Origin of the sequence: Bacillus sp. JUb11 (assembly GCF_024807925.1) — a bacterium.
Lineage (GTDB): Bacteria > Bacillota > Bacilli > Bacillales > Bacillaceae > Bacillus > Bacillus altitudinis.
The window spans coordinates 56,184-171,526 of the sequence record NZ_JANUEZ010000006.1 but is presented as its reverse complement, the minus strand read 5'-3'; the positions used below and the strand labels follow the sequence as shown (position 1 = coordinate 171,526).

The following is a 115,343-nucleotide window of genomic DNA, read 5'->3' as shown; positions in this document are numbered from 1 at the left end:
GGAACATGAACCAGAAATTGATCAACGAATCCATTTGTTTTTACTTCCAAAAGATTATGTCAGATATCGATTAACCGGCGCTATTCATATGGACTATTCTGATGCGGCTGGTACGTTACTGTTGGATATTGGAGAACAAACATGGAGTGAGGAGATTTGTCAAACCTTTGATATTCCGATTCGTATTTGCCCGCCGCTCGTTTCATCGGAGGAGAAGATTGGAACAATTTTGCCGCAGATCGCAAAGGAAACCGGGATGACAGAAGAGGCGAAGGTTTTTGCGGGTGGAGCGGATAATGCTTGCGGTGCCATTGGTGCCGGCATTTTATCATCAGGTCACACACTATGCAGCATTGGCACATCAGGTGTCATTCTTTCCTATGAAGAAAATCATAACAGAGAGCTGAATGGAAACTTGCATTTATTCCATCATGCAAAAAAAGCAGCTTTTTATACAATGGGAGTCACTTTATCAGCAGGTTATAGCCTCGATTGGATTAAATCTTTACTTGCTCCAAATGATTCGTTTAAAGCCCTTTTAGCCGGAGCAAAGGATATAGCGCCTGGCGCAAATGGATTGCTATTTACGCCATATTTAGTTGGGGAAAGAACGCCTCATGCAGATTCAGTCATTCGTGGAAGCTTCATTGGATTAGACAGCCGGCATGAAAAAGCGCATATGGTTAGAGCTGTGCTCGAAGGAATCACTTTTTCATTAAATGAATCGATCGCTTTATTCAGGCAGGCCGGAAAAAGAATCGATGCTATTGTGTCCATTGGTGGAGGTGCGAGAAGTCATACATGGCTTCAAATGCAGGCAGACATTTTTCAAGCTAAGGTGATTCAGCTTGAAAATGAGCAAGGGCCTGCGTTAGGTGCAGCGATGCTTGCAGCAGTTGGATGCGGCTGGTACCAGTCACTTGAGGCGTGCGCGGATCAGTTTATCCATCAAGCAGCCGTATTTACACCAAATCAACAGCATGTCGATGTATATGATCATCTCTTTCGTTTGTATCAAAGCATTTATACAAACACAAGAGACATTCATGCGGGTCTAGCACAGTATCGATAATCTAGTAGTGAGTAGGGGCATGAAAGGAGGTGATGAATTCGTTTCATCTTAGAGATGACAGAATCAAAAGGATGAAAAAGGAGAGGAATTGAAGATGAATTTGAGAAAATTAAGACTGTTGTTTGTGATGTGTATTGGACTGACGCTTATACTGACGGCTGTACCAGCCCATGCGAGAACCATTACGAATAATGAAATGGGTAACCATAGCGGGTACGATTATGAATTATGGAAGGATTATGGAAACACCTCGATGACACTCAATAACGGCGGGGCATTTAGTGCAGGCTGGAACAATATCGGAAATGCTTTATTTCGAAAAGGAAAAAAGTTTGATTCCACTAGAACTCACCATCAACTTGGCAACATCTCCATCAATTACAACGCAAGCTTTAACCCAGTCGGGAATTCCTATTTATGTGTCTATGGCTGGACACAATCTCCATTAGCAGAGTACTACATTGTTGATTCATGGGGCACATATCGTCCAACAGGCACACATAAAGGAACATTTTATGCAGACGGGGGCACATATGACATTTATGAAACAACCCGTGTCAATCAGCCTTCCATTATCGGGATCGCAACCTTCAAGCAATATTGGAGTGTACGTCAAACGAAACGTACAAGCGGAACGGTCTCCGTCAGTGCGCATTTTAAAAAATGGGAAAGCTTAGGGATGCCAATGGGGAAAATGTATGAAACGGCATTTACTGTAGAAGGCTACCAAAGCAGCGGAAGTGCAAATGTGATGACCAATCAGCTGTTTATTGGCAACTAAAAAAGTCAAAGAAAAGAGCCGGGAGCAAAACGCCTGGCTCTTTCTATCATAATTTTTCAACTTCGACTCTGCCGGAAAAGAACGTCGCACCACCGCCCATATCTGCCAAACGATCAGGTGTGAGGCCATTCACCAAATGTTTTTTGCCTTTTTGGTCTGCCCATAATCCCTGGCTGACAACAACGCCAGATAGCACATTTTGTCCGACTGACACGATGAGCTCGCATTCTCCTCGATCATTCAGCACACGAACCATGTCCCCATCTTCAATCTGTCTTTCTTTTGCATCTTGTTCATTCATATGAAGCTTCGGAAATTTCTCAAGCTTTTGATGCTTCTCATGAAGAGAGAAGGTGGAATTAAGAAAATTATGGTTTGGTCCCGGTATAAACGTTAGTGGATAATCACTTTCCTTGAATAAAGGTACATAGGTTGGGAGGGCTGGATATCCATCTTTTTTCATTTGTTCAGAGTAAAGCTCAATTTTCCCGCTTGGGGTAGGGAGCTTTAAATCTTCAAAAGGCCCTCGTTTTGCTTTGATCCACTTTTTCTCTTTTAACGCTTGATATGAAATGTTTTCATAGTGCGGATTTTCAGGATGATGAAGAGCTTGTTCCATTAGTTCCGCATCTGTGTCTTTAAAGGCTTCATCTTCAAAGCCCATCGCATGAGCCAAAAGACGAAACACTTCTGTGTTTGATTTGCTTTCTCCATAACGTTCTATAACAGGTTCTTGAATTTGAATGTAATGATGCCAGTAAGAAGTATAAAAATCCTCGTTTTCAAAGGCAGAGGTCGCTGGCAGAACAATATCCGCATATGTGGCTGTCTCTGTCATGAACAAGTCATGGACAACCGTAAATAAGTCTTCCCGCATTAAACCGTCTCTTACTTTATTTGCTTCAGGTGTCACAACAGCCGGGTTGCAAGAGTAGACAAAAAGAGAATCAATAGAAGGTTCTGCGTTCGTTAGCACGCTGCCCAGCTGATTCATATTAAATGTTCTAGGTTCGCGTTCCTTTAATAATTCCGGCCGCTGAAGAGCGATTTCATTATAACTAAGAAAAGAAGAGTTCGATTTCATCGCACCGCCGCCTTTGTGCAGCCATTGACCGGTGAGGGCAGGGAGGCAGGAGATGGTTCGAATACTCATACCGCCATTATCGTGATGCTGTAGCCCATTGCCAATACGAATGAGAGACGGCGATGTCTCTGCGTACATTCTCGCAAGTGTGATGATGTCTTCTTTTGGGACACCCGTGATCTGTTCAACCGTTTCTGGATCGTACTGCTTCACATGCTCGCGAAGTTCATTGTGACCGACCGTGTAAGTCTCTAAAAATGACGCATCTGTGAGGTCTTCTTTAAAAAGGATATGCATGATCCCAAGAGCTAGCGCACTGTCAGTGCCGGGGCGAAGCGGAATGAACCAATCTGCCATCCGGCCCGTTTGGTTTTTGTGCACATCAATGACGACAATTTTAGCCCCTTGCTTTCGAGCTTTTTGTGCCAACGTGATTTGATGCATATTGGTTGAAACCGCATTGATGCCCCAAAAGATAAATAGTTTCGTATGAATGGTCTCTTCTGGGTCTGTCCCGATGCTTGCGCCCATTGTATATTTATAGCCAGTTGTTCCGGCTGACTGACAAATGGTTCGGTCTAGCTGACTTGAGCCAAGTCGATAGAAAAAGCGGCGGTCCATTCCTTCTGCATTGAGATTCCCCATATTCCCATAGAAGCTGTAAGGCAAAATGCTTTCTGGTCCTTTTTCTTCGATCAGCTTTGTCCATTTTTGACGAATGGTTTCAATCGCCTCTTCCCACGTAATTGGAGCAAACTGCCGGTCACCTTTTTGACCTACACGTTTTAATGGTGTTGTCAGACGTTTTTCATCATATAAACGAGCTGTGACATTCCGCACTTTATTGCAAATGTTTCCTTGAGTGACTGGATGATCTGGATCTCCTTGCACTTTAACGATCTTTCCGTTCTCTTTATGTATTAAAAGACCGCACTGATCAGGGCAATCTAACGAACAAACTGATTTGAATATTCCGTCTTTCATTGTTGTGTAATCGGTCATACGTTTAGCTTCCTTTCCGAATTCCGTGATCACTGTACATATGGATTTTATTTTAGCATGTTCAGACGAGGAAGGTAAGGATAAGCATATGAAAAAAAGCCCCTAATGAAAGGGGCTTTTAAAAACGGGTGACCTGCACAGGGAATTCTTTGACCCCAAACACAAACGTGCTTTGAATCGGTTTCAGCTGATCTGCCGCACAGGTGATTTCTCGAAACGTACGGAGTAAAATCTCAAGTGCTAGATGAGCCTCAAGCCGGGCGAGAGGGGCACCAAGACAAAAATGGATGCCGAAGCCAAAGCTCAAATGCGGATTTGATTTTCTGTCAAGACGAAACGTATCTGGATCGTCAAACTTCCGTTCATCACGATTCGCAGATGCCACCCAGCTGATGAGATAGTCTCCTTTTTCAATGTGAGAACCGGCAATCTGAACATCCTCTGCTGCAACTCGCCCAATCGCTTGAACAGGCGGATAATAGCGTAGCGTTTCTTCTGTCAATTGAGGAATGAGAGACAGGTCTTGCCGCACTGATTCGGCGATATGCGGCTGCTCTGTTAAAAGTCGTACGGCATTTGTGATTAAATTCGTTGTTGTTTCATTACCAGCAACGAGTAAGAGTATACAAAAGCCAAGCAGTTCATTTTCTGATAAACGCTCACCGTCAATTTCCGCTTGGATGAGAAGGGAGATTAAATCATCGGCTGGCATTTCTTTTCGTTTTTGGATCAAATGAGCAAAGTACTCTGACAGCTCTTTTTCTGCTTGTTTTTGCATGTCGACAACGGCTTGAACAGCTTCTTTTGAATCATCTTTGGCTCCTGCAACTAGAGCATCTGAATGTTTTTTGATCAGCTCTCTGTCTTTCACTTCTGCACCGAGAAGCTCGGCGATGATCATGACAGGTAGGGGAGCGGCCAGATCTTGCACAATATCGAAGGTCCGTTGATCCTTTACTTGATGTAATAGATCATGGGTCAAGTCTTTGATCTTTTCTTCTATTTGTTTGATCGCTTTTGGCGTGAAGGCTTTATTGACGAGTGCTCTCATTTTGGTATGTTTTGGAGGGTCCATTGTTAAAATACTCGTTTTAGATGTACTTCTTCCTCGCTGTGATGAAAACACTTTTGGCTGCTTCAGAACGGACTGAATATCAGCATATCGAAAGAGATCCCAGCACTTTCTCGTTTCGTCGTATCGAATATCACCCTGCGATCTTAATTCATTGTAGATAGGGAATGGGAAAAGAAGGTCATCTGTAGATCGGATTTCTTTCATTGGGATGACATTGACGTAATTTTCTTTTACTTTCATTATGAACGCTCCTTTTTCTCTTGATTCCCTTTCACGGTATCACCACGAAAAACGCATTTCAACGGACATGTTTTCTAAAATATGTCAATAGTCTAATCGAAAGATTCAAACACATTCTTCCTATAGGAAAATAGAAAGTCATCAAAATGATAGCGCTTTCTAAAAACTAGAATTGAAGTCACCGAAACCAAAAATAAAATGGTGAATTCAGTCGAACGAAAGGGTACTATGATTCAAATCTGTATAGTTCTTTTGATCTAAATTGATGATTTTAAAAAACACGGCTAACATACATACCGCAAGCTGTTCAGCGTGTATTCGGGACTTTTGAAAAGCGCTGGCTCTTTCTTGACACGATTTCTCATCATGTTACGATAACTAACGTGCGAAAAACACGAACAAAAAGCGAACAAGGGAGAGGATCAATATCATTGATCAAAAGAAAGTTGCTTTCATTGGAGCAGGTTCTATGGCGGAAGGAATGATTGCAGGTATTGTGCGATCAGGTCAGATGCCGCTCAGCCAAATTTACGCAACAAACAAGCAAAATAAGCAGCGATTAAACGAACTAACGAAACGCTACGGAATCCAAACAGCCACAATGGATTCATTTCCTTTTGAAGAAATGGATATGTTGATCCTGGCAATGAAGCCAAAGGACGCTGAAACAGCACTTGAATCATTAAAACCTCATATTCAGAAAGATCAGCTCATCCTGTCTGTACTTGCAGGTGTGAAATCATCGTATATTGAAGACATGCTGCATGAAGGGCAGCCTGTTATGCGAGTAATGCCAAATACGTCAAGTACAATTGGGGCGTCGGCGACCGCTTTATCTGCTGGACGTTATGTGAAAAATGAACATGTAAGCATGAGTCGGGCTCTTTTATCTGAAATGGGAGAAGTGTATACCATTCAGGAAGAGCAAATGGATATTTTCACAGGAATTGCCGGAAGTGGTCCAGCTTATTTTTATTTCTTAATGGAAAGAATTGAAGAGGCTGGAGAAGAAGCTGGCTTATCAAAAGAAATGTCCCGTCAAATCGGTACACAGACACTTCTCGGTGCAGCGAAGATGCTGCAAGAAACAGCTGAAAATCCTTCTGTCCTCAGAGAAAAAATTACGTCACCTAATGGAACAACTGCTGCAGGACTAGATGCATTAGATGATTTTGGCGGAGGAGAAGCCATCAAACAGGCTGTCAAACATGCTACCAATCGATCAAAAGAAATAAGTGAACAGCAAAAACAAAAAGTAACGATATAAATAGAGCCTCAATACAGGAGTGATAAGGTGTACGCAGATAAAGAGAGAAAACGAATTGTTGTGAAAATCGGAAGCAGCTCTCTTACTAGCTTTCAAGGTGAGATTAGTTTAAAAAAACTAGAAAACCTCGTCAATCAAATTGTAAAACTCAAAGATGAAGGACACGAAGTCATTTTGGTCTCATCTGGTGCGGTTGCAGCTGGTTACCGAAAATTAGGGTTTATTGATAGACCGAAAACACTGCCAGAAAAACAGGCGTCTGCCTCAATAGGGCAAGGGCTTTTAATGGAGTCATATTCTACTTTATTTTTATCGCACGGTTATATTGCTTCACAGCTATTAATTACAAGAAGCGATTTTTCAGATGAAACGCGCTATCAAAATGTGCGAAATACAATGAATGTGTTATTAGATCGAGGGATCATCCCGATTATTAATGAAAATGATACAGTGACGATCAATCGGTTGAAATTTGGAGACAATGATACATTGTCTGCAAAAGTAGCTGGACTGATTGATGCGGATTTCCTCGCTATTTTATCTGATATTGACGGCTTGTATGAAGATAATCCTCATACAAATCCGAATGCGAAGAGAATTCTAGAAGTCACAGAAATCACAGAAGACATCGAAGCAGCCGCTGGAGATGCGGGAAGTAGCGTTGGCACAGGCGGAATGAAATCAAAACTCGACGCCTTTAAAATTTCAATGGCCTCAGGCATCAATGGCTTTTTGGGAAAAGCCGATACGCCTCACATTTTAGACAAAGCCATTAATGGGACAGAGGACGGCACTTATTTTACAGCTGACGAAAATTTAGCGCCGCTGAATTATAAAAAACAGTGGATTGCTTTTCATTCTGGCCCAAAAGGCGAAATCGTTGTTCAAGAGAAAACACAGGAGCTTCTCATGCATCGTGAGAAAAGTCTGGATTCTGACGGCATAGTCAATGTAAAGGGTTCGTTTAAAAAAGGCGATGTTGTCCGTATTTTAGATCAAGATGAAAGAGAAATAGGGCTTGGCATTGTCAATTATGCGTCCGACGAACTCGCACTGAACGGTGACTTGCTACAGGATGAAGTGGTGCATGTCGTAGATCTTGAAGCGTTTGTTTGTCATTTAGATTTATCAATACCAGTTTGCTAATCATAAGGGAGGAATTTCATGACACTGACAGCTGAAGTTGTCACATCGGTCAAAGAAAAAGCGAAAAAAGCAAAGCACGTATCAAAAAAACTAGGTTTACTTCAAACAGAGGAAAAAAATGAGGCGCTGCTGAAAATAGCAGAAACACTCGAACAGCAAAGTGATTTTATTTTACAGGAAAATCAAAAGGATTTAGAGGCAGGAAAAGAAAAGGGCTTCTCTGAAGCATTAATGGATCGATTAATGTTAAATGAAGAGAGAATTCATGAGTTTGCGGAAAGTTTGCGGCTTGTGACGAGATTAACAGATCCTGTTGGAGAAATATTGGATGAATGGACTCTTGAAAACGGCTTACATGTGAAAAGTCGAAGAGTACCGCTCGGCGTGATCGGGATGATCTATGAAGCGAGACCGAATGTCACTGTCGATGCAGCAGGGCTTGCCCTCAAGGCAGGCAACTCAGTGATTTTAAAAGGCGGTTCCTCCGCTATTTCTTCCAACAAAGCCATCGTCCGCGTCATTCATGAGGCATTGGATCAAACAAAGATCCCTCGTGATGCGGTACAGTTTATTGAACAAACAGACCGTTCATCGGTTCAAGCGATGTTTCATCTAAAAGAGTGGATTGATGTTTTAATTCCGAGAGGCGGGGCTTCTTTAATCAAAACAGTTGTAGAAGAATCGACCATTCCCGTTCTTGAAACAGGGACAGGGAACTGCCATATCTTTATTGATCAAACAGCGAATGTAGAAAAAGCCATTCAGATTGTCATCAATGCGAAAACAAATCGTCCGGCCGTTTGTAATGCGCTTGAGACTCTGATCGTTCATCGCGATTGGCTGAAAGAAAATGGTGCAGCATTGAATGAAGCACTCCTTCAGCACCATGTCACTGTGCATGGAGATCAAGACGCTCAATCTTTCTTTTCCGAAGCGGTTCCTGCGGAGGAAGTGGATTGGACAGATGAGTATTTAAGTCTTGATCTTGCGGTGAAAGTCGTTGACTCAATTGAGGACGCCATTCACCACATTGATCAGTACGGAACGAAACATTCAGAAGCCATCGTAACAGAGGATGAAAAAAACGCACAAATCTTTCTAAACGAAGTCGATGCGGCCGCTGTTTATCATAACGCATCTACACGTTTTACAGATGGCGGTGCACTAGGATATGGCGCTGAAATTGGCATTTCTACTCAAAAGCTGCACGCAAGAGGGCCAATGGGACTTCCTGCACTGACAACGACAAAGCTGCTTCTATCTGGTGATGGTCAGATTAGAAGCTAGAATGAATGTAAAGAACACTACCTTTCTAACTTGAGGTAGTGTTTTTTAGTGACTGATGAAAGAAGAGAGAAAAAAGGGAACGACATGGAAACGATGCTGAAGCACTGACAACTCTTGAAAAAGAAGACAAAGGGCTAAAATAAAGTCCATTTTAGCCCTTTGTCAACAATCTGAAACTCCCCATAAGAGGGAGTTTTTTTATGAACTTGAACGGTCTTTTTTCATGACTTTCTCAAATTTGAAAAATTCAAATGTCTCAGGCGCTAAAGGGTCATTTTCTTGATCGTTCTCATGAGGCAAGCTCGGATCTGGATGGTGCAAGTGATAAAACTCAACAATCTGAAACCCGCATTTGTTCACATAAAAATGAATGTTGCGCTTTTCAAAATAAGGAGTGACAACTTCCCACACCTTCGTTTCTGGATATTGCGCCTCAATGGCTTTCCATGCTGCCTGACCAATGCCTCGGCTGTGAGATGATGAAGAAATGTATAATAGGTCCACCGAATTGCGGTGTGTGAGAGGGTTGATTTTTAAAACAACCCCTCCTGCCTTTTGACCGTTTAGTAAAATATGATAGACAAGGTTCTCAGTCGAATAAAAAGATTCATCAATCGACTCATCAGGAGGAATTGGTCCACCTTCTGCATCGCCAAATGCATCAATGATGCCAGCTGTAAAAGCATCTTGCAGTTCCTTTTTCATCAAAGGGAAGTCTTCTTGATTTGCAAGTGATAATGTGACTTGATCTTGTGTGATTTTGTTCATGTGTAAATCCTTCCTCCACATATGTGGTGTTTCTGCATGTTATCATAAAGGATGGAGTAACTCCATAGTCAAGAAAGGAGCCCTAAAAATGATGAGCGATGTTCAAAAAACATTTTTAACTGGAGAATTTGCGGCATTATTTGAAGTGAAAAAAGATACACTGCTCTATTATGATAAGATCGATTTGTTTAAGCCGGCAGGTGTTCAGGAAAATGGGTACCGTTATTATACATTTGAACAGTTTGATCATTTCATGGCCATTCAATCTCTTCGCGCTGTTCAATTTCCGATCAAGCAATTAAAACAATACTTTACTGAGCCTTCTCAGGATAAATTGCAAAGCCTGGCGGTTGAGCAAGCAGAAAAGGTCGGGGAGGAGATCCAAAAACTACAGGATATTCAATCTTTTCTTTTTCGTGTGATCGAGACAACGAATGAATTATCATCAGTGAAAACAGGGGAGGTCTTGTTTCAAGAACTGCCAGAAGAACCGATCGTCCTCAGTACATCAAACCCGATTGATTCAAACACACCTGTAGAAGAAATTTCTCGAATTGTAGGAGAATTTCTGAAAGGGATTGGTATTAAAGGTGCCGCGGCAAATGGTTCTGTTTTAAACAAGGAGCAGTTTTTGCAGCGTCATTATCATCAATCTGATAGGCTGTTTTGCCGAATGGAAGGGCCGGATGCAGTCAAAAAGCCAGCGGGTCTATATGCAGTCATGTATCAACAAGGAACATATGAAGAGATGGAGACTGCCTATTCACGTTTATTAGATCGTATCGAAGCAGAGGATATGATACTGGATGGAGATGTCTTTGAGGAGTATTTACTTCATTCTCTGATGTCTAAAAATGAAGCGGATTACATGACGAAACTTAGTGTGAAAGTCAGAAAACGGGAAGCTTAAGGCGTAACAAAAAGGATAGACAGGCATTTTTACATGCTGTCTATCCTTTTTGGTGTTGTTTAACCGACTTGGTTTTCGGCAAATTGACTCATATAGAGGTCGGCATAAAAGCCTTTTTCTTTCAAAAGCTCACGATGAGTTCCTTTTTCAATGATCGTGCCATCTTTCATGACTAAAATGAGATCGGCATCTTTAATCGTTGAAAGTCGATGTGCAATGACGAAGCTTGTTCTGCCGTTCATTAATTCATTCATCGCTTTTTGAATATGCATCTCTGTCCGTGTATCGACACTGCTTGTTGCTTCATCTAAGATTAATATCTTCGGATCAGATAAGATGGCACGGGCGATGGTTAACAGTTGACGCTGACCTTGTGAGAGGTTGCCGGCATCTTCTGTTAAGAGTGTGTCATATCCATCTGGAAGGGTGCGGATGAAATCGTCTGCATAGGCATGTTTAGCGGCCTTCAACACATCCTCTTTTGAAACATTTGGTCTGCCATATGCGATGTTGTCATAAATTGTGCCTTCAAAGAGCCATGTATCCTGAAGAACCATCGCAAATAAGTCACGCACTTGCTCTCGGCTGAGGTCGGTTGTTTTTACGCCGCCAATGCGAATGGAGCCTTGATCTAGCTCGTAAAAGCGCATTAACAGATTAATAATCGTTGTTTTTCCAGCGCCTGTTGGCCCAACAATGGCCACCGTTTGTCCTTCTCGGACTTGTAAATTCAAATCTTTAATAATGGGTTGATCTTTCTCATAACCGAAGTGAACGTGCTCAAAGGCCACATCTCCGGAAAGGGATTTAAGATCAATCGCTGCATCTTCTTGCGCATGTTCTTCTTCTTCATCCAGAATTTCAAACACCCGTTCAGCAGAAGCGATAGCAGATTGAACTAAGTTTGCAACACTGGATGCTTGCACAAGCGGCTGCGACATTTGTTGTGTGTATTGGATAAATGCTTGCACATCCCCAACACGAATATTCCCATTAATGACAAGAATTCCGCCAGCAACACTTACCGCCACATAGCCAAGATTCCCAATAAAGGTCATCATCGGCATCATTAAGCCGGAGATAAATTGTGCTTTTCTTGAAGATTCATATAGTTGTTCGTTTAATTGATCAAATGTATCAATGGCTTTCTTTTCATAGCCATACGCACGAACCGTCTGATGTCCTGTGAACATTTCATTAATATGTCCATTGATCATCCCTAGTTCTTTTTGCTGTGCTTTAAAATGCTTTTGCGAAAATGATGTAATGCCTCGAATCGCAAACAAACTAAGAGGCAGCGTCAAACAAACAAGCAGCGTCAGTAGCGGACTGATGAAAAGCATCATGACGACAATTCCAATGACTGTAATAACAGATGTGATCACTTGCGTGAGTGCCTGCTGTAAAGAAGTATTAATATTATCAATGTCGTTCATCACCCGGCTCAGCGTGTCTCCGTGTGTTGTTTTATCAAAATAACGAAGGGGGAGACGTGTGAGCTTGTCATTTGCTTCTTGCCTTAATTCAGCAATGGTCTGCTGCGAGACACCCGCCATTACATATTGCTGCACGAATGAGAAAAGAGATGCTACGACATATAATAGAACAAGCAGCAATAAAATGCGTGAAATGACATCGAATTGAACGCCAGTTCCTTGTGTAAAACTTTCAAATAGGGAAGAGGTGGCATCCCCAAGTAATTTTGGACTGACGACATTAAAAACGGTTGAACCGATCGCTGCAATCAGGACAATGATCAGCTGAAATTTTCTCGGTTTTAAATAGCCCGTTAAACGAAGAAGTGTTTTTTTAAATTCCTTCGGTTTTTGTACTGGGCCCCTTGGGTGACCGCCTTTATGTCCCATTCCAGAAGACATTTTTTTACTCATCCTTGCTCCACCTCCTGACCTTCCTGTGATGCGACTATCTCTTGATAGACAAGGTTATCTTTCAGTAACTGTTCATGTGTACCGATACCTGCTATTTTTCCATCATCTAACACAATGATTTTATCGCTATGCTTCACTGTGCTGATTCTTTGGGCCACAATAATCAAAGCAGCATGCTCTTTTTCAGCTTCTAGCGCTGACCGAAGTTTTGCATCCGTTTTGTAATCAAGGGCAGAGAAGCTATCGTCAAACAGGTAGAATGCGGGTTTTCTTACGAGTGCTCTTGCGATCGAAAGACGTTGTTTTTGACCGCCAGAGAGATTCGAACCCCCTTGGTCTATCTCTGCGTGAATTCCGCCATCTTTTTGCAAAACAAATTCTTCGGCCTGTGCTGTCCGCAGTGCCTGCCAAATCTCGTCATCTGTAGCATCTCGTTTGCCAAAGCGCACATTATCAGCAATGGTTCCGCTAAATAAAATGGCTTTTTGAGAAACATAACCCATCTGACTTCTCAGTTTCTCTTGAGGCAATTCTCTAATATCGACACCATCTAATGTAATTTTTCCTTCTGTTGCCTCGTAAAAACGTGTCATCAGCTGAAGAAGTGTCGTTTTCCCGGAACCTGTACTGCCGATGATCGCCGTCGTTTCACCCTTTTTGGCTTCAAACGTCATGTCTTGAACGGCTGGTTTTTCAGCATTTGAATAATAAAATGACACATTCTCAAAGCGAATGGACTGGGCTGGCTGATCAAGTTTAGTGACAGCTTCTTTTTTGTCTTTAATTTTTGGTTCTAGATTTAACACTTCATTCATCCGTTTAGCTGATGCCTGAGCTCTAGGCACCATAATAAAACTCATAGACAGCATAATGAGTGCCATTAAAATCATCATCGCATATTGAATGAAGGCGATCAGATTCCCGACTTCCATCTGTCCGGCATCAATCCGATTAGCGCCAATCCAGACAATGCCGATATTCGTGAAGTTCATGATAATGAGCATAAAAGGGAACAAGTACGCCATTAATCGATTGACTTTAAGGCCAGTATCCTTATACGATGTATTGGCTTCTTGAAAACGTTCTTTTTCGTCATCTACTCGGTTAAACGCTCGAATGACCCGAATGCCTGAAAGCGACTCTCTCATAATCAAGTTCAGCCGGTCCGTTTTTTTCTGAAGCTGGCCAAAGAGGGGGATTGCTTTTCTTGACACCAAATAAATGAACCCGCCAAGAAGGGGAAGAGCTGCTAAAAAGATGAGAGATAACACAGCATCTCTAGATACAGCCAAAATAATTCCACCAACGAGCATAAGAGGCGCCCGTGTCATCATTTGTAAGATCATGATCGTGACATCTTGAACTTGTTTCACATCATTTGTGGATCTTGTAATAAAGGAAGATGTCCCGATTTTTTGAAATTCTTCTAATGAGAATTGTTCGACATGCACAAACAGCTGTCTTCTCATATCACGCCCGAAGCCTAGAGCTGTCTTAGATGACAAGTAGGACTTCCAAATCGTGAGCAAGATGGCAAGTAAAGAACAAGCCACCATCCAGCCCCCAACCTTCCATATATAAGCGACATCTCCTTGGACGATCCCGACATCAACGATATCTGCCGTAAGCGTCGGTAAATACAGCTGGAGCATACTGCTTAAAAAGGTGAGAATCACAATGGACACAACGGATAGCCGATAGGGCTTTAAAAACGATAAAATTGATTTCATACGATTACCTTTCTTCCATATAGTCTGTTGTTCTGTAACTCATCATATACAAAGAGGGATTATTTCTACAAATGAAATGTCTTGTTTTAATGAATTATTTATATTGTTCAATTTTTGAAAAGAAGTCCTTTACAAACATATAAAAATCATGGGCAGAAGGAGACATCTCTCTTGATTTAGACGCAATAATTCCGACCGTTCTTCTCACTTGAGGGAAATCAATGGGAATTTTCACTGTAAATCGCGGTGTTGTTTCATAAAAAGCACTTTCGGGTAATAAAGTAACGCCCATACCCGCTGACACAAGACCTTTAATGGCATCCAAATCTTCTCCTTCAGATGAGATAGTAGGCTCATAGCCAGCCTGCTTACAGGCATCAACCGCAATTTGTCTCAGCACATACCCTTCAGGAAATAAAACGAAATGGTCTTTTCTCAAATCACTTAAATGAATACTTCTTTGCCCGCTAAAGGGGTGACTAATAGGTAAAAGGGCATAAATGCTTTCGGAAAACAAGATATTTCCTTCTATTTGAGGATCGTTTGTCGGGACGGGTCCTAAAAAGGCAAGATCAATGTCTCGATTTTTGACAGCTTCAATCAGAAACTTATAGGAACCTTGCCGGAGTAAAAAGTCGACCTCTGGATATTCCAGCTTAAATGCGGAAATGACAGAAGGGAGCACTTGGCTTGCTAGACTTGTAGGAAATCCAATGTTCACTGTCCCTTTGTGGGGGTCTAAGTATTCATCAATTTGTTCTTTGGCGTAATCTATCGCTTTTAGGGCGGTTCTGACATGGTCCAAAAATTGTCTGCCGATTTTCGTTAATTTGATATTTCGTCCTTCTCGTTCGAATAAAGCCACTCCAAGTTCTTCTTCTAAATTGGCAATCTGCCGGCTGATGGCAGATTGGGCAACGTGTAAGTTTTCAGCCGCTTCTGACACGTGTTCACGGTCAGCAACTTCTACAAAATAACGTAATTGACGAAGCTCCATTTTTGCACTTCACACCCATCTATCTCAAAAAGAGATTGTTTTGATCTAAATTATATATTGTTTATATTAATTTGAAAACTTAAAATAAGTTACAGAGTTTGTGAGATTTTATTACTGTGAAAAAACGGATCTTTTAAACGGGGGAGAGAAACGATGACTTATAATCAACTACCACAACCACAAGGTCTCTACCGTCCTGAATTTGAACATGATGCATGTGGAATCGGACTGTACGCCCATTTAAAAGGGGAGGCGACACATAGCATCGTCAAAAAGGGATTGCAAATGCTGTGCCAGCTTGATCACCGCGGCGGGCAAGGCAGTGATCCGTATACAGGTGATGGTGCCGGATTAATGGTACAACTACCAGACGCTTTTTTTAGAAAGAACTGTCAAGACTTTGCACTTCCTGAAAAGGGCCGTTACGGGGTAGGAATGGTGTTCTTTTCAAAAGATGATGATGCCAAAACGCGTCAAGCGATCGAACAAAAGATCAACGGCTTCATTAAACAAGAAGGGCAAACATTAATTGGCTGGAGAACGGTCCCTGTTGATGCTGGGAAAATTGGAACGGTTGCAGCGAAGAGCTGTCCGGTTGTCCGGCAAGTGTTCATCGGAGCAAACGACAACGTAACAGACCGTTTGTCATTTGAACGAAAATTATACGTCATCCGCAAGCAGGCTGAAAACTGGGGAACAGCAGAAGAAAAACAATTTTACTTTGTCAGTCTGTCTAGTCAAACCATTGTATATAAGGGGCTTTTAACATCAGATCAAGTTGATGCTTTTTATCTTGATCTACAGGATGAAACATTTGTTTCTGCATTTTCACTCGTTCATTCAAGATTTAGTACAAATACATTCCCGACATGGGAACGAGCGCATCCAAACCGTTACTTAATTCATAACGGAGAAATCAACACATTAAGAGGAAACATCAATTGGATGAGAGCAAGAGAACAACAATTTGTGTCTGAAGCCTTCGGAGAAGATCTAGACAAGATTTTGCCAGTGCTGAATGCAGACGGAAGTGATTCATCCATTTTAGACAATGCCTTTGAATTTTTCGTGCTTGCAGGGCGTACTCCTGCTCATACAGCGATGATGCTGATTCCTGAGCCGTGGACGGAGAATACGCACATGTCTAAAGAGAAACGGGCATTTTATGAATATCATAGTTCGTTAATGGAGCCGTGGGATGGCCCGACAGCGATTTCGTTTACGGATGGTAAACAAATCGGCGCCATCTTAGATCGGAACGGATTAAGACCTGCGAGATACTACGTAACAAATGACGATCATATCATTTTCTCATCTGAGGTCGGCGTCATCGACACAAATGAAGAAGATGTGAAGTATAAAGACCGTCTTGAACCAGGTAAAATGCTGTTAATCGATTTAGAAGAAGGACGCATTATTTCTGATGAAGAAGTGAAATCTTCGATTGCGAATGAACTTCCTTATCAAAAATGGCTCGATGAAGAAATGGTTCACGTCAATCGCTCTGAAGAAAATTCAGAAAATTCTAGTATAATGAGTGATTTGTTAACACGTCAGCGTGCTTTCCATTATACGTACGAAGACATTCAAAAATATTTAATTCCTTTACTAGAAGAAGGCAAGGACCCAATCGGCTCAATGGGAAGTGATACACCGCTTGCTGTGTTATCAGATCGTGCGCAGTCGCTGTTTTCTTATTTTAAACAGCTGTTTGCTCAAGTCACGAACCCGCCAATTGATGCCATTCGTGAGCAGCTCGTTACATCGACCATGACTTGGTTAGGTGCTGAGGGAGATATTTTACATCCAAATGAATATTCATGCCGAAGAATTAAACTTTATACACCTGTTTTAACAAGCGGGCAGTTCAACGGCTTGAAAACGATTGTTCATAACGCCTTTAAAAGCAAAACGATTCATACACTTTTCACTGATGACCTAAAACGTGGTCTTGATGCGATGTTTGAAGAGGCAGAAAAAGCCATTCGTGAAGGGGTATCTTTACTAATTCTTTCCGATCGTGACATGACGGAAGAAAAAGTGCCGATTCCACCACTTCTTGCATTGAGTGCACTTCATCAGCATCTTGTGCGTCAAGGCTTACGAACAAAGGTGAGCTTAATCGTCGAATCTGGAGAAGTAAGAGAGGTTCATCATTTTGCGGCACTGATTGGCTACGGTGCAGATGCGATCCATCCGTACCTCGTTTACGAAACATACAAACAGCTTATTGCTGAAGAAGCGATTGCGATTAGCTTTGATGAAGCTGTCACAAAGTTTGGGAAAAGTGTGACTGAGGGCGTAGTTAAAGTAATGTCTAAAGTGGGAATTTCCACTGTCCAAAGCTATCGAGGCGCACAAATTTTTGAAGCAGTCGGCATTAGTGAAGATGTCATCCAGGCGTATTTCACAGGAACAGCTTCTCAGCTAGGCGGTATTGATCTTGACACCATTGCAAGTGAAGCAAAGCTTCGTCATGAGGCTGGGTATCAGGCATCAACTGATCAAACGCTAGAATCAGGCAGTGAGTTCCAGTGGAGAAAAAATGGAGAGCATCATGCCTTTAACCCAAAAACCATTCATACCCTTCAGTGGGCATGCCGCAACGAAGATTATGATCTATTTAAGCAATATACGAAGGCGGCGGATGAAGAACGAATTGGTTTCCTTAGAAATCTATTTGCTTTTCGTTCAAAACAAAAGCCAGTTCGTCTAGAAGAAGTTGAATCTGCTGAATCCATTGTACGCCGCTTTAAGACAGGTGCGATGTCATTTGGTTCACTAAGTAAAGAAGCGCATGAAGCACTAGCGATTGCGATGAACCGAATTGGCGGCAAAAGCAACAGCGGAGAAGGCGGGGAAGACCCTGCACGCTTCACAGTAGATGAGCACGGGGATGATCGCAGAAGTGCGATTAAACAGATTGCTTCTGGCCGCTTTGGCGTGAAAAGTCATTATTTAGTCAATGCAGATGAACTGCAAATTAAAATGGCGCAAGGTGCAAAGCCGGGAGAAGGCGGACAGCTGCCAGGAAATAAAGTATATCCTTGGGTCGCAGACGTACGTGGTTCTACGCCAGGTGTTGGCCTAATCTCACCACCGCCTCACCATGATATTTATTCAATCGAGGATTTGGCTCAATTGATCCATGATTTGAAAAACGCAAACCGTGACGCACGCATCAGTGTCAAGCTAGTTTCTAAAGCTGGCGTTGGTACGATTGCAGCAGGTGTCGCAAAAGGGACAGCGGATGTCATCGTAATTAGTGGATATGATGGCGGTACTGGAGCTTCTCCGAAAACAAGTATTAAACATACAGGACTTCCTTGGGAGCTTGGATTGGCAGAAGCGCATCAAACCCTTGTCTTAAACGGCCTTCGAGAGCGAGTCGTTCTTGAGACGGATGGCAAATTAATGACAGGACGCGACGTTGTCATGGCTGCGATTTTAGGAGCAGAAGAATACGGCTTTGCGACAGCTCCACTTGTCGTATTAGGATGCGTCATGATGAGAGCATGTCATTTAGATACTTGTCCAGTCGGTGTCGCTACTCAAAACCCGGAACTTCGCAAAAAATTCATGGGTGACCCTGATCACATTGTCAATTTCATGATGTTTATTGCAGAGGAAGTAAGAGAAATTTTAGCTGAACTTGGCTTTACATCAATGGATGAATTGATTGGGCGTACGGATGTTTTATCAGTAAGTGAAAGAGCAAAAGCACACTGGAAAGCAGGACAGCTGAACCTTGAAACCCTGCTATATCAGCCAGAGGGAGCACGCACATTCAGAACGCCGCAAAATCATAAAATTGATGAATCACTGGATATGAATGAGATTCTCCCTTATGTACAGGAAGCGCTCGATCATCAAACACCAGTTGATCTGTCACTAAACATTCGCAACATTCACCGTGTAGCTGGAACGATTACGGGCAGTGAAGTGTCTAAGCGCTACGGAGAAGAAGGTCTGCCAGAGGATACGATCACACTTCGGTTCACTGGTTCAGCTGGACAAAGCTTCGGCGCATTTGTTCCAAAGGGGATGTCTTTATATTTAACAGGTGACTCAAATGACTATATCGGCAAAGGACTCTCTGGAGGCAAAATTGCTGTCAAAACATCTGATCACTTTGTACAAAATGGACATGAGAACGTGATTGTCGGTAACGTTGCATTTTACGGCGCGACAAGCGGAAAAGCGTATATTAACGGTCGTGCAGGTGAACGATTTGCTGTTCGTAATTCAGGTGTCAATGTGGTCGTTGAAGGAATCGGTGATCACGGCTGTGAATACATGACTGGCGGACGTGTTGTCATTTTAGGTGACGTTGGGAAGAACTTTGGCGCAGGGATGTCTGGCGGTATCGCTTACGTGCATACATCCGATGCAAAACAGTTCAAAAGAATGTGTAACATGGAAATGATCATGTTTGAAAAACTCACAGATCACGAAGAAGAACAAGAAGTGAAGCAAATGATTCAGGAACACCTTGATTATACAAACAGCTCAAAAGCAGCAGCGCTTCTAGAGAATTGGGCACAAGAAAAGAATCATTTCATTAAGATCATTCCAAGAAATTATAAAATGATGCTTCAAAGCATTGAGGAACAAAAACAAGCAGGCCTCAGCCACGAGGAAGCTGTTATGTTCGCATTTGAAGCAAACACAAAACCGAAAAATAAAGAAACGGCAAACGGGCAAAAAGCAGCCGTCGCTCATTAAGAAAGGGGAGAGGACAATGGGCAAAGCAACAGGTTTTATGGATTATAAAAGAGAAAAGCCAAATGAACGTGACCCTCTCACTCGTCAAAATGACTGGAAAGAATATTCAGCTCCTTATACAGATGAGGTATTGAAACAGCAGGGTGCTAGATGTATGGATTGCGGAACACCGTTTTGTCAAATTGGAATGGAGATCAGGGGCGGCGTTTCTGGCTGCCCGATCTACAATTTAATTCCAGAATGGAATGACCTTGTCTACCGGGGCAGATGGAAAGAAGCGCTTGAAAGACTACAAAAAACGAACAATTTCCCTGAATTTACTGGAAGAGTATGTCCAGCACCTTGTGAAGGCTCATGTACCGTCGCGATCAATGATCCAGCAGTATCGATTAAAAATATCGAACGGACGATCATTGATAAAGGTTTTGAAAATGGCTGGATTACACCAAGAATTCCTTCAAGTCGTACAGGGAAAAAGGTTGCTATTGTCGGATCAGGACCAGCAGGACTGGCAAGTGCAGACCAACTAAACCAGGCAGGACACGCTGTAACCGTGTTTGAACGATCTGATCGTCTAGGCGGACTGCTCACTTATGGTATTCCGAATATGAAGCTCGACAAAGAAGTCGTTGAGCGCAGAGTTAAACTACTAAGACAAGAAGGCATTGACTTTGTGACCAATACAGAAATTGGTGTGGATATCACGGCTGATGAACTGAAAGAGCAATTTGATGCGGTCATCCTTTGTACAGGTGCACAAAAGCAGCGTGACCTGTTAATTGAAGGCAGGGAAGCAAAAGGGATTCACCTGGCAATGGATTATTTAACACTCGCAACAAAAAGTATGCTTGATTCAGGATTCAAAGATAAAAACTTTATTGACGCAAAAGGGAAAGACGTCATTGTGATTGGCGGAGGAGATACAGGCGCTGACTGCGTCGCAACTGCACTTCGCCAAAAAGCAAAAAGTGTTGTTCAATTCGGAAAGCATCCAAAGCTTCCAGATACACGTGTAGGGGATAACATGTGGCCAGAACAGCCTTATGTCTTCTCTCTAGATTATGCTTACGAAGAAGCACAAGCAAAATTTGGAGAAGACCCGCGCCAATATTCGATTCAAACCACAAAGATTGTGGCTGATAAAAATGGGAAGTTAAAAGAGCTTCATACCATTCAAATGGAAAAGGTGAAAAACGAGCAAGGGAAGTTTGAATTTCATGAGATTCCAGGAACAGAGAAGGTATGGCCAGCTCAGCTAGTCTTTATTGCGATTGGTTTTGAGGGAACTGAACAGCCACTAGTGAAACACTTTGGCGTGGACAGCAAAAACAATCGGATTGACGCAAAATATGGGGAATATACAACGAATGTAGAAGGCGTATTTGCAGCGGGAGATGCAAGACGCGGTCAAAGCTTGATTGTCTGGGCGATTAACGAAGGCAGACAAGTGGCACATGAGGTAGACCGTTATTTAATGGGGAGTTCGGTTCTGCCAAAATAGGTCAAACAAAGGGTGTTTACCATATATAGAGAAAAGCCATGACCAAAGAGTGGTCATGGCTTTTTATGATTCAGACATGGTTGGCTGGATAATGACTTTTTTACGTTTGAACTGGGATACAACCAAACAGAGGAAGACAGCAAGAACAAAAAGAGAAATGGTCAAAAAACCAAACGTATAGGAGCCCGTCATTTCTTTTAAACTGCCAAGAACGTTTGGTAAAAAGAATCCCCCAATGCCTCCTGCAGCCCCTACAATTCCAGTCACAATCCCAATTTCCTTATGAAACACTTGCGGGACAAGCTGGAAAACAGCTCCATTTCCCATACCGAGACACATCATTCCGACAAATAAAAGCGCAATGACCACTGGTAAAGCAGGTAGACTACTCACTGCCCCTAAACAGATACCAATCAAAGCAAATAAACCGAGCAGTACTTTCATCCCGCCAATTTTATCGGCGATCAAACCGCCAACTGGCCGAAAGAAGCTGCCTGCCGCCACACAAAGCGTCACAAAATCACCGGCATGAATTTTTGAAATCGCATATTGGTCCACAAAGAAAATACTCAAGAAACTTGAAAGGCCGACAAAACCACCGAATGTAATCGCATAAAGCAGGCAGAAAAACCACGTTGTTTTCACTTGAAAGACTGAAAAATAGGACCGAAGCGGCTGAGGGGCGGGCTGGTTTGGTGCATCTTTTGCTGTGAAAATAAAAAACAAAAAGACGAAACTTAAAGGAATAAGAGCGAGCCCCATCACTGTATGCCAGCCATACATCTCCGCAAGCCTTGGTCCAAAGAGTGTCGAGATCAGTGTTCCGCTGTTTCCGGCGCCGGCAATTCCCATCGCTATCCCTTGTAAATGAGGAGGATACCAGCGGCTTGCCATCGGTAAAGCGACCGCAAAACTCGCACCTGCAACCCCTAATAAAATCCCGATCAGTACTAGCTCTGAAAGGGTTGTACCACCGAAAAACCCCCATATGAGCGGAATGGTGGTCAAAATCATGCCCATCATCGCTGTTTTTTTAGGTCCCATTCGGTCTGTTAATAGGCCTAGCACAATTCGAAAAAAAGATCCCGATAAAATCGGAATGGCTACAATCATGCCTTTTTCTATTGTCGATAAGGCAAAATCTTGTGCAATAAAAGCACCGAGTGCCCCCAGTAAAACCCAAATCATGAAACTCACGTCAAAATATAAAAATGAACCAAACAATGTCTTAGGATGACCACTAGAAGTCAATTCTGAGAGTTTCACAAAACCCCTCCTTTATTTTGAATTTTCTGACTTAAAGATAGCGAGTTGATAGAAGGAATGGAAGTATTGTGTTAGAAAAAATGACATGGATAAACACTTTTTTACAAATGTGTGCCATAATCTAGGCAAACATTGCTTTGGCGCAAAAAGCTAGAAAGGTTGATCTCACATGGCAAAACGTAAACTCTTGTTTATCGGAAATGGCATGGCGAGTATGAAATGTATCGAACATATCGTAAAGAAACAGCCAGAACGCTATTCCATCACAATCATTGGAAAAGAGAAGCACCCAGCTTACAATCGAATAAAACTTTCATCGGTTTTACAAAAAAGTGAATCATTGTCTCAGATTGAACTAAAGCCAAAAGAATGGTACACCAAACATGACATCACCATCCAAACAGGCGAAGCAGTTGTCCACATCGATACAAAGCGTCAATTGCTCATGACAGAAGCACGCCGGAATATCCCGTATGACAAACTGGTTATCGCCACAGGCTCATCGCCTCATTTTCTGCCTATACAAGGCGTATCCAAAAAAGGGGTCTATGCTTTTCGTACGATTGACGATTATGAGGCCATTTACGCTGATTCTTTACGCTATGAGCGTGCAGCAGTCATTGGAGGTGGTGTACTTGGTGTGGAAGTGGCCGCTGGTTTACAGATCGCTGGACTGAAGACAACCTTGATTCATCACACGGATTGGCTTATGCAACGCCAATTAGATGAAACAGCTGCAGGGCTTTTGTCTCAACAATTAAGTCGCAAGGGGATTCAGGTAAAAACAAATGCTCATACGATTGCATGTTTAGGAAACGAGAGAGTAGAAGGCGTTCTGTTAAAAAGTGGAGACATCGTGGATGCTGATCTCGTGGTTTTCACAACAGGGGTCCGTCCGAATATAGAGCTTGCAAAACAGCACGGCATTCATACAAGAAAAGCCATTGTTGTAAATGATGTCATGCAGACAAACGTTGAGAATATTTATGCTATTGGAGAATGTGCAGAGCATAAGGGGATGGTGCACGGTCTTGTGCAGCCTATTTATGAACAAGCAAACGTGCTTGCGAATCATTTATTAGATGAACTGGTCACGAATTTACCTCCTGCCATTTATTCAACAAAATTGAAAGCAAATGACATATCTATTTATTCTGCTGGCAGTATTGTAAACCGATCCCCCTCCGCTTCAGTGGTGACTTACTTAGATGAAGAACAAGAAGTATATAAAAAACTAGTGTTTGAACATGATGTGCTCACAGGCGTTGTATTAGTTGGTCAACTTGAGAGAGCTGAGCAGCTTTTGCAGGATGTAAAAGTGGGGCGTGATAAAAGCGTAGTCATGAAATCACTGAATGAAGAGCAGATATCCCCTTTAGATTCATTAAAAGCAGAGGATCTCATCTGCCAATGCCATACGGTGACGAAGGGAGCGATATTCAAAAGCATATCGGCCCATCAGCTGACAAATTTAGAAGAGATAAAAAAACAGACAGGGGCCGCAACGGGCTGCGGAGGCTGTCAAGAGCTTGTTCGTGCCTGCTGCCATGTCTCATCAAATCAGCTAACGGAAGCACTGGACACGTTTTGCTCGTGCACAAATGTAGAGAAACAGACCATTTTTTCGTATATCAAAAATCAGCATCCGCTGAATGAAGAGCAAGTAAGAAGACAATTTAATTGGATGACAGATAACGGCTGTGACAAGTGCCGAGCAGCCATTCCATACTATCTTGAGCAGTTTCAAGATCTTTTCGTAAAAGACAGCCCATCAGATCATGAGCACATACTAATGCCTCAGTTATATGGTGGCCGTCTTGATCTGACATTTTTACAGATGATAACCGGATTATTAGAGCAAAAGCAAATTCAGCACGTAGAACTAACGGAGAATAAACGAATTCGGCTGATCGGTATTTCACAAGAGGCCGCCCATATTGTAAAAGAACATCGACACATCATGCCACAAGAAAGCAAGAGACTTTCTCATGTTCTTTCATGTGATTGTCGTCACGATCCATCTGTCACAACACTTGTCATGGAGATCGAAAGACAACTAGAAAACACGCTTTTACCTGCAGTCACATCGATTCATATCGCTGGTCCTTCCTGCGTATGTCATTTCAGCCCCATCTATGACATCTGCATCAAGAAGCAGCTGGATGAATGGGACATTTATATAGGAGGCAGCATACATCAACCTAAGGCAGGTCAGCTTTTTTATTCTGTGAGCCGAACGGATGAGCTGATTTCTTTTTTAAAAGCACTGCTTGAAGACTATAGAAAACGTGCATATTTTCAAGAATCTATTGGAGACTGGATCCAAAAAAACGGCATCATTTCCATCCGAGAAAAATTGCTCGATGAGGAAATGAGAGAAGAGCTCTGCGAACAATTTGAGCAAAGTAGACAAAAGGGTGTGAATGTATGAATCAATCTTTTTTACAATATGTGCAGCAAACATCAGAGCAGCAAGAGCGAAAAAGGGTGTTCCCATCTCAATGTCCGTTTTGCAGTATGCAGTGCAAAATGCAATTAGTCGAGCAGCACGCAGAAGGGCGAACACGCTACCAGACGATAGGTATTCATAATCCAACCACGTTCGGCAGGATCTGTATGAAAGGGCAGCATGCCCACCAGCACGCACTGCACAAGGAACGATTAAATCACCCCCTCATCAAAAGAAACGGTCAATTTGTCAAAGCGACTTGGCAGGAGGCTCTTGATGAAATCAAAAAACGCACTCAAACCCTTCAAGCGGCGCATGGACACGATGCCATCAGTGTGTATGGTAGTGCATCGATTACAAATGAAGAAGCTTATTTACTCGGAAAATTTGCAAGGCTCGCCCTTAAAACGAAATACATTGATTACAATGGAAGACTGTGTATGTCTTCAGCAGCAACAGCAGCTAACCAAACATTTGGACTTGATCGGGGTCTAACCTTTCCGCTTCGTGACATCAAGCATGCCCGGGTTTTACTATTGGTTGGAACCAATATAGCGGAATGTCAGCCGACCCTCATGCCGTACTTGGAAGAAGCTAAAAAGAACGGGGCATTTCTCATCGTGATCGATCCGCGAAAAACAGCAACAGCCAAACTAGCTGACTTACATGTCAGCTTAAGGCCTGGGTCAGATGCTGCACTCGCAAATGGAATCTTACACGTCATGCTTCATGAACAGTTACTAGACGAAGAATTTATTAAAAAACGAACATCAGGTTTTCAAGAAATGAAACAGCATATTTCACACATGTCCCTGCCAGACATTACGCAGCAAACCGGTGTATCGATGAAAGTCATTCAAAAAATAGCGAGAAAATTCGCCCGCGAAAAAACAGGCATGATTCTGACTGCAAGAGGCATTGAGCAGCAAATAAACGGGACAGCATCCGTTCGTAATTTCCTGAATATTCTGCTTGTTACTGGGAAAATTGGCCGGATTGGGTGTGGCTATGGCGCGATTACTGGGCAAGGAAATGGACAGGGGGCAAGAGAGCATGGACAAAAAGCAGATCAGCTTCCTGGTTACCGTGATATCACAAACCCAGTACATAGAAAAGAAATGGCTGAAATATGGAAGATCGATGAAAAAGAACTGCCTGGAAAAGGTGTATCTGCTTTTGAAATGTTTGAAAAAATGCAGAAAGGAGAGATAAAAGCGCTCTTTTTAATGTGTTCTAATCCCGTTCAATCAGGTCCGCATGCAAGTTTTATCAAAAAAGCCATCGAGCAGCTGTCCTTTTTTGTCGCAATTGATTTATTTATCTCTGAGACGGCTGCACTCGCAGATGTTATTTTACCAGCTTCGTCATATTTAGAGGACGAAGGGACCATGACGAACATAGAAGGACGCGTTACGCTGAGAGAAGCAACCTATCCACTCAAACACCAAAGAAAGCACGATTGGCAAATCATTTGTGATATAGCAGCAGTATTAGGCAAAGGCGGCTCTTTTTCTTTTTCATCTGCAGAAGACATCTTTGAGGAATTGAGAACAGCAACGAAAGGAGCCAAAGCCGATTATTCCGGTATGACCTATGACAGGTTAAGGAAGACGCAAGGCATATTATGGCCCTGCTCTCATTTGGAAGACCGAGGAACAGAAAGACTATTTGAGCATCAATTCTCACATCCTGATCAATTAGCAAAATTTGCAGTCGTTGCACATGGACAACAGGGTGCAAAAGAACCAGTCAGTCCAGAATATCCACTCTATTTAACGACCGGCAGGGTGATGGCTCATTACCAAACGGGCGTTCAAACAAGAAAAAGCACCTCTCTTGTTGCCCGGCAGTTTGAAGCTTATGTAGAGCTTCATCCTGACACAGCCGAAGCTTATGGACTTCAGCACGGGGAGCTCGTCACCATCCAGTCAAAACGAGGTAGTGTCATCATGAGGTGCCACATAACAGATAGCATCCGAAAAGATACTGTGTTTGTTCCGTTTCACTGGAATAAACATCAATCAATTAACCTATTAATTGGTAAACAGTTAGATCCACACAGTAAAATGCCAGGTTTTAAATATTGTCCTGTACAGCTGTCAGCCTACAAGAATTGAAAACTATGTGAGAAATTTTAACATGTATTTTCCATCTTTGTTTAGATTATGGTACTTTCTAAAAAACGATCACATGAGGGGTGTTTTTCATGAAAGAAAAACTCGTATTAGTAGGGAATGGTATGGCTGGTATCCGAACGCTCGAAAACATTTTAAAAACAGACAATGAACGATTCGACATGACTGTATTTGGAACTGAGCCGTATCCTAACTATAATCGGATTCTTTTATCGAAAGTTCTCCAAGGGGATACAAAGACAGAGGATATTACGTTAAACGATTGGAATTGGTACAAGGAACATCATATTCAGCTGTTTACAAATGAGACCATTGTGAAGATCGATCCAGACAATCAAACCGTTATGAGTGATCAAGGACGGACCGTGCATTATGACCGTTTAATTTTAGCGACAGGGTCACTCCCGTTCATCCCGCCCATTCCAGGGAGCGATAAAAAAGGGGTAACAGCTTTTCGTACATTACAAGACACAGAGGAAATGGTCAAAGCATCTACGATGTACAAAAAAGCAGCCGTCATTGGAGGCGGGCTCCTTGGACTTGAAGCAGCACGTGGTCTATTAAACTTAGGTATGGAAGTGACCGTCATTCATCTTGGCCCTCATCTAATGGACCGGCAGCTCGATCCGGTGGCAGGTCAACTTCTGCAAACAGCATTAGAAAAACAAGGCATGAGCTTTTTATTAGGAAAACAGACAAATGAAATTTTAGGAGATACAAGAGTAGAAGGGCTAACATTTTCAGATGGTTCTACATTAGAGACAGATATGGTGGTCATGGCAGCGGGAATTAAACCGAATCACAAGCTTGCCGAAACGAGCGGCATTGAAGTGAACCGGGGGATTATCGTCAATGATTTCATGGAAACAAGTGTCCCGCGGATTTACGCAGTCGGAGAATGTGTTGAACATAGAGGACAAACGTACGGTCTTGTTGCGCCATTATACGATCAAGCAAACGTGCTTGCGAAGCATGTTTGTGATATGGCCCCGACGCCTTATGAAGGATCTGTACTATCGACACAGCTAAAAGTATCAGGGGTTGATGTATTTTCAGCTGGAGATTTTATCGAAAACGATGAGAAAAAAGCGATTAAGATTTTTGACGAACAGCAAGGTATTTATCAAAAACTAGTCTTCCAGCAAAACCGATTAGTCGGCGCCGTCATGTTTGGAGAAACAAGCGATGGACCACGTTTATTCTCGTACATTAGAGAAGGTGTTGATATGTCAGATATGGAAAAAGTATCTGTCTTAACATCAAATGAGCTGGCGCAAGAAAACACGATTGAACAAATGGCAAACGACCATATCGTTTGTGGCTGTAATGGTGTCTCAAAAGGTCAAATAGTGGCAGCTATTCAAAAAGAAGGCCTAACGACTATACAAGAGGTCAAGCAATGTACAAGTGCTTCTAGATCATGCGGAGGCTGCCAACCTGTTGTGGAAGAGATTTTATGGCACACTTTAGGCGATGATGCAAACCGCACTGCGCAAAAAGAAACCATCTGCGCCTGCACCACCTTATCAAGAGATGAAGTGATTCATGAAATAAAAGAGAAAGGTTTGCAGCATGTCAAAGAAGTGATGAATGTACTTGACTGGGAAACAGAAGAAGGCTGTTCAAAGTGCCGGCCTGCACTGAATTACTATTTAGGGATGATGTATCCGCTTGACTACAAAGATGAAAAAAGCTCGCGATTTGTGAATGAACGAATGCATGCCAACATCCAAAACGATGGTACCTATTCGGTCGTTCCACGTATGTACGGAGGCGTGACAAATGCTAATGACCTGAGAAAAATAGCGGATGTCGTTGACAAATATGAGATACCGCTTGTGAAAATGACTGGAGGGCAGCGAATCGACCTTTTAGGTGTCAAAAAAGAAGATTTACCAAAAGTATGGGCCGATTTAAATATGCCGTCTGGTTATGCTTACGGAAAATCATTAAGAACTGTCAAAACATGTGTTGGAGAACAATTTTGCAGATTCGGAACGCAGGATTCCATTTCTCTTGGGATCGCACTTGAAAAGAAATTTGAAGGACTTGCCACACCGCACAAAGTCAAAATGGCCGTATCAGCCTGTCCGAGAAACTGTGCTGAATCTGGGATTAAAGATCTTGGCATCGTAGGTATCGATGGGGGATTTGAATTGTATGCTGGCGGGAATGGAGGGACACATTTACGAGCTGGAGACTTATTAATGAAAGTAAGTACAGCAGAAGAAGTAGAACAAATGGCCGCAGCCTACCTTCAATATTACAGAGAAACCGCAAATTATTTAGAGAGAACATCCGCTTGGGTTGAACGGCTTGGATTGAATCATATCCAAACGGTACTGCTAGATGACCAGAGGCGTGCAGCACTCATCGAAAGAATGGACATCGCACTTTCAACTTATGAAGAACCGTGGCAAGAGATTCGAGAGAACGAAACAGAAACAAGACAATTATTTCAAAAGGCAACTGCTTCCGTCTAAATCAATTGAAGGGATGAGATCAGATGACAGTTTCAATTGTAAAAGTTCATATTGGTACAATATCAGATTTCCCGTTGCAGCTAGGGAAAACAGTCGCAGCCGGTCCACTTGAATTAGCTGTTTTTCAAACCTCTAACAAGCAGTTCAAAGCCATTGAAAATCGCTGTCCTCATAAAGGCGGTGTACTAGCTGAAGGAATGGTGAGCGGAGATCATGTCTTCTGTCCAATGCATGATTGGAAAATCAATCTTTCATCAGGAAATGTTCAAGAACCGGATCATGGATGCGTGAAAACATATGAAGCATTGGTTGAGGGAGACGACGTCTTTATTTTACTGCCTTCATAAATGGTTTAGAACCTTCCTTTCCTGTACATGCTGTAAGTACATGCAGTGAGAAAGGAAGGTATATGTGTGCCATTTTTTAATATTTTGATTGAACTCTTTATCGGATTTTTCGCTTTATTTTCCATTACAAAGCTATTAGGGAAAACACAATTTGCACAAATCACGCCGTTTGATTTTATTTCTGCATTGATTTTAGGGGAGATGGTCGGTAACGCCATTTTTGATCCAGAAGTCAGCGTGCTACATATCCTTTTTGCAGTTGCAGTCTGGGGCGTTTTAATCTACACAGTTGAATGGCTTTCACAAAAATTCAAATCCATTCGCGCTTTTTTAGAGGGAAGACCCACTCTTGTGATTGATAAAGGAAAGATTCACTACAATCGATTAAAGAAAAATATGCTCGATTTAAATCAGTTGCAGACGCTGATTCGAGCGAAAGGGCATTTTGCTCTTAATGAAATTGAATTTGCCATTTTGGAAACGGATGGGTCTGTGAGTGTGCTTCCAAAAATGAAATATGCACCAGCTACAGCCGAAGATGTGAACGTGAAAGGAAAAGAAGTCACATTGCCTAGAACGTTTATTATCGACGGAGAGATTTTAAAAAAAGATTTAAAGGAAGCTGGATTTGATGAAGCGTGGCTGCGAGAGCAATTGAAAAAGCAGCACATATCCTCCTATAAAGACGTCCTATTTTGTGAATGGATTGAAAATGAAGGAATTTATGCGATGAAATATGAAAAAACATCCACAACCTAACACAGTGGATGTTTTTTTGTGTTTTTTTGTTTTATAACTGAATAGGATCAAAAAGAATACGTCAATGAAAACGTTCACAATATAAGGGGGAGATGTGTGATGAAGTATGGAAAACGACTGCTGATGATGGTATTGGCCTTACTGCTTTTTGACTCAGCTTATGCGCAAGCAGCTGGACACAACCATCAAACAAACCGCGTGCTTATTGTCGATCAAAAAGGAAATGGGACATTTCGAACGGTTCAATCTGCCATTGATGCGATACCAGTGAACAATCAACAGCAAACGACGATATATATTAAAAATGGTGTGTATAAAGAAAAGATTCTCCTTCCGCAAAATAAGCCGTATGTGTCCTTTATTGGAGAAAATCAGTATCAGACGATTCTGACGTATGATGATACAAATGCAAGCAGCGGGAGCACAACCAATAGCTCAAGTACAATGATTCGGGCAAATCATTTTTACGCAGAAAATATCACGTTTCAAAATACAGCTGGCCGAAACGCAGGGCAGGCGGTTGCCCTTTATGTATCCGGGGACCGGGCTGTGTTTAAACACGTACGTGTTCTCGGTTATCAAGATACACTTTATGCCACAGGCACAGGGAGACAATATTATGAAGATTGCTATATCGAGGGCACGGTTGACTTCATCTTTGGTTCAGCAACGGCTGTATTTAAAAGAGCTGAAATAAAAAGTCTTGGAAACGGGTATATTACAGCGGCATCCACAACAGAAGCTCAAAAGTATGGCTACGTTTTTATTGATTCCACATTAAATAAAGGAACGGCTGCGTCTCAATCTGTGTACTTAGGCCGTCCATGGAGACCTCATTCGGCCGTCACGTTCCTCCAAACAAAAATGGATGAACATATTAAAGCTGAGGGATGGCATAACTGGGATAACAAAGACAACGAAAGAACGGCTAGATATCAAGAATATGGATCAACGGGCGCAGGGAGTCATGTGGCAAACCGGGTGAAGTGGTCAACGATATTAACAAAAAACGAAGCAAGTCAAATCACCGTTCAATCCGTACTTAGCGGAAACGATGGCTGGAATCCTGAAAAAAGGTAAAAGAGGCTTGTCAGTTTTCGTCAAAGAAAGCTGACTTTTCTGTTTAAAAAACCTTTGAGAACAAACGTTCTTTTGTGTATAATGAACATAATCTGCTAAATTTGGCTGCTTTTCTAAAAAGGAGGGATTGCGTGAAACGTTTCTCACAGGTCATGTTTTTACAACTATGTATTTTGTCGATGTTATTTCTCCCTTTTTCAGTGAAAGATGAACAACTAACGGCTCATGATGATCAATCAAAATGGATCACTTCTTTAGACGAATTCATTCGAACAGCACCTGATTTAGAGGGCGCAATTGCTGGCATCAGCGTACGCGATACTTCTGACACTTCTCTTCTTTATGAACATCAAGCGGACATCCGTCTGACTCCTGCTTCTAATATGAAATTACTCACATCTGCTATCGCACTAGATCTACTGGGTGAAACACACACTTTTCCAACAGACGTTTGGATAGATGGTTCAATTCACAAAAAAACATTGCACGGCAATCTTTATCTCCGAGGCACTGGAGACCCGACATTGTTAGAAAGCGATTTTGCCGCATTAGCCAAACAAGTCAAAAAGGCCGGAATACATACGATTCATGGACAGCTTTTAGCTGATGATACTTGGTTTGATGACACAAGGTATTCCATCGATCTGCCGTGGAGTGATGAAGATCATTATTACGGCGCTCAAATATCTGCTCTTACTGCTTCACCGAATGAGGATTATGATGCAGGAACGATCATTCTCGAAGTTAAGCCGGGAAAGAAAGCAGGGCAGAAGGCCAGCTATGAGATGATCCCGAAGACTGACGTCGCTCAAGTTGTCAATCAAGTGAAAACTGTGCCAGAAGGCGGAAAGAAGAAAATATCTTTTAAACGCTCTCACGGTACAAACAAAATTACACTGACTGGAACGATTCCGCTAAAAGCATCCTCGTCTAAACAATGGGTCGCATTATGGGAACCGACAACGTATGCTTTAGACTTAATGAAACGAGCATTAAAGGCTGAGGGGATTCAGCTGAAAGGACCACTCCAAACAAAACAAGTTCCTAAAAAAGCGAAAAAAATCGCTTCCCATACATCAATGCCTTTATCCGATCTTCTTGTTCCGATGATGAAATTAAGCAACAATACACATGCAGAAATTCTGTTAAAAGAACTTGGGAAGCGGGTAAAGAACAAAGGGAGTTTTGACAAAGGGCTTGACGTGCTGAATGAACGTCTTCCTGCCTATGGCATAGATGCATCTATGACTGTGTTGAGAGACGGATCAGGCATATCACCGATTAACCTTGTTTCTGCAAATCAATTCACGTTATTTTTGACAAACATTCAAAAGGAAAAATGGTTTAACACCTATGTCCATGCACTTCCGTTAGCTGGGGCAAGTGAGCGTATGGTGGGAGGTACATTAAGAAATAGATTGAAAGAACCAGCTACACTAGAAAAAGTGCGTGCAAAAACAGGTACGCTATCAACGGTCAGCACACTATCTGGATATATTGAAACGCAGAGTGGAAAAACGCTTGCTTTTTCCATCTTATTGAATCATCTCGTTGATGACGAAAAAGGAAAAGAGATAGAAGACCGCATTGTCAGCATGTTAGCTGAGGATCTTTAGACAGAGAAGGAGAACCATCATGACGTTAGATAATAATCAATCTTTAGTAAAAACCATGTCGATCTTTCTAATTCCACTTTTATTAAGCAATATTTTGCAATCAATTGGACAGCTTGTTTCCATTGTGCTTGTCGGTAGATGGATTGGAGAGGATGCAGTAGCTGCGATTTCTGCATTCTTTCCACTTTTCTTTTTACTTGTTTCTTTTTCCATTGGGATTGGATCAGGGAGCTCGATCCTTATTGGACAAGCATACGGAGCAAAAAATGAGCAGAGGTTAAAGGAAATTATCGGTACAACGCTTTCGTTCACCTTTTTAATCGGACTTTCTTTAGCTATCATTGGAGGTTTTTTTGCCACAGATATTTTACATCTGATGGGGACACCTGCAAATATTGTGGAGGAAAGTGCGGCATATGCCAGAATCCTATTCATCTCCATGCCCATCTTATTTCTTTATTTTGTCTATACAACTTTTTTACGAGGAACAGGAGATTCAAAAACACCATTTTATTTCTTAATGATTAGTACAGGAACCAATATTTTATTGCTGCCAATTTTATTATTCGGCTGGCTTGGTTTACCGGCATTTGGTTTATATGGTGCTGCGTATTCTTCTGTGATTTCTACAATCGTTACGTTTATCATTCTTCATATCTATCTTTATAAAACAAAGCACCCGCTGCGCATTGATGCGTCGGTTAGAAAGCATTTATTGATGAAAGGGGATTTATTAAAAACGCTATTAAAGTTAAGTATCCCTTCTAGTATTAATATGATTCTCATTTCTTTATCAGAAATTGCTGTCATTTCTTTTGTCAACGATTATGGATCACAGGCGACCGCAGCTTATGGCGTTGTCAATCAAGTCGTAAGTTATGTACAGATGCCTGCAGTGAGCCTTGGTATTGCGGTTTCTATCTTCGCCGCACAATTCATTGGCGCAGGAAACATGAATCGTTTGAAGGATGTCATTAAAATTGGGCTGGGGCTAAACTTTGCAATAGGCGGATTGATTATTATTTTCGTCTATATTTTCGCACCGCAAATTTTATCTATCTTTTTAACAGATCCTGCAACGATCGACATTGCATATAGTTTGGTCGTGATTACCCTATGGAGCTATCTCATTTTCGGAACAGCACAAATCGTTGCAGCCACAATGAGAGCAAGTGGCACAGTTCTATGGCCGACCATCTTTAGTATTTGTTCCATTTGGCTTGTTGAAGTACCAGTGGCTTATGTGCTATCACATCATACATCGCTTGGGATCAAAGGAATCTGGATAGGATATCCTGCAGCCTTTTTTGTAAACTTATTGCTCCAATACGGCTATTATCGACTGGTTTGGAAGAAAAAGCAGATTGTTGCACTTGTCCAATCATAATGTGAGCCTATCATCTGGCATATATATACGAAGATCGATTACTTTGTAGGGGGTCTGATCTTCTATGTTTTTAAACCAAAGAAGTGAGCTCAGTTCATATGATATCGGTGACTTCACTTATGCTGGACCAGATTTTCAAGTCTTGACGTGGGGAGAAGGAACAACGCTGAATGTAGGAAAGTTTTGTTCCATCGCAAACGAAGTAAAAGTTTTTCTTGGTGGTGAACACCGAACAGATTGGGTCACCACATATCCCTTCAATCAAATTTTCACAGATGCTGCCCACATTGAAGGACATCCACGATCAAAAGGGGATGTGTGTATAGGGCACGATGTTTGGATTGGATATGGAGCAACAATCATGTCAGGGCTACAGATAGGAAACGGGGCAGTCATTGGAGCAAATAGTCTGATTACAAAAGATGTGCCTCCATATGCGATTGTCGCAGGGAACCCACAGCGGCTCATGAAATATCGGTTTTCTTCTGATATCATTGAAAAACTTCAGTTATTAGAATGGTGGAATTTAGAGTTTTCGATCATACAGTCTATTTTTCACCTTTTGCAATCTCCTGATATTGACCATTGTATAAACGTAATTGAAGATAGAAAAAAGAAAGGCTGACAGAGCCTTTCTTTTTTTAGCTTAGTTTCGCTTAGCTGAGTCTGATGATGGTAAGTGAGGCACCGGTTGCACCACCACCTATTAGAATGGCTGTTACAACCGCTCCGAAAAATTGTAATGAAATTGTATTTCCTGCTGTTAAATTGACAATAACTGTATTGCTCATAAAAGTTGTAGATACGGCAGACGACTGAATTGAACCTGGAATAGCAGTTGATCCATTCAACCATAGCCTTGTGCTCACTAAAAGTGCAGCAGTGGTATTTACTTGATATGTGATATAGTATTTACCTGTTTGCTGGACTGTGAATGTATCATTTAAACCATTCGGCGTAAATCCATTAATATTTTGATTACTTGGTAAAGCAATGTTCGTACCACCAGCAATAGTAATGATTGTAGGACCTGTTGTATTTCCAGCATAAAGTGCCGTATCAGTTGGACCGCTAGCTCCAGTTGGACCAGTGCTTCCAGTAGCTCCAGTGGCACCAGTGCTTCCAGTGGCACCAGTGCTTCCAGTAGCTCCAGTTGGGCCAGTGCTTCCAGTGGCACCAGTGCTTCCAGTAGCTCCAGTTGGGCCAGTGCTTCCAGTGGCACCAGTGCTTCCAGTAGCTCCAGTAGCTCCAGTGGCACCAGTTACACCAGTTGCACCGGTAGGCCCAGTGGGTCCAGTATCACCAGTTACACCAGTCGCACCGGTAGGTCCGGTATCTCCAGTTACACCAGTTGCACCAGTTGCACCAGTCGCACCGGTAGAACCCGTATCACCAGTTACTCCAGTTGATCCTGCTGCAGCCAGTAATGTGTAGTCTGGGGAAGTATCTGGTGTACCTGTCGGTGGTGCAGTGTTTACTACATACGTACTGCCATTAAAGGTCACTACTTGCCCTACTTGGTAAGAAGGGCTGACTACCGGATCAGCGGCTACAATTCCTGTTAATCCTGCACCAGTTGCACCGGTAGGCCCAGTATCTCCAGTTGGACCAGTGGGTCCGGTATCTCCAGTAACTCCAGTTGCACCGGTAGGCCCAGTAGCTCCGGTAGGTCCGGTATCTCCAGTTGCACCGGTAGGCCCAGTATCTCCGGTTACACCAGTAGCTCCGGTAGGTCCGGTATCTCCAGTTGGACCAGTATCTCCAGTTACACCAGTGGCTCCAGTAGGACCAGTAGGTCCGGTATCTCCAGTGGCACCAGTCGCACCGGTAGGTCCAGTATCTCCAGTTGCACCGGTAGGCCCAGTATCTCCAGTTACACCAGTTGCACCGGTAGGTCCAGTATCACCAGTTACACCAGTGGGTCCGGTATCACCAGTTACACCAGTCGCACCGGTAGGTCCAGTATCACCAGTTACACCAGTTGCACCAGTGGGTCCGGTATCTCCAGTTGCACCGGTAGGCCCAGTATCTCCGGTTGCACCAGTTGCACCGGTAGGTCCAGTATCTCCAGTTACACCAGTGGCTCCAGTATCTCCAGTTACACCAGTGGCTCCAGTAGGACCAGTATCACCAGTTACACCAGTGGCTCCAGTTACTCCAGTAGCACCGGTATCACCAGTTACACCAGTGGCACCAGTGGCTCCAGTAGGACCAGTATCACCAGTCGCACCGGTAGGTCCGGTATCTCCAGTAACTCCAGTTGCACCGGTAGGCCCAGTAGGTCCGGTATCTCCAGTGGCACCAGTAGCTCCGGTAGGTCCGGTATCTCCAGTTGCACCAGTGGCTCCAGTAGGACCAGTATCTCCAGTTACACCAGTGGCTCCAGTAGGTCCGGTATCTCCAGTTGCACCGGTAGGCCCAGTATCTCCAGTTGGACCAGTGGGTCCGGTATCTCCAGTAACTCCAGTTGCACCGGTTGGACCAGTATCTCCAGTTACACCAGTTACACCAGTTGCACCGGTTGGACCAGTGGGTCCGGTATCACCAGTTACACCAGTGGCTCCAGTAGGTCCGGTATCTCCAGTTACACCAGTCGTACCAGTAGGGCCAGTATCACCAGTTACACCAGTCGTACCAGTAGGGCCAGTAGGGCCAGTATCACCAGTTACACCAGTCGCACCGGTAGAACCCGTATCACCAGTTACTCCAGTTGCACCGGTAGGCCCAGTATCTCCGGTTGCACCGGTAGGTCCGGTATCTCCAGTTACACCAGTTGCACCGGTTGGACCAGTGGGTCCGGTATCACCAGTTGCACCGGTAGGCCCAGTATCTCCAGTTACACCAGTTGCACCGGTTGGACCAGTGGGTCCGGTATCACCAGTTGCACCAGTGGCTCCAGTCGGACCAGTATCACCAGTTACTCCAGTTGATCCTGCTGCAGCCAGCAATGTGTAGTCTGGGGAAGTATCTGGTGTACCTGTCGGTGGTGCAGTATTTACTACATACGTACTGCCATTAAAGGTCACTACTTGCCCTACCGGGTAAGTAGGACTTACTACCGGATCAAACGCTTCAATTCCTGTTAATCCTGCACCGGTAGGTCCGGTATCTCCAGTTACTCCAGTAGCACCGGTTGGACCAGTATCACCAGTTACACCAGTTGCACCGGTAGAACCCGTATCTCCAGTTACTCCAGTGGCACCGGTTGGACCAGTATCTCCGGTTGCACCAGTCGCACCGGTAGGTCCAGTATCTCCAGTTACACCGGTTGGACCAGTGGGTCCGGTATCACCAGTTACACCAGTGGCTCCAGTCGGACCAGTATCACCAGTTACTCCAGTTGATCCTGCTGCAGCCAGCAATGTGTAGTCTGGGGAAGTATCTGGTGTACCTGTCGGTGGTGCAGTATTTACTACATACGTACTGCCATTAAAGGTCACTACTTGCCCTACCGGGTAAGTAGGACTTACTACCGGATCAAACGCTTCAATTCCTGTTAATCCTGCACCGGTAGGCCCAGTATCTCCGGTTGCACCAGTTGCACCGGTTGGACCAGTATCTCCAGTAACTCCAGTTGCACCGGTTGACCCAGTATCTCCGGTGGCACCAGTCGCACCAGTAGGTCCAGTATCTCCAGTTACACCAGTAGCTCCAGTTACACCAGTTACACCAGTCGCACCGGTTGGACCAGTATCTCCAGTTACACCAGTTACACCAGTCGCACCGGTTGGACCAGTATCTCCAGTTACACCAGTGGCTCCAGTAGGACCAGTAGGACCAGTAGGACCAGTAGGCCCGGTATCTCCAGTTACACCAGTCGCACCGGTAGGGCCAGTAGCTCCGGTTGCACCAGTAGCACCGGTATCACCAGTGGCTCCAGTAGGACCAGTATCTCCAGTAACTCCAGTTGCACCGGTTGACCCAGTATCTCCGGTGGCACCAGTCGCACCAGTAGGTCCAGTATCTCCAGTAACTCCAGTTGTCCCGGTTGGACCAGTGGGTCCGGTATCTCCAGTTGCACCGGTAGGCCCAGTAGCTCCGGTTGCACCAGTATCTCCAGTAACTCCAGTTGCACCGGTTGACCCAGTATCTCCGGTGGCACCAGTCGCACCAGTAGGGCCAGTATCTCCAGTTACACCAGTGGCTCCAGTAGGACCAGTAGGCCCGGTATCTCCAGTTACACCAGTCGCACCGGTTGGACCAGTATCTCCAGTTGGACCAGTGGGTCCGGTATCTCCAGTAACTCCAGTTGCACCGGTAGGCCCAGTATCTCCGGTTACACCAGTAGCTCCGGTAGGTCCGGTAGGTCCGGTATCTCCAGTTGCACCGGTAGGGCCAGTAGCTCCGGTTGGACCAGTAGCACCGGTATCACCAGTGGCTCCAGTAGGACCAGTAGGCCCGGTATCTCCAGTTACTCCAGTAGCACCGGTAGGCCCAGTATCTCCGGTTACACCAGTAGCTCCGGTATCTCCAGTTGGCCCAGTATCTCCAGTTACACCAGTGGCTCCAGTAGGACCAGTAGGCCCGGTATCTCCAGTTACACCAGTGGCACCGGTAGGGCCAGTAGCTCCGGTTGGACCAGTAGCACCGGTATCACCAGTGGCTCCAGTAGGACCAGTATCTCCAGTAACTCCAGTAGCACCGGTAGGCCCAGTATCTCCAGTAACTCCAGTTGCACCGGTTGACCCAGTATCTCCGGTGGCACCAGTCGCACCAGTAGGGCCAGTATCTCCAGTTACACCAGTAGCTCCGGTAACACCAGTGGCTCCGGTAGGTCCAGTAGCACCAGTTGGACCTCTTTTTACAATCTTAGTATTTGTTTTTTTTCGTCCTTTTGCTTTAGCACAAGTGCTGTGATGTTTAACAACTTTTTTCTTTTTACATTCTCGTTTAAGAAGAGGGCAATCATCAAATAAAGGTCTATCGTGACGAGATTTTCTGTAATGAGGTTGCCAATCATGCTTTTTTCCGCAAAAGGGACATTTGTTATCGTACTGATTATACAAATTCCCCATCTCCTAAAAGTTAATATTTTATTCTATGTGGAAATTTAAAAAGCGGAATTCAGCTAAATGATATTTTTTAGTTCGAAGTTCATCGAATCAAATCATTTAAAAGTTAAATCGTTTTATGTTATGGTGTTGAAAGAATGAAACTAGTATGATTTTTGAAAGAAATGGGGCATCATGTATGAGTCAATCAGTTTTACAACGTGCAGCATATTCCGTGTTAAATTTATCCTCTGTAACAGAAGGTGGCACAATCAAAGAGTCATTTGAACATAGTATGGATTTAGCAAAAAAAGCTGAGAAGTGGGGCTACCATAGGTATTGGCTTGCGGAGCATCATAATATGGAAGGGATTGCGAGTTCAGCAACATCCGTCTTAATTGGATATATTGCTGGAGGGACTGAAGAGATCCGGGTTGGTTCTGGGGGGATTATGCTTCCAAACCATTCTTCACTCGTTATTGCAGAACAATTTGGAACACTGGAGACTTTGTATCCAGGGAGAATTGATTTAGGTCTAGGCAGGGCACCCGGAACAGATCAGTTAACGGCAAGGGCACTTAGACGTAATCTTCATAATGGAGAGGATTTCCCTGAGCAGCTTGAAGAACTTCGGCAATATTTCAAACCGACTGGTCAGGTCAAAAAACATGTAAGAGCCGTTCCGGGAGAAGGATTGGATATACCAATTTGGCTTCTTGGTTCAAGTGGTTTTAGTGCAAGGCTTGCAGGAGAACTGGGACTGCCATTTGCCTTTGCGGCACATTTCTCCCCTAAAAATACCATTCCTGCTTTAGAATTATACAGACAGGCATTTCAACCTTCAGATGTGTTAAAAGAACCTTATGCGATGGTTGGTGTGACGGTTTTTGCTGCTGATCAAACAGAGCGGGCTGAATATTTGGCGACGTCTCATTATCAGCGCTTCTTGAGCCTCATTCGCAATACACCAGGAAAACTCAAAGCCCCTGTTGAAAGTATGGATGGGCTATGGAGTCCATATGAGAAGGCGATGGTGGACGAACAATTAAGTTCGACGATGATCGGGGATAAACAAAAGGTGAAAAAAGAGTTAGAAGCCTTTATTGAGGCGACTCAAGCAGATGAAGTCATGATTAATTCTGATATGTTTGACCATCAAGAAAGAATGCGTTCTTATGAAATCATTGCAGAGATATTTCAAGAGGAACAAGAAAAATAAGAATAAAAAAAGAACTGCCAAGAGCAGTTCTTTTTTATTTATGCTTTAGTAAACACGCGAAATGGTTGTCCAACTGGCAGTACTGTACGACCAAAATGTGTATTCAGCACAACAGCTGCAGAACCATAAAATGAAAGAAGAGAAATAATCAATTCTGCAATACCAGCCATCGTATGAGTCACATCGTACATCACACCAAACGAGCTTAGGGACAGGCCAATGAATAAGAAATCAATAAAGACGAAAATCAAAAACAATACTTTATGTGTTTCCATTGCACCGATCGTCATAAATAAGCTGAAAATCAAATAACCAATAAAAGCAAAACCTAGTTGTTTTGGGTCCGCAGCTCCCGCAAGCGTTTTCCCAAAAACGCCCGCTTGAATGAGCCAAGTGGTTCCAACGCCCATCCAAAAAAGACCGAATGCGCCGAAGGCAGTGGCTCCAAAAATATTATGATGCTTTGAATCTTGTATGGACGCAATCAGCTGCGCGATTCCTCCAAGGAAGATAGCCCAAGGTAAAATAAGAGATGTGCCATCTGTGATTCCTAGTTTTTGTGAAGACGCAACAAGCGTCACCATTGCTAAACCAAACAAACCAAGTGGTGTTGGGTCTGCGATTGATAATCGAATTGCTTGAACATTCTGTTTTTCCATAATGACCTCCTACAATTTGCACTTACAAAAGATACTCGAATTCGATAGAAACGTCAAGCTCTTTTTTAGTAGACACTTGCAACGTCTTCCAAATAAATCTATATTTAATACAATACATCATACATGTGATAGAAAAAGAGGGATGAGAATGAGTAAAGGCTTAGCTGGAAAGACCATTGCCATATGCGGAACAAGAAAAACAGAAGAAATGCGTACACTTGTTGAAAAGCAAGGAGGACAAGCTGTTATTCGTTCTCTTCAGGGCACTGTATTTTTAGCCAAAGAGGAATTGAAGCCAGGCATAGAAACCTTTGTAAAGAAGGGAGCTGACTGGGTCATTTTAACAACGGGTATCGGCACAGACACATTAATTGAAAGTGCAGAAGAGCTGCAGCTTGGAGAAGCATTTATGAACATTTTATCAAGTGCCCATATCGCTTCAAGAGGATACAAAACGTTCGCGGCTCTAAAAAAACACGGCATTCAGCCAGATGTTTCTGATGAAGATGGAACCGTTCGTGACCTCATTTCAAAGTTAGAAGACAAAGAACTTCAAGGTAAACGGGTCATGGTACAGCTTCACGGTGAAAATGCACCAGCTCTCATTGATTTTTTACATCACAAAGGAGCAGACGTTTTGCAGCTCATGCCATATCAGCACACACCCCCTGAACCAGAGGCGGCGGACACTTTGCTTCAAGAAATGAAAGAAGGGAAGGTCCATGCCGTTTGTTTTACAACTGCTGTTCAGGTTCATGCCTTTTTCAAACTAGCAGAAGAATGGGACAAAAAAGAAGAACTGCAACATCTATTCGAGCAGCATGTATTAGCTGTAGCTGTTGGAAAAGTCACAGCTGAAGCATTAAAAGAAGAGGGGATAAGCCGCATTCTAGCCCCATCACTTGAAAGAATGGGTGCAATGATTATGGAATTATCTCAATATATGAAAAAACAATCGACGCACGCATAGAAAAAACGCCTTTCACATGACGAGTGAAAGGCGTTTTCGTTAGGTTGTCCGTTTTCGATTTGTGCGAATTTTTTTCAAAACGAAATACAGTACGATGAGAACGATGGCGATGACCATAATTGGTGTTGTATACGTGTGAGCGACACTTTGAATGTGGTCCCATTTTGTCCCAAGCTGCATTCCAAGGTAAATAAATAGGATGGACCAAGGGATGGCGGCTAATCCGGTCAAAAGAACAAATTTGAGAAATGGCATCTTTGCAATACCAGCTGGAATCGAGATCGCGTGGCGCACGACTGGGATAAAACGAGCTGTAAATACGACACCAGTTCCATATCGGTCAAACCAGCGTTCTGCCGTGGCAATATGATGCTCATGGATGAATAAATACTTCCCATACTTTGTTAAAAAAGGTCTCCCGCCGTAAAGGCCGATCCAGTAAATAAAGCACTGGGCAAGTGTTCCTCCAATAACCCCAGCGATGACGGCTCCAACAAATCCAATGCTTCCTGTTGACACCATATATCCGCCGTAGGCAAGTACAATTTCACTCGGAATAATTTCAATCATCAGTCCAAGTGCAACACCTGCGTAACCAAGGCTTGTCAGCCAGGTTAAAATTTCATTAAACAAGGTTCCCATTCATTTCACTCTGCCTTTAAATACGAATTTTCTTCAAGCATCCTTATAAGAGCCTATGCTTGTTTTGCTTCTCTCATGAGTATGCTTTGCATATATGCTAGCATGGCTGGCCGCATATCATGACGCATTAATCCAATTTCAGCCGCTGCCTTAAATGAGCCCAGCTTATCACCAACGTCAAATCTCATCCCATCTAATTGTTTTGCATAAATGGGTGATTCATGTGCAATGATTTTCAGGGCATCTGTCAGCTGGATTTCGTTCCCAGCACCTCTCTCGATTCCTTGTAGAATAGGAAAAATCGATGGTGTTAACAGATACCTGCCCATCACGGCTAAATCGGAAGGAGCTTCATGAATAGCTGGCTTTTCCACTAAGTCTGTGACTTCAAACACTTGACCGTCTACTCTAGCTGGTCTTATCATACCATACTTACTGACATCTAGACGATCCACTTGCTGGACGCCAATGACCTCTCTTTGTTTGTCTTCAAAGACTTCCATGAGCTGAGAGAGTGCAGGTCTTTCTGACACCATGACATCATCACCTAAAAGGACCGCAAAAGGATCATTGCCAGTAAAATGACGTGCACATAATACCGCATGTCCAAGACCTAAGGGCTCCTTTTGACGAATATAATGAATATTGGCCATATCCGCAATATGTTTGATTTCAGCCAGCTGTTCTTTTTTTCCTTTTTCAAGCAACGTGTGTTCTAGCTCAATCGAACGGTCAAAGTGATCTTCAATCGATTTTTTATTTCTTCCTGTGATAATCAGTATATCTTCAATGCCTGATTGAACAGCCTCCTCAACTATGTATTGAATGGCGGGTTTGTCGATAATCGGCAGCATTTCCTTTGGCTGTGCTTTCGTTGCGGGTAAAAAACGTGTGCCTAATCCGGCTGCTGGTATAACGGCTTTTTTGATATTCATTGAATCATCGCTCCATTTCTGATCGTTTGTTTTCTGATGGAAACACCCATAGGCGGCTTCCAGTAAAAGTGATCATCATGCCAAGAAGGGTACCAATCGCTTTACTAATGAATAATGAGAAACCTGCTTGCTGCATGACATATAAGACAACATAGGTGAGGAGACACGCTGCGCCGTTGACTGTGGCCCACTTGATCCATTCCCACCTGTCCGCTTTCTTTTTTACTTGGAACGTCCATTTTCGATTCCAAACATAACTGTTCAGCATTCCTGCTGTATAGGACAGGCACTGTGCAAGAAAAGAGGGAACAAAGCAAGCAGTGAAAAAAAAGAAGAACAGAAAGTCAATCATCGTATTGCTAGCGCCTACAGTTAAAAATGTGGCATAGGTCCGAATATTTTTCTTTGTCATGCGAAGGATCATCACCTCCTAGTGTTTGAGTGGGTGTATGAATACTGTACAAAAGCGAGTTGACGAATCAGTGAAGAAAAGATGAAAAAAACATGAACAAGTGATATCTGTTTTTTCACCAGCTCGTGATATAATTTGTAAGATGAAACGAACGGTGGTGCACATGCATGTATTTAACAATTGGAGAAACAGCTGAATACTTAGAAGTATCAGAAGCATATGTTGAAAAATTAATCCAGCAAAAAAAGATTCGTTACGTATTTGACGGGGAATCGTATCTCATTTATCAAGGGCAGTTTCAAACCCATATGAAACAGCTAGAACAATATAAAGAGCTCATTCAAGACATCTTAAATGAACCAATCCCTGAGGACCCGGACGTAAAAGATGAAGATTAAAAAAGACTGTACGAGAAGGGAGGACCTTTTCATACAGTCTTTTTTATTGGCTGACACCCGTTTGGACAATGTTCATATGACAATTCACTTGGACATCTGCATCAGGGTAGAGTTTTTGCCATTTCTCCGGTGTCATGGCTTTATCTTTAGAGCGATACCTCAAACCAAGTCCAAGTGGATCAATTTTTTGCTTTTTAAAGGATTGAACAAGGTCTTGCCCTTGCTGGGCCACACGCTTCTCCACTTCTTTTTCAACATGCTGCAAGATAGAAGGCGTATCGATTTTTTTTGATTTCATGAATTCTTTTAACTCACCTTTCAGCTTGATATCAATGGTGATATGAGGCTTTTTTGAAAGGTTTTCAGTTGGTTTAATGTGATAAGACACATGTGATTTGATATTTTCAATAACAACATGGGTTTTCTTTCTGTCATTAAATCGAAACTCATAAATCCCATTTTTATGATTTTCAATCATCGCTTTAAACGTAAATGTATCTTCCCCTGGAATATGCCCAACCATTTTTTCTTGATCGAAAAGAGCGACACCTGACACTTTAATAGAGTTGCTTGTATTTTTAATGTAAGGGAGGTAGGCATCTACGCCTTTTGCCATCATCTGGTTCATAAAAATATGCTGATTGGTCACAGGTTGATTACCGTTTCGCATGTTTTGAGCCAGTAAATCTGAAAGATATACACCGATATTTAAGTTGGTTTGATTCATTTTTGTATGCAATAAATCTTCAACTTCTCCGTCTACTATGGCAAATACTTGACGAGACCCAATGATCGGATCACGATAGATGTAATTCATCAAATCAATCATACCCACTTCTTTCGCCAGCTTTTCACTTATTAAAATCACGAGTACTTGTCCCATGACAACGGGGAAAGGCGATTTTTCCGAAACAAGAAACTGAATATTACTAATGGTATTTGACTTAGCACTTACAATTTGATAGCTTCCTTGTTCTTCGCTTTTAAAAACAGGGAAAACAAAGAAGCCCTTCATTTCTCCATCTTCCAATAAGTCAAATCCCGCCGCCTGCGAGATACTTAATTCGTCTAAGAGACGAGGCTGTGCACAGCTCGTTAAGAAAAGACTCAATAACATGAGACATATCATAATAGAATGTTTCATGTTCGTTTTTTCACCCACCTTTTTTTCAGCAGCAGCCCAATGATCATACATCCAATCAATCCATAGATGAGGATGTATCCGCTATATTCCACCCATTTATTAAATGTCTCAAATGAGGTAGCTCTAATAAAAAATGAAAACATGACGAGAATGAGAAGGCTGAGAACTATTAACGTGGTGCGCTGGCTCGTGTGAAACACTTGTTTTGCCATTCTGCTGGCTGCCCATAATGGAATAGCGATATTTGGAACGATAAGCAAAAGCCATAGCGACACTTCAATAAATTCAAAGCGCTGGATAAACGGAAGTTTGACAATGCTGGTTAATGTCAATGTCGGCCATTTCGTTAGTTCGAGCTGAGCACTTGAGTAGTACGCTATAGAGACGAGAAATACAAGCAAATTCAGGCATGTCGTTAGCAACACTCCCATATGTGCAAATTTTTGCGACGTTTGTGCTTTTTTAATAAAGGGATAATAGACAAGCAATGTTCCAAAACCAAACATGGATAAAGAGGCATCTTTGACCCCCATCATGAGTTGTGAAAATGAATGATCAAACATTGGGAACATAAACCGGATGTGACTATATTTCATGACATAAAAACAGATAAAGGTCATCCAGTACGTTAGGACAATGCTAAAGAATGCCCAGCCTGCGATTGTTCTAAATCCGCCTGTGTGAATGTAATAGACGAGGATGAGCAGCACTGATGCAAATAAAAGACCAGGAATTTCTTTAAACAGCCAAACATGGATCACATCCATATAATGAACAAGCACAATCAAAGACAATGAAGAAAAATATAAAATGTAGAGAATGTTGATGAATTGTCCGAGCCATTTACCAAACACAGATTGCGTAATGTCACTAAATTCGTCAGTAGGTGCTTTTTTAAACAAAAAGTAAATGAGGAAAATCATCAAATTGACGCTTGCACCAGCAATTAAAATGGCGATCCACCCATCGTTATTAATCGTCCAGACAAGATTCGTCTGGAAATTTAAAATACCAACACCAACTTGATTGGCATTGATCAGAAAAAACACAAAAAAAGGGGACACTTGAAATTTTTCTTTCACAGAAGAAGAGCTCATGCCTTCACTTCCTTATTCATAAAAATCATTTTTCCCCTTACGCCCTTGCTTTGGCTTCTGGCGGTGTATCGTTTCATTTTGCGGGCGTAAATTTTCTGGACGCTTTTTCAAAAAGCGGAGTTGTGGCCGAATCAAACTACCCTTTAAATCGGCCAATCGAAGTGGAAAGATTGGCTCTAAGTAGGGCTGGCCTATAGACGTTAATTTCATTAAATGTGTAAGAAGAAAAGCCCCCATTAGCGAAATCCCTAGCGCTCCCCACACTTGTGCAGCAAAAAGGAATGGGAAACGTAAGAGACGAATGGTTGTCCCCATTTTATAAATAGGGGTGACAAAAGAGGCAAGAGCTGATAATGCGACTATAATGAGTAGGATATTACTTGTTAATCCCGCTGCAACCGCAGCCTGTCCGATCACAATACCTCCAACAATCCCGAGCGTCTGTCCGACTTTTGCAGGAAGACGAGACCCGGCTTCCCTAAGCAGCTCAATCGATATCTCTAAAAATAATGCTTCAATAATAGGCGGAAAGGGAACGAGATAGCGTGATGCTACTATCGTTTCTAATAAGTCCTTAGGAATCAGTTCATAGTGAAACGTTAAAACAGCTACATACAAAGGGGTTGCAAAAATAGAAAAAATCACAGCAAAAATGCGTAACAGCCGAAAGGAGGATGCTGCGATCCAAGACATGTTATAGTCTTCCATTGTAGAAAAATACTCGAGTAAAATTGTAGGTGCAAGCAGGGTATGAGGCGAACCGTCAACCATAATGGCTATTTTTCCTTCCGTTAAACCTGAGGAAACCCTGTCTGGCCGTTCTGTATTTAAAAACAATGGAAAGATTGTATTGGACACATCATAAAGCATTTGCGCAAGATAATTAGAATCTAGAATTTGGTCATAGTCAACATCTTGAATCCGCTGAAGAACGGTTTCAATGTTCTGTGGGTTGGCGATATCCTCTATGTATACAACGGCTACTTTCGTTTGAGAAAGGGTACCAACTGTGTGTTCAACTACTTTAAGGTCAGGAGTGGGCAGCCTGCGTCTGAGCAAGTTTAAGTTTGTATCCAGCCCTTCCACAAAGGCTTCCTGCGCACTGATAATCCCGAATTCAATCTCAGGTTGGCTCACTTGTCTGCCTTTCTTTTCTTCAATCGGCAAAAGGAGCGCTTTGCCCCAGTCTGTCTCAATTCGAACAGCAATACTGCCTCGATGAAGAGCTTCTTCCACTTTTTGAAGGTCCCTCGTAATCACAGCTTGTTCGATTGGGATGTGTTCTTTCAGCTCTTCAAGGGTGGGTGTCAGATGCAATTGCTGAATAAAAGGCAAGATTTGTTCATGAAGGAGATTGCCATTAATTAAAGGACGAAAAAAAGAAATTCTATAAAGGAAACCTCCGGAACTTGATAATTCATTGATAAAATCAGAGGAACGCGATAGTGCCTCAAATACTGAATTCGGGTCTTTCTGTTTTGATTTGTTTTTCTTCAGCACTTGAACCATCTCCTTCCGCGATTTTCCTCTATTATCCAACCAATCGTCTGAAGATATGCATAAAAAAAGCGTTCAGCTTCATGAGCTGGACGCTTTTTTTCCATATTGAACGGCTTCTAATAAAAAGTCAGCCAGATGAATCGCTCTCATGCTAGGCATATGTCCTGCCTTTTTGACGCCTGCTGCCATTTGTAATTGACAGCCTGGATTCGACGTCACAATGGCAGCTGCAGCTGTGTTGCTCGCTTCCGTCATTTTATGATCTAAAATTTGCATCGACATGTCTGGCTGCAAGATATTGTAGATTCCTGCAGATCCGCAGCAGCGGCCGGCATCTTTCATTTCTTTAAACGTTACCCCTTGAATGGCTTTCATGAGCACCCTCGGCGCCTGTTGTACATTCATCCCATTTCGTAAATGACAGGAGTCTTGATAGGTGATCACTTGCGCTGGCAAAACCAGTGGCACGCGGCGGTGAAACTCCAGCTCCACAAGGATGCTTGATATATCGGTTATTTTCTGTGAGAAGGCTTTACTTCGTTTTTGAAAATCTGGGTCATCCTGAAGCAAATGACCGTAATCACTTAAAAAGGCGCCGCAGCCGCCCGCATTCATGACAATCGCATCGGCATCTGTTTCCTCGAATGCTTCAATATTCCGCTTGGCTAACTGTTTTGCTTGGTCTTTTTCTCCGCTATGACCATGAAGCGCGCCGCAGCACGTTTGTATAGGAGGAACGATCACATCGCAGCCTGCCAGCTGCAAGAGATGAATGGTCGCTTTGTTTGTGTTTGAGAAAACTGTATCCATTAAACAGCCAGTAAAAAACGCCACCCGTTTTTTTGCCTGACCAATGGCTTTATATTCATTCAAACGTTTTTTCTTTTGAGGCGGTACCTTTGGAAGTGCCTGTTCCATCAACTGTAAATGGGAGGGAAGCAGCTTCAGTATGCGCGTCTTCCTGGCGGCTGTTTGCAGTCCAGATGTTTGATAAAATCGAAGAAAACTAGCAGCTTGTCGCATACGACTTTGTGACGGAAAGAGACCTTTAAACACAACACGTCTCATCAATTTGACAGGAAATGATTGTTTTTTATGTTGTTGAATAATGTCTCTGGCATCTTCTAGCAACTGTCCATACTTGACGCCAGAAGGGCAGACTGGTTCACATGCACGGCAGCCAAGACAAAGATTAAGGGAATGTTCAACATCTTCATCCGGCTCAATGACGCCATCTCTTACAGCTTTCATTAACGCAATTCGGCCCCGAGGAGAGTGCGTTTCTTGTTGTCCAGATTCAATATAGGTAGGGCAGGAAGGGAGGCAGAAGCCGCAGCGCATGCAATTAAGCAGCTCCTTTTCATCCATTTGCTCCTGAAACTGCTGCTGGATCTCTTTTTGCTTAGAAGAAGAACTCATGAGACCACCACTCGCTTTCTTGAGGCTTTTCCAAACACTTTATCTGGGTTCATGATATTTGCCGGGTCAAGTGCCTGTTTAATCGCCTTCATGGCAGCGATTCCTTCTTTTTTGACCTTCAGCTCCAAATAGGGGGCTTTCATGAGACCCACGCCATGTTCGCCTGTAATGGTGCCGCCAAGTGCAACGGCTTTTTCAAAAATGGCCTGAAAGGCAGCTTCTACACGTTTCATTTCTTCTTCATTTCTTGCATCTGTCGCACAAGTGGGGTGTAAGTTGCCATCACCTGCATGACCAAACGTACAAATGTTCACCTCGTACTTTCGTGCAATGTCTTCGATTGCACGAACCATATTGGCAATTTCAGACCGGGGAACGGTAGCATCTTCTAAAATCGTTGTAGGACTTAATCGAGCGAGGGCAGATAAAGCAGAGCGTCTCGCTGTTAAGAGCGCACTTGCCTCTTCTTCTGAATGTGCAATCTTGACGCTTTTAGCCCCGTGCTGCTCACAGACTTCTGCGATTTTTTGGATATCACGAGAAACAGCTTCAGGGTTGCCGTCCTGTTCAATTAATAACACAGCTTGAACGTCGGTGGGCAGGCCGATGTTTGCAAAATCTTCAACGACTTCAAGGGTCGGCTGATCCATAAATTCTAATGTAGCAGGAATGATACGCTCAGCAATGATGGCCGATACAGAAGTCGCAGCTTCTTCAAGGCTTTCGTATAAACAAAGCATTGTTTGTTTCGTTTCTGGAAGCGGCAGGAGCTTTAGCACCGCTTCTGTGACAATCCCGAGTGTTCCTTCTGAACCAACGAACAATCGAGTCATATCATAGCCAGCGACATCTTTTGCAAGCTTTCCGCCTGTTTTGATGATATCACCATTTGGCAAAACCACTTCAAGCCCAAGGACATAATCCCTTGTTACTCCATACTTTAACCCCCGCAGTCCCCCTGAATTTTCGTTAATATTGCCGCCTAATGTGGAAATTTTCATAGAGCTTGGATCAGGCGGGTAGAAGAGACCTTTTTTCTCTACTTGATGAATCAATTCCTGCGTAATTAAGCCAGGCTGCACCGTTGCGGTTAAATTTTCTTCGTCTATTTCTAATAATTGATTCATTCTAGTAAAGAGAATCACCAATCCGCCCTGAGTAGGGCATGTTCCTGCGCACAGATTCGTCCCTGAGCCTCTTGGGACGATCGGCACCTTGTAAGAGGCGCACAGTTTCACAATTTGCTGCACTTCTTCTGCTGTGCGAGGTGTCACGATGGCATCTGGCATCTGTTGAAAATTTGGTGTCGCATCATAAGAGTAGGCAAGACGATCCGCCTTGCTGTCTTGGACATTGGGCGCACCGACAATCTCTTTTAATTGATTTGAAAATTCTGAATCTAGCATATGCAATCACTCCCGCTCATTTAACGTCTCGTTTCTACCAGTATAAAAAAAGAACCGTCACATGACTATAGACGATTCTACAAAATATCAGGCTGTTTTATCGTATTTTTTGTATCATGATCTAAAAGCAGCAAGGCCAAATAAAAAAGCATCGCATCTTGCATGCGCTTTGGATCAAGTGTCGTTAAATCCTGAATCCGTTTTAATCTGTAATGAAGTGTATTAATATGGACATGCATAGCTTCTGCTGTATGTTTCAATGAGTAATCCGAAGCGATGAGCACCCGCAATGTTTTCACTAGTTCAGGATAGGGGAAAAGAGACGCAATCGTTCGATCAAGAAACGCATCTTTTGTTTCCTGACTGATTTCCTCCATAAAAAGTTCAAGCGTCAAATCTTCATCAAACACAATCGGTGTTTCAGCATGCGCCAATTTTAAAGCGCGAAAAGCTTGATGAAAGGACTGCTTCATGACATGAGAAGCTGCTGGTTTTCCTGCCCCCATTAAAATCCTCGATGGTGACAACGCTGTGAGCGCAGCATGAATATGGAACAAGCGCTTGTGCCATGTATCACGACCATCTGGTGTGGCTTGTAGCATGAGCAAAAAACGTGCATGCCCCCAGCGAACAATGATCTCCTGATTGGTGAGTTGCAATTTGTCCTTCATCAGTTTGTATTGATCCTGCTTCATAAACGATTCGTCTTGACAATCAATGAGAATAGCGACACGCTGCTTGTTGACATCAAAGCCAAGCCGCTGCGCCTTCTCGGTCATACCAGCCGCTGTCTCTGGCAGATGAAGCCAGTCGAATACAAATGCTTCAAGCTGCCGTTCATCTGTTTCCGTTTCTTGAAAGAATTCATGCTCTTGAATGAGCAGCTCCGTCATTTTCCGTAAAATGTCGCCAAAAGGGGAGACATGCCTTGGATCACCTGTCATTCCAATGACCCCAATGACTTCTTGTTTGAAATAAATAGGCAGATTGATACCGGCTTTGACGCCTTTCATCTGCAGCACATCATCCTTTGTGAGAATTCGTTTCTGCCCTTCTAAGGATGTGACATATGCTCCTTCATGAAATTGACCAATGCGTGCTGGATCTGTTGCAGCAATAATGGTACCGTTTGTTTGTGTGATGATGATTTCTTCCGTCAGTACCTTTTTGACCTCATCTACGATTTTTTCTGCCAGTGTCATTGTGAGCAAAACGGTCCCCTCCGAGATGTTTCTTTTTCCACTATCATACCATCATATGCTCAGGCATATCTTTCTTTTCATGTGTTATGCTAAAATAAAAAACGCATATGAAGTAGATGAAAGGAGATACAGTCATGTCACTGCAAAATCGCTTACAAGATTTATTGAAAGAAGGGCAGGCGCTCACCGACTTTGAATATAACAAAGCCGCAAGTCAAAATTGGCCGCTAGAAGGGGCAAAAATGACAGAAGAAGCACGCTTTGCAGATGTTTATATAGAACGTGTAGACAAGGAATCGGAGGAAATGATTCAAACAGAAAATGCTTCCTTTTTAAATACACCTCTTACATACGTAAAAAAACAACAAAAAGAATTCATTTATATCGAGTCGAAGTGGTTTGATGTGGTGAGAGCCGACGGACTTGCCATAGAATGGGATGAAGTATTTCAGACGTATACCGTGTTATTCGGATTGAAGCGTCCTAAAAAAGATACTGGATTACTAAAAGAGATGCTCTCAACATTAAATGGTGCTCAGCTTCAATTTAATGGACAAGACGGGTTATTTGATATCAACATTCCGCTTCTTGAACTAGAAGACATCAAAGAAGATACGCCTTTAATTGGTGTGATCTCAGCAGTGTACCGCTATTTATTCAACTTGCTCATGCAGCTTGAAAATGAATGAATCAAAAAACGGCTCACATTCCTGAGCCGTTTTTTAGAGCAATCCTCTTATGAATTGAGCCTCACCCATCCCGAAGCTCCAATCGGCGTCTCCATTTTCCACGATGGAAATCATCACATCCGTCTTGGCAACTCCGCATTCTTTTTCTATACGTTCTGCGATTTGTGCATAAAGCTGTTCCTTTTGTTCTTTCGTCCGCTGTTTACTGACAACACTAATGACAACCAGATCCTTTGTTCTCGGATAACCAAGCCCAGTGTCTTCAATGATCATCTCTTCAGGGCGGTGCTGATGAACAATTTGATAGCGATCTCGTTCAGGTACCCCAAAGGCATCAACCATTGCTTCATGGCAAGTGTCCAGCAGTTTTTTTAATTCCTCTTTTGAACGGCCTTCTATCACGTCAAAACGTAACAACGGCATCAGGTCAACCTCCAAACATGTGTTAAATGTACAATCATAATGTAACCAACACTTCGCCGTTTCACTCTTTTGCGCATAAGAAAAAAGCCAAAACATTGGCGCTTGGCTTTTTTGCTCTGGACTAAGGCGTGACAAACTTCACATCATGCTCTTTTCCATATTGAAGGTAATCTTCATTTGGTTGTTCATTCGTCACGACGATGTCTATGTCTTTTAAGTCACAAAACGTGGTCAAGGCATAATGGTCAAACTTACTATCATCGACTAATAAAAAGGTTTTGGCGTTTTTTTCAACGAGCGTTTTTTTAATATCTGTCTCAAGCGGGGAGGAATTCGTGACGCCATGATCAATGGATAAACCCGTTGATGCAATAAATGCTTTATTGACATTGTATGCTTTTAGACGCTCAACACTTTGATAACCAACGAAAGAATTTGTTTTTCGCTCTAGCATACCGCCGGTTGAAAAGATGGTGAGGTGTTCATAAGGCATAGCCTGTGTAATGAAATCCACGTTATTTGTCACAACGGTAATCCGTTTCTCCTTCAAATAGGGAAGCATCTCCAGTGTCGTTGTACCAGAATCAACAAAAATCATATCACCATGTTCAACAAAAGCAGCGGCAGCCTGTCCGATCAATTGTTTTTTACTCAGCTGACGAGTCTTTCGCTCCTGATACACCACCAATGTTGAGTGATTCACAGCGACGCCGCCGTACACTTTCTTTAGCACGCCGGATTCTACCAATGCTTGTACATCTCGGCGTATGGTGTTTTTTGAGACGCCAAAATGCGTCACAAGCTCATCAAGAGAGGCAGATTCCCGGTCAAATACATACTCTTTTATTTGCTGAATACGTTTTGTTTTTATCATGCTACAATCTCCAATCAATACGAATATGCTGATTCTATTATAACAATAATTCCACGTAAAAGATGTCACTGATCAACATGGGAGAATCGAATGATCTTTTTCTCTTATCTTTTCTCATTTTTCATAAAAGCGTATGATAGAGAAAAGAGGATAGAAAGGATTTTCACTTCTATGAATCAACACAACATACAATTTTCAAAGCTTGCAAATTTTAGAGAAGTAGGGGGACTCCAAACAACGGATCAGATGGTCATCAAACAAGGAATGATTTATCGCTCTGCCGATTTATCACGTCTCACGAAGCAAGATATATTGACGTTCTCAACACTTGGAATTCAAACGATTTGTGACCTACGTACAAGCTCAGAACGAAAATCACACCCGCCAAAGATCATGGAACATGACAAAATTGTTCATATCCCTATGCAGCCTGACAGCATGATGCCTAGCAAATGGACCATGTTTCGTATGCTAATAGCAGAAGGAAAATCTCTATCCTTTACACCGATCATGAAAGAAGTATATCAAAGCATGCTCTATGAGCGAAAAAAAGAGATTCAGCAATTGTTTACATTACTGTCCGATGAAAAAAATTATCCGCTTATGCTTCACTGTACAAGCGGAAAGGACCGTACAGGCTTTTTATCTGCTCTTATTCAATTAGCAGCGGGTGTGCCGGTGCATACCGTTTTAAGTGAATACATGCGTTCCAATGAAGGCGTGAAAATGCTAGTGAAAAGACAAGAACGATTTGTTCGCATGATGAGTTTATATCGGGTGTCAAAAGAACAAATTCAACCCCTGCTCGGTGTGCAGCAAGATTATCTTGAAGATGTACTGAATGAGATGATGGATACATACGGAAGTGCAGAGCGGTATTTAGTAGAAGCCTGCGACGTCCCTAAAGCTCAGCTGCTTAAAGTAAAAAACATCTTGCTTACACCATCTGCTGGCATTCCATCACAAAACGCAGAATAAACTTAATATGAGGTGATGCAAAGCATGCTGAAAAAGATCAGTATGACGGTTCTGACACTAGTTTTCATGGGTGTCTTCTTATTGATTCCGTCTAGCAGTCTAGCTCGTTCGATGCCAAAAGGGAAGCTTGAGAGCACAAGAGAGATGCGTGCAGTGTGGGTCGCATCAGTTTATAACTTAGATTGGCCTTCAAAGAAAGGACTGCCCGCAGATGAGCAGAAACAAGAGTTCATTCAACTGTTAGACGATATCAAAGCGATGAATATGAACGCCGTCATCATGCAAATTAAACCAACAGCAGATGCCTTTTATCCATCAAAATTTGGTCCATGGTCTGAATATTTGACTGGTACACAAGGGAAAGACCCTGGATATGACCCGCTTGAATTTATGATAGAAGAAGCACATAAACGCGGTCTTGAATTTCATGCTTGGTTTAACCCTTATCGAATCACCATGAATCATACCGATCTCAACCGGTTATCAGCCGATCATCCTGCAAGAGCGCACCCTGATTGGACCATCGCCTACGGAAATCAGCTGTACTTTAATCCAGGCATTCCTGATGCTCAGGACTTCATTGTTGACGGGATAGAGGAAGTAGTGAAAAACTACGATATTGATGCGGTGCATATGGATGATTATTTTTACCCGAATAAAATCGCTGGTGTGCCATTTCCAGATCAAGAAACGTATGAAACTTACGGGAAGAAGTTCACTCATATAGAAGATTGGCGAAGGGATAATGTGAACGAGCTAGTGAAGCAGATCAATAGCACCATTAAGAAAGAAAAACCGTATGTGAAATTTGGCATTAGCCCATTTGGTGTATGGCGCAACATAAAAGATGACCCAACCGGTTCAAACACAACTGCAGGGATGACCAATTATGATGATTTGTATGCTGATACAAGAGAGTGGATACAGCAGCACCATATTGATTATATCACCCCGCAAATTTATTGGAGTATTGGCTTTCAGCCCGCTGCCTATGATGTGCTGACGAAATGGTGGTCAAATGAAGTGAAGGGGCAGCCTGTTCACTTGTACATTGGCCAAGCGACGTATAAAATCAATCAAAACAGTGATCCTGCTTGGTCTGATCCCGAGGAGTATTTTCGCCAGATCGAGCTGAACAGGCAGTCACAGCTCGTACAAGGAAGCATGCATTTTAGTCTGAAAGATATCAATCGGAATCCCTTGAATGTAAAGAAACGATTAATAGAAGAAACCTATAGCAAACCGGCTCTCATACCAGAGATGCCATGGCTTCATCAAAAAGCGCCTAAAAAACCAATCATTCAATCTGTGAAAAAGACAGAGGATGGTGCAGTTTTACAGATACAAAATGATCCGCGCTCTAGTGCATCCTATTATGCAGTCTATCGATTGTCGAATAAAGGGACATACGAATTTGCGCAAACGGTCAGAAAAGAAACAGGTTCCTTCACACAAACGAAAGACATTTTAGCAAATCAAAAGAAGAGCTATACCTATAAAGTGACTGCACTCAATCGCCTTCATCATGAAAGCAAACCTTCTACAAAAACAGTAAAATAAAAAAGACAGCATAAATGAGGGGTTTCCTCCATTTATGCTTTTTTGCTTTCTCTATTTTTCTACTATTTTAATTTTAATTTTCTGAATTCAATCAAGCTTGGCATGAAGCAGCTATTTCAATAATAAATATGATAGAAAAGCGCCAAAGGGGGAAGCAAAATGGATTTTGAATTAACGAAAGAGCAGCAAATGATCCGTCAGATGGTCAAAGAATTTGCAAAAACAGAAATTGCACCACACGCTCAAACTGTTGATGAACAGGCAACATTTCCGGTGAACACATTTCAAAAAATGGGGGAGCTCGGTTTTATGGGTATACCCTTTCCAGAGAAATATGGAGGTTCTGGAGGAGATACGATCTCGTATGCACTGGCAGTAGAGGAAATTGGCAAGCAGTGTGCCAGTACAGGTCTAAGTTATGCCGCAGCGGTTTCCTTAGGCGCAAGTCCACTTTATTACTTCGGCACGGAGGAGCAAAAGATGGACCATCTTGTTCCATTAGCCTCTGGAACAGCGCTTGGCTCCTTCGGATTAACAGAACCAAACGCCGGATCAGATGCAAAAGGAACAAAAACAAAAGCCATCAAAGACGGACAAGAATATGTCATCAGTGGGGAAAAGTGCTGGATCACCAATGCCAATTATGCCAGAACGATTATTGTCACCGCTGTGACAGATCATGATGAAAACGGACGTCCAATCATCTCCGCCTTTATTGTGGAGAAAGGGCAAAAAGGACTGTCGATTACAAATCCATATGACAAAATGGGGGTTCGCGGTTCAGATACGGCTGAAATCAATTTAGACGAAGTGCGTGTACCAGCGCATCATATATTGGGAGACAAATCGAAAGGATTCAAGCAATTTTTATATACATTGGACGGCGGACGAATTTCCATTGCAGCCTTATCTGTCGGAATTGCACAAGCTGCACTTGATGCTTCACTTTCCTATGCAAAAGAAAGAAAGCAATTTGGAAAGACGCTCTCATCCTTCCAGGCCATTCAGTTTAAGCTGGCGGATATGGCGATGCAAATAGAGCTTGCAAGACAAATGGTCTGGAAAGCCGCTTGGCTGAAAGATCAAGGCAAACCATTTACAAAAGAAGCGGCCTATGCCAAACTGTTTGCTTCAGAAATGGCGACAAAAGCAAGTCTTGATGCTGTCCAAATTCATGGCGGAACAGGCTATATGAAAGAATGCGGTGTTGAACGGCTTGTGAGAGATGCCAAGCTCATGGAAATCGGAGAAGGGACCTCTGAAATTCAGCGGCTCGTGATCGCAAGACAGTTGTTAGCGTAATACCTTAATGAAAACGCTTACTACACATGAGGGAGGAAAGCAATGATGTCGATTCACCCGCAAACGATTGGCTCCCTATTAAGAGAAAAAAAAGAACAGCATCCAGCACATGAAGCCGTTGTTTACCCAGAACGTTCTTTACGTTATTCGTACGAAGCGTTTTATCAAGAGGTCAAGGAAACAGGTAAAGGTCTCATGGCATTAGGGGTTCAAAAGGGAGATCACATCGCCATTATGGCACCAAATATACCTGAATGGCTCATTCTTCAATTTGCCTGCGCCTCCATTGGTGCTGTTCTTGTCACTGTGAATACCAATTTTCAATCACAGGAACTCGCCTATTTACTCAAGCATTCTGACAGCAAAATGTTGTTTATTGTAGACGGCTTTAAAGAAACGTCCTATGTCAACATGCTTGAAGAGCTAATTCCAGAACTTCAAACCGCTCATCAAGAGGAGATCACTTCCACACAATTTCCTTATTTAAAAAGATGTATCTATATCGGTCAGCATGTACCAAACGGCATGCTCGGCTGGGGTCGTCTTCAAGTGGCTGCCAAAAGAACCGAAGATCATGAATGGGAGAAGCGAATGAATGAGCTCACGCCTGATGACGTTATTAATATGCAGTACACTTCAGGCACAACCGGCTATCCAAAAGGCGTCATGCTCAGCCACACAAACATCGTCTGTAATGCGAGTCAGATCGCAGATTGTATGAAATTAACAGAGCAGGACCGTATGTGTATCCCAGTGCCGTTTTTTCATTGCTTCGGCTCTGTTCTTGGTGTACTTGCTTGTCTCACAAAAGGGGGAACGATCATTCCACTTGAATCATTCCATCCAGAACGAGTCCTTCAAACAGTAGAAAAAGAAAAATGCACGGTTCTTCACGGTGTACCAACCATGTTCATCGCAGAGCTTGATCATCCAAATTTCCACTCTTATGACCTGTCCACATTACGAACGGGGATTATGGCCGGTTCACTCTGCCCATCCCACGTCATGAAAGCAGTCATTGAAAAAATGGGACTAAGAGAGCTCACGATTGCCTATGGTCAAACCGAAAGTTCACCCGTCATTACCCAAACAAGAACCGATGATTCGTTTGAAAGACGCGTTCAAACGGTCGGACGTGCGCTTCCTCAAATTGAAGTCAAAATTGCCTTACCAGGAACGTCAGAAGAAGTGCCAAGAGGACAGCAAGGGGAGCTTTGTACAAGAGGCTATCATGTCATGAAAGGCTATTATAAAAACGAAGAAGCAACAAATGAAGTCATTGATGAGGACGGATGGCTTCATACAGGGGATTTAGCTGAGATGGATCATGACGGTTATGTGAAAATCACAGGCCGGCTCAAAGATATGATCATCAGAGGCGGAGAGAATGTGTACCCAAAAGAGATTGAGGATGTCTTATACGCTCACCCTGCCATTCTTGACGCACAGGTCGTTGGTATTCCTGACGAGACATACGGCGAGGAAGCAGCCGCATTCATTCGGCTGAAACAAGGGAAGTCGGTCTCAATTGAGACATTAACGAGCTATTGTCAGTCGCAAATGGCACGCTACAAAATCCCGAAATACTTTTTCATTACAGATGAGTACCCAATGACCGCCTCAGGCAAAATTCAGAAATTCCGCTTGAAAAAGCAGGCGCTTGATCTAATAAAGGAGTGAAAGCAGCGATGTTTGAACAAGTATTGATCGCCAATCGAGGCGAAATTGCCCGTAGAGTAATTCGGACATGTAAACGGCTCGGAATCAAAACCGTTGCCGTTTATTCAGAGGCTGATCAGCATGCACTTCATGTGCAAGAAGCAGACAGCGCCTATTATATCGGCGGCGCTAAAGTTTCTGAAAGCTATTTAAACATGGAAGCGATCATTAAGGTTGCCAAACAAACAAATGCTGATGCTATCCACCCAGGGTATGGTCTTTTATCAGAAAATGCGGCATTTGCTGAACGCTGCCGGAGTGAAGGCATTGCCTTTATTGGACCATCTGCACAAGTCATTCAGCAGATGGGAAATAAAATTGAAGCGAGAAAAACGATGGAACAAGCGGGCATCCCAATCGTTCCTGGTGTTTCAGCCCCACTCCATGATGCAGACGAAGGTGTTCATAAAGCACAGACACTCGGCTATCCCATTATGCTAAAAGCATCGAGCGGTGGCGGCGGGATTGGTATGCAGCTCGTCCGCAACGACGAAGAACTGCATCGAGCGTTTGAAGGAAATCAAAAAAGAGCACAAAGTTTCTTTCAAGACGGAACTTTATACATGGAAAAGGTGATTGAACACGCACGGCACATCGAAATTCAAGTTCTTTTTGATTCGTTCGGTCACGGCGTTCACTTATTTGAAAGAGATTGTTCACTCCAAAGAAGACATCAGAAAATTGTTGAAGAGGCACCAGCCGTCTGTCTTGAAGAAACGGTGAGACAGCAAATGGGACAGATGGCCGTCAAAGCTGCCAAAGCAATTGGGTATGAAAATGCGGGCACAATTGAATGTTTAGTCGATCAAAACCAGCAATTTTATTTCTTAGAAATGAATACGAGATTGCAAGTAGAACACCCGGTCACAGAAGAAATTACCGGGATTGACCTTGTCGAGGAGCAGCTAAAAATTGCCGCATTAGAGCCCCTGTCCTTCAGCCAAGAGGATATTCATCAAATTGGGCACGCGATTGAAGTTAGAATATACGCTGAAGACCCTGTGACATTTTACCCTTCGCCAGGCACGATCACTCGGCTTTCTACACCTGATGCCCCATATATCCGTCATGAGTCAAGCGTCACGAGCGGAAGTGTCATTACCCCATTTTACGATCCAATGATTGCGAAAATGATTGTGTACGGTGATACTCGAAAACTCGCCATAGAACGATTAAAAGCAGCATTACAAGCATATGAAATAGAAGGGATCAAAACCAATGTACCGCTTTTAAAGGAAATGGCCGAATCAACTGCCTTTTTACATGGCCGCATCACAACCGATTATCTGATGAAAAAAAGGGAGGAAAACCGTTCATGAAAACTGTCACGATACAAATGGCCGGAAACTTGTGGAAACTTCTTGTGAAACAGGGTGATGATGTGCAAAAAGGACAGGAAGTCGCCATCTTAGAATCGATGAAAATGGAGATTCCCATTGTTGCAGAAGAAGCAGGTGTAATCAGTAAAGTGTATAAGGCGGAGGGGGAATTTGTTGACGAGGGAGAGGTACTTTTAGAGCTGACAGAATAGGGGGAAAGCCGCATGGCATTACCAAAAAATGTGTTCATTAGAGAGGTCGGCCCGCGCGATGGACTACAAAATGAATCTGTTTGGCTGGACACAATGGAGAAGCGAACATGGATCCATTTACTCGAAGAAGCCCATCTTCCTTATATTGAAGTCACCTCATTTGTTCATCCTAAATGGGTTCCAGCCTTAAAAGACGCCAAAGAATTAGCCCAATCATTAAACAAAAAAGAGGATATCACCTATGCCGCACTCATCCCAAATGAAAAAGGATTAGCTCATTTTTTTGAAGCAAACCTTGAGGTAGGGGCTATGTTTATCTCATCGAGTGAGACACATAACAAAAAGAATATGAATCGATCTATACAGGAAACACTGCCTGTGATCAAACAAATGACAGCCGATTTAAAAGCAGAAGGACGGCAAACGCGGGCCTATATTTCTACCGTGTTTGGATGTCCTTATGAAAAACAAGTGCCGATGGACCAAGTGCTGCGATTAACGGAACAGCTGCTGTCCTTCGGCATTGATGAAATATCACTTGGGGATACCATTGGGGAAGCCCATCCGCTGCAAGTAGAAAGACGGTTAGACCTTTTACTTGAACGCTTTCCTGCTGATAAAATCGCACTTCATTTTCATGATACGAAAGGAATGGGGCTTGCCAATATTTATACAGCATTAAAAGCCGGCATCACCATATTTGATGCCTCTAGCGGAGGGCTTGGCGGCTGTCCTTATGCACCTGGCTCCAGCGGAAACGTGGCGACAGAAGACGTGGTGCACATGCTTCACAAACTCGGGATCGAAACAAATGTCGACCTCCCTTGCTTGATTAAAGCGGCTGAATGGATTGAAGCAAAAGTGGATCGAACCCTGCCAAGTCACTGTTTACGCGCTTTTCAGTCTCACACTACTTGATAAAGGGTGAATCACATGACTTCATTGATCAATTTTTCAATACAAGATCACATTGGCATCATGACATTAAATAGACCAGCACAAGCCAATGCTCTCTCCGCTGCTATGCTAGAGGAAATCAACCAAACGATTCAAGAAATCAAACATGATGCAAACATCCGCTGTTTGCTCATGACAGGAGCTGGCGCTAAAGTTTTTTGCGCAGGAGCAGACTTAAAAGAACGGCGATTGATGACAGAACAAGAAGCCAAAGAAGCCGTTCTGACCATTCAGCAAACCTTTACAGACATTGAATCTTTGCCTGTTCCTGTCATTGCCGTGATAAACGGACACGCACTTGGCGGAGGTCTTGAGCTCGCGCTCGCCTGTGATCTCCGCATCGCAAGAGCGGGTTCAGCGCTCGGCCTGCCGGAAACAGGACTAGCTATCCTGCCGGGAGCAGGGGGCACACAAAGACTTTCGCGCCTGATCGGACCCGGGAAAGCGAAAGAAATGATCTTCACAGGCACTTCTTTACGAGCAGAAGAAGCCGTTCAAATTGGGCTGATTGAACGTATCTCTACAGCCGATTCACTGATGAATGATGCCATCACACTCGCAAAACAAATCACCAAAAATGCACCGATCGCTTTAAAAGAAGCAAAACAAGCCATTCAATCCAGCCTTGATCACGATTTACAAACAGGTCTGACGAAAGAATACGAAGCGTATCTGCGGCTTATTCATACAGAAGATCGACTAGAAGGTCTCAAGGCTTTTCAAGAAAAACGAACGCCTTATTACAGAGGGAAATAGCAAGAAAGGGGAATGTTTATGATCGAAGAATATAAATTAAAAAAACAACGAATTGAAAAGGGCGGGGCAGAACGCTACCATCAAAAAAACAAAGAAAAAGGAAAATTATTTGTCCGTGATCGGCTCCATTTGTTATTAGATGAGGATTCTTTCATTGAAGATGCCATGTTTGCAGAGTGCAAAGATGAACATTTACCAGCAGATGGTGTCGTCACCGGAACCGGGCGTATGAATGGGCAGACTGTTTGTGTCATGGCAAACGACTCTACGGTTAAAGCAGGATCGTGGGGCGTCAAAACAGTAGAAAAAATCATTCGAATTCAAGAAACGGCCGAGAAGCTCAATTGTCCGATGCTGTATCTAGTCGATTCAGCGGGTGCAAGAATCACCGATCAAATCGCAATGTTCCCAGGCAGAAGAGGAGCAGGGCGCATTTTTTATAACCAAGTCAAGCTGTCTGGACGTATCCCGCAAATTTGTTTACTCTTCGGTCCATCTGCAGCCGGTGGTGCGTATATCCCTGCTTTTTGTGACATTGTCGTCATGGTCGAAGGAAATGCCTCTATGTATTTAGGCTCGCCGCGAATGGCTGAAATGGTGATCGGTGAAAAAGTATCACTTGAGGAAATGGGCGGTGCGAAAATGCATTGCAGCATTTCTGGATGCGGAGATATATTAGCCAAAACAGAGGAAGAGGCTATTCAAATTGCACGTGATTATTTAACCTATATGCCTGCCAACTATACAGAAAAACCAAAAACGACAGCAGCAAAAGCACCTAAACCATCTGAAACCACCATCCAAGACTTAATCCCTAAAGGCCAGAATACCCCATTTGATATGTATCAACTCATCGATTTACTGATTGATGAAGAGTCATTTTTTGAAATCAAAAAGCTGTTTGCCGCAGAGTTAATTACCGGCTTTGGCAGAATGAACGGTCAGCCTGTCGGTCTCATTGCCAATCAGCCAAGAGTAAAAGGCGGCGTATTATTCCACGACTCAGCTGATAAAGCCGCCAAGTTTATTCAGCTCTGTGATGCCTTTCATATCCCGCTACTCTTTCTTGCGGACATACCAGGATTTATGATTGGAACAAAAGTGGAACAAGCCGGCATTATTCGTCATGGGGCAAAAATGATCTCCGCTATGTCAGAGGCGACCGTTCCGAAAATATCCGTCATCGTCCGTAAAGCATACGGAGCAGGACTATATGCAATGGCAGGCCCTGCTTTTGAGCCAGACTGCTGTCTCGCTCTTCCATCGGCGCAAATCGCTGTGATGGGTCCAGAAGCCGCTGTAAATGCCGTCTATGCAAATAAAATTGCAGAACTCCCGCCCGAAGAGAGGGCTTCATTTATACAAGAGAAACGGAAGGAATACCAGGAAGATATGAATATCTATGAGCTTGCCTCTGAAATGATTGTCGATGGCGTCATCCCATTTGACCGTCTAAGAACGGAACTTTGTCATAGATTAGTAGCCTATTCATCGAAAGACATGACATTTACGAAACGAAAACATCCGGTCTATCCGGTCTAAAGGGGGCAGACCTCATGATCAACCTGAAACCAGAATGGATACCGGAAGAAAAGCAGAGCCAAAAAACACGTTTGCATCAGTGGATGAAATCTCTTGGTTTTTCTACGTATGACTCATTCTATCAAGCCAGTATTGATCGCACAGACTGGTTTTGGAGAGAAGCGGAAAAGGCGGTCGGCATTCAGTGGAAAAAACCATATGAAGCGGCATTAGGTCACCACTCATTGATGTGGCCGAAATGGTATCAGGGCGGCACACTAAACATCACCGAAACGGCTGTGGACAAATGGGCTGAAAAAGAAGAGACGAAGCATCGGCCCGCCATCATTTGGAGCAATGAAGCCGGTGAAGAAAAGAAATGGTCATTTCTCGAACTTCAAGAGAAGGTGAGCCGTCTTGCAGCTGGCTTTTTGAAAGAAGGACTTCAAAAAGGGGATGTAGCCATCATCTATATGCCGATGCTTCCAGAAACGGTCGCCGTCATGCTTGCCTTTGCAAAGATTGGTGTTATTTTCAGCCCAGTCTTCTCAGGCTATGGAAGCGAGCCACTCGCTGTACGCATTCGTGCGTCAGGCGCATCCATTGTCGTCACAGCGAATGAAATGATGCGGCGAGGGAAAACGATCAACATGCGGGAATGTGTGGCTAATGCCATCAACAAAACCACAACTGTGCAAAAAGTGATTGTGCACACTTCCTCTCATACCGGATATCAGGACGATGTATTGCTAAATGATTTGTTAAAAGAACAGCCGATCACCGGCGCGACCTATGTCACAAATGAAGACCCGCTGATGATCTTGTATACGTCAGGCACAACCGGCACACCAAAGGGAGCCGTTCACACACACGCAGGCTTTCCGATAAAGGCAGCTTTTGATGCCGGGCTATGTATGGACGTGGCAAAAGGAGACCGACTGTTTTGGCTGACTGATATGGGCTGGATGATGGGGCCATTCCTCGTCTTTGGCGGCTTGATCAATGGAGCTGCCATCGTTTTATATGACGGCGCTCCCGATTATCCAGATGAGCAGCAGCTCTGGTCATTCATCCACGAGAAGAAAGTCACTCATTTTGGACTTTCTCCTACATTTGTTCGTTCTGCGATGCAGCAAACGATTGATGGGGTCGAACTATCTCATGTCAAAGCCATTATTTCTACAGGAGAACCATGGAATGAAGCTCCGTGGCAATGGTTATTTCATACCATTGGTCAAAAGAACATTCCCATCTTAAATTATTCAGGAGGAACCGAGGTTTCTGGTGGCATTGTAGGCAGTACGCTGCTTCGACCCATCAAACCGATTCTCTTTAATGCGGCGATCTTAGGAATGGCGGCAGATGTATACAATGAAGCCGGGCAAAGCGTGATGAATGAGGTAGGGGAGCTTGTGGTGAAAAAGCCATGGGTCGGCATGACATGTGGTTTTTGGAACGAACCGGAGCGTTATGAAGATACGTATTTCAAACGATTTGACGGTGTATGGACACACGGAGATTGGGTCATGCAAACAGAGGACGGAGAATTCCACATCACCGGCAGATCGGATGATGTCATTAATACAGCAGGGAAACGCATCGGGCCAGCTGAAATTGAATCCATCCTTACCTGGCATCCTGCCGTGCATGAAGCCGCTGTGATTGGGGTAAAGGATGAGGTGAAAGGGGAGGCGCTCGTCTGTTTCATCGTGACCAGTCCGCATGCTTTTGAAGAAGCAGCCCTTATCCAAGAGCTTTCAGCCCATGTTGGTTCACATGCCGGAAAAGCGCTCACACCAAAAGAAGTTCATCTTATTTCAGCTTTGCCGAAAACAAGGAATGGAAAAATCGTACGGCGTTTACTTAAAGGGGCGTATGAAGATCAGCCTTCACCCGATTTATCTTCATTAGACAATCCAGATGTATATAAGAGTCTGACCGAATACTTGAATAAGAAACAGAAAAAATAAAAAAGACAGGATGGTTCCTGTCTCAGCGTGTAGACAAACCTCGCATTCGGTGTCAGTCCTGCGCTTCGGTGCTCACGAATGTCAAATTCGCTCCGCGCCGATGCTCGTCCTTCCTAGACTGGCAAAGGTTTTCTATCACGCTGAAAAGAAGACAAAGGGCTAAAATCAAGTTCATTTTAGCCCTTTGTCAACAATCTGAGACAGGATGGTTCCTGTCTTTTTTTATTGCACATGAAAATTCGTTCCATCTGTTGTCTCTTTCACAATCCCTGCACGAATGACAAAATCGCCGAAATGTTCATCTTCTTCTCGTTCTTTTGCGTAGCGGGGGAGAATAGAGCCAAGTTCTTTTAGAATGTCTTCCTCACCCACATTTTCACGGTATAATTTACTTAATCTGCTGCCATCAAATGCGGCACCAAGATACATATTATACTTACCAGGTGATTTTCCGATAAATCCAATCTCTCCAAGCGCATGACGAGCACAACCATTTGGACAACCAGTCATTCGAATGGTGATTTCTTTATCACTTAATCCGTTTTCTTCAACGATGTCTTCGATTTTATCAATCAATCGTGGAAGGTAGCGCTCTGCTTCAGCCATCGCTAAACCGCAAGTTGGCAAAGATACACAAGCCATTGAGCTGCGGCGCAGGGCGGAGTGTTGCTGGCCGTCTGATAAACCAAACTTCTGAATGAGCTGTTCGATTTGTTTCTTTTTATGAGTTGTCACATTCCCAATGATTAAATTCTGATTGGCGGTTAAACGGAAGTCACCTGTATGAACTTTGGCGATTTCGCGGATGCCTGTCATCAGCGGATAATCATCATAATCTGTGATGCGTCCGCCTTCTACAAACATCGTATAATGCCATCTGCCATTAATGCCTTTTACCCAGCCATAACGGTCACCGTTATGATCAAAGTGATAATCCTTTGCCTCTAAAAGAGTAAACCCAAGACGGCGCTCAAGTTCTTCTTTCACATTCTCAAGACCAAGACGGTCCACCGTATATTTAAAGCGGGCATTTTTTCGCACGGAACGGTTTCCGTAGTCGCGCTGAATGGTGATGACTTGTTTGGCAATTTCTACGACCTGTTCAGGTGTACAAAAGCCGATGACCTTTGCAAGCTGCGGATAAGTCGCTGTATCACCATGCGTCATACCCATTCCGCCGCCAATTGCGACATTAAAACCGACCAGTTGATCGTTTTCGATAATGGCAATAAAGCCTAGATCCTGCGAAAAAACATCAATGTCATTAGCAGGAGGGACGGCCACGCCAATCTTAAATTTTCTTGGTAAATAAAGCGGACCATACATCGGTTCAACCTCAGTGTCAGGTGTTGCTGCTACCTTTTCCTCATCAAGCCAAATCTCATGATAGGCTCTTGTTTGTGGAAGTAAGTCATCACTTAATTTTTTTGCCAGCTCGTACACGTCATGGTGCACTTCAGATTGATAAGGATTGGATGTACACATGACATTCCGGTTCACGTCGCCGCAAGCAGCAATTGTATCAAGCATAGTAGAATGAATGTCTTGAATGGTTTTTTTCATATTCCATTTTAAAATACCGTGAAGCTGAAAGGTTTCACGAGTAGTCAGCTTTAACGTACCGTTTCCGTATTTGTGAGCAAGCTCATCCATCACAAGCCACTGCTTAGATGTGGCGATTCCGCCAGGCAGACGGACACGCAGCATAAATTGATAGGCAGGCTCAAGCTTTTGTTTTTGTCGTTCATTTCTCAGATCACGATCATCTTGTAAGTAGCTGCCGTGATGCTTCATCAGACGGTTGTCATCATCCGGAATTCCCGCTGAAATCGGATCAAGCATCACTTCTTTTAACGTACCCCGTAAATAATCACTTTTTTCTTTGATTTCCTCTACGTCGCTCGGAGGTCCATCCGGCGCTGTTAATGCTGTCTTCACCATGTAAGTAAAAGCTCCTTTCTTTCAAGCATCAAATCAATAAACGTCACGCTGATAGCGTTTTTGCTGCTGTAAGTTGGCAAGATAGCTTTCTGCTTTTTCTTTGCTCATCGCACCTTCTTCTTGAATGATGGATAGAAGGGTATTGTGAACATCATGCGCCATATGCTTTTCATCTCCGCAAATATACACGTAAGCACCTTGCTCAAGCCATTCAAATAATTCTTTGCTTTGTTTCTTCATTTGGTGCTGGACATATACTTTTTCCTCAGTATCTCTTGAAAAAGCCACGTCCATTTTCGTTAAGACGCCATCCTTTAACCACTTTTGCCATTCCGTTTGGTATAAGAAATCCGTCACAAAATGCTGATCACCGAAGAATAACCATGACTTTCCGTTTGCACCTAGTTCTTCACGTTCCTGCATAAATGAACGGAAAGGGGCGATGCCTGTGCCTGGTCCTACCATAATAATCGGTGCATCTGGATCTTGAGGAAGCTTAAAGTTTTGGTTGTGCTGAATATAAACAGGTAACGTATCACCTGGCTGCAGGCGCTCTGCACATAAAATCGAACAGACACCTTGGCGTTCTCTGCCGTGCGCATCATATCTGACAGCCCCTATCGTCAAATGAACCTCTTCGTCATTTGCTTTGAGACTGCTTGCAATGGAATAAAGGCGTGCGGGTATTTTTCTTAAAATGGACGTGAAATCTGCGGCGGTTCCATCAAAAGGACCGAAATCACGAGCCGCATCTACTAGGTCCCGGCCTGCGATATATTCTTTCAGTTTTTCTTCGTTTCCTTCTTCTAAAAGGGAATGCAAGGATTCACTTTTTGTCAGTTCAGCGATCTTTTGAAGAAGTGGTTTTGTTAAAACCGTGATCTCAAAATGTGAGGTGAGTGCTTCTTTTAAAGGAAGAGTGTCTCCATTTTTATGAACGGTGACGGATTCTTCTGCATTCCACCCGCATGTTTGAATCAGTTCGTCGACAAGCGCAGGATCATTTGTCGGGTAAATGCCAAGGCTGTCACCTGGCTCATACACGAGACCTGAACCTTCAAGCGAAAGCTCTAAGTGACGTGTTTCTTTATTAGATCCACGCCCATTTAGGTTGATATTTTCAAGAACTTCAGCATAAAAAGGATTTGTTCTTGAATATTCAGAAACGGCTTGATTGTTTGCTCCCGCTGATTCTTGCGGCAGTGATACAGCTTCACCTTCACTCAAAGAAGAGGCAACACCTTGAAGCCATTCTGAAAACGGCTCATCATAATCAAGGTCACAATCCACTCGGTCAAACAGGCGAGTACCGCCAAGTTCTTCGAAGCGTTCGTCAAATTCTTTTCCTGTCTGACAGAAGAATTCGTATGAGCTGTCACCTAATGAAAGGACAGAAAAGCTTAAATGATCGAGCTTTGGCGCACGTCTGCCGTGAACATATTCATGGAACGAAAGGGCATTATCCGGCGGATCTCCTTCGCCATGTGTGCTGACAATGACCAGTAAATTGTTTATTTTTTTCAGATTATTCGGTTTAAAATCGGACATAGAAGAGAGCGTCACTTGAAAGCCTTTCTCTTCAAGATGCTGGGCTGTCTTTTTTGCTAACCCTTCGGAATTGCCTGTTTGCGACCCATAAAGCACGGTCACATCTTTGCTCACAGGCTGGGCAGATGCTGCGGCAGAAGGCACCGGAGTGACAGCTTCTGAGCCGGCAAGCGCTGCCTGCGCTGATAAATAACCAGTAAGCCAAATTTTTTGCTGATCTGTTAAAGTCGGAAGCAGTTGATTGAGTAACTCTGCCTGCTCCTGGCTAAACGGACTGTTCAATACATGAAGTTGCAACAATATCCACCTCACAAGGAATATAAACATAGATTAATTCGATAGGAATTATATATATAGGTTCAATTTGAACTTTACCGAAAGTTTGCCATTAAGTAAAATATATAATATTGATTGTCATGATTAAGATTTCTAATACCCTTAAAAATGAATAAAGCTTTTTAATTTTCGAAAAGCTTGGGCGCTAAAAAGAACGTGATTTTAATATCTTCATTTTAAATTTTTTAACAAAAAATTGATTTTATAGATTAAAATGTTAATATCATAGTTTTATTAAATCAAAGGAGCTGTAAGTAACATTGAATATTTATAAAGTTTCAATCTTAATCTTTACTCTCTTCTTAGTAGGTTGTGTTCACGTCAATGAAAAAAAAATTAATACGGAACCTAGTAGTGAAAAAAAAGAAACGCTTTTCTCTGCTAAAGGTATACTGTTACACAAAGAAAAGAACGTTGGTTTACTTCTTATTAACAATAAAACCCCTAAAAAAAATGATTATCTATTGGAATCGGCTACTCTTGTTGATAAGTATAGTTCTGATCTTATAGTGATTGATCTATCAAAAGTAAATAAGCAGAAATTGAAACCGGGACAAAAAATAGAAATTTGGTTTGAAGAACTAAAAGAATCTAATCCTCCAAAAACTACAGTGAAGAAATACAAAACTATCTCTTGATTTCCATTAAACTTCCAATTATCATAATTTTATATAGTAAATGTTATGTTGGAGGTATTGATATGAAAAAACTTGTTTTGTTTTTTGTAAGCCTTTTAAGTTTATTGTTGCTGCCCATTAATGCAAAATCCTATAGCCCCTATGACATAATATCCAAAGGTGGAGTGGAAATTCCATTTTCAGAATATAAAACTAAGGTAGATAAGAAAGATCTCTCCCATCAAGAAGGAACTCCTCCTATAACAGCAACTACATTGAAAGAATCCGACATCGCAGATTTTACACCCAGCAAATTAAAACCAGAAAAAATTTATGATAAAAATACATTTTTACCATTAAAAAATGATTATTCTAATACAATAAAACCATTTGCGGTTATTGGTGGAGACGGCAGGAAAAAAGTTAGCAATACACTAGTTTCTCCTTATAACAAAATTGCTTATTTTTATGGTGAAAACAGTAAGTACGGTTATTCATGTACAGCAAACGTCATTGCAAAAAATAAAATCTTAACCAATGCTCATTGTGTTTACGATTCAGATAGAAAAGAATACATTAAATATGGATTCGCTATTCCAGGAATGAAAGATTCTCATTATTCTTTAGGTGCTTATGAGGTAGAAGACTATTTAATACCAGGTGGATATATCAAAGAAGGAAAATCAATTTATGACTATGCTATTATTAAGTTAAAATCAACGCCTGGATACAATATTGCAGATAAAACAGGAAGCTTTGGAATATCACAAGTTTCAAAATTAAAAGGATCAACAATTAGTATTACGGGTTATCCAGGAGACTTAAACACAAAAGAAGGAAAAATATCTCAATATACAATGTCAGGAAAAGTGACATCCGAAAGTTCTGATTTAGCTTTTTATAAAATAGATACAGCAGGAGGACAATCGGGGTCAGCAATGTTAAATACAAAAAATAGAATCGTAGGAGTCCATAATGCAGCTTATTCTTCAGGTGAAAATGGGGGACCTAAAATGACTTCTGCGGTTATGACCTTTGTATCTTACGGTAAAGGATGGTAGTTATAGAAATTTTTTTGTTAACTTCTTAAAAAGGGGAGAAAGACACTTCAGTGTTTTTCTCCCTTCTCAAATTACGCCGTTGGAAGTCCCATCACAGCTTTCACTTCTAAATATTCCTCGATACCGAAGTCTCCCCATTCTCTTCCGATACCAGACTGCTTAAAGCCTCCAAATGGGGCAAAGTAATCTGTTTCTGCATTGTTAATGGTGATTTGACCGGCACGAATATGTTCAGCGACATATTTTAATGTTTTTTCATCTTGACCAACAACATACCCGGCAAGACCATACACTGTATCGTTGGCGATCTCAAGGGCATGATCGAGGTCTTGATACGTGATCACACTCATGACTGGCCCAAAGATTTCTTCTTGCGCAATGGTCATATCATTTTTCACATTGGTGAAAATGGTATACTTGGCGAAATATCCTTTATCGATTCCGTCTGGCTTTCCAGTTCCCCCAGCAAGAAGGGTAGCACCTTCTTCGATTCCTTTTTCAATATAAGATTGCACCGTATCCCACTGCTTTTTAGAAACAAGCGGGCCAGTAGCGTGATCTTCTCTCGGATCACCAACTGTAAACTTCGGCAGGGCGTTCAGCAGAGCCTTTTCAAACTTGTCTTTCATTGATTCTGGAATTAGCACACGTGTAGCTGCAGAACACACTTGACCTGTATTCATCGCAATATGATGAATGGCTGTTTCAGCTGCTTCGTCCACATCTGCATCGTCTAAGACGATAAGAGGGGATTTTCCGCCAAGCTCAAGTGCTACTTTCTTCACATTGTCCGCTGCGTTTTCCATAATTTTAGAGCCGACGGCACCTGATCCTGTAAATGAAACGAAGTCAATATCAGGATGTGAGCTAATGCCGTCACCAATCACGTCACCCGTTCCGTTTACTAAGTTGAAGACTCCTTTCGGTACACCTGCTTCATCAATAATGTCTGCAAGAATCATCGCAGCAAAAGGGGTAATTTCTGCTGGTTTTAAGACAACTGTTGAGCCTGCCGCAATGGCACCCGCAATTTTAAGAGATGTCTGATTCGTCGGGAAGTTCCACGGTGTAATCAATCCACTGACACCAATCGCCTCTTTAATAATCGTATGTCCACCGCGGTCTTCGGTAAATGTATAAGATTTCAGTGCTTCCGCTGCTTTAGAAAAATGTTCATAACCCATTTTGTAATGAACTTCTTCGGACACTTTCAGCGGTGCACCAAGCTCTTTTGTCATCACTTCTACAAGTTCATCCTTGCGTTTTTCGTACCCGCGCACAATGTTTTCCAGCATTTCTACTCGTTCATTTCGAGATGTTTTTGAGAAAGAAGGGAAGGCGGCTCGAGCTGCTTTGACAGCTTGATCTAAATCTTCTTTCGTTCCTAAACTAATGGTGCCAATGACTTCCTCTGTCGCAGGGTTAATGACCTCCGTCGTTTCGTTTCCTGTTGATGCGACCCATTCTCCATTAATAAAGTGTTTCTCTTGATTTCTCATTCTGACATGTCTCCTTTTTATATGTGATTCAATCCAATATTCTGTTTTCAGCTCATATAAAACTGTACCCACTGTGAAAAATCTAAAACGGAGAAACTGCATGAGAAAAAGTTTCTGATATAATACGCAAAGTGGGACATATGTCCTTTTCAACATGAGGGCATCTATCATTTAATGAAACTAGACTGAAAAAAGAAGGAGCTTTTGAACGAATGAAAGGTGTTATTTTTGCATTATTAGGAGGCGCTTGTATTACACTGCAAGGCGTAGCCAACGCCAGAATTAGTCAAGATATCGGGACGTGGCAGGCGGCAACGATCACGCAGCTGACAGGGTTTATCATCTCTCTCGTCATTTTACTCATCGTACGGGATGGCCACTTTAAGGAATACAAAAAAGTGCAGCCTCTTTATTTAATTGGAGGTGCATTTGCAGCCATTATTATCTTTAATGAGGTCACTGCCATTCAAATCATTGGTGTGACACTCACCATCGCTGCTTTACTTATCGCACAGCTTGCGTTTACCTTTGCCATCGATGCAAAAGGATGGTTTGGTGTTCAGAAGAAAAAAATGAAATGGCCCCATTATGCAGGCATCTTTTTAATGATTGCAGGCGTCATCATCTTAAAACTATAAAGGAGGGCATCAGATGGAGGAGCTGCATGATGAATCTCTCTTTTCCTCTTATATGAAGACGCATCAGTTACAGAATGTCTTTCATCAAAAACTCATCTCACATGTGAGCTTGTGGCGCTATCAGCAAGGTGAGCTGATTTGTTCAAAAGGGGATAAAAGGGAGTATATGTACTTGCTGGTGAAAGGAAAATTAAAGATTTTCACCACCACAAAGGAAGGAAAAACATTTATTCTTTGCTTTAAAAACCCTCTTGAAGCGATTGGAGATATTGAATACGTTCAGCAGACAGATATGGTCAATACAGTTGAAGCCGTTACAGAAGTACATATGCTCAGGATTTCTCATCAAGCCCTCATGCGGCATGCAAAGGACGATCCTCGAGTTTTAACCTTTTTGCTCAAGGGCATCACAAACAAATTTTATACAAAATCAAATGATTTAAGCTTCCACCTTTTATACCCTGTAGAGGTCAGGCTTGCAAGCTATTTATTGTCTGTTTTAACAGGTGATGATGACGCGCACGCACGCACGCTTCGCCTCACGGATGCAGCGAGCTTAATTGGAACAAGCTACCGCCATATTAACCGGGTCATTCAGCAGTTCCAAGAAAAAGGGCTGATTGAAAGGCGAAGAGGAAAGATTACGATTTGTGATCAAAAAGGGCTTTTAGAAATAGCAGAACACAACATTTATGAATAGAAGAAACGAAGGGACTTTTATATGATCATAGGAATAATATTAGCTGTCACTGCTGGGGCACTTGTCAGCTTACAAACCATTTTTAATAGTAAAGTCAATGAGCATACAGGCTCTTGGTCAACAACGACGCTAGTTCTAGGAATGGGCTTTATCGCTTCACTTTTGATGGGTCTTTTGTTAGAAGGAACCGGCATGTTTCAATTAAGGCATATGGAAGCCTGGTACTGGATAAGCGGAGCCATCGGGGTAGGCGTTGTCATCTGTCTTGTTCAGAGCATCAAACGTCTCGGTCCCACTTATGGAATCTCGATTGTTCTCACCTCCCAGCTAGGTTGTGCGCTTCTATTTGATTCGCTTGGCTGGCTTGGGTTAGAAAAAGTAACATTTTCTTTTACAAAATTATTAGGTGTACTTGTCATTGTGGCAGGAATCCTCGTATTTAAGTTAACCAAGCTTGAACCAATAGAAGAGGAGCAGTCCAGAGAAAAAGGGCTGCCACAAAAGTAGCTGCCCTTTTATTTAAATCAACCGCCGCCATAAAACCGTTATGGTAGATAAACCAGTTAAAAGGAGCCTTTTCATGAAAGGCTTTTTTTTCTGTCCATAGTCGCTTGCTTTATATTCTGTTCGATCTTTCGCTACGAGAACACTATAAGCGATTTTTCGTTCGATTGCTTCCGTAAGAGATAACGCAAATGGTGCACTATCAATCACCAAAATCGATTCAGTATTTAAAAAGCTGGATCTTGCATCTAGATTATATGTTCCAATAATACTTAAGTTATCATCAATGACCATTGATTTGGCGTGAATTGAATACGGACCTTGATATTCATACAAATGAACACCTGTTTTCATGAGTTCCTTTTTCGTGCTTAAATATCCTGCAAATGCTAAAGGGTTTGGTGTCGCTGTAAGAGAATTCGTCACGATCGTCGTTTGAATATCACTTGGTAATGGCGTGAGTCCGTCTTTCATTGGCCGTGTCGGTATGACATAAGGCGTCTGGATAAGAACCGAACGCTTTGACCGCTGTGCGAGATCGTTTAACTTTTTCAAGACGAGCGGACGTTTATTTAAGCGTTCCACTGGATTTGTGAAAAATGCAATCTGCTTTGCACGAATGGCGTCTTTTGCCCAATCATATGTGGACGTGACAAAGGGTTCTTTTGTACGAATGGCTTCCTGATAAGATCGAAGCAGCTGTTTTCTTAACTTTTTTCCTTTTTTCGCTTTTGCCTTGGAAAATACATCTTTTGTTCTTTTCGTAAAATCATGATTCCACAAATAAACGAAATACTGCTCCATTTCATCTAATACTTTTCCTTTTTTGGCGTTGTACAGCAGCACATCTCGGTCATACGCAAAGTCTTTCGGCGGCTGATCTGCAAAGTATTTATCACCAATATTTCTGCCGCCCATGACAGCGACCCTGCCATCCGCCAAAAGAAGCTTATCGTGAAGGCGGTTATGCCACGTCCATGGCTTGAACAAACGAAAAGGCTCATAAAAACGAATGGCCATATTCGGATGATTCGCCACAGCATAACGCAAATGCTTCAGCGGTCCACGCAGGCTATGGCAAATGCCGTCTAACAACAGCTGAACTTTTACTCCTCGATCAGCCGCTTCAATTAAAGCACCAAGCACCCATTCGGCGGTTTTTCCTTTTTGAATGGAATAATAACTCAAACGAATGTTCATTTTAGCCTCTCGAATCATTTGAACTCTCACTTGACCCGATTCAAACCCGTCATCAAGCAGCATGACTTGATTTATGCCTTGGTCGTCTCCTGAGATGGAAGAAGCTTTATAGATGCAATGTTCTTTACAAGTTTTTTGAAACGGTAAATAAAACAAGACAAATGCGGTCAAAAATACATACACCACATATAAAAGGATCAGAAAAAACAAGAATTGAAGCACAGTGATCAACTCCTTTCACACAAACCGTTCTTTTTGTTAGCTTATGTTAAAAACAAAATTTCACTCATCCAGCTTTCTAATAAAAAATACAGGATAAAAGAATCACCTTGTTTTCATAGGGCATTTAATTATAGTATGAAATGAGTAAGGGGGAATCGCATTGAATGAACCATTATTTAATATACCAAGTGATGTGTACCAAACGTTAAGTGAAACAGAACGTTATTTACTGCATTATATTCACCAGCATTTAGAGGATATCTCCACCTTATCCATCGTCACATTAAGTGAAAGAGCCAACGTGTCGACGGCGACCATTGTCAGACTGATGAAGAAAATCGGATACAATGGCTATACATCCTTTAAATATCGATTGAAACAAGAAAAGAAAATGACAGATGATAGTGATCAACTAAAAAATATTGACGAAGACATCAAACTAGCCATTCGAAAAAATGAAGAAGAGGTCTTAAAGACGATTCAACTGCAAAGTATTGGGCAAATTGAGGATGCGGTTCAAAAGATCCATGATGCAGACAAAATTTATATTTTTGGCAGAGGCTTTTCAGAGATGATCGCCAAAGAGATGACCATCAAATTGCAGCTCATCGGAAAAACATGCGAGGTACATGACGACCCGAATATCATTCGGCTCAAATCGCGTGACATTGATAAAAACGAACTTGCCATCTTTGTTTCATTAAATGGAGAAACGTCGGAACTAGTAGAAGCCTGCCAAAACCTCAGTATGAAGCAGGTCACGACCATTACAGTCACAACTAGAATTGATTCTACATTAAGTAAAATATCAGATATGACACTCGTCGGATATAAAGGGGAACAATCATTCTTCCCAGATTATGAAGTCAGGTCCCGCCTGTCGCTTCATGTCATTGCCCGCATTTTACTAGACGCCTATGTGATTCGGATGAAATAAATAATCAAAAAGCCTTCCACACTTTATGATGGGGGGCTTTTTACCGTGAAAACCTTTACACAATCTGAAAACATTTTCACTGAATCGTATGAGATACTTTCTTTAGAGAAAAGAAAGAAGGTGAAACCAATTGATTTATACCTGCACCTTAAATCCTGCTATTGACCTATATATTGCATTAAAAGAAATGCGGGCAGATACAGTCAACCGCACGGAAGATGAGGATTATCAGCCGAATGGAAAAGGTGTTAATGTGTCCATTATGCTAAAGAAATATGGCTTCACCAGCACTGCATTAGGATTTATTGCTGGGTTTTCAGGTTCATATATTGAACAATCGTTAAAAGTTCTCTCCATTCAAACTGATTTTATCCCAGTGGATGGGATTACACGCATTAATGTATTTATTAACACAACGGAAGAATACAAGCTTGTGAATCAAGGACCTGCTATTGAGGCAAAAGCGCTTGATGCCTTTCGCGAAAAAATCTCGACCATTCCAAAAGGCAGCATCTTCATTATGTCAGGGAGTCTGCCTAAAGGCGTTCCTGCTAGCATTTTCTCAGAGATAGCCGCTATTTGTCATCAAAACAACGTGAAATTTATTTTAGACACAAGCTCTAAGGCGGTTTTAGAAACACTTCAATACAAACCATATTTACTAAAACCAAATGAAGAAGAGATTGCCGCATTTTTTGGAAAAACCCACCGTTTATCAGAAACAGAACTCGTTGAATCAGGACGAAAGCTGATCGAGATGGGTGCAGAGCAAGTACTCATTTCCCGAGGAGGAGAAGGTGCACTATTCCTTACAAACGAAGCCGTATTAAAAGGAAATGCACCAATAGGAACGGTCGTAAACACGGCTTGTTCTGGTGATGCCATGCTCGCTGCATTCCTAAGTAAACAGCTGGAAGGACAACCTCATGAAGAATGCTTACGCTATGGCATTGCAACAGGGGCATCTACCGCCTTTTCAAAAGGGTTAAGTGATTTACATGACATTGATTCATTAATTGAGCAAATACACATTCAGAACATATAAGGGGGAGTTCACATGAGCCGCAAGAAAATTGTCGCTGCCACTGGCTGTCCAACAGGCATTGCGCACACATTTATGGCAGCTGAGGCATTAAAAATCGCAGCTGAGCAATTAGGGGTCGACATCAAAGTTGAAACGCATGGTCAAGTAGGAATTGAAAACGCTTTAACGGATCAAGACATTTTGGAGGCCGATGGGGTCATTGTCGCTGCTGACAAAGATGTGAATACAGATCGTTTTCACGGCAAACCACTCATTGAAGTGCCTGTAGCCAAGGGTATTCGCACACCAAACGAACTGATTCAAGGCATTATCAATGGAGAAGCCCCCGTTCATCAAGTGAAAGGAAGAGCTTCTGGAACAGAAACAACATCTGCGCCTTCATCAGCTCAACAAAAGTCAGCGAATAAGTGGATACACACCATCTACAAACATTTAATGAACGGTGTATCACACATGCTTCCATTTGTTGTTGGAGGCGGGGTCTTAATTGCTTTATCTTTTCTATTCGGTATTTACTCAGCTGATCCTCAGCATGAAACGTATCATCCGTTCGCTGCCTACTTGAAAAACATTGGCGGGCTCGGCTTTAGCTTAATGGTACCTATTTTAGCAGCATTTATCGCTGATTCAATCGCGAAACGCCCAGGGATGGTTGTCGGATTTATCGGTGGCTTGCTTGCAAACGATGGAGGCGCTGGATTCTTAGGTGGTATTATCGCAGGTTTTGCAGCAGGGTATATCATCGTACTTCTTCAATTCCTGCTTCAAAAATTACCAGCATCACTAGACGGATTAAAATCAATTTTCATCTATCCTGTCATTGGTATTTTCTTAATTGGGGCTGTCATGACCCCGCTATTAGTTCCAATTACAGGGCTAAATAATTCATTAATGGATTTTCTCTCATCAGTTCAATCCACAAATCCATTGCTTTTAGGTTTAATTGTTGGAGCCATGTGTGGATTTGATATGGGAGGACCTTTTAACAAAGCAGCCTATGTCACAGGAACGGCTTTACTCGCAGAAGGTAACCTTTACTTCATGGCAGGGGTGTCAGCAGCATGTATCACACCGCCGCTTATCATTGCGATTGCCACAACGATTTTCCGAAAACATTTTACACCACAAGAACGAAATGCTGGGATGATCAACTATATTCTCGGAGCGACTCATATTACCGAAGGAGCCATTCCATTTGCAGCAAAAAACCCAGTCGTTGTCCTGCCAATTATCATGTTTGGTTCCGCCATCTCTGCTATATTGACGTATCTCTTTGGCGTACAGGTTCCTGCTCCACACGGTGGATTCCTTGTCCTTCCAGTCGTCACAGGCGCATTTCAGTGGGTGCTTTCCATACTCATCGGTTCACTTGTAGGTGCGATTTTATACGGGCTTTACCGCAAGAAAATAGACAAACCCGCAGTTTAATAGGGAGGAAGAGAAATGATGGAACATATTTATATGAATCTACATGAAACAGCTTCTTCACAGGCTGGCGTTTTCGCAGCCATAGCTGACATTGCCTCTAAAGCAGGGATTTGTACATCTCCTGAGGCTGTCAAAAAAGGACTAGCTGAAAGAGAAGCTCTGAGTACAACCGGCTTTCAAGATGGATTTGCCATTCCGCATACACAGTCAGACACCATCACAAAACCGGCACTCGTCATCGTCCGTACAGAAACCGGAATCGAATGGGACGCTTTTGATGGAAAGCCTTGCTTTTTCTTCTTATCCTTACTCATTCCAAAAAGTGAAGCAGGAACCACTCACTTACAAGCACTTTCTGCTCTTTCACGCGGATTAATGGATGAAACGAAACGGCAAAAACTGCTCGAAACAAGAACAAATGAAGAAATGCTCGCTGTATTAAAAACAGATATTTTGACGAGAGAGGATGTTTGACCATGCCTTTACTTTCCACAACACCTATGCTTGAAGCAGCAAAAAAAGAAAAATACGGAATTGTCGCATTCAATGTACATTCCTTTGATAGTATTTACTGGGTACTCGAAACGGCAGCTGAATTAAAATCACCTGTCATTTTGCAAACAACGGTTGGCACGGTCCAATCGCTTGGCGCAAAAGCCATTGCAGATACAGTAAAGGCGGCAGCTGATCAATACCAAATACCAATCGGCCTTCATCTCGATCATTGCACTGATTTTGATGTGATTCTTACTTGTATACGAGCAGGATATACATCCGTGATGATCGATGCTTCCATGCATTCATATGAAGAAAATGTACGCCGCACAAAAGAAGTGGTTGACCTTGCCTTAAAAGTAGGTGTGAATGTAGAAGCTGAGTTAGGCAAGGTAGGCGGGGTAGAAGATGATATTGTCGTGGATGAAAAGGATGCTCAAAAAGCCATTCCATCAGAATGCCGTCAATTTGTAGAAGAAACTAGTGTACCTACTTTAGCACCTGCGATCGGCACGGCCCACGGCATTTATAAAGGGGTGCCGAATATCGACTTTGACCGCATTGAACAAATTGCAGCGCTTGTCGATGTGCCGCTTGTCCTTCATGGTGGTTCAGCTGTACCAGATGAGGATGTCAAAAGATGTGTCGCACTCGGTATGGCAAAGGTCAATGTGTCCACTGAACTGAAAAATGCATACTCTGAAGCGATTCGTGATCATTTCTCAAACGAACCTGAAAGCTTAGATCCGCGTATGTATTTACAAAAAGCAAAACAAGCAGCCAAAGACATGGTCACATCTAAAATAAAGATCGTTGGCAGTGAAGGAAAAGCCCAACTTTTATATCAATAAGATGAAAAAAAGCAGAGCCGCATCGCTCTGCTTTTTTCACATTATTCGCTTTCTTTCATTTCATTTGATGTACGTACTCGTGCATTTCCCATAAATACGACCGTAATCGCCGCAAGTGCAATCGGGAATAAAGCAATCATAAATACATACGTAATACTTTGTGACATCGCATCAATCACTTTATTTAAAATATCAGGCGGAATTTGTGAGCGTGCCCCCTCTTGAAAAATGGCTTGTGGATCACCAACTTGAGAAGAAGCTCCTTTCATTCCGCTAAAAGCATCTGCTAAACGATTTGTCAGGACATTGGTTTGAATCGTTCCAAAAATCGTCACGCCTAAAGTCATCCCAAGTGATCTCATGAACGAATTGGTAGAATTAGCACTGCCGCGGTAGCGCGGAGAGAGATCATTCATTGAAGCAGATGGCAGAAGGGAGAAGCTAAATCCAACGCCAAAACCTGAAATCATCATAAAGAGCGTAAGCCACAATCTTGCTGTATCAGGCGACATATTGGCAAGCAGCAGCATCCCAGCAAAAAATGAAATCACAGAGATGGTCATTAATCGTCTAAAAGGTACTTTCGTCTGCATCGTTCCGCCAATCATACTGCCAATCACGGAACCAATCATCATCGGTGTTAAAATGAACCCGGCACTTGTTGCAGATTCACCGTACACCGCCTGGACGAAGATAGGAATAAAGACAGCTAGAATAATAAACGTCCCGCCATATAAAAACGCCAAGATTTGAGATGTCGCAAACAGACGATTTTTAAACATCCAAAATGAAATAATCGGTTCTTCTGCCTTCCGTTCAACAATGAAGAAGATGGTGCCAAAGACAACAAACACAGCAAATAGTGTCAAGATTTGAACAGAATCCCACGCATACGATTTACCGCCAAGCTCAAGAGCGAACATTAAACTGACAACCGCAACGACAAGTGTAATGGCACCTGACCAGTCAATTTTCTGCTTACGATGCTCGAGCGATTCTTGATAAAATTTGGCGATCAAGAACACACTGACGATACCAATTGGTACGTTAATATAAAACACCCAATGCCAGCCGATCGAATCCGTAATAATTGCTCCTAACAGCGGTCCTAATACACTGGATAGACCAAAAACTGCACCAAACATACCGGACATTTTCCCGCGCTTTTCTGGCGGGAAGATATCAAAGATAATCGTGAAAGCGATCGGAAGAAGAGCACCGCCTCCAAGTCCTTGAATCGCACGGTAAATAATAAGCTGATCCATCGTTTGTGCGATGCCGCACAGCGCAGATCCAATTAAAAAGAAAATAAGTCCAAACAGAAAAAAACGCTTTCGACCATACATATCTGAAAGCTTTCCATAAATCGGCATACCGGCCATCACTGCCACCATATAAGAAGCAGTCACCCAAGCAAATTTATCAAAACTGCCCAAATCGGCGACGATGCTTCCCATTGCTGTTGCGACAATGGTGTTGTCCATCGCTGCCATAAAAATCCCTAACAGCAAACCGATGACAACAAAGCGAGTGGATGCCTTGCCTTTATGATCCACGTTATTCATTTCATTTACCTCCTGCTTACGTTCTCTTCACTTTTTTGCTATGATCAAGTTAATTATAAAGTAAGAGAACATTTATCTTGATGATCAAGATAAATTGATTTTAAAGGGAGGAGAACAAGTTGTCAACAAAGAACGAGGCAGAAGATCGAGCGGATCAGATCATTCATACGATGAGACGCCTTGCTACACGAACAGTCCTATTTCACCAAGCAGCCGCTCAATCGCTCGGCCTTTTCCCAACAGATCTCAAATCAGCAGATTTGTTAAACGAACTTGGACCACTCACAGCAGGTGAATTAAGTGAAAAAACCGGTCTTAGCTCAGGTGCGGTCACAGCTCTCATTGACCGGTTAGAAAAAGCAGGCTACGTCAAAAGGGAGAAGGACCCAAAAGACAAGCGAAGGGTCATCATTGTTCCATTAACGGCTGGGAAATCACAAGTGAAGGAACTCTTTCAATCTTTATCGGCATCAACTAAACAGCTCACAAACGAATACAAACAAGAAGATTTAGACTTGATCATTCAATTTATTAACGAAGCAGCAGATATTATGGACCAAGAGCTACAATTGCTTAAGTCTAAGTCTTAAGAGAGCACAATGTTAAGGGGGAGCTTTTCTTTGAAAAATAAAATAGCGAGGATATGCTTCTGATCATTTACATATTAAGTACTGTTTTTGTATCTTTATTCCTATTTAATGACAAACTTCGTATTGGTAAAATTGACCTCGTCAATGAATAGGAAGGAGTGAATTCTTCTGGGCAAGATACTTGATGCAAAAGCACTAACCAGTGCCATGGATACAAGGGCAAAACACTATCAGGAACTCCGCGAACAAATGATAGATTTAAAAAAGGCATTACAAGGTGTTGCCAACCTCGGTGACGACTTCACTGGAAAAGGTGCCGATAACATTAAAAGCTTCTACAAAGAACTCGCCGGAAATGTGGACATGTTTATTAATTTCATTGATAAACAAAAAGCCTTTCATGAAGGTGTTTCTGGGACACTTGATGATACAAATTTTGGCGGCGACACCTTTGTTGAAGAACACTTTTTAGACAATGCCGTTCATATGGGCATCAAAAACGCCAAAAGCATTGTAAAAGATCAAAAAAAGGCACTCAAAACCATTTTTCAAGATATAGATGACCTCATTTCACTAGAGGTATTTGATAGCCAAACTTTTGATGAAAAAATAGAAGATGCGGAAGACGAGCGAAAAAAGACAGTGAAAGACCTAAGAGAACTTGATCAAAATCTAAAAGATGAATATGCTTTGTCAGAGACGGAGCAGCAGGCTACAATGGCATTGTACGCAGAAATGATCAATGCCACAAATGACGGAAAGTCCATTTCGCCTATGAATTTTGACAAGAAAGCGTATCAAAATAGCGAAATCTACAAGGCAAAAAGCGATATTGAGAAGCAAACTTCTGAATATCTAAAAATCAAAAAAGATCAAGAAGAAGCCCGCAAGATTGCAAAGGAACAAGAAGCACTAGCCAACCGTCCGTGGTATGAAAAAGCTCTTGATTACGGAGGAAATATTGTCAATGAACTGACAGGCGTGAACGATGCAAAACGTGCCGCAACAGGTGTCGATCCGATCACAGGTGAAGAACTCACCGCAGGACAGCGAGTCGCCGCAGGCGGCATGGCAGCAGCAGGATATATCCCAATCGTCGGTTGGGCAGGACGCATTTTCAAAGGCGGAAAAGCCGTCTATAAAACGACTCAAGCCACGTCCGCCGCAGTCAGAGCAGTCGACATTTACAAGACATCACAAAAATCTTTTGATGCGTTGAAAACATCACAAAAAGGCTTATATGGCCTCACCGCAACAAACGGCTTCAGCGAAGCGATTACGGGTCGAGATATGTTTGGAAATAAAGTCTCGAAAGAACAGCAGGAAGCGAGTATGAATGCGGCTTTGGGAATGCTTTTGCCGTTTGGGGCGAAAGGGTTTCATGGAAAGGTGGGAATTCAGGGTGCAGGTGGACATTCTGCTAGAAGAACTGTAATTAGTCCAGAAATTGAAGCTAAGATTCTAGAAGGACAACGGAAAGTCCCCAAAAATCAGTTAATAGGTGGACATTCGCCTAGAATTAATAATGATAATGAAAAATTTGCAGTTGAAGTATTATCAACAAATGCGGATGGTACAAAAAATGTTGTATTTACAAAACAGTTTTCTGATGGAAATATCTCTAAGATTAAAAAAAGCACGCTCTTTCCTGATTCTTGGAAGGATGAGAAAATTCTCAAAAGTATTACCGATGTTGGAGATACAGCAGCTATTTCATCAAGATTAAGAGATAGAGCAACTTGGCATAGAGCACGTATTGATGGTGTAGAAATTGATGTGATTAAAGTGGGGAAAGATGTAACTAGCGGGTATCCGACAGGTACAGAAAATGCTTTACGCCCATCAGGATTTTAATTTAAATGGAGGTATTAAATGTGTTTAAGGAATTAGATAATCTTTTATCTGCTGATACAACGGTAGATTCGTGGTATGACGACGGGTGTTTGATTGCTAGTGAGATTCTCTCGGATTTTAGCCTGAACGATTGGGAAGAATTATCAAATCAGGTGCGCAATAAGCCAATAGAGTGGCAGCGGAAAATTGCGTATTGTCTGGATAATGAGTGCAATGAATATGAGTTGAAAATTTTAATGGATTTGTTGAATACTAATGATAAAGAACTATTTGAGATCTGTATTGATACATTGAGAAGTTTTCCAATTGAGGAAGGCAAAAAATTGATATTGGAGCATCCTCAAATTTTAGAACGTGTAAATAATGTGTTGGCTACTACTGCGAATTCACCAGTAAAATTAGTTCTTCAAGATTTCCTTTCAAAAATGAATTCAAATTAGTTCATTTTTAATGAGATTATACAAAAAAACCTTGAATGGCTTAATACCTTTCAAGGTTTTTGGTGTTATTGGACTTCAAGCAGAGCGGCAGCGGTACATATGGTGTTCCTCGCTGGATTGGTAACATCGTCAATATGTACGGAGCACGCAAGGCAGAAGAACTGAACTATCTGTACTTTAAACAAGGTCGGCATGTGCCGGCAGTTATTACAGTGGAAAATGGAATGCTGTCCGAGTCTTCCTATCAGCAGCTGCAAGAGTACATGAACGGCATTGAAGGTTCAGACAATGCACATAAGTTTCTTTTGCTTGAAGTCGAAGGGATTCCTAAAAAGAAAAAGGACAAAGTAAGCAATGACGAAGACCCTGCACCTGTGAAAGTTGAAATAAAATCACTGGCCGAGATTCTTCAGGAGGATGCGCTGTTTCTTGAATACGACGAGAAGACGAGAAACAAGATACGTTCTTCTTTCCGTCTGCCGCCGATCTACACAGGCGAATCAAAGGATTATAACAAGGCTACAGCAGATACCGCTCGAAAGACAACGGAAGAGCAGGTATTTCAGCCGGAAAGAATGATCTTCACTGGCAAGTTCAACACACTCTTTCTTCCTGATCTCGATCTCTGGCATGTGCGACTCATATTAAATGGTCCGACTTTCGTGATCCGCTCGAAATTGCTAAGGTTCTTACACCGTTTATTCAAGCAGGAGCGGTTTCACCAAATGACCTTCGTGATCTGGCTGGCCGTATTCTTGGGAAAACGTTAGAAGAATGGCCTGAAGAACAATACCACAGACCGATTGAGACTAAGCCAAAGGCATCAACTAGCTTGCTTGATACGGTTTTTCAGAAGTCAGCAGGTTCTCAGAATGAATTGGTATCGATCCTCAAAGACCTTAGGGATGAACTAGAGGAGATCCGCAAATGAGAAAGATTGATCAGTTGATAAAAAACATCAATACCTTTGTGCGAAAAGCGGAGTCGGATGAGGTCGAGGAACTAGAAGCAGCTGTAGCTGATTTTCCGGAACTTAAGGATATACCCTCTTTGGTGGAAGAGTACGAGAAAACCACCGCAAAACTTCTCAAATTGCAACGCAGGACGTTTTTAAATGCTCTGAATGGTTTTATCCAAGGACGATTCGGAAACGTTAGAATCAATTCTGGCGTTCTTTCAAAATGACTTGTTTGCAGCTGATGAATTTGCGGAGCTGTTTGGAAAAGAAACGCCCATTTTCTTGACGCTGACCGTCACGCAGCTGGCCGAGAAAATCATGCATTCCATCGATGCGGATATTCCATTCAAGGTACTTTCTGAGAAAACTGAACAGTGGATTGAATCATGGTCGCAGGAGTTGGCGCAGCTGATGAAACTGAATACTCATACAGCCATTGAGCAAACGTTGAAAGAGGGTATAAAAGAAGGCCGCTCTATCCAAGAGATTGAACTGGAGCTGAAGGACAGCCGCAAGCGCGCGTGTAACAGCCATAACTGAAGTGTTGACCGCTTCTTCCGTCGCTCAACATGAATCCTATGTCCAACCTCCAGCTGTGACGGCGAAACAATGGAAACACAGCGGCGGGAAAAAGAATCAGTCCAGAGAAAGTCATGTGCAGCTGGATGGAACAATCATTCCTCTCGATGAAGAATTTGAGATACCAGGCAGCGGAGAGCGGTGCATGTTTCCGAGAGATACACAGCTTACGCCAAAAGAGCGAGTAAATTGTCATTGTGCGGTTGGTCCTGTGGTTGATCCTGTTATTCTAGGATTGTCAGCTGAGGAAAAAGAAGAGATTAGAAGAGAGAATTATTTAACATGAAATTAATGTATGTAATGCTAAAATTTATTATATAATCATTCGTTTTTGTGATATCTTTATTTTATATTAAAAATAAAGAGGTTATTAAAATGGATAATCCAATAAATTCTGGAGACACAATGAGTAATGATACAAAACCCGATATTAACCGCCTTGAGAGAGAAAAGACCTCATTAAAACTTAGGGAAAAATTTAAGAAAGCTGTGTTTCTTTTAGGTGGATTATGCTATATAGTTTTTAGTTTAGTTTTTTTCTCATTTATTAGAACGGAAGCTAGTAATGTGATGATCTTAATTTGTTCTTTAGCAGGTATCGCCCTGATTGTAATACCATATATAATACCAAATCAACGATTCATCACAATGATGCATGATATTGATATGGAAATTGACTTGTTACAGAGTGATGATCCCACGATAAATAGGAGTGAGATCCTATTCAAACAACATGATTTACAATTGAAAAGATATTATGATCTTAATCTAAGGCAAAACTCTTTTGTGTTTTGGGTTGGGATTTGTTGTATTGTTTTAGGTTTTATATTTTTAGGAATAACAATGTATTTAATATCAAGTAATATATTAGGTGATTCACAAAACAAAATAATAGTAGCTGCAACCGGTACACTTGCAGGAATACTCTCTAATTTTATTGGAGCTATTTACTTGAAAATGCACACCAATTCGATTAAATCTTTAACTCAGTTTCATAATAGAATTGTTAATACACATCATTTTTATTTCAGCAACTTTCTAATCTCTCAAATAAGTGATGAACACAAAAGACAAGAAACTTTGGCAAACCTAGCTTTAAATATAAGCAATGATAAATCCACGGAGGGCAAAATTGAATAATACGGGATTAGTATAAATTATTAGAAATGTTTTTTGAGAAGAGATAAACACTTATAAATATGGGGTTTTAATAGTGTGAATTCTGCATTACTTTGGGAGTGAGGGGAATTTATGAATTGGTTGGAATTCTTTTCTAAGATTATAGATTCTATGGTTTGGCCTTTAGTTTGGGTTATAGTGATTATTATTTTTAAAGAGCCATTAAGCGGTATTCTTAATAAAGTTGGTGGCTTGTTGAGCTTTAAATATAAAGATATTGTACAAGTTGAGTTTAAGGAAGATTTAATTAATCTTGAACAAGTAAGTAAAGAAATCAAAACCAGTCAAAATAATGAAGAAAATCTATATAACATGAATGAACATGATACCGAAGCTGAAACTGATGAACATGAAATCGAATATAAAATTTATGAGGATTTGGCAAAAAAATCGCCTGAGCAAGCTGCTTATTCAGCTTGGTTAGAACTCGAGAAGGAACTAAGATATGCACTAGTTAGGTTAAACAAGGAGACAATGGATGATATACCGCAGATAGTCAAATATCTTCTTCTTAATAACTATATATCAACTCCGATGGCAAATAGCATTCTCGGGTCTTGGCATTTAAGGAATGATCTTGTTAAAAACCCAGATGCAGTATCTCTTGATTCTGATGATGCTATTAGGTATTTATCAATAGTATTTAAATTAATTAAGTCCCTAAAAGAAATCAGTGGAGAGTATTATAATAGTGGTGAAGGAACTGTCTGATTGAAAGACAGTTTTTTCTTTTGAAAGGAGGTGAATGAAATGCCACGCGAATTGATAAACGCAAAAATCACACACGTTTCATACGTAGACAAAGCTGCTAACCAAAAGCAGTTTTTTTCGTTAAGTCAGAAAAAGAAAATGACTTTCAAAAAGAGATCAAGGTCATTGCAAAAGCTGATGATGCGCAGCGTCTTGTGTATGGTATTGTTTATGAACCAAACGTAGCAGATGCACATGGAGACTATATGACACCAGAAGAAATTGAAAAAGCCGCTCATGGGTTCCTGAAGGATGCACGTGAGATCGACAAGCAGCATGATTTCCAAGGCGGTGTCGGGGAAGTCGTTGAATCGTACATTGCTCCGTCTGACTTTGAAATGGGCGGGGAGCTGATTCAAAAAGGATCTTGGGTACTTGTGACAAAAGCCTCTGATGAAATTTGGGAACAGATTCAAAAGGGTGAGATCACTGGATATTCAATGGCCGGAACAGCAGACATAGGAAAACAAGAGGATCACAAGCCAGCTTCTGATGAGAAGGGGCTTTTTTCTTTGCTCAAAAACTTCTTTTTATCAAAAGGAGAAGTGAAGAACAGGTACGACAAAGGCCGCATGCGTCGTGAGTTTTGGGCGGCACAAGATGCACTGAATTCCGTTTTGTATAAATGGGATTCTTACGACGATGAAGACTTGGAGACTGATCCTAACAAGGTTAGGTCAGCACTGCAAGATTTTGTGGAAATCACACAAGAGATTTTGCTTACTGATGACTTAGCGGTGATCCAAACTGATCCACCTGAAGAAGTCGCAAAAGCAGGTAGAAAGTTTTCAGCTGCTAACTTAACTGAATTGAAAAATGCCAGAGAGCAGCTATCGACAATCTGTTGAGTCAAGAGGCGGTTGAAATTGCTCAATGGGGCATTCGGAAGCTGATCACATAGCAAGGCAATTAAAAGCAGAAAAAGGGTTCTTTTTATACAAATCTCAAAGCACACTCGCTTGAGTGTGCTATTTCTTAAGGCAAAAGAAGCACCCAAAAGCTGCACAATACTTACTGAAGACATTTGGACTTCTTTGGCGCATGCAAGTTGATTAGACTTATAACCAAAGGGAAGAAGGGAGGGATTCCAACTGCACTTAACCAAGAGGGGCACGACTTTATTATCGATGTTGCTTCACACGACCACTTATCTATCAATTGAAGATTTACAGAATCGACTGAATGTCTCTACTCGAACTGTCTACGCTGAAATTAAGCGAATGAATAGTTGGCTGGAAACCCATCAGCTTAGTGGCGTCCAGCGAAAAGATCAACGAGGCTACTATTTAAATCCACACGAGAAAGAAGTCATTATTGAAAAAGCTGACACCGTTCTAGTCGGTCATGACTATGAACCATGTGTAAAAGAAAGACGTGCCATCTTGCTCCTATCCATTGCATGCAGTGAGAAGCATCTAAAAATTGATGATTTTATGGAGATGACGAAGGTAAGCCGCAATACACTGCTTGAAGATATGAAACAACTAAAAGAAGCACTTTCAAAACAGCAGCTTACACTTCATTATCAGGCGGCCAGTGGCTATTTAATTTCAGGAGAAGAAAGAACAATTCGGTTGGCACTGAAACCTCATATTCATTTCATTCGCAACATGATAAAAAATGAAAAAACATTTCCATCGGTTTGGTTAAAGGGTCCTATCTCATATAAGAGAATACATGCTCTCCTTCAACAGTCCGAACAAGATCTGAAGCTTGAGTTTGCAGATGACATGCTGGATCAGCTGTCTATGGATCTCTTTTTCTACTTTAAACGGATGAAGCTAGGACGTGCTGTACACATTTCAACAGAAGAAAAACGAACACTGCAGGAAACAGATGAATGCTTGGCTGCTATTCGTTTCATGGCGCAAATTCAAAAAGAAACCAGTCTTTTGGTTCATGATGATGAAATCTATTTTCTTAGTACGCTATGGCTCAGTGCCAAAAAACAAAAACTTCCATCAAGTCAAAAACCAGAAGAACATCTCATTCGAACCATTGCGAGACAAATGATCATTGACTTTCAGCGTTATGCGTGTATTTCCTTCCAGGAAGTAGAAGTCTTGGAACAAAACTTAACCATGCATTTAATTCCTGCCTATTATAGGCTCATCTATCACATTGATATCATCAATGAATTAACAGATTCCATGAAACATGCACAGCCAGAGGTGTTTGACATCACGCAAAAGGTTGCTTGCCATTTAGAGAAGGCGACCTGTTCAAAGATGAGCGATCATGAAATTGCCTATGTGGCGATGCATTTTGGCGGCTGGATGAGAAGAGAAGGGATTTCGTCGATTGCGAAACGTTCTGTTTACATTGTTTGTGGAGAAGGAATTGGCACAAGTCACATGCTGAAAACGCAGCTTCTTGAATTAATCGGCTACATCGACATACGCGGACTGTTATCAAAACGTTCATATGAAGAATTAACATCCATTGATGTCGACTTTGTTGTATCAACGACACCTATTTCGTTTAAAGGAAAACCTGTTCATCTCGTTCACCCTATTCTCACTGCTTATGAGAAAAAAACATTGCTTCAATATGGAGAAGGCTCAGAACCTAAGCTTGATGAGCAACATGTGAATGCTTTATTCAATATCATTCAGCAGCATACCATCGTTCAAAATGAAAAAGCATTGCTTCATGACTTGAAGGAGCTGCTTCATTCCACATATGTATCACACCAGAAAGGGTGGAAACCAGTGTTAAACGATTTATTAACAGAAGAAACCATTCAGCTCCAGCAAACAGCAGACACATGGCAGGAGGCCATTACAAAAGCAGCGCAGCCTTTGCTTGATCAACAAGCGATTCAGGAAAGTTATGTGAAAGCGATGATCCAGTCTGTTCATCAAAATGGCCCTTATATTGTGATTGCGCCACAAGTGGCGATTCCGCATGCCAGGCCAGAGGATGGCGTGAACAAATTAAGCATGTCACTTATGTCATGTCATCAGCCCGTTTTCTTTTCAAAGGATGGAAAAAAGCAAGTTCGGCTCATCATTGTATTAGCTGCCATTGACAGTATGACCCACCTGAAAGCACTCAAACAGCTGACGATGCTGTTAAGTGAAGAAAAACGGGTGAGACAATTGATTGAAGCAGAGGAATTAGCAACCATCCAACAACTAATCAATCAATTTTCACAAGTATAAAGGAGGAAAAAGAGAATGAAAAAAATTCTAGTTGTATGCGGAAACGGTTTAGGAAGCAGCTTTATTGTTGAAATGAATGTCAAAAAGGCTTTAGAAGAATTAGGACTTTTAGCGGAAGTGGATCACACCGATCTCAGTACAAGCAAAAATGAACAAGCAGACCTCTATATCGGAGCAACAGACATTATCGATCAGCTGGATGACGGCACAAGAAAGGTCGCTGGATTAAATAACTTGTTAGACCAGGAAGCCATTAAAGACGTCCTTCGTAAACACATATAATCGACGGAAAAAGGGGGATTCACATCATGATAGAACTGATCATGAACGATATATTGGGCACACCCGCAATTCTCATCGGTTTGTTTGCACTGGCTGGTTTACTTTTGCAGAAAAAGTCAGCTGCCGATACTGTATCAGGCACCTTAAAAACAACAATGGGTTTTTTAATATTAGGAGCGGGCGCCACAGTCGTATCTGATTCACTTGGGGTTTTCAGGAAGATGTTTGAAGCAGCCTTTCACATTCAAGGGGTTGTCCCAAATACAGATGCCATGGCGGCCATTGCCCAAAAGGAATTCGGTACACAGACAGCGCTCATTATGATTTTTGGTATGGTGGTCAATTTGCTTTTGGCAAAATTCACACCCTTTAAATACGTCTTTTTAACTGGGCATCATACGCTATATATGGCGGCTATGCTTGCAGTCGTTCTGTCAACAGCCGGCATGCAAGGAACGCTGCTGATCACCACTGGTTCAATCGTATTAGGTGCAGCGATGGTCATTGCTCCCGCAATCCTTCAGCCGTTTACAAGGAAAGTCACTGGAAGTGATGATCTGGCACTCGGTCATTTCAGTACGTTCGGCTATTTTACAGCGGGAATGATCGGCAAATGGGTCGGGCGCCCAGAGAAATCAACGGAAACCATTCAAGTGCCTAAATCACTCGGTTTTCTAAGAGATACATCGGTGGCCATCTCCATTACGATGGCTTTGCTTTTCTTTGCGATTGCACCGTTTGCGGGAATTTCATTCATAGAAAACATTAGTGGTGGTACGAATTTTGCTGTCTTCATTCTCATTCAGGCCATTACCTTTGCTGCTGGGGTGTACATTATTTTAGCAGGTGTACGGATGGCAATCGGGGAAATTGTGCCTGCTTTCAAAGGGATTGCCGATCGTTTCGTTAAAGGGGCAAAGCCGGCACTTGATGCGCCAACTGTTTTCCCATTTGCTCCAAATGCGGTGATCATCGGTTTTTTATGCAGTTTTGCTGGAGGCATCGTGTCTATTTTCCTTCTTCCTTTGTTTGGTTTAATTGTCATTGTTCCTGGACTTGTGCCACACTTTTTCTGCGGTGCGACAGCGGGCGTATATGGCAATGCAACAGGGGGAGTGAGAGGTGCAGTCGCCGGTTCCTTTGTGAATGGAATACTCCTTTCATTTTTACCAGCTTGTTTACTTCCTGTGTTAGGCACTCTTGGCTTTGAAGGGACAACATTTGGCGATACAGACTTCGGTATCATCGGAATCTTGATTGGATTGATCAAATTTTTATTCCATCTTTAAAAAGGAGGCATTTCAGGATGACAGCTATTTTCTCACCTTCATTGATGTGCATGGATTTAACGCACTTCCGTGAACAAATTCAGCTTCTGAACACAAGGGCAGACCGTTATCATGTCGACGTCATGGATGGTCATTATGTAAAAAATATGACCTTATCACCCTTTTTCATTGAACAACTTCGGAAACTGACAGACGTTCCGATTGATGTTCATCTAATGGCCGAACAGCCTCAGGAATTTTTAATTGATGCATGTATTGATGCAGGCGCAACGATGATTTGTTTACATCCAGAAGTGGTGCAAAAAGACGTTTTTCGAATCATTCGGCATATCCACGAAAGAAAGTGTGAGGTCGGCTTTGTTCTCAATCCCGCCACACCAGTTGCAGCATTAGATGCTTTTATTCATTTAATAGACCGGGTGACGATCATGACAATTGATCCAGGGTTTGCGGGTCAGCCTTTTATCAAAGAAATGCTTCCGAAAATGAAAGAGGTGAAAGAAATCAAAGAGAAGGGGGGATACTCATTTTCAATTGAGGTAGACGGCTCTTGTAATGAAAGCACGTTCCGGTTGCTTGCTGAGGCAGGAAATGAAATTTACATCATCGGCACCTCAGGTTTATTTGGACTTCACGAAGAATTAGATAAAGCATGGGAAATAATGAAGCAATTGTTCGCAAAAGAAACAGCCACAATGAAATCACCTTAGTAAAAAAGAGGATGAAGCCCATCCTCTTTTTTACGCAATTTTACTAAACAAACTATCTCCTTATCAAAACATACTCAAAAACTTCATAAAAGCACAAATTTATAATTGAAAGCGCTTTATTTATGTGTTATTCTTCAAATATCTTTAGTAAACATTTAGTCAAAAATGATGAGGAGTTTGCCTATGACTACACTCAAAGATATTGCTCATGATGCAAAAGTATCCGTCTCTACTGTATCCCGTGTGTTAAATGGCGACCAAACGCTTGCCGTTTCACACGCAACAAGACAAAACATCCTCGACATAGCTAAGAAATTAAACTATACCCCAGTCAGAGCAAGAAAAGCCGATCAAGCAGAAGTTAAAAGCCCACCCGCATCCCCAGTCATCGGTGTCGTTGTCGCCCAATCCATTGACGAAGAATTAAATGATCCTTTTTTTTCATCGATTCGAAAAGGAATTGAAAAAGAATATGCCAAACAAGGTCTGTCTACTCTCCATACCTTTCGCCTAAGAAACATGGACAAAGGGGCGATACTAAAGGATATTGACGGTTTGATTGTCATTGGACGAATCAGCCCTGATACGGTTGAAAAGATGACAAACCGAATGGAACATATCGTTTTTATCAATCATTATGCGGATGAAGATTTGTATGATTGTGTACATGTGGATTTTGTCAGGGCGGCAGATCGTGCCATTCGTCATCTGCAATCTCTCGGCTACACACATCTAGGCTATATTGGCGGGAAAGAGAGGGAGCATTATTTCGAAGGAAATGCTGTGATTGAGGACGAAAGACAAACAACTTTTATCAAAAGAATGCAAGAAGCGGGAACTCTTCATATGAATGACATCCACATAGGCGAATATTCGATGCAAGAAGGCTACTCGCTTATGCAAAAAGCCATACAGAAAGGAAAGCTTCCAGAAGCCTTTTTTATCGGAAGTGACTCTATGGCAATAGGCGCTATGCGTGCGCTACATGAAGCCGGTCTTCGTGTACCTCAAGATGTCTCAATCGTGGGGTTTAATGATATCGAAGCCGCTTCCTTTTCAAGCCCGCCGCTCACAACGGTCAAAGTATATACAGAAGAAATGGGGGAAGTAGGTCTAAAGCTTTTGCTTGAGCGGATAGAAGGCAGAAAGCTTCCTCTAAAAGTCGTCGTGCCAACAAAGCTCATGCAAAGAGGCAGCACATGCCCAATCCATGAAAGGGGGTGAATAAGCATTTCAGTAAACAAAAAAGAGACAAAAAAGCAGGAAGGGAGCTGCTGAGCATGATGGCCAGATCATGCTGAAAACAACGCAGTTTACCCAATTGCTCTCTTATCTCTTTGAAAAGAATAGAATTCCAGTATAATGGACTTCTTTTGTTTCCGCAACTGCATGAATTCTACCTATAATCGTCTGAATTTTCAGTGATCAAAAGGAGGAAACGATGAATAAAAAAAATTTGATGCTGTGTGTAGCTCTAGTTTTGTCGATAATCTTGTCTGCTTGTGGCAATAACGGTGCGTCTGAAGCAAACGGAAAAGTGACCTTGACTCTATTCTCTACAATGAGCAACAGCGGGGAGAGAAAAGCATTTGAAGAAGTGATCCGTGACTTTGAAAAAGAACATCAAAACATCCGAATTGATGCCAACTTCCCTGGCAACAGCTATGAAGATATGATACGCGTCAAAATGGGCGCAAACGACATGCCAGACCTATTTGATACACACGGCTGGGCCAAGCTGCGATATAGCGAATACGTGGCTGATCTAAAGGAGATGGACTGGGTAAAACAACTCGATCCTTCACTCGATCAAATTTTAAAAGACAAAGATGGCAAAGTCTATGCCTATCCGCTGAATCAAGCAAAAGACGGACTTAGTTTTAATGCCAATCTATTAAAAGAATATGGCATAAAAGTTCCTAAAACACTGGATGAACTGAGAACTGCTTTACAGACTGTCAAAGAAAAAAGTAAAGGAGACGTTGTGCCGCTCTGGATTCCAGGAGGCGATAATTCAAATATTGCCCAAGTCTTTGATGAGCTGGCAACGCCTTTACTCATTACCGATCAAAAACATCAATACGGAAAAGACCTTGAAAATGGATCATTTGATTGGTCTCAATATACACCGCTTGCACAGTTTATGAAGGAGCTGAAAGATCAAGACCTTTTAAACAAAGATGTACTCACGGCGAAACTATCTCAAGCACCTGAGCTAATGGCACAAAACAAAATCGCTTTCACCTTTGTGGGAGGATCTTTAGGACCTGAGGCGACTGAACTCAATCAATCGATCAAAGTAGGCACCATGCCCGTACCAGCGATTCATGAAGGAGATGAGCAAAGCTGGATTGGCGGGGAACGCTTTACTGTTGCGGCATGGAAAGACTCAAAGCATCTAAAAGAAGCACAACAATTCATTGACTTTTTAGCAAAGCCTGAAAACGCAAAAAAAATCGCAGAGGGCACTTCCTCTGAAACGGCTTTAAAAGAAGTCAAAGCCAAAAACTATTACTCTACATTTTACGAGCAATATGAAGATATTAAGATTGAACCATATTTTGATCGGAAATACTTACCGAGCGGCATGTGGGCTGTCATGGCAACGACCGGTCAAGAATTATTAGCAGGCTCCATCACACCGGAACAACTATCGAAGAAAATGGAAGAGGAATATAAGCGCCTGAAAAAACAATAGCAGGCTCATGCTGAAACAGGAGTGAAGCCAATGAGTGACATCACAAAAGAAAAACAGGCGGCGACATTTACCTCTTTTCCAAAACAGAAGATGAAAAATAGCCAAAATTCTTCACTTTGGTGGATGTATCTGCCTGCTGTTCTCGTTGTCAGTGCCTTTATCATTTATCCCTTTTTTAACGGGATTCAGCTTTCTTTTACAAATTGGAACGGTTTCTCACAACAGTATAAGTGGATCGGACTTGATCAATACAAACGGCTACTGCAAGATCCAACCACATGGCTTGTTGTGAAAAATACCCTTCTTTACGGCATCGGGAGCACCATCTTACAAAATATGATTGGTCTTGGATATGCACTCTTATTAAATCAAAGTTTAAAAATGAGAGCCATCACAAGAACGGTGATCTATTTACCCGTCATGATCAGCCCGATTGCCATGGGCTATATTTGGTATTTTGTCTTTGCGTACCAAGGTGGTGCTTTAAACGACGTTGTTACCCTTTTTGGATTTGATCCAATGAACGCACTTGGTAATCCGCAGCTAAACACTTGGATCATTGTGTTTGTGAATACGTATCAATTCGTCGGGATTGCCATGATCATTTATTTAGCAGGACTCCAAAGCATTCCTAAAGATTATTATGAAGCAGCACAACTCGACGGAGCTTCAGGTCTTCAGCAATTTTGGCGCATCACATTACCGCTTTTAATGCCATCTATTACCATCAATGTTGTGCTCAATGTCATCGGTGGACTTAAATTATTTGATGTCATTGTCGCGCTCACTGGCGGAGGACCCGGAGATTCCTCGCAATCGATGTCGACTTTTATGTACGATTTGTATTTCAAACGACAGGATGCAGGCTATGCAGCGACGCAAGGTGTTTTCATGGCTGTTATCATCCTTGTCGTTAGTGTCGCAGCGCTCATTTATTTCAAACGAAAGGAGACCGAGGTGTGATGGATAACGCCTATAAACGAAAGAAAAGATGGTACTCCTTACTCGCCCTTTTGATTACATTGCTGCACCTGATTCCATTTTATATTTTAGTCACGACCTCTCTAAAGGGGATAGGAGATTTTAGCTCAAAATGGCTGTTCCCATCAACGCTTCATTTTGAAAACTTTCTGATGGCATGGACAGATGCTCAGCTTGGCCAGTCCTTTTTGAATACAGTGATCATTACGTTCAGCTCCGCTGCCCTACTCATCATCTTTGGATCACTTGCCGCCTATCCACTCGCAAGAAGAGGAACAAAGCTGAATCAAGCGGTCTATCTCTTATTCATTGCCATTATGGTCATACCGCCGCTCACCGCCCTTGTCCCGCTATACAAAATGGTTGTACAAATTGGCATGATGAATACTTATCAAATCGCTATTTTAAACAATGTTGCTGCTTTTTTACCACTGACGATTTTTCTATATGCCGGTTTTATCCGGTCGACGATTCCCAAGGAGCTTGAAGAAGCCGCTCGTATTGATGGCGCGGGAACACTTAGAGTCTTTTTCACCGTCGTTTTTCCGCTGCTGAAGCCGATTACCGCTTCTGTTTTAATCATTGCCTGTGTGTATATTTGGAACGACTATCAATTTGCCATCTTCTTCTTGCAAGATAAAGAGATGCATACACTTACAGTCGCCTTATCCAATTTCTTTGGTCAAAATCAACACCAGCTCCAGCTAGTTGGCGCCGCTGCTCTTATTGCGATGCTGCCAATGGTCACGATGTTTTTACTTTTGCAAAAATACTTTATCGCAGGGCTGTCTCAAGGCTCTGTTAAAGGGTAATCCAACCTTGATGTAAAAAGGAGTGTCGTCTATGTCTAAAATTACATTTATCGGTGCAGGAAGTACCGTGTTTGCTAAAAATATATTAGGAGATTGTCTGTTCGTTCCCGCACTTGCCGGCTTTGAATTTGCGTTATATGATATCGACCACAACCGGCTGAAAGAATCAGAAACGATGCTGCGTCACTTAAAAGAGAACTACGGTGCACATGTGACTATTCAGTCGTATCACAACCGGAAAGAAGCCTTAAAGAATGCGAAATATGTCATCAATGCCATCCAGGTGGGAGGCTATCAGCCAAGCACTGTCATTGATTTTGAGATTCCAAAAAAATATGGATTAAGACAAACGATTGCGGATACAGTTGGCATCGGCGGCATTTTCCGTTCACTTCGAACCATTCCCGTGATGCTGGACTTCGCAAAGGATATGGAAGAGGTGTGTCCACACGCCTTATTATTAAATTACACGAATCCAATGGCCACACTGACTGGCGCTATGCTGCGTTATACTCGGGTTCAAACGGTTGGTCTTTGCCATAGCGTACAGGTGTGTACGAAAGATTTATTTCAATCACTTGAAATGGACCATGAAGGCATTGAAGAAAAAATTGCCGGCATTAATCACATGGCATGGTTATTAGAAGTAAAACGGGACGGTCAAGACTTGTATCCAGAAATCAAAGCAAGAGCAAAAGAAAAACAAAAAACGCGGCATCCAGATATGGTTCGTTTTGAACTAATGGATAAATTCGGCTACTATGTCACCGAATCCTCAGAGCACAATGCAGAATATCATCCGTATTTTATCAAATCTCGTTATCCAGAACTGATTGGACAGTTTAACATTCCGCTCGATGAATACCCAAGACGCTGCGAGGAACAAATCAACAATTGGAATACGATGAAACATGACCTTGTGGGAAACACACAGATCACGCATACGCGCTCTAAAGAATATGGTTCACGTATCATTGAAGCGATTGAAACGAACGTTCCCTTTAAATTTGGTGGAAATGTACTGAACACAGGTGGACTCATTCACAATCTTCCTGAAAAAGCCTGTGTCGAAGTGCCATGTGTTGCAGACCGGAGCGGTATCATGCCATGTTATATCGGAGAGATACCTGAACAATTGGCTGGACTCAACCGGACCAATATCAGCTCACAGCTCATGACGATTGAAGCTGCAATCAGCGGCAAAAAAGAACACATTTACCAAGCGGCATTATTAGACCCGCATACAAGTGCTGAATTATCAATTGATGACACCATCAAACTATGTAATGAATTAATTGAAGCACACGGGGAGATGCTCCCGGCTTATACAGAGCCGAGTCAATACGCAATTTCTTCTAAATAACTAACATAAACAGTCTTAGCCTGATGCACCTGGCATCAGGTTTTTTTAGATCAACAAACTGATCATTGACTGGAAGCGTTTTTAATATTATGATTTTTCTAAAGTTAACCAACAGTTAACCAAAAATACATCATCAATTAGTTAACATGCTCATGACACACAGACAAAACGACCTAAAAGGGGGACAGATCTTCGGAACCAAAAGAGCTAGAAGGTTTAGACTTCACATGTTTTATCAGAACGTAAAGCAAAGCTGTGGTTTCATTTGACAAAGAGTGTATACAGATGAAGACCCCTTAGATGAGACAATGACGATAAATCAACACACGATTGCATCACAATCCAAACAAAGAGGAGAGAGGGAACATGACCAAAACAGATGTACAAACGTTGAAAAATTATATTGGCGGACAATGGGTGGACGCCGAAACGAACCAAACGGAAGCTGTTTATAATCCAGCTACTGGCGAAGTCATCGCAGAAGTACCGCTTTCAACAAAAACGGATGTAGAACATGCAGTCCAAGCAGCACAAGAAGCGTTCACCACTTGGTCTAAAACAGCTGTTCCCCGGCGGGCACGTATTTTATTTAAATACCAACAGTTACTCGTTGAGAAATGGGATGAGTTGGCTGAACTCGTCACGCTGGAAAACGGAAAAAGTGTAACAGAAGCAAAAGGAGAGGTGCAGCGAGGAATTGAATGTGTGGAATTTGCCGCTGGTGCACCAACCTTAATGATGGGGAAACAACTGCCTGATATTGCGACTGGTCTAGAGTCTGGCATGTACCGCTACCCAATTGGCGTCATCGGCGGCATTACCCCGTTTAACTTTCCGATGATGGTCCCATGCTGGATGTTCCCGCTTGCCATCGCCTGCGGAAATACATTTGTTTTAAAGCCTTCAGAACGAACGCCAATCCTTGCTGCACGGTTAGCAGAACTATTTGAAGAAGCGGGACTTCCAAAAGGTGTGCTCAACATTGTCAATGGCGCTCACGATGTAGTAAACGGTCTGCTTGAACACGAAAAGGTAAAAGCCATTTCGTTTGTCGGCTCTCAGCCAGTCGCAGAATACGTCTATAAAAAAGGGACATCACAAGGTAAACGTGTCCAAGCACTTGCCGGTGCAAAAAATCACTCCATCGTCTTGAAAGATGCTGATTTAGAATCAGCCACAAAACAAATCATTGGCGCTGCTTTTGGATCAGCAGGTGAACGCTGCATGGCAGCAGCCGTTGTCGCAGTGGAAGAAGACGTGGCGGACAACTTGATTCAAAAATTGGTCGATGAATCCAACCAGCTTGTCATAGGAAACGGAATAAATGAAGATGTCTTTCTCGGACCAGTCATTCGGAAAGAGCATAAAGAACGAACTCTTCAATATATCCAATCAGGAATTGAAGAAGGCGCAAGCCTGATTCGTGATGGCAGACAAGATAACGAAACAAATGGAGAAGGGTATTTTGTCGGACCAACGATCTTTGATCATGTCACAAATCAAATGAAAATCTGGCAGGACGAGATTTTTGCCCCAGTCTTATCCATTGTCCGTGTCTCATCACTCGCAGAAGCAATCGATCTGTCCAATCAATCAAAATTCGCAAACGGGGCCTGCCTATACACAGACAGCGCTTCAAGCATAAGAGAATTTCGTGAAAACATCGAAGCCGGCATGTTAGGCATTAACATTGGTGTTCCTGCTCCAATGGCTTTCTTCCCATTTTCCGGCTGGAAAGATTCCTTCTACGGAGACTTGCACGCCAATGGAACAGACGGAGTAGAGTTTTACACGAGAAAGAAAATGGTGACCGCTCGGTATATGTAGAAGTACATTTATTGAACATTGAGAAAGAATGCAGCTCCAAAATGGAGACTGCATTTTTTTGTTGTCTTCTAGTTAAAAAGTAAGGGTTTTCATCGCACTCTTTACAGGGTTTCACAGGGAGAAATCATTCTTTGTATTCATTCTTCATCACGAAACATCAACATAATTTGAAATTGGGCCTAAACCCCAATATCAGGAAGATGAAAACAGGAGGAAATGACACGATGAGGACGAGGATGAAGTGCAGCGTTTGTTTATTGATTTTCACTTTGGTACTGAGTTGTTTGCCGGTATATGAAGCGAATGCGGCAAGCACTCCTATTGCCAAGCAAGTAGGAAATGCAAACCCGCTCATTGACCATCACTTAGGAGCAGATCCGTTTGCGCTTACCTATAACGGAAGAGTGTACCTTTATATGTCGAGTGATGACTATGAATATCAAAGCAACGGAACGATTAAGGACAATTCATTTGCAAATCTGAATAGAGTATTCGTCATCTCTTCGGCGGATATGGTCAACTGGACCGATCACGGAGCGATTCCAGTTGCGGGGGCAAATGGGGCAAACGGCGGCAGAGGCATTGCCAAATGGGCAGGCGCATCATGGGCCCCATCAGCAGCGGTAAAGAAGATCAACGGAAAGGATAAATTTTTCCTTTATTTCGCTAACAGCGGCGGAGGGATAGGTGTCCTTACAGCAGACAGCCCGATCGGCCCATGGACTGATCCGATTGGAAAACCACTCGTTACGCCAAGTACACCTGGCATGTCCGGAGTTGTATGGCTTTTTGATCCGGCCGTATTTGTAGATGATGACGGTACTGGTTATCTATATGCCGGCGGAGGCGTTCCAGGTGGTTCCAATCCAACGCAGGGACAATGGGCAAATCCTAAAACAGCAAGAGTCTTGAAGCTAGGTGCTGATATGACAAGTGTGGCCAGTAGCGCATCCACCATTGATGCTCCTTTTATGTTTGAAGACTCAGGGATGCATAAGTATAACGGAACCTATTACTATTCCTATTGCATCAATTTTGGCGGCTCACATCCTGCTGATAAACCACCTGGTGAAATCGGCTATATGACGAGCTCAAGTCCGATGGGACCCTTCACGTATAAAGGACACTTTCTGAAAAATCCGGGTGCTTTTTTTGGTGGCGGCGGTAACAACCATCATGCGGTGTTCAATTTTAAAAATGAGTGGTATGTGGTGTATCATACGCAAACCGTTAGCTCTGCATTATACGGAAGCGGCAAAGGCTATCGCTCTCCACATATTAACAAGCTTGTGCATAATGCAGATGGCTCCCTTCGAGAAGTAGCAGCCAATTATGAAGGAGTGAAACAGCTATCTAATCTGAATCCATATCAACGTGTTGAAGCTGAAACATTCGCTTGGAATGGACGCATTTTGACAGAAGCCTCGTCAGCACCCGGAGGACCAGTGAATAACCAGCATGTCACCAATATTCAAAATGGCGATTGGGTCGCTTTAGGGAATGTAGACTTTGGTTCAAATGGCGCTAGAACATTTAAAGCCAATGTCGCATCGACAGTAGGCGGGAAAATAGAAGTACGCCTTGGCAGCGCGAACGGCAGACTGGTCGGTACACTGAATGTCCCTTCCACCGGTGGAACACAAAACTGGCGGGAAATAGAAACATCGATTAACGGCGCATCCGGAGTGCACAACGTATTTTTTGTCTTTACCGGAACAGGCGGGGGAAATCTATTCCAATTTGATTCTTGGCAGTTTACTCAAAGGTAGCGAATAAAGGTGCTTAAATGTTTGATAGAGGAGTGGGAAATTTGATGTCATGTATAAAAAAACCAATGCTTGCTTTATTGGTGTGTTTCACCATGCTGTCTGTCATGTTCATAGGGCCCGGAGTAGCTGAAGTATCAGCAGCTGACGCAAACATTAACCTCAACGCAGAAAGACAAGTGATTCGTGGTTTTGGCGGAATGAACCATCCAGCTTGGATTGATGATTTGACAGCACCACAAAGGGAAACCGCCTTTGGCAATGGACAAAATCAGTTAGGGTTTTCCATTCTTAGAATTTATGTAGACGAAAACAGAAACAATTGGAGCAGAGAAGTCGCGACGGCCAAACGAGCGATCGAGCATGGAGCTCTAGTCATTGCTTCCCCTTGGAATCCTCCAAGCAGTATGGTTGAAACATTCAACCGGAATGGATCGCCTGCCAAGCGGCTTAAATACAATCAATACGCAGCATATGCTCAGCATCTGAATGATTTTGTCACTTACATGAAAAACAACGGAGTCAATCTTTATGCGATTTCTGTACAAAACGAGCCTGATTATGCACATGAATGGACATGGTGGACACCTCAGGAAATCCTGCGATTCATGAGAGAAAATGCCGGCTCCATTAATGCACGTGTGATTGCACCAGAATCCTTTCAATACCTTAAGAATATCTCTGATCCTATCTTAAACGATCCGCAGGCGCTTAGAAATATGGACATTCTCGGCGCTCATCTATACGGAACCCAAATTAGCCAGCTTCCGTACCCTCTTTTCAAACAAAAAGGGGCAGGGAAAGAGCTATGGATGACAGAGGTCTACTATCCGAATAGTGATAACAATTCAGCGGACCGCTGGCCTGAGGCATTAGGGGTATCAGAGCATATTCACCATTCAATGGTGGAAGGGGACTTTCAGGCGTATGTGTGGTGGTACATCCGGAGATCATACGGTCCTATGAAAGAAGATGGAATGATTAGCAAACGCGGATACAACATGGCGCATTTCTCCAAGTTTGTGCGTCCAGGGTACGTCAGAATTGATGCAACGAAAAGCCCTGAACCGAATGTTTTCGTCTCAGCCTATAAAGGAAACAATCAGGTCGTCATTGTGGCGATTAATAAAAACAATGCAGGGGTCAATCAACACTTCGTCGTGCAAAATGGCTCCGTTTCTCAGGCGTCTAGATGGGTGACGAGCGGCAGCAGCAACCTTCAACCTGGAACTGACTTAAACATATCAGGAAATCAATTTTGGGCTCATCTCCCTGCTCAAAGTGTGACAACATTTGTAGTCAAACGCTAAAGAAACACGAAAAGCCAATTTTCTCATTAAAAAAGAAAATTGGCTTTTTTCTGTGTAAATAGTAAGTTGATTTTTCACGACGTCAACACTTTGGGTATAATAATAACAATGACTTCAGGAGAGTGATCATCATGCCAAAGGTTCAAAGCAAAGTATTGATTATAGATGACGAAAAAGAAATTTTAGAATTAATCCATACCGTATTAACAAGAGAAGGCATTGACCAGGTGTTAACAGCTTCAACTGCCCGTGATGGGCTCACGCAATTTCATCAAGAACAACCAGATCTCGTCATACTGGATATTATGCTACCAGACGGAGAAGGCTACGATATTTGCAAACAAATCAGAGATGTCTCGCATGTTCCGATTATCTTTTTATCAGCAAAGGGAGAGGAATCAGACAAAATTGTAGGACTTGCCATTGGCGGCGATGATTACATTACAAAACCGTTCAGTCCAAAAGAAGTCGCTTACCGGGTAAAAGCCCAGCTAAGACGGTCATCATACTTACAGCCTTCTCAAGCGGAGCCCGTGATCAAAAAAGGCCCATTTGAGTTAAACGAGCAGCAAGCCGAACTGACGAAAAACGGAGCGGCAATTGAGCTCACTCCGAAAGAACTTATGTTGATGACTTATTTCTTGCAGCATCCGAATCGCGTAATCAGTAAAGAAACGCTTTATCAAACGGTTTGGGGAGAGGATTTCTTCGGTTCTGATAATACGGTAATGGTTCATATACGAAGACTGCGGGAAAAAATAGAACATTCCCCATCTACACCAGAATTTCTCGTGACGGTCAAAGGGCTTGGCTATAAATTTGTTGTAAAGGATGCGTAAAGATGAAATGGCGATTAACAGGCAGATACATGGTCTCTGTCATTATCGTGACCATTATCACGGTCTTTATTAACTTATTTGGATTCATGATATGGCTTGTACTACAAGCAAGCAGTCAGCAAAACGAAGAAAATACGCCGGAAACCTTCACAAGAACATTTGAACAATACATCATCTTGTCTGATCAAAATATCACTGTGAGTAAAGAAGGACAGCAAGCCTTAAAACAACAAAATGCGTGGATCCAAATATTAGACGAAAATGGACAAGACGTCTATCATGCACTAGCACCTAAAGGCATAAAGAGCAAATACACACCTATAGAAATTGTAAACTTACATAAATATAAAGATGAGCAATTAATGTCGACGATCTATGCTGGAGGAAAAAATGCAAAGGGTAAGGAATACAGCTACTTCATCGGATTTAAGGACCCTTCCATCGGAAAATATTTATTTTCTTTTGATACGAAAGAATTAATATCGCAATTCAATATCGGGACGATGATTTTATTATCGATTGATGCCATCATTGCCTTATTCATTGGATACTTATTCAGCCGGCAACTCATCAAACCGCTCGGCCGTGCCATTTACGGCATTCAGCGGCTCGCAAACGGAGATTATACGACGAATCTGCCAACTAAGGGAATATATAAAGATGTGTTCTATAATGTCAATCACTTATCCGAGCAGCTCGCTTCAAGCCAAAAAGAAAAAGACAAATTAGAGCAAATGCGGGAAGAGTGGATCAGTCATATTTCTCATGATATTAAAACACCATTATCCTCTATTCAAGGCTATGCAGAAATCATGAAAGATCCAAATTATCCTCTTTCAGAACAAGATATCAGACATTACGCTGACATCATTGAGAATAAATCACTGTACATCAAAGATGTGATGGAGGATCTCAATTTAACAACAAGGCTGAAAAATAACGACGTGATGCTGCATAAAGAGCTGGTGAACATTGTGCCATTGCTGCGTGAAACGCTAATTGATATCCTCAACGATTCGAGATATGCAGATCAGACCATTGAGCTGCAAACGAATGTAGACAAGCTTATGCTGAATATTGATACGATCCTCATACGAAGAGCGGTCACCAATCTTATTTTAAATGCCCTTGTTCACAATGATGCTGATGTGAAAATCATTGTACAGCTTGAACAAAAAGAACATACCCACATCACCATTCAAGACAACGGCAAAGGAATTGAAGAGGCAGAGCTAGAAAAAGTGTTTGACCGCTACTATAGAGGGACGAATACAGGAGGGACACATGCAGGCTCAGGTCTTGGAATGGCGATTGCAAAAGATATCATCCAAAAACACGGGGGAGATATTACAATACAAAGTATGATAGGAGAAGGAACAACGATTGATATCCAATTACCCGCTTAAACGGACATACAAAAAACGGTTCTGCTCAATCACAGAACCGTTTTTTCTAACTCTTATTCTGAAAACACTTTAATGCCTTTCACAATGTTCCAAATGAAGAAGTAGATCGCCACAAGGAATGTCACAGCATACGTTGCAATTAAGAACGGACCAGCATGACTGATATCGTTCATGCCAAGTAAACCTGAACCGGCAATACCAAGACCGAAAATCAAATAAGGAATAATATGTGTCCATAGTGATTTTTTCGCATGGTATTTCACTTCGTCTTTTCCTAAGAAATAAACGATAATCGGAAATAGAAATGGTGCAAAAAAGATACTGAAGTAACATAATGAAGACAAAATTTTATTTTCTCTCAAAACTTTTCACCTCTATGATTGATTTAGAAGAGGAGACCATTTGACTCATCCCTCAATTCCTTACAAACCCATTGTACAATCTCAACCTTAACTCGTATTAATCCGAACCTTACAGCAACCTTAAATTTGTTAAACTGTAGAATGATCAATGCAAGGTAAAATCATTATAGGTATTTCAATCTATTTTTTCTGAAAAAATAGTTGACTTTGGTCATTCCCTCTGTATAAAATAAAGTCGTAACCGATGCAGGAGTGTTACTGATATGATCAGGCACCACCAAGTCAGGTAAACAGATTGTACATTTGTACGTTGTTTGCTGAGATTTTGGTGTTTTTTTATGCTTTTTTTAGCATTTTAGGTAAGGTGGGATGAGGATGTTCACCGTCGTTAAAGTTTTAAATAATAATATTGTATTAGCTCTAACAGAGGCTCAAAATGAAGTCGTTGTGTTTGGAACAGGAATAGGTTTTAAAAAGAAGAAAGGTGATACCCTTGATGAGAGCGCTGTCAGTAAGACATTTTATTCTGATCAGACGTCTCCATTAGAATCTCAACTTGCCGCTATCCCAACTGATATCCTTCTATTAACTGAAAAAATCATTCGCGTAGGCGAAGAGATGTTGAATAAGAAGTTAGGTTCCAGCGTGCTCTTTTCGCTATCCGATCATCTCACTTTCGCTATTCAAAGACACGAAGAAAAAATGGCGTATGAAAACCCCATTGTGTGGGAAATTCCACATCTCTATTTTCAAGAATATCAAGTCGGGAAAAAAGCACTGACAATTATTCAAAAGATGATGGGCATTTCTTTTGAAGATACTGAAGCTTCACTCATTGCCCTGCATTTTGTAAACGCTCAAATAGATGGTCAGTCTATGGGAGACACCATTAAGATGACTCACCTTACGAAAGAAATCGTCAAAATTATTCAAAATATTTTCGAGATGATATTGGATAAATCATCCATTAATTATTCGAGGTTTATTACCCACTTGAGATATTTTATTGTCAGGCAGGAAACCAATCAACCACCGCAGCAGATGGATGATTCGTTAAAAGAATTAATACAGGATCGTTATATGAAGAGTTATGCCTGCGGATTGATCATCAAAGAAATGTTAAAACGAGAATTCAATTGGAATGTGACAGAAGACGAACTTGTTTTTTTAGTCATCCATATTGAGAGAATCACAAAGGAACACCAAAAAAATAAATAATTTCATTTAGGCGTGTTATGAAAAAGCATTAACCTAAACAAATCTCCATGAGAAAGAATGATCTTTTCTATGGTGGATTTTGTTTAGGTTTTTTTTGTGAAAATGAAGGGGTGAAGGCATGAAAAACAAAGAATTGGCTGGAAAAATTGTGAAATTAATTGGTGGAACCGAAAATATATCTCAAAGTTGGCATTGTATCACACGGCTAAGATTTAATCTCAACGATGAAAGTCAGGTAAAAGTAGATGAGCTGAAAACATTAGATGGTGTTTTAGGTGCTCAATTCCAAAGTGGACAGTTCCAAGTCATTATTGGAGCAAAGGTAGCAGAGGTTTATGAGGAAATCGATCATCTGGCAGGTCATAGCAGCAATAATTCGGCTCCTGTTAAAAACACGTCAAAGATGAATCCAATTGAAGTCGTATTCGATGTGATCAGCGGGATTTTCACACCTATTTTGCCAGCGATTGTTGGTAGTGGATTGATCAAAGGGATCATGGCACTGTTCGTTAGCTTAGGCTGGCTGGCGGAGACAAGCTCTACCTATCAAGTACTTCAAATTTTTTCAAATGCTGTCTTTTACTTTTTACCTTTCCTCATTGCTTATTCGGCAGCGAAGAAATTTAAAACGCGAGAATCTCTCGCACTCGCATTAGCAGGAATTTTACTATATCCAACGATGCTCGAAGGTGCAGCAAAAGGAGCAGACCCGTTAAGTTTTTTAGGGTTAAGTATTCCACTAAATAATTACACATCTTCTGTATTACCTATTATTTTAGGTGTGCTATTACTAAGTTTTGTCGATAAGTGGATAACAAAAGTGATCCCCAAATCCTTAAGTATCGTATTTACACCGGTACTGAGCCTGATGATCACAGCTCCTCTTACACTGGCTTTTATCGCTCCTATTGGGAACGTTTCTGGGCAATATTTAGAAATCTTTTTCACTTCTTTGTTCAATTTCGCTGGTCCGATTGCCGGTTTATTAATGGGAGGCTTGATGCCACTCATTGTGTTAACTGGAATGCATTACGCATTCTTCCCAAGCACGTTAGCCAGCTTTGAAAAAGTGGGTTACGATATCATGCTGCTTCCGATGAATTTCATTGCGAATATGGCACAAGCAGGCGCTGTGTTAGGTGTCATCATCCGCACCAAGCGGGTAGAAACAAGGTCTTTAGCGCTTTCAACATTGCTTCCTAGTTTCTTCGGGATCACAGAACCAGCCATTTATGGAGTCACACTTAGACTAAAAAAACCTTTTTATGCTTCATTAATTGGCGGCGCAGTCGGTGGATGTTTTTACGGTTTATTTTCAGTTAAAACGACAGCCTTTTCGATCCCAGGCATTACTTCACTGCCAACTTACATTATGAAAGGGACAAATAATTTTCAGCTGGCTCTGATTGGAATCGCCCTTAGCTTCATCGTGTCACTTCTCATCACCATTCTCCTTGGATTTCAGGAGTCTGTCACGGCCGCTAACGAGCAAACAGCAGAAAAGCCAAATCACACTGAGAGTACAGAGAATCAACAAATATCTAAGCAAACAACCCCTTATGAAGTTCAAGCACCTATGAGTGGAAAGATCATTCCTTTATCTGAAGTGAATGATTCCGTGTTCTCAAGTGAAATGATGGGGAAGGGAGTCGCAATTTTGCCTGATAAGGGGGTGGTACAAGCACCGTTCTCAGGAAAAGTAGTGACTGTTACACCTACTAAACATGCCATCGGACTCGTTTCAGATGATGGGATTGAATTATTGATCCACGTGGGGATTGATACCGTCAGCCTAAATGGCCAATTCTTTGATGTACTCGTAAAAGAGGGCGATGAGATGAAGATGGGGGATCATTTATTATCGTTTGATATAGAAGGAATTCAATCAAACCATTTAGATGTAGTGACACCTATTATCGTCACAAATTCAACGCAATACCTTGATGTGATTCATACAGGTGACGCTCATGTCACCGCAGGTCAAAATAAGCTCTTAATGCTTATTCACTAATATAAAGAGAAGGGATGATTGAAATGAAGAATGTAAAAAAAGGATTTTCAGATGATTTTTTATGGGGTGGCGCAACTGCTGCCAATCAATTAGAAGGCGCATACTTAGAAGGTGGCAAGGGCCTGTCGACGTCAGACTTTGCTGCATATAAAGATCCTTATGAAAAAGGAAAAGTGAACAACTTTACTTTCGATGTGAGTTCAGCTGAATTAACAAGATACAAGGAACAACCCGATGAATTTGATTTCCCGAAAAGACGCGGAATCGATTTTTACCATCGATATGAAGAGGATATTGCACTATTTGCAGAGATGGGCTTTAAAGTGTTTCGCTTGTCTATTTCATGGGCAAGAATCTTTCCAACTGGTTTAGAAGACAAGCCGAACGAAGAAGGATTGGCTTTTTACGATAACGTATTTGATGAGTGTGCGAAATATGGAATTGAACCGCTAGTCACGATGTCTCATTACGAAATGCCGATTACTTTAACAGAGAAATATAATGGCTGGATGAGTAGAGAGCTTGTCCCGTTGTTTGAAAAATATGCCCGTGCCATTTTAGAAAGATATAAAAATAAAGTGAAGTATTGGATTACATTCAATGAAATGAATATGAACCTCAACAGCCTTTACACCGGTGCTGGAATTTTAGAGGACCTAGTAGACCATAAATTACAGGCTGCGTATCAAGCATCACATCACCAATTTATCGCCAGCGCTCTCACAGTGAAGGCTGCAAAAGAAATCATTCCACATGCACAAATTGGCTGTATGATTAACCAAATAGAAGCCTATGCAAAAACAACGAAACCAGAGGACCAGCTGCAAGCGGTAAAATCGAACCAATTGAATATGTTCTATCCGGATGTTCAAGCTAGAGGTGAATATCCAACATACATGGTGAAATATTTTGCTGATAACGACATAAAGCTGGATATCGAAGAGCAGGATGAACAAATTTTGAAAGAGGGCATTGTTGATTTTGTGGCGATCAGCTACTATATGTCGCACGTAGCAGAAGCGCGAGAAGATGCAGCTGAGCTAGCGGGTACATTTGATAGTCCAATCAAAAATGAGCATTTGGAGTTATCACAATGGGATTGGCCAATTGATCCTATGGGTCTGCGCATTTCATTAATTAAACTGTATGACAGATACCAAAAACCTTTATTTGTTTGTGAAAACGGACTTGGCGCAAGAGATACATTGACACCAGACGGAGAAATTCACGACGATTATCGAATTGATTATTTAAAACAACATATTGAACAGATGAAAGAAGCAGTCAAAGAAGGTGTCGACTTAATGGGGTATACACCATGGGGTTGTATTGACTTAATTAGCTGCGGAACATCTCAAATGAGTAAGCGCTATGGTTTGATCTATGTAGATCAGGACGACAGAGGGAATGGTTCATTAAATCGTTACAAAAAAGATTCCTTCTACTGGTACAAAAAAGTGATTGAAACAAATGGGGAAGATTTATCATAATCCAGATGGAATAATGATGACACCATTGCATCCGCCTTAATTGGCCGGGTGCGATGGTGTTTTATTTGTTTACCGAAAAGTAACCTTAATGATGTCATAGCAAGCACTAGAGATCTCTTTGCTACAATCATTTGATAATAAAAGTTAGCCGAAAAATGTTTCACCTTGACCTTGAAGTGTAGTTCAACCTTTATAATGTACATATAGTAAAACAAAATAATAAAAAAGGAGTAACGATGGAGTTGATGACTAGAGGAGAACTTGCCAAAAAAACAGGAGTGAGTCCTGCCGCAATTCGTTACTATGAAGAGCACAACATATTACCTGCTCCAAGACGACGTTCAAACGGTTACAGATTCTATACAGACGACTATGTTGTGAAAATTCAATTGATCAAAGATGCGAAAACGCTCGGTTATTCATTAAAGGAAATAGCTGAAATTATGGACATGCTAAGTCAAGACATAGACCTTGATACCCTAAGACAAATTGTCCATCTTAAACATGAAGAAATTGAAAAGAAAATTAAAAGCCTTCGTCTCATTCAAGACCTTTTATCTAACTTATTAAAAACCCCTGAAAAAAAAGTACAAGTCTACCTGGAATCATTTCGTGTTCCGAAGCAGGATGATCAATAAACCTATTGAGTGAAGGAGAGAAAAAAATGAGTGTAGAAATGTATCATGGTGAACGTTCTAAAGAAAGTATTCAATTTGAAACATTATTCGCTTCGCAAAGTAATAAAGAGAGTTTTTCTAGTATCGAACAGACAAAAAAATTTCTTGAGCAAGAAGGAATTGAAAATACGCAGCCTTATGCCATTGGGGATGATGTGAAGTTAATCAGTGAGGTACAAGAGCAGACATTCGAAGGCATGCAAGTTTTCACATTGAATGATCAAGCATCACAAAATCAAAAAGTCATTCTCTATCTACATGGTGGCGCGTGGACAAATCAGCCTTTGATTGTCCATTGGTGGTTCATGGATAAAATGGCGCAATCACTAGGTGCGAAAGTAGTCGCTCCTATTTACCCAAAAGTACCTCATTATAGCAACCAGGATACGTATCCGAAAATGCTTAACCTATATAAAGACCTTCTGAAAACTGCCGGAAGTGCCAATCAATTGACGATCATGGGAGATTCAGCTGGAGGAAACATCTCACTTGGTCTTGCGCACCTTTTAAAGAAGGAAGATCTGCCGCAGCCGAAAGATATCGTGTTACTATCTGCATGTGTGGATATGAGCATGAGCAATCCTCTCATATTTGAATACGCAAAAAAGGATCCGATTCTAGGTCATGAAGGAATGGAAGTCATCACAAAATTGTGGGCAGTTGATCAAAGTCTCACAGATCCATTGATCAGTCCCATATACGGCGACTTCAAAGGACTAGCGAAGATCACTCATTTCATTGGAACACATGATATGTTATATCCAGATGCCATCAAGCTTGATGAAAAATTAACAGCACAAGGAATAGACATCAAAACCTTTGTTTATCCTGAAATGCTGCATGTGTTTGTTGTCATGCCAATTCCAGAAGCGGCAGATGCTCTGAAGAAAATCATTCAAGTGATCAATCGTTAGGGATTCAGTTCACACCT

Annotated in this window: 90 protein-coding genes and 4 pseudogenes (1 of these 94 only partly in view); 68 read left to right on the top strand and 26 right to left on the bottom strand. The window is 42.2% G+C overall.

Annotation, left to right across the window (positions count from 1 at the left end):
* Both xylB and M2369_RS12860 read left to right on the top strand, forming a co-directional pair.
* Nucleotides 1-1,072, top strand: partial view of a xylulokinase gene (gene xylB / locus M2369_RS12865; protein WP_259254501.1) — the 3' portion only. Its footprint begins 422 nt before the window's first position; 1,072 of the gene's 1,494 nt are visible here — the last part of the coding sequence; its start codon lies off the left edge, out of view; its stop codon occupies nucleotides 1,070-1,072.
* 94 nt (nucleotides 1,073-1,166) lie between these two features.
* Nucleotides 1,167-1,853 carry a glycoside hydrolase family 11 protein gene (locus M2369_RS12860; RefSeq protein ID WP_008346560.1) on the top strand — a complete coding sequence of 229 codons (687 nt, stop codon included), beginning with the start codon at nucleotides 1,167-1,169 and terminating at the stop codon, nucleotides 1,851-1,853.
* A 46-nt stretch (nucleotides 1,854-1,899) separates the two neighbouring features.
* Here the strand turns inward: M2369_RS12860 and M2369_RS12855 are convergent, their stop codons facing one another.
* Entirely contained in the window at nucleotides 1,900-3,939 is a 2,040-nt protein-coding gene (locus tag M2369_RS12855; protein WP_259254500.1) for a molybdopterin oxidoreductase family protein, read from the bottom strand.
* A 118-nt stretch (nucleotides 3,940-4,057) separates the two neighbouring features.
* On the bottom strand, nucleotides 4,058-5,254 hold the full coding sequence (locus M2369_RS12850; protein ID WP_125590404.1) for a cytochrome P450: 1,197 nt from the start codon (nucleotides 5,252-5,254) through the stop codon (nucleotides 4,058-4,060).
* A 469-nt stretch (nucleotides 5,255-5,723) separates the two neighbouring features.
* Between M2369_RS12850 and proC the strand changes: the two genes are divergently transcribed.
* From proC to M2369_RS12835, 3 genes are read left to right on the top strand one after another with little or no spacing between them, the layout of a single operon-like run.
* Nucleotides 5,724-6,521: a pyrroline-5-carboxylate reductase gene (proC, locus tag M2369_RS12845; RefSeq protein WP_396126115.1), complete on the top strand. Its 798-nt coding sequence runs from the start codon at nucleotides 5,724-5,726 to the stop codon at nucleotides 6,519-6,521.
* A 27-nt stretch (nucleotides 6,522-6,548) separates the two neighbouring features.
* The gene (proB, locus tag M2369_RS12840; RefSeq protein ID WP_025207481.1) at nucleotides 6,549-7,667 is read left to right on the top strand and encodes a glutamate 5-kinase; all 1,119 of its coding nucleotides are present in this window, start codon (nucleotides 6,549-6,551) and stop codon (nucleotides 7,665-7,667) included.
* Nucleotides 7,668-7,685: 18 nt separating this feature from the next.
* The gene (locus M2369_RS12835) at nucleotides 7,686-8,954 is read left to right on the top strand and encodes a glutamate-5-semialdehyde dehydrogenase (RefSeq protein ID WP_025207480.1); all 1,269 of its coding nucleotides are present in this window, start codon (nucleotides 7,686-7,688) and stop codon (nucleotides 8,952-8,954) included.
* A 198-nt stretch (nucleotides 8,955-9,152) separates the two neighbouring features.
* Here M2369_RS12835 and M2369_RS12830 read toward each other — a convergent pair whose 3' ends face one another.
* Nucleotides 9,153-9,722 carry a GNAT family N-acetyltransferase gene (locus tag M2369_RS12830; RefSeq protein ID WP_039169668.1) on the bottom strand — a complete coding sequence of 190 codons (570 nt, stop codon included), beginning with the start codon at nucleotides 9,720-9,722 and terminating at the stop codon, nucleotides 9,153-9,155.
* An 88-nt stretch (nucleotides 9,723-9,810) separates the two neighbouring features.
* Between M2369_RS12830 and M2369_RS12825 the strand changes: the two genes are divergently transcribed.
* Nucleotides 9,811-10,632 carry a MerR family transcriptional regulator gene (locus tag M2369_RS12825; RefSeq protein WP_259254495.1) on the top strand — a complete coding sequence of 274 codons (822 nt, stop codon included), beginning with the start codon at nucleotides 9,811-9,813 and terminating at the stop codon, nucleotides 10,630-10,632.
* A gap of 59 nt (nucleotides 10,633-10,691) precedes the next feature.
* On the opposite strand, the gene M2369_RS12820 is transcribed toward M2369_RS12825, so the two are convergent.
* The 3 genes from M2369_RS12820 to gltC all read right to left on the bottom strand — a co-directional run bounded on the left by M2369_RS12820 (nucleotide 10,692) and on the right by gltC (nucleotide 15,248).
* Nucleotides 10,692-12,521 carry an ABC transporter ATP-binding protein gene (locus tag M2369_RS12820; RefSeq protein WP_024718328.1) on the bottom strand — a complete coding sequence of 610 codons (1,830 nt, stop codon included), beginning with the start codon at nucleotides 12,519-12,521 and terminating at the stop codon, nucleotides 10,692-10,694.
* Nucleotides 12,518-14,251, bottom strand: coding sequence for an ABC transporter ATP-binding protein (locus M2369_RS12815; protein ID WP_041507104.1), 1,734 nt, complete (start codon nucleotides 14,249-14,251; stop codon nucleotides 12,518-12,520). The genes M2369_RS12820 and M2369_RS12815 overlap by 4 nt, the downstream gene beginning before the upstream one ends.
* Nucleotides 14,252-14,345: 94 nt before the next feature.
* Nucleotides 14,346-15,248 (bottom strand): glutamate biosynthesis transcriptional regulator GltC, encoded by a 903-nt coding sequence (gene gltC / locus M2369_RS12810; RefSeq protein WP_024718330.1) that lies wholly within the window; start codon nucleotides 15,246-15,248, stop codon nucleotides 14,346-14,348.
* 153 nt (nucleotides 15,249-15,401) lie between these two features.
* On the opposite strand from gltC, the gene gltB reads away from it, so the two are divergent.
* Together gltB and gltD are read left to right on the top strand one after the other, a co-directional pair.
* The gene (gene gltB / locus M2369_RS12805; RefSeq protein WP_259254494.1) at nucleotides 15,402-19,973 is read left to right on the top strand and encodes a glutamate synthase large subunit; all 4,572 of its coding nucleotides are present in this window, start codon (nucleotides 15,402-15,404) and stop codon (nucleotides 19,971-19,973) included.
* A 16-nt stretch (nucleotides 19,974-19,989) separates the two neighbouring features.
* Nucleotides 19,990-21,474 (top strand): glutamate synthase small subunit, encoded by a 1,485-nt coding sequence (gene gltD / locus M2369_RS12800; RefSeq protein WP_008346585.1) that lies wholly within the window; start codon nucleotides 19,990-19,992, stop codon nucleotides 21,472-21,474.
* A gap of 63 nt (nucleotides 21,475-21,537) precedes the next feature.
* Here the strand turns inward: gltD and M2369_RS12795 are convergent, their stop codons facing one another.
* Nucleotides 21,538-22,740 (bottom strand): nitrate/nitrite transporter, encoded by a 1,203-nt coding sequence (locus tag M2369_RS12795; protein ID WP_041507106.1) that lies wholly within the window; start codon nucleotides 22,738-22,740, stop codon nucleotides 21,538-21,540.
* Between the two features lie 169 nt (nucleotides 22,741-22,909).
* Here M2369_RS12795 and nirB (M2369_RS12790) point away from each other — a divergent pair, with 169 nt between their 5' ends.
* The 9 genes from nirB (M2369_RS12790) (at nucleotide 22,910) to M2369_RS12750 (ending at nucleotide 35,621) form a co-directional block, all read left to right on the top strand.
* Nucleotides 22,910-25,171, top strand: a complete 2,262-nt coding sequence (gene nirB, locus M2369_RS12790; protein WP_057079437.1) for a nitrite reductase large subunit NirB — start codon at nucleotides 22,910-22,912, stop codon at nucleotides 25,169-25,171.
* Entirely contained in the window at nucleotides 25,168-27,306 is a 2,139-nt protein-coding gene (gene nasC, locus M2369_RS12785; RefSeq protein ID WP_057079438.1) for an assimilatory nitrate reductase catalytic subunit NasC, read from the top strand. The genes nirB (M2369_RS12790) and nasC overlap by 4 nt, the downstream gene beginning before the upstream one ends.
* Before the next feature lie 89 nt (nucleotides 27,307-27,395).
* Nucleotides 27,396-29,807, top strand: coding sequence for a nitrite reductase large subunit NirB (nirB, locus tag M2369_RS12780; RefSeq protein ID WP_057079439.1), 2,412 nt, complete (start codon nucleotides 27,396-27,398; stop codon nucleotides 29,805-29,807).
* A 23-nt stretch (nucleotides 29,808-29,830) separates the two neighbouring features.
* The gene (gene nirD, locus M2369_RS12775) at nucleotides 29,831-30,154 is read left to right on the top strand and encodes a nitrite reductase small subunit NirD (protein WP_008346593.1); all 324 of its coding nucleotides are present in this window, start codon (nucleotides 29,831-29,833) and stop codon (nucleotides 30,152-30,154) included.
* Nucleotides 30,155-30,220: 66 nt separating this feature from the next.
* Nucleotides 30,221-30,913 (top strand): DUF421 domain-containing protein, encoded by a 693-nt coding sequence (locus M2369_RS12770; RefSeq protein WP_008346595.1) that lies wholly within the window; start codon nucleotides 30,221-30,223, stop codon nucleotides 30,911-30,913.
* Between the two features lie 99 nt (nucleotides 30,914-31,012).
* Nucleotides 31,013-31,993, top strand: coding sequence for a pectinesterase family protein (locus tag M2369_RS12765; protein ID WP_057079440.1), 981 nt, complete (start codon nucleotides 31,013-31,015; stop codon nucleotides 31,991-31,993).
* A 131-nt stretch (nucleotides 31,994-32,124) separates the two neighbouring features.
* Complete coding sequence (dacB, locus tag M2369_RS12760) at nucleotides 32,125-33,609, top strand: D-alanyl-D-alanine carboxypeptidase/D-alanyl-D-alanine endopeptidase (RefSeq protein ID WP_259254482.1); 1,485 nt, start codon at nucleotides 32,125-32,127, stop codon at nucleotides 33,607-33,609.
* Nucleotides 33,610-33,628: 19 nt separating this feature from the next.
* A complete protein-coding gene (locus M2369_RS12755) occupies nucleotides 33,629-34,996 on the top strand; it encodes an MATE family efflux transporter (RefSeq protein WP_057079442.1) in 1,368 nt (455 codons plus the stop codon).
* Between the two features lie 64 nt (nucleotides 34,997-35,060).
* Nucleotides 35,061-35,621, top strand: coding sequence for a CatB-related O-acetyltransferase (locus tag M2369_RS12750; RefSeq protein WP_057079443.1), 561 nt, complete (start codon nucleotides 35,061-35,063; stop codon nucleotides 35,619-35,621).
* Nucleotides 35,622-35,652: 31 nt separating this feature from the next.
* On the opposite strand, the gene M2369_RS12745 is transcribed toward M2369_RS12750, so the two are convergent.
* On the bottom strand, nucleotides 35,653-40,011 hold the full coding sequence (locus M2369_RS12745; RefSeq protein ID WP_259254479.1) for a beta strand repeat-containing protein: 4,359 nt from the start codon (nucleotides 40,009-40,011) through the stop codon (nucleotides 35,653-35,655).
* 175 nt (nucleotides 40,012-40,186) lie between these two features.
* Here M2369_RS12745 and M2369_RS12740 point away from each other — a divergent pair, with 175 nt between their 5' ends.
* Entirely contained in the window at nucleotides 40,187-41,206 is a 1,020-nt protein-coding gene (locus M2369_RS12740) for an LLM class flavin-dependent oxidoreductase (protein WP_259254477.1), read from the top strand.
* Nucleotides 41,207-41,244: 38 nt separating this feature from the next.
* On the opposite strand, the gene M2369_RS12735 is transcribed toward M2369_RS12740, so the two are convergent.
* Complete coding sequence (locus M2369_RS12735; protein WP_007499188.1) at nucleotides 41,245-41,865, bottom strand: acetate uptake transporter; 621 nt, start codon at nucleotides 41,863-41,865, stop codon at nucleotides 41,245-41,247.
* Between the two features lie 148 nt (nucleotides 41,866-42,013).
* Here M2369_RS12735 and M2369_RS12730 point away from each other — a divergent pair, with 148 nt between their 5' ends.
* Complete coding sequence (locus M2369_RS12730) at nucleotides 42,014-42,835, top strand: uroporphyrinogen-III synthase (protein WP_058337187.1); 822 nt, start codon at nucleotides 42,014-42,016, stop codon at nucleotides 42,833-42,835.
* A gap of 39 nt (nucleotides 42,836-42,874) precedes the next feature.
* On the opposite strand, the gene uptA is transcribed toward M2369_RS12730, so the two are convergent.
* Genes uptA through M2369_RS12715 form a run of 3 tightly spaced genes read right to left on the bottom strand, consistent with a single transcriptional unit; the run spans nucleotide 42,875 to nucleotide 44,824 of the window.
* Nucleotides 42,875-43,477, bottom strand: a complete 603-nt coding sequence (gene uptA / locus M2369_RS12725) for an undecaprenyl phosphate transporter UptA (RefSeq protein ID WP_058337186.1) — start codon at nucleotides 43,475-43,477, stop codon at nucleotides 42,875-42,877.
* A 53-nt stretch (nucleotides 43,478-43,530) separates the two neighbouring features.
* Nucleotides 43,531-44,412 carry a UTP--glucose-1-phosphate uridylyltransferase GalU gene (gene galU / locus M2369_RS12720; protein WP_039167895.1) on the bottom strand — a complete coding sequence of 294 codons (882 nt, stop codon included), beginning with the start codon at nucleotides 44,410-44,412 and terminating at the stop codon, nucleotides 43,531-43,533.
* Nucleotides 44,413-44,416: 4 nt separating this feature from the next.
* A complete protein-coding gene (locus tag M2369_RS12715; RefSeq protein WP_039167903.1) occupies nucleotides 44,417-44,824 on the bottom strand; it encodes a GtrA family protein in 408 nt (135 codons plus the stop codon).
* A gap of 167 nt (nucleotides 44,825-44,991) precedes the next feature.
* Between M2369_RS12715 and M2369_RS12710 the strand changes: the two genes are divergently transcribed.
* Nucleotides 44,992-45,222, top strand: coding sequence for an excisionase family DNA-binding protein (locus M2369_RS12710; RefSeq protein ID WP_008346618.1), 231 nt, complete (start codon nucleotides 44,992-44,994; stop codon nucleotides 45,220-45,222).
* 43 nt (nucleotides 45,223-45,265) lie between these two features.
* On the opposite strand, the gene M2369_RS12705 is transcribed toward M2369_RS12710, so the two are convergent.
* From M2369_RS12705 to M2369_RS12680, 6 genes are all read right to left on the bottom strand, one after another.
* Nucleotides 45,266-46,366: a Ger(x)C family spore germination protein gene (locus M2369_RS12705; protein WP_259254471.1), complete on the bottom strand. Its 1,101-nt coding sequence runs from the start codon at nucleotides 46,364-46,366 to the stop codon at nucleotides 45,266-45,268.
* Nucleotides 46,363-47,463 (bottom strand): GerAB/ArcD/ProY family transporter, encoded by a 1,101-nt coding sequence (locus M2369_RS12700; RefSeq protein ID WP_259254469.1) that lies wholly within the window; start codon nucleotides 47,461-47,463, stop codon nucleotides 46,363-46,365. Before M2369_RS12700 ends, M2369_RS12705 begins: the two co-directional genes overlap by 4 nt.
* Before the next feature lie 12 nt (nucleotides 47,464-47,475).
* On the bottom strand, nucleotides 47,476-48,963 hold the full coding sequence (locus M2369_RS12695; protein WP_041507167.1) for a spore germination protein: 1,488 nt from the start codon (nucleotides 48,961-48,963) through the stop codon (nucleotides 47,476-47,478).
* A 78-nt stretch (nucleotides 48,964-49,041) separates the two neighbouring features.
* Nucleotides 49,042-50,382 carry a (Fe-S)-binding protein gene (locus M2369_RS12690; protein ID WP_259254461.1) on the bottom strand — a complete coding sequence of 447 codons (1,341 nt, stop codon included), beginning with the start codon at nucleotides 50,380-50,382 and terminating at the stop codon, nucleotides 49,042-49,044.
* The gene (glcD, locus tag M2369_RS12685) at nucleotides 50,379-51,788 is read right to left on the bottom strand and encodes a glycolate oxidase subunit GlcD (protein WP_259254459.1); all 1,410 of its coding nucleotides are present in this window, start codon (nucleotides 51,786-51,788) and stop codon (nucleotides 50,379-50,381) included. The genes M2369_RS12690 and glcD overlap by 4 nt, the downstream gene beginning before the upstream one ends.
* Before the next feature lie 77 nt (nucleotides 51,789-51,865).
* Nucleotides 51,866-52,999, bottom strand: a complete 1,134-nt coding sequence (locus tag M2369_RS12680) for a CdaR family transcriptional regulator (protein WP_008346629.1) — start codon at nucleotides 52,997-52,999, stop codon at nucleotides 51,866-51,868.
* A gap of 125 nt (nucleotides 53,000-53,124) precedes the next feature.
* On the opposite strand from M2369_RS12680, the gene M2369_RS12675 reads away from it, so the two are divergent.
* Nucleotides 53,125-53,679, top strand: coding sequence for a hypothetical protein (locus tag M2369_RS12675; protein WP_017367394.1), 555 nt, complete (start codon nucleotides 53,125-53,127; stop codon nucleotides 53,677-53,679).
* Nucleotides 53,680-53,712: 33 nt separating this feature from the next.
* Here the strand turns inward: M2369_RS12675 and M2369_RS12670 are convergent, their stop codons facing one another.
* Nucleotides 53,713-54,102, bottom strand: a complete 390-nt coding sequence (locus tag M2369_RS12670; RefSeq protein WP_047947144.1) for a tautomerase family protein — start codon at nucleotides 54,100-54,102, stop codon at nucleotides 53,713-53,715.
* 121 nt (nucleotides 54,103-54,223) lie between these two features.
* Complete coding sequence (locus M2369_RS12665) at nucleotides 54,224-54,976, bottom strand: DeoR/GlpR family DNA-binding transcription regulator (RefSeq protein ID WP_017359514.1); 753 nt, start codon at nucleotides 54,974-54,976, stop codon at nucleotides 54,224-54,226.
* 90 nt (nucleotides 54,977-55,066) lie between these two features.
* Between M2369_RS12665 and M2369_RS12660 the strand changes: the two genes are divergently transcribed.
* From M2369_RS12660 to M2369_RS12615, 10 genes are all read left to right on the top strand, one after another.
* Nucleotides 55,067-55,954, top strand: coding sequence for a tyrosine-protein phosphatase (locus M2369_RS12660; RefSeq protein WP_039167874.1), 888 nt, complete (start codon nucleotides 55,067-55,069; stop codon nucleotides 55,952-55,954).
* A gap of 24 nt (nucleotides 55,955-55,978) precedes the next feature.
* Nucleotides 55,979-57,514, top strand: a complete 1,536-nt coding sequence (locus tag M2369_RS12655; RefSeq protein WP_058337179.1) for a glycoside hydrolase family 10-like protein — start codon at nucleotides 55,979-55,981, stop codon at nucleotides 57,512-57,514.
* A 159-nt stretch (nucleotides 57,515-57,673) separates the two neighbouring features.
* Nucleotides 57,674-58,816 carry an acyl-CoA dehydrogenase family protein gene (locus tag M2369_RS12650; RefSeq protein WP_058337178.1) on the top strand — a complete coding sequence of 381 codons (1,143 nt, stop codon included), beginning with the start codon at nucleotides 57,674-57,676 and terminating at the stop codon, nucleotides 58,814-58,816.
* A gap of 42 nt (nucleotides 58,817-58,858) precedes the next feature.
* On the top strand, nucleotides 58,859-60,496 hold the full coding sequence (locus M2369_RS12645; RefSeq protein ID WP_259254456.1) for an AMP-binding protein: 1,638 nt from the start codon (nucleotides 58,859-58,861) through the stop codon (nucleotides 60,494-60,496).
* A gap of 8 nt (nucleotides 60,497-60,504) precedes the next feature.
* Nucleotides 60,505-61,854 (top strand): acetyl-CoA carboxylase biotin carboxylase subunit, encoded by a 1,350-nt coding sequence (locus tag M2369_RS12640; RefSeq protein WP_041507175.1) that lies wholly within the window; start codon nucleotides 60,505-60,507, stop codon nucleotides 61,852-61,854.
* Entirely contained in the window at nucleotides 61,851-62,066 is a 216-nt protein-coding gene (locus M2369_RS12635; protein ID WP_017367387.1) for an acetyl-CoA carboxylase biotin carboxyl carrier protein subunit, read from the top strand. The genes M2369_RS12640 and M2369_RS12635 overlap by 4 nt, the downstream gene beginning before the upstream one ends.
* Before the next feature lie 12 nt (nucleotides 62,067-62,078).
* Complete coding sequence (locus M2369_RS12630; RefSeq protein ID WP_259254454.1) at nucleotides 62,079-62,984, top strand: hydroxymethylglutaryl-CoA lyase; 906 nt, start codon at nucleotides 62,079-62,081, stop codon at nucleotides 62,982-62,984.
* Between the two features lie 15 nt (nucleotides 62,985-62,999).
* Nucleotides 63,000-63,779: an enoyl-CoA hydratase-related protein gene (locus M2369_RS12625; protein ID WP_259254453.1), complete on the top strand. Its 780-nt coding sequence runs from the start codon at nucleotides 63,000-63,002 to the stop codon at nucleotides 63,777-63,779.
* Nucleotides 63,780-63,797: 18 nt separating this feature from the next.
* The gene (locus M2369_RS12620) at nucleotides 63,798-65,321 is read left to right on the top strand and encodes an acyl-CoA carboxylase subunit beta (protein WP_259254451.1); all 1,524 of its coding nucleotides are present in this window, start codon (nucleotides 63,798-63,800) and stop codon (nucleotides 65,319-65,321) included.
* A gap of 14 nt (nucleotides 65,322-65,335) precedes the next feature.
* Nucleotides 65,336-67,270: an AMP-binding protein gene (locus M2369_RS12615; protein WP_168948765.1), complete on the top strand. Its 1,935-nt coding sequence runs from the start codon at nucleotides 65,336-65,338 to the stop codon at nucleotides 67,268-67,270.
* Between the two features lie 222 nt (nucleotides 67,271-67,492).
* On the opposite strand, the gene cysI is transcribed toward M2369_RS12615, so the two are convergent.
* Together cysI and M2369_RS12605 are read right to left on the bottom strand one after the other, a co-directional pair.
* Complete coding sequence (gene cysI, locus M2369_RS12610) at nucleotides 67,493-69,211, bottom strand: assimilatory sulfite reductase (NADPH) hemoprotein subunit (protein WP_041507180.1); 1,719 nt, start codon at nucleotides 69,209-69,211, stop codon at nucleotides 67,493-67,495.
* A gap of 33 nt (nucleotides 69,212-69,244) precedes the next feature.
* The gene (locus tag M2369_RS12605; RefSeq protein ID WP_259254450.1) at nucleotides 69,245-71,056 is read right to left on the bottom strand and encodes an assimilatory sulfite reductase (NADPH) flavoprotein subunit; all 1,812 of its coding nucleotides are present in this window, start codon (nucleotides 71,054-71,056) and stop codon (nucleotides 69,245-69,247) included.
* Between the two features lie 299 nt (nucleotides 71,057-71,355).
* On the opposite strand from M2369_RS12605, the gene M2369_RS12600 reads away from it, so the two are divergent.
* The gene (locus tag M2369_RS12600) at nucleotides 71,356-71,733 is read left to right on the top strand and encodes a DUF3221 domain-containing protein (protein WP_061419260.1); all 378 of its coding nucleotides are present in this window, start codon (nucleotides 71,356-71,358) and stop codon (nucleotides 71,731-71,733) included.
* A 62-nt stretch (nucleotides 71,734-71,795) separates the two neighbouring features.
* Complete coding sequence (locus tag M2369_RS12595; protein WP_061419257.1) at nucleotides 71,796-72,773, top strand: trypsin-like serine peptidase; 978 nt, start codon at nucleotides 71,796-71,798, stop codon at nucleotides 72,771-72,773.
* Nucleotides 72,774-72,844: 71 nt separating this feature from the next.
* Here M2369_RS12595 and M2369_RS12590 read toward each other — a convergent pair whose 3' ends face one another.
* Entirely contained in the window at nucleotides 72,845-74,272 is a 1,428-nt protein-coding gene (locus M2369_RS12590) for an aldehyde dehydrogenase family protein (protein ID WP_061419254.1), read from the bottom strand.
* Nucleotides 74,273-74,484: 212 nt separating this feature from the next.
* Between M2369_RS12590 and M2369_RS12585 the strand changes: the two genes are divergently transcribed.
* Genes M2369_RS12585 through M2369_RS12575 form a run of 3 tightly spaced genes read left to right on the top strand, consistent with a single transcriptional unit; the run spans nucleotide 74,485 to nucleotide 76,117 of the window.
* Entirely contained in the window at nucleotides 74,485-74,910 is a 426-nt protein-coding gene (locus M2369_RS12585) for a DMT family transporter (protein ID WP_008343684.1), read from the top strand.
* 13 nt (nucleotides 74,911-74,923) lie between these two features.
* Nucleotides 74,924-75,610, top strand: a complete 687-nt coding sequence (locus M2369_RS12580; RefSeq protein WP_041092782.1) for a Crp/Fnr family transcriptional regulator — start codon at nucleotides 74,924-74,926, stop codon at nucleotides 75,608-75,610.
* 21 nt (nucleotides 75,611-75,631) lie between these two features.
* Nucleotides 75,632-76,117 (top strand): DMT family transporter, encoded by a 486-nt coding sequence (locus M2369_RS12575; RefSeq protein ID WP_039167841.1) that lies wholly within the window; start codon nucleotides 75,632-75,634, stop codon nucleotides 76,115-76,117.
* A gap of 12 nt (nucleotides 76,118-76,129) precedes the next feature.
* Here M2369_RS12575 and M2369_RS12570 read toward each other — a convergent pair whose 3' ends face one another.
* On the bottom strand, nucleotides 76,130-77,536 hold the full coding sequence (locus M2369_RS12570) for a phospholipase D-like domain-containing protein (protein WP_259254448.1): 1,407 nt from the start codon (nucleotides 77,534-77,536) through the stop codon (nucleotides 76,130-76,132).
* Between the two features lie 160 nt (nucleotides 77,537-77,696).
* Here M2369_RS12570 and M2369_RS12565 point away from each other — a divergent pair, with 160 nt between their 5' ends.
* The 5 genes from M2369_RS12565 (at nucleotide 77,697) to M2369_RS12545 (ending at nucleotide 82,292) form a co-directional block, all read left to right on the top strand.
* Nucleotides 77,697-78,473: a MurR/RpiR family transcriptional regulator gene (locus M2369_RS12565; protein WP_007499235.1), complete on the top strand. Its 777-nt coding sequence runs from the start codon at nucleotides 77,697-77,699 to the stop codon at nucleotides 78,471-78,473.
* Nucleotides 78,474-78,603: 130 nt separating this feature from the next.
* Nucleotides 78,604-79,518, top strand: coding sequence for a 1-phosphofructokinase (gene pfkB / locus M2369_RS12560; RefSeq protein WP_259254447.1), 915 nt, complete (start codon nucleotides 78,604-78,606; stop codon nucleotides 79,516-79,518).
* Between the two features lie 12 nt (nucleotides 79,519-79,530).
* Nucleotides 79,531-80,946 (top strand): PTS fructose transporter subunit IIC, encoded by a 1,416-nt coding sequence (locus tag M2369_RS12555; protein ID WP_024718281.1) that lies wholly within the window; start codon nucleotides 79,531-79,533, stop codon nucleotides 80,944-80,946.
* A gap of 15 nt (nucleotides 80,947-80,961) precedes the next feature.
* Nucleotides 80,962-81,420: a PTS sugar transporter subunit IIA gene (locus tag M2369_RS12550; protein WP_039167830.1), complete on the top strand. Its 459-nt coding sequence runs from the start codon at nucleotides 80,962-80,964 to the stop codon at nucleotides 81,418-81,420.
* Between the two features lie 2 nt (nucleotides 81,421-81,422).
* Nucleotides 81,423-82,292: a class II fructose-bisphosphate aldolase gene (locus tag M2369_RS12545; protein WP_259254445.1), complete on the top strand. Its 870-nt coding sequence runs from the start codon at nucleotides 81,423-81,425 to the stop codon at nucleotides 82,290-82,292.
* Between the two features lie 43 nt (nucleotides 82,293-82,335).
* Here M2369_RS12545 and M2369_RS12540 read toward each other — a convergent pair.
* A pseudogene (locus tag M2369_RS12540) lies at nucleotides 82,336-83,857 on the bottom strand (MDR family MFS transporter); the annotation flags it as partial.
* Between the two features lie 119 nt (nucleotides 83,858-83,976).
* Between M2369_RS12540 and M2369_RS12535 the strand changes: the two are divergent.
* From M2369_RS12535 to M2369_RS12430, 22 genes and pseudogenes are all read left to right on the top strand, one after another.
* The gene (locus tag M2369_RS12535; RefSeq protein WP_178930229.1) at nucleotides 83,977-84,447 is read left to right on the top strand and encodes a MarR family winged helix-turn-helix transcriptional regulator; all 471 of its coding nucleotides are present in this window, start codon (nucleotides 83,977-83,979) and stop codon (nucleotides 84,445-84,447) included.
* 207 nt (nucleotides 84,448-84,654) lie between these two features.
* On the top strand, nucleotides 84,655-86,301 hold the full coding sequence (locus M2369_RS12530; RefSeq protein ID WP_396126113.1) for a T7SS effector LXG polymorphic toxin: 1,647 nt from the start codon (nucleotides 84,655-84,657) through the stop codon (nucleotides 86,299-86,301).
* A gap of 20 nt (nucleotides 86,302-86,321) precedes the next feature.
* Nucleotides 86,322-86,741, top strand: a complete 420-nt coding sequence (locus M2369_RS12525) for a hypothetical protein (RefSeq protein ID WP_017367369.1) — start codon at nucleotides 86,322-86,324, stop codon at nucleotides 86,739-86,741.
* 86 nt (nucleotides 86,742-86,827) lie between these two features.
* Nucleotides 86,828-87,672 (top strand): annotated as a pseudogene (locus tag M2369_RS12520) (phage portal protein); the annotation flags it as partial.
* Nucleotides 87,669-88,564: pseudogene (locus M2369_RS12515) on the top strand (phage minor head protein). The pseudogenes M2369_RS12520 and M2369_RS12515, both read left to right, overlap by 4 nt.
* Before the next feature lie 89 nt (nucleotides 88,565-88,653).
* Nucleotides 88,654-89,418 (top strand): TRADD-N-associated membrane domain-containing protein, encoded by a 765-nt coding sequence (locus M2369_RS12510; protein WP_259254443.1) that lies wholly within the window; start codon nucleotides 88,654-88,656, stop codon nucleotides 89,416-89,418.
* Between the two features lie 111 nt (nucleotides 89,419-89,529).
* A complete protein-coding gene (locus M2369_RS12505; RefSeq protein ID WP_243825343.1) occupies nucleotides 89,530-90,168 on the top strand; it encodes a hypothetical protein in 639 nt (212 codons plus the stop codon).
* Nucleotides 90,169-90,207: 39 nt separating this feature from the next.
* Nucleotides 90,208-90,747, top strand: a pseudogene (locus M2369_RS12500) (XkdF-like putative serine protease domain-containing protein); the annotation flags it as partial.
* 551 nt (nucleotides 90,748-91,298) lie between these two features.
* Complete coding sequence (locus M2369_RS12495; RefSeq protein ID WP_259254614.1) at nucleotides 91,299-93,371, top strand: BglG family transcription antiterminator; 2,073 nt, start codon at nucleotides 91,299-91,301, stop codon at nucleotides 93,369-93,371.
* Nucleotides 93,372-93,386: 15 nt separating this feature from the next.
* Complete coding sequence (locus M2369_RS12490; protein WP_017359544.1) at nucleotides 93,387-93,653, top strand: PTS sugar transporter subunit IIB; 267 nt, start codon at nucleotides 93,387-93,389, stop codon at nucleotides 93,651-93,653.
* 26 nt (nucleotides 93,654-93,679) lie between these two features.
* A complete protein-coding gene (locus M2369_RS12485) occupies nucleotides 93,680-94,942 on the top strand; it encodes a PTS ascorbate transporter subunit IIC (RefSeq protein WP_259254439.1) in 1,263 nt (420 codons plus the stop codon).
* Between the two features lie 17 nt (nucleotides 94,943-94,959).
* A complete protein-coding gene (alsE, locus tag M2369_RS12480) occupies nucleotides 94,960-95,652 on the top strand; it encodes a D-allulose 6-phosphate 3-epimerase (protein WP_008343724.1) in 693 nt (230 codons plus the stop codon).
* Between the two features lie 183 nt (nucleotides 95,653-95,835).
* The gene (locus M2369_RS12475) at nucleotides 95,836-96,876 is read left to right on the top strand and encodes a LacI family DNA-binding transcriptional regulator (RefSeq protein WP_024719056.1); all 1,041 of its coding nucleotides are present in this window, start codon (nucleotides 95,836-95,838) and stop codon (nucleotides 96,874-96,876) included.
* A 217-nt stretch (nucleotides 96,877-97,093) separates the two neighbouring features.
* Nucleotides 97,094-98,350 carry an ABC transporter substrate-binding protein gene (locus M2369_RS12470; protein WP_178896715.1) on the top strand — a complete coding sequence of 419 codons (1,257 nt, stop codon included), beginning with the start codon at nucleotides 97,094-97,096 and terminating at the stop codon, nucleotides 98,348-98,350.
* A gap of 30 nt (nucleotides 98,351-98,380) precedes the next feature.
* Nucleotides 98,381-99,313, top strand: a complete 933-nt coding sequence (locus M2369_RS12465) for a carbohydrate ABC transporter permease (RefSeq protein WP_041092754.1) — start codon at nucleotides 98,381-98,383, stop codon at nucleotides 99,311-99,313.
* Nucleotides 99,313-100,143 (top strand): carbohydrate ABC transporter permease, encoded by an 831-nt coding sequence (locus tag M2369_RS12460; protein ID WP_007499267.1) that lies wholly within the window; start codon nucleotides 99,313-99,315, stop codon nucleotides 100,141-100,143. The genes M2369_RS12465 and M2369_RS12460 overlap by 1 nt, the downstream gene beginning before the upstream one ends.
* Nucleotides 100,144-100,174: 31 nt before the next feature.
* On the top strand, nucleotides 100,175-101,506 hold the full coding sequence (gene melA, locus M2369_RS12455) for an alpha-glucosidase/alpha-galactosidase (protein WP_007499268.1): 1,332 nt from the start codon (nucleotides 100,175-100,177) through the stop codon (nucleotides 101,504-101,506).
* A gap of 366 nt (nucleotides 101,507-101,872) precedes the next feature.
* A complete protein-coding gene (locus M2369_RS12450; RefSeq protein ID WP_259254437.1) occupies nucleotides 101,873-103,333 on the top strand; it encodes a CoA-acylating methylmalonate-semialdehyde dehydrogenase in 1,461 nt (486 codons plus the stop codon).
* 224 nt (nucleotides 103,334-103,557) lie between these two features.
* Nucleotides 103,558-105,102 (top strand): glycoside hydrolase family 43 protein, encoded by a 1,545-nt coding sequence (locus M2369_RS12445; protein ID WP_056408605.1) that lies wholly within the window; start codon nucleotides 103,558-103,560, stop codon nucleotides 105,100-105,102.
* Between the two features lie 41 nt (nucleotides 105,103-105,143).
* A complete protein-coding gene (gene xynC, locus M2369_RS12440; RefSeq protein ID WP_100325062.1) occupies nucleotides 105,144-106,409 on the top strand; it encodes a glucuronoarabinoxylan endo-1,4-beta-xylanase XynC in 1,266 nt (421 codons plus the stop codon).
* A gap of 131 nt (nucleotides 106,410-106,540) precedes the next feature.
* Nucleotides 106,541-107,248: a response regulator transcription factor gene (locus M2369_RS12435; protein WP_008343743.1), complete on the top strand. Its 708-nt coding sequence runs from the start codon at nucleotides 106,541-106,543 to the stop codon at nucleotides 107,246-107,248.
* A gap of 2 nt (nucleotides 107,249-107,250) precedes the next feature.
* Nucleotides 107,251-108,654 (top strand): HAMP domain-containing sensor histidine kinase, encoded by a 1,404-nt coding sequence (locus M2369_RS12430; RefSeq protein ID WP_045034791.1) that lies wholly within the window; start codon nucleotides 107,251-107,253, stop codon nucleotides 108,652-108,654.
* A gap of 53 nt (nucleotides 108,655-108,707) precedes the next feature.
* Here M2369_RS12430 and M2369_RS12425 read toward each other — a convergent pair whose 3' ends face one another.
* Nucleotides 108,708-109,016 (bottom strand): magnetosome magnetite crystal formation protein family, encoded by a 309-nt coding sequence (locus M2369_RS12425; protein ID WP_007499277.1) that lies wholly within the window; start codon nucleotides 109,014-109,016, stop codon nucleotides 108,708-108,710.
* Nucleotides 109,017-109,391: 375 nt separating this feature from the next.
* Between M2369_RS12425 and M2369_RS12420 the strand changes: the two genes are divergently transcribed.
* The 5 genes from M2369_RS12420 (at nucleotide 109,392) to M2369_RS12400 (ending at nucleotide 115,326) form a co-directional block, all read left to right on the top strand.
* Nucleotides 109,392-110,234 carry a PRD domain-containing protein gene (locus M2369_RS12420; RefSeq protein ID WP_144680422.1) on the top strand — a complete coding sequence of 281 codons (843 nt, stop codon included), beginning with the start codon at nucleotides 109,392-109,394 and terminating at the stop codon, nucleotides 110,232-110,234.
* A gap of 118 nt (nucleotides 110,235-110,352) precedes the next feature.
* Nucleotides 110,353-112,245: a beta-glucoside-specific PTS transporter subunit IIABC gene (locus M2369_RS12415; protein ID WP_259254432.1), complete on the top strand. Its 1,893-nt coding sequence runs from the start codon at nucleotides 110,353-110,355 to the stop codon at nucleotides 112,243-112,245.
* 23 nt (nucleotides 112,246-112,268) lie between these two features.
* Nucleotides 112,269-113,735 carry a glycoside hydrolase family 1 protein gene (locus tag M2369_RS12410; RefSeq protein WP_259254431.1) on the top strand — a complete coding sequence of 489 codons (1,467 nt, stop codon included), beginning with the start codon at nucleotides 112,269-112,271 and terminating at the stop codon, nucleotides 113,733-113,735.
* Between the two features lie 236 nt (nucleotides 113,736-113,971).
* Nucleotides 113,972-114,373, top strand: a complete 402-nt coding sequence (locus M2369_RS12405; RefSeq protein WP_017367349.1) for a MerR family transcriptional regulator — start codon at nucleotides 113,972-113,974, stop codon at nucleotides 114,371-114,373.
* A gap of 26 nt (nucleotides 114,374-114,399) precedes the next feature.
* Nucleotides 114,400-115,326 carry an alpha/beta hydrolase fold domain-containing protein gene (locus M2369_RS12400; protein ID WP_259254430.1) on the top strand — a complete coding sequence of 309 codons (927 nt, stop codon included), beginning with the start codon at nucleotides 114,400-114,402 and terminating at the stop codon, nucleotides 115,324-115,326.
* Nucleotides 115,327-115,343 lie beyond the last annotated feature (17 nt).

Excerpts from the sequence above, each read along its gene's own strand:
- M2369_RS12575 (WP_039167841.1), top strand. The coding sequence starts at position 75,632 with ATGATCATAGGAATAATATTAGCTGTCACTGCTGGGGCACTTGTCAGC.
- M2369_RS12585 (WP_008343684.1), top strand. The coding sequence starts at position 74,485 with ATGAAAGGTGTTATTTTTGCATTATTAGGAGGCGCTTGTATTACACTG.
- M2369_RS12435 (WP_008343743.1), top strand. The coding sequence starts at position 106,541 with ATGCCAAAGGTTCAAAGCAAAGTATTGATTATAGATGACGAAAAAGAA.
- M2369_RS12630 (WP_259254454.1), top strand. The coding sequence starts at position 62,079 with ATGGCATTACCAAAAAATGTGTTCATTAGAGAGGTCGGCCCGCGCGAT.
- M2369_RS12710 (WP_008346618.1), top strand. The coding sequence starts at position 44,992 with ATGTATTTAACAATTGGAGAAACAGCTGAATACTTAGAAGTATCAGAA.
- M2369_RS12460 (WP_007499267.1), top strand. The coding sequence starts at position 99,313 with ATGGATAACGCCTATAAACGAAAGAAAAGATGGTACTCCTTACTCGCC.
- M2369_RS12830 (WP_039169668.1), bottom strand. The coding sequence starts at position 9,722 with ATGAACAAAATCACACAAGATCAAGTCACATTATCACTTGCAAATCAA.
- M2369_RS12645 (WP_259254456.1), top strand. The coding sequence starts at position 58,859 with ATGATGTCGATTCACCCGCAAACGATTGGCTCCCTATTAAGAGAAAAA.
- M2369_RS12510 (WP_259254443.1), top strand. The coding sequence starts at position 88,654 with ATGGATAATCCAATAAATTCTGGAGACACAATGAGTAATGATACAAAA.
- uptA (WP_058337186.1), bottom strand. The coding sequence starts at position 43,477 with ATGGGAACCTTGTTTAATGAAATTTTAACCTGGCTGACAAGCCTTGGT.
- M2369_RS12410 (WP_259254431.1), top strand. The coding sequence starts at position 112,269 with ATGAAGAATGTAAAAAAAGGATTTTCAGATGATTTTTTATGGGGTGGC.
- M2369_RS12430 (WP_045034791.1), top strand. The coding sequence starts at position 107,251 with ATGAAATGGCGATTAACAGGCAGATACATGGTCTCTGTCATTATCGTG.
- glcD (WP_259254459.1), bottom strand. The coding sequence starts at position 51,788 with ATGCTAGATTCAGAATTTTCAAATCAATTAAAAGAGATTGTCGGTGCG.
- M2369_RS12615 (WP_168948765.1), top strand. The coding sequence starts at position 65,336 with ATGATCAACCTGAAACCAGAATGGATACCGGAAGAAAAGCAGAGCCAA.
- M2369_RS12640 (WP_041507175.1), top strand. The coding sequence starts at position 60,505 with ATGTTTGAACAAGTATTGATCGCCAATCGAGGCGAAATTGCCCGTAGA.
- nasC (WP_057079438.1), top strand. The coding sequence starts at position 25,168 with ATGAATCAATCTTTTTTACAATATGTGCAGCAAACATCAGAGCAGCAA.
- M2369_RS12490 (WP_017359544.1), top strand. The coding sequence starts at position 93,387 with ATGAAAAAAATTCTAGTTGTATGCGGAAACGGTTTAGGAAGCAGCTTT.
- M2369_RS12470 (WP_178896715.1), top strand. The coding sequence starts at position 97,094 with ATGAATAAAAAAAATTTGATGCTGTGTGTAGCTCTAGTTTTGTCGATA.
- gltD (WP_008346585.1), top strand. The coding sequence starts at position 19,990 with ATGGGCAAAGCAACAGGTTTTATGGATTATAAAAGAGAAAAGCCAAAT.
- M2369_RS12485 (WP_259254439.1), top strand. The coding sequence starts at position 93,680 with ATGATAGAACTGATCATGAACGATATATTGGGCACACCCGCAATTCTC.
- M2369_RS12660 (WP_039167874.1), top strand. The coding sequence starts at position 55,067 with ATGATCTTTTTCTCTTATCTTTTCTCATTTTTCATAAAAGCGTATGAT.
- M2369_RS12400 (WP_259254430.1), top strand. The coding sequence starts at position 114,400 with ATGAGTGTAGAAATGTATCATGGTGAACGTTCTAAAGAAAGTATTCAA.
- M2369_RS12670 (WP_047947144.1), bottom strand. The coding sequence starts at position 54,102 with ATGCCGTTGTTACGTTTTGACGTGATAGAAGGCCGTTCAAAAGAGGAA.
- gltB (WP_259254494.1), top strand. The coding sequence starts at position 15,402 with ATGACTTATAATCAACTACCACAACCACAAGGTCTCTACCGTCCTGAA.
- M2369_RS12825 (WP_259254495.1), top strand. The coding sequence starts at position 9,811 with ATGATGAGCGATGTTCAAAAAACATTTTTAACTGGAGAATTTGCGGCA.
- M2369_RS12445 (WP_056408605.1), top strand. The coding sequence starts at position 103,558 with ATGAGGACGAGGATGAAGTGCAGCGTTTGTTTATTGATTTTCACTTTG.
- M2369_RS12820 (WP_024718328.1), bottom strand. The coding sequence starts at position 12,521 with ATGAGTAAAAAAATGTCTTCTGGAATGGGACATAAAGGCGGTCACCCA.
- M2369_RS12530 (WP_396126113.1), top strand. The coding sequence starts at position 84,655 with ATGGATACAAGGGCAAAACACTATCAGGAACTCCGCGAACAAATGATA.
- M2369_RS12625 (WP_259254453.1), top strand. The coding sequence starts at position 63,000 with ATGACTTCATTGATCAATTTTTCAATACAAGATCACATTGGCATCATG.
- M2369_RS12655 (WP_058337179.1), top strand. The coding sequence starts at position 55,979 with ATGCTGAAAAAGATCAGTATGACGGTTCTGACACTAGTTTTCATGGGT.
- M2369_RS12745 (WP_259254479.1), bottom strand. The coding sequence starts at position 40,011 with ATGGGGAATTTGTATAATCAGTACGATAACAAATGTCCCTTTTGCGGA.
- M2369_RS12860 (WP_008346560.1), top strand. The coding sequence starts at position 1,167 with ATGAATTTGAGAAAATTAAGACTGTTGTTTGTGATGTGTATTGGACTG.
- M2369_RS12740 (WP_259254477.1), top strand. The coding sequence starts at position 40,187 with ATGAGTCAATCAGTTTTACAACGTGCAGCATATTCCGTGTTAAATTTA.
- M2369_RS12595 (WP_061419257.1), top strand. The coding sequence starts at position 71,796 with ATGAAAAAACTTGTTTTGTTTTTTGTAAGCCTTTTAAGTTTATTGTTG.
- M2369_RS12420 (WP_144680422.1), top strand. The coding sequence starts at position 109,392 with ATGTTCACCGTCGTTAAAGTTTTAAATAATAATATTGTATTAGCTCTA.
- M2369_RS12475 (WP_024719056.1), top strand. The coding sequence starts at position 95,836 with ATGACTACACTCAAAGATATTGCTCATGATGCAAAAGTATCCGTCTCT.
- M2369_RS12590 (WP_061419254.1), bottom strand. The coding sequence starts at position 74,272 with ATGAGAAATCAAGAGAAACACTTTATTAATGGAGAATGGGTCGCATCA.
- M2369_RS12465 (WP_041092754.1), top strand. The coding sequence starts at position 98,381 with ATGAGTGACATCACAAAAGAAAAACAGGCGGCGACATTTACCTCTTTT.
- nirD (WP_008346593.1), top strand. The coding sequence starts at position 29,831 with ATGACAGTTTCAATTGTAAAAGTTCATATTGGTACAATATCAGATTTC.
- nirB (WP_057079439.1), top strand. The coding sequence starts at position 27,396 with ATGAAAGAAAAACTCGTATTAGTAGGGAATGGTATGGCTGGTATCCGA.
- M2369_RS12675 (WP_017367394.1), top strand. The coding sequence starts at position 53,125 with ATGTCACTGCAAAATCGCTTACAAGATTTATTGAAAGAAGGGCAGGCG.
- M2369_RS12650 (WP_058337178.1), top strand. The coding sequence starts at position 57,674 with ATGGATTTTGAATTAACGAAAGAGCAGCAAATGATCCGTCAGATGGTC.
- M2369_RS12545 (WP_259254445.1), top strand. The coding sequence starts at position 81,423 with ATGCCTTTACTTTCCACAACACCTATGCTTGAAGCAGCAAAAAAAGAA.
- nirB (WP_057079437.1), top strand. The coding sequence starts at position 22,910 with ATGGCAAAACGTAAACTCTTGTTTATCGGAAATGGCATGGCGAGTATG.
- M2369_RS12750 (WP_057079443.1), top strand. The coding sequence starts at position 35,061 with ATGTTTTTAAACCAAAGAAGTGAGCTCAGTTCATATGATATCGGTGAC.
- M2369_RS12850 (WP_125590404.1), bottom strand. The coding sequence starts at position 5,254 with ATGAAAGTAAAAGAAAATTACGTCAATGTCATCCCAATGAAAGAAATC.
- M2369_RS12765 (WP_057079440.1), top strand. The coding sequence starts at position 31,013 with ATGAAGTATGGAAAACGACTGCTGATGATGGTATTGGCCTTACTGCTT.
- M2369_RS12550 (WP_039167830.1), top strand. The coding sequence starts at position 80,962 with ATGATGGAACATATTTATATGAATCTACATGAAACAGCTTCTTCACAG.
- M2369_RS12620 (WP_259254451.1), top strand. The coding sequence starts at position 63,798 with ATGATCGAAGAATATAAATTAAAAAAACAACGAATTGAAAAGGGCGGG.
- M2369_RS12700 (WP_259254469.1), bottom strand. The coding sequence starts at position 47,463 with ATGAGCTCTTCTTCTGTGAAAGAAAAATTTCAAGTGTCCCCTTTTTTT.
- M2369_RS12855 (WP_259254500.1), bottom strand. The coding sequence starts at position 3,939 with ATGACCGATTACACAACAATGAAAGACGGAATATTCAAATCAGTTTGT.
- M2369_RS12665 (WP_017359514.1), bottom strand. The coding sequence starts at position 54,976 with ATGATAAAAACAAAACGTATTCAGCAAATAAAAGAGTATGTATTTGAC.
- M2369_RS12755 (WP_057079442.1), top strand. The coding sequence starts at position 33,629 with ATGACGTTAGATAATAATCAATCTTTAGTAAAAACCATGTCGATCTTT.
- M2369_RS12705 (WP_259254471.1), bottom strand. The coding sequence starts at position 46,366 with ATGAAACATTCTATTATGATATGTCTCATGTTATTGAGTCTTTTCTTA.
- M2369_RS12415 (WP_259254432.1), top strand. The coding sequence starts at position 110,353 with ATGAAAAACAAAGAATTGGCTGGAAAAATTGTGAAATTAATTGGTGGA.
- gltC (WP_024718330.1), bottom strand. The coding sequence starts at position 15,248 with ATGGAGCTTCGTCAATTACGTTATTTTGTAGAAGTTGCTGACCGTGAA.
- M2369_RS12735 (WP_007499188.1), bottom strand. The coding sequence starts at position 41,865 with ATGGAAAAACAGAATGTTCAAGCAATTCGATTATCAATCGCAGACCCA.
- M2369_RS12505 (WP_243825343.1), top strand. The coding sequence starts at position 89,530 with ATGAATTGGTTGGAATTCTTTTCTAAGATTATAGATTCTATGGTTTGG.
- M2369_RS12450 (WP_259254437.1), top strand. The coding sequence starts at position 101,873 with ATGACCAAAACAGATGTACAAACGTTGAAAAATTATATTGGCGGACAA.
- proC (WP_396126115.1), top strand. The coding sequence starts at position 5,724 with ATGGCGGAAGGAATGATTGCAGGTATTGTGCGATCAGGTCAGATGCCG.
- M2369_RS12635 (WP_017367387.1), top strand. The coding sequence starts at position 61,851 with ATGAAAACTGTCACGATACAAATGGCCGGAAACTTGTGGAAACTTCTT.
- M2369_RS12815 (WP_041507104.1), bottom strand. The coding sequence starts at position 14,251 with ATGAAATCAATTTTATCGTTTTTAAAGCCCTATCGGCTATCCGTTGTG.
- M2369_RS12730 (WP_058337187.1), top strand. The coding sequence starts at position 42,014 with ATGAGTAAAGGCTTAGCTGGAAAGACCATTGCCATATGCGGAACAAGA.
- melA (WP_007499268.1), top strand. The coding sequence starts at position 100,175 with ATGTCTAAAATTACATTTATCGGTGCAGGAAGTACCGTGTTTGCTAAA.
- alsE (WP_008343724.1), top strand. The coding sequence starts at position 94,960 with ATGACAGCTATTTTCTCACCTTCATTGATGTGCATGGATTTAACGCAC.
- M2369_RS12835 (WP_025207480.1), top strand. The coding sequence starts at position 7,686 with ATGACACTGACAGCTGAAGTTGTCACATCGGTCAAAGAAAAAGCGAAA.
- M2369_RS12580 (WP_041092782.1), top strand. The coding sequence starts at position 74,924 with ATGGAGGAGCTGCATGATGAATCTCTCTTTTCCTCTTATATGAAGACG.
- galU (WP_039167895.1), bottom strand. The coding sequence starts at position 44,412 with ATGAATATCAAAAAAGCCGTTATACCAGCAGCCGGATTAGGCACACGT.
- M2369_RS12715 (WP_039167903.1), bottom strand. The coding sequence starts at position 44,824 with ATGACAAAGAAAAATATTCGGACCTATGCCACATTTTTAACTGTAGGC.
- M2369_RS12690 (WP_259254461.1), bottom strand. The coding sequence starts at position 50,382 with ATGAGTTCTTCTTCTAAGCAAAAAGAGATCCAGCAGCAGTTTCAGGAG.
- M2369_RS12555 (WP_024718281.1), top strand. The coding sequence starts at position 79,531 with ATGAGCCGCAAGAAAATTGTCGCTGCCACTGGCTGTCCAACAGGCATT.
- M2369_RS12405 (WP_017367349.1), top strand. The coding sequence starts at position 113,972 with ATGGAGTTGATGACTAGAGGAGAACTTGCCAAAAAAACAGGAGTGAGT.
- cysI (WP_041507180.1), bottom strand. The coding sequence starts at position 69,211 with ATGGTGAAGACAGCATTAACAGCGCCGGATGGACCTCCGAGCGACGTA.